Origin of the sequence: Streptomyces sp. NPDC017529, assembly GCF_044329785.1 — a bacterium.
Taxonomy (GTDB): domain Bacteria; phylum Actinomycetota; class Actinomycetes; order Streptomycetales; family Streptomycetaceae; genus Streptomyces.
Window position 1 is genome coordinate 180,882 of the sequence record NZ_JBIRJY010000011.1, and the last position, 105,189, is coordinate 286,070.

General features: G+C 69.9%; 83 protein-coding genes and 3 pseudogenes. 51 read left to right on the plus strand and 35 right to left on the minus strand.

Annotated elements, in window-relative coordinates; translation table 11 throughout:
• Positions 1-109 precede the first annotated feature (109 nt).
• Positions 110-1,483, minus strand: a complete 1,374-nt coding sequence (locus ACH4K4_RS26255) for a cytochrome P450 (RefSeq protein ID WP_398170532.1) — start codon at positions 1,481-1,483, stop codon at positions 110-112.
• 453 nt (positions 1,484-1,936) lie between these two features.
• Between ACH4K4_RS26255 and ACH4K4_RS26260 the strand changes: the two genes are divergently transcribed.
• Both ACH4K4_RS26260 and asnB read left to right on the plus strand, forming a co-directional pair.
• The gene (locus ACH4K4_RS26260) at positions 1,937-3,271 is read left to right on the plus strand and encodes a cytochrome P450 (RefSeq protein ID WP_398170646.1); all 1,335 of its coding nucleotides are present in this window, start codon (positions 1,937-1,939) and stop codon (positions 3,269-3,271) included.
• A gap of 177 nt (positions 3,272-3,448) precedes the next feature.
• Entirely contained in the window at positions 3,449-5,311 is a 1,863-nt protein-coding gene (asnB, locus tag ACH4K4_RS26265) for an asparagine synthase (glutamine-hydrolyzing) (protein ID WP_398170648.1), read from the plus strand.
• Positions 5,312-5,351: 40 nt separating this feature from the next.
• Here the strand turns inward: asnB and ACH4K4_RS26270 are convergent, their stop codons facing one another.
• From ACH4K4_RS26270 to ACH4K4_RS26280, 3 genes are all read right to left on the minus strand, one after another.
• Complete coding sequence (locus ACH4K4_RS26270; protein ID WP_398170533.1) at positions 5,352-5,957, minus strand: hypothetical protein; 606 nt, start codon at positions 5,955-5,957, stop codon at positions 5,352-5,354.
• Positions 5,958-6,052: 95 nt separating this feature from the next.
• On the minus strand, positions 6,053-7,114 hold the full coding sequence (locus tag ACH4K4_RS26275; RefSeq protein ID WP_398170535.1) for a hypothetical protein: 1,062 nt from the start codon (positions 7,112-7,114) through the stop codon (positions 6,053-6,055).
• Between the two features lie 248 nt (positions 7,115-7,362).
• Positions 7,363-7,782 (minus strand): MerR family transcriptional regulator, encoded by a 420-nt coding sequence (locus ACH4K4_RS26280; RefSeq protein WP_398170536.1) that lies wholly within the window; start codon positions 7,780-7,782, stop codon positions 7,363-7,365.
• 320 nt (positions 7,783-8,102) lie between these two features.
• Here ACH4K4_RS26280 and ACH4K4_RS26285 point away from each other — a divergent pair, with 320 nt between their 5' ends.
• From ACH4K4_RS26285 to ACH4K4_RS26320, 8 genes are all read left to right on the plus strand, one after another.
• Complete coding sequence (locus tag ACH4K4_RS26285) at positions 8,103-9,593, plus strand: SulP family inorganic anion transporter (RefSeq protein WP_398170538.1); 1,491 nt, start codon at positions 8,103-8,105, stop codon at positions 9,591-9,593.
• A gap of 58 nt (positions 9,594-9,651) precedes the next feature.
• On the plus strand, positions 9,652-10,266 hold the full coding sequence (locus ACH4K4_RS26290; RefSeq protein ID WP_398170539.1) for a GNAT family N-acetyltransferase: 615 nt from the start codon (positions 9,652-9,654) through the stop codon (positions 10,264-10,266).
• 132 nt (positions 10,267-10,398) lie between these two features.
• Positions 10,399-11,982, plus strand: coding sequence for a hypothetical protein (locus ACH4K4_RS26295; RefSeq protein WP_398170540.1), 1,584 nt, complete (start codon positions 10,399-10,401; stop codon positions 11,980-11,982).
• 73 nt (positions 11,983-12,055) lie between these two features.
• Positions 12,056-12,697, plus strand: coding sequence for a TetR/AcrR family transcriptional regulator (locus tag ACH4K4_RS26300; protein ID WP_398170542.1), 642 nt, complete (start codon positions 12,056-12,058; stop codon positions 12,695-12,697).
• On the plus strand, positions 12,694-13,314 hold the full coding sequence (locus ACH4K4_RS26305; RefSeq protein ID WP_398170543.1) for a hypothetical protein: 621 nt from the start codon (positions 12,694-12,696) through the stop codon (positions 13,312-13,314). Before ACH4K4_RS26300 ends, ACH4K4_RS26305 begins: the two co-directional genes overlap by 4 nt.
• A gap of 186 nt (positions 13,315-13,500) precedes the next feature.
• Positions 13,501-13,638: a hypothetical protein gene (locus tag ACH4K4_RS26310; RefSeq protein ID WP_398170545.1), complete on the plus strand. Its 138-nt coding sequence runs from the start codon at positions 13,501-13,503 to the stop codon at positions 13,636-13,638.
• 241 nt (positions 13,639-13,879) lie between these two features.
• Positions 13,880-17,566, plus strand: coding sequence for a helix-turn-helix domain-containing protein (locus ACH4K4_RS26315; RefSeq protein ID WP_398170546.1), 3,687 nt, complete (start codon positions 13,880-13,882; stop codon positions 17,564-17,566).
• Between the two features lie 189 nt (positions 17,567-17,755).
• Positions 17,756-19,213, plus strand: a complete 1,458-nt coding sequence (locus tag ACH4K4_RS26320; protein ID WP_398170547.1) for an NF041680 family putative transposase — start codon at positions 17,756-17,758, stop codon at positions 19,211-19,213.
• Between the two features lie 129 nt (positions 19,214-19,342).
• Here the strand turns inward: ACH4K4_RS26320 and ACH4K4_RS26325 are convergent, their stop codons facing one another.
• A complete protein-coding gene (locus ACH4K4_RS26325) occupies positions 19,343-19,813 on the minus strand; it encodes a hypothetical protein (RefSeq protein WP_398170548.1) in 471 nt (156 codons plus the stop codon).
• Positions 19,814-19,905: 92 nt separating this feature from the next.
• On the opposite strand from ACH4K4_RS26325, the pseudogene ACH4K4_RS26330 reads away from it, so the two are divergent.
• The 7 genes and pseudogenes from ACH4K4_RS26330 to ACH4K4_RS26360 form a co-directional block, all read left to right on the plus strand.
• Positions 19,906-20,118: pseudogene (locus ACH4K4_RS26330) on the plus strand (Appr-1-p processing protein); the annotation flags it as partial.
• 147 nt (positions 20,119-20,265) lie between these two features.
• Positions 20,266-20,607: an SH3 domain-containing protein gene (locus ACH4K4_RS26335; RefSeq protein WP_398170549.1), complete on the plus strand. Its 342-nt coding sequence runs from the start codon at positions 20,266-20,268 to the stop codon at positions 20,605-20,607.
• Positions 20,608-21,360: 753 nt separating this feature from the next.
• Positions 21,361-22,359 carry an acyl-CoA dehydrogenase gene (locus ACH4K4_RS26340; RefSeq protein ID WP_398170550.1) on the plus strand — a complete coding sequence of 333 codons (999 nt, stop codon included), beginning with the start codon at positions 21,361-21,363 and terminating at the stop codon, positions 22,357-22,359.
• Positions 22,356-23,105 (plus strand): PIG-L deacetylase family protein, encoded by a 750-nt coding sequence (locus tag ACH4K4_RS26345; protein ID WP_398170551.1) that lies wholly within the window; start codon positions 22,356-22,358, stop codon positions 23,103-23,105. Before ACH4K4_RS26340 ends, ACH4K4_RS26345 begins: the two co-directional genes overlap by 4 nt.
• Positions 23,102-23,731, plus strand: a complete 630-nt coding sequence (locus tag ACH4K4_RS26350) for a class I SAM-dependent methyltransferase (RefSeq protein WP_398170553.1) — start codon at positions 23,102-23,104, stop codon at positions 23,729-23,731. Before ACH4K4_RS26345 ends, ACH4K4_RS26350 begins: the two co-directional genes overlap by 4 nt.
• Positions 23,728-24,468: a glycosyltransferase gene (locus tag ACH4K4_RS26355; RefSeq protein WP_398170554.1), complete on the plus strand. Its 741-nt coding sequence runs from the start codon at positions 23,728-23,730 to the stop codon at positions 24,466-24,468. The genes ACH4K4_RS26350 and ACH4K4_RS26355 overlap by 4 nt, the downstream gene beginning before the upstream one ends.
• A 135-nt stretch (positions 24,469-24,603) precedes the next feature.
• On the plus strand, positions 24,604-24,924 hold the full coding sequence (locus ACH4K4_RS26360; protein WP_398170650.1) for a hypothetical protein: 321 nt from the start codon (positions 24,604-24,606) through the stop codon (positions 24,922-24,924).
• 54 nt (positions 24,925-24,978) lie between these two features.
• Here the strand turns inward: ACH4K4_RS26360 and ACH4K4_RS26365 are convergent, their stop codons facing one another.
• The 4 genes from ACH4K4_RS26365 to ACH4K4_RS26380 form a co-directional block, all read right to left on the minus strand.
• Entirely contained in the window at positions 24,979-25,374 is a 396-nt protein-coding gene (locus tag ACH4K4_RS26365) for a hypothetical protein (protein WP_398170556.1), read from the minus strand.
• 386 nt (positions 25,375-25,760) lie between these two features.
• Positions 25,761-26,252 carry a hypothetical protein gene (locus tag ACH4K4_RS26370; protein WP_398170557.1) on the minus strand — a complete coding sequence of 164 codons (492 nt, stop codon included), beginning with the start codon at positions 26,250-26,252 and terminating at the stop codon, positions 25,761-25,763.
• Between the two features lie 653 nt (positions 26,253-26,905).
• Positions 26,906-28,432, minus strand: coding sequence for an amino acid permease (locus ACH4K4_RS26375; RefSeq protein ID WP_398170559.1), 1,527 nt, complete (start codon positions 28,430-28,432; stop codon positions 26,906-26,908).
• 102 nt (positions 28,433-28,534) lie between these two features.
• On the minus strand, positions 28,535-29,407 hold the full coding sequence (locus ACH4K4_RS26380) for a LysR family transcriptional regulator (RefSeq protein ID WP_398170560.1): 873 nt from the start codon (positions 29,405-29,407) through the stop codon (positions 28,535-28,537).
• Between the two features lie 393 nt (positions 29,408-29,800).
• On the opposite strand from ACH4K4_RS26380, the gene ACH4K4_RS26385 reads away from it, so the two are divergent.
• The 3 genes from ACH4K4_RS26385 to ACH4K4_RS26395 all read left to right on the plus strand — a co-directional run bounded on the left by ACH4K4_RS26385 (position 29,801) and on the right by ACH4K4_RS26395 (position 32,245).
• On the plus strand, positions 29,801-30,496 hold the full coding sequence (locus ACH4K4_RS26385) for an SDR family NAD(P)-dependent oxidoreductase (protein WP_398170561.1): 696 nt from the start codon (positions 29,801-29,803) through the stop codon (positions 30,494-30,496).
• 520 nt (positions 30,497-31,016) lie between these two features.
• Positions 31,017-31,205: a hypothetical protein gene (locus ACH4K4_RS26390; protein ID WP_398170563.1), complete on the plus strand. Its 189-nt coding sequence runs from the start codon at positions 31,017-31,019 to the stop codon at positions 31,203-31,205.
• 344 nt (positions 31,206-31,549) lie between these two features.
• Entirely contained in the window at positions 31,550-32,245 is a 696-nt protein-coding gene (locus ACH4K4_RS26395) for a hypothetical protein (protein WP_398170564.1), read from the plus strand.
• A 149-nt stretch (positions 32,246-32,394) separates the two neighbouring features.
• Here the strand turns inward: ACH4K4_RS26395 and ACH4K4_RS26400 are convergent, their stop codons facing one another.
• Entirely contained in the window at positions 32,395-33,876 is a 1,482-nt protein-coding gene (locus tag ACH4K4_RS26400) for an MFS transporter (RefSeq protein ID WP_398170565.1), read from the minus strand.
• Between the two features lie 157 nt (positions 33,877-34,033).
• Between ACH4K4_RS26400 and ACH4K4_RS26405 the strand changes: the two genes are divergently transcribed.
• Together ACH4K4_RS26405 and ACH4K4_RS26410 are read left to right on the plus strand one after the other, a co-directional pair.
• Positions 34,034-35,008 (plus strand): Lrp/AsnC family transcriptional regulator, encoded by a 975-nt coding sequence (locus ACH4K4_RS26405; protein WP_398170566.1) that lies wholly within the window; start codon positions 34,034-34,036, stop codon positions 35,006-35,008.
• Between the two features lie 42 nt (positions 35,009-35,050).
• A complete protein-coding gene (locus tag ACH4K4_RS26410; protein ID WP_398170567.1) occupies positions 35,051-36,172 on the plus strand; it encodes a DUF4037 domain-containing protein in 1,122 nt (373 codons plus the stop codon).
• A gap of 65 nt (positions 36,173-36,237) precedes the next feature.
• Here the strand turns inward: ACH4K4_RS26410 and ACH4K4_RS26415 are convergent, their stop codons facing one another.
• The gene (locus ACH4K4_RS26415) at positions 36,238-36,918 is read right to left on the minus strand and encodes a TetR/AcrR family transcriptional regulator (protein ID WP_398170568.1); all 681 of its coding nucleotides are present in this window, start codon (positions 36,916-36,918) and stop codon (positions 36,238-36,240) included.
• Positions 36,919-37,070: 152 nt separating this feature from the next.
• Here ACH4K4_RS26415 and ACH4K4_RS26420 point away from each other — a divergent pair, with 152 nt between their 5' ends.
• The 4 genes from ACH4K4_RS26420 (at position 37,071) to ACH4K4_RS26435 (ending at position 41,092) form a co-directional block, all read left to right on the plus strand.
• Complete coding sequence (locus tag ACH4K4_RS26420) at positions 37,071-37,997, plus strand: NADP-dependent oxidoreductase (RefSeq protein ID WP_398170569.1); 927 nt, start codon at positions 37,071-37,073, stop codon at positions 37,995-37,997.
• Positions 37,998-39,211: 1,214 nt separating this feature from the next.
• Positions 39,212-39,727 carry a hypothetical protein gene (locus ACH4K4_RS26425; RefSeq protein WP_398170570.1) on the plus strand — a complete coding sequence of 172 codons (516 nt, stop codon included), beginning with the start codon at positions 39,212-39,214 and terminating at the stop codon, positions 39,725-39,727.
• Positions 39,728-39,775: 48 nt separating this feature from the next.
• Positions 39,776-39,904, plus strand: a complete 129-nt coding sequence (locus ACH4K4_RS26430; protein WP_398170572.1) for a hypothetical protein — start codon at positions 39,776-39,778, stop codon at positions 39,902-39,904.
• Positions 39,905-40,309: 405 nt separating this feature from the next.
• Positions 40,310-41,092 carry a methyltransferase domain-containing protein gene (locus ACH4K4_RS26435; RefSeq protein WP_398170573.1) on the plus strand — a complete coding sequence of 261 codons (783 nt, stop codon included), beginning with the start codon at positions 40,310-40,312 and terminating at the stop codon, positions 41,090-41,092.
• A 60-nt stretch (positions 41,093-41,152) separates the two neighbouring features.
• Here the strand turns inward: ACH4K4_RS26435 and ACH4K4_RS26440 are convergent, their stop codons facing one another.
• Complete coding sequence (locus tag ACH4K4_RS26440; protein WP_398170574.1) at positions 41,153-42,109, minus strand: ROK family protein; 957 nt, start codon at positions 42,107-42,109, stop codon at positions 41,153-41,155.
• A 310-nt stretch (positions 42,110-42,419) separates the two neighbouring features.
• Positions 42,420-42,542, minus strand: a complete 123-nt coding sequence (locus ACH4K4_RS26445) for a hypothetical protein (protein ID WP_398170575.1) — start codon at positions 42,540-42,542, stop codon at positions 42,420-42,422.
• 327 nt (positions 42,543-42,869) lie between these two features.
• On the opposite strand from ACH4K4_RS26445, the gene ACH4K4_RS26450 reads away from it, so the two are divergent.
• Both ACH4K4_RS26450 and ACH4K4_RS26455 read left to right on the plus strand, forming a co-directional pair.
• Positions 42,870-43,274: a hypothetical protein gene (locus tag ACH4K4_RS26450; protein ID WP_398170576.1), complete on the plus strand. Its 405-nt coding sequence runs from the start codon at positions 42,870-42,872 to the stop codon at positions 43,272-43,274.
• Positions 43,275-43,527: 253 nt separating this feature from the next.
• Positions 43,528-45,168, plus strand: coding sequence for a BCCT family transporter (locus tag ACH4K4_RS26455; RefSeq protein WP_398170577.1), 1,641 nt, complete (start codon positions 43,528-43,530; stop codon positions 45,166-45,168).
• Between the two features lie 178 nt (positions 45,169-45,346).
• Here the strand turns inward: ACH4K4_RS26455 and ACH4K4_RS26460 are convergent, their stop codons facing one another.
• Positions 45,347-46,027 carry an ANTAR domain-containing protein gene (locus ACH4K4_RS26460; RefSeq protein WP_398170578.1) on the minus strand — a complete coding sequence of 227 codons (681 nt, stop codon included), beginning with the start codon at positions 46,025-46,027 and terminating at the stop codon, positions 45,347-45,349.
• Positions 46,028-46,231: 204 nt separating this feature from the next.
• Between ACH4K4_RS26460 and ACH4K4_RS26465 the strand changes: the two genes are divergently transcribed.
• The 4 genes from ACH4K4_RS26465 to ACH4K4_RS26480 all read left to right on the plus strand — a co-directional run bounded on the left by ACH4K4_RS26465 (position 46,232) and on the right by ACH4K4_RS26480 (position 51,828).
• On the plus strand, positions 46,232-46,582 hold the full coding sequence (locus ACH4K4_RS26465; RefSeq protein ID WP_398170579.1) for a MarR family transcriptional regulator: 351 nt from the start codon (positions 46,232-46,234) through the stop codon (positions 46,580-46,582).
• A 667-nt stretch (positions 46,583-47,249) separates the two neighbouring features.
• Complete coding sequence (locus ACH4K4_RS26470) at positions 47,250-48,686, plus strand: SLC13 family permease (RefSeq protein WP_398170581.1); 1,437 nt, start codon at positions 47,250-47,252, stop codon at positions 48,684-48,686.
• 69 nt (positions 48,687-48,755) lie between these two features.
• Entirely contained in the window at positions 48,756-50,069 is a 1,314-nt protein-coding gene (locus ACH4K4_RS26475; RefSeq protein ID WP_398170583.1) for a glycerate kinase, read from the plus strand.
• A 295-nt stretch (positions 50,070-50,364) separates the two neighbouring features.
• A complete protein-coding gene (locus ACH4K4_RS26480; RefSeq protein ID WP_398170584.1) occupies positions 50,365-51,828 on the plus strand; it encodes an aminopeptidase P family protein in 1,464 nt (487 codons plus the stop codon).
• 96 nt (positions 51,829-51,924) lie between these two features.
• Here ACH4K4_RS26480 and ACH4K4_RS26485 read toward each other — a convergent pair whose 3' ends face one another.
• Positions 51,925-52,956, minus strand: coding sequence for a glycosyltransferase (locus ACH4K4_RS26485; protein ID WP_398170586.1), 1,032 nt, complete (start codon positions 52,954-52,956; stop codon positions 51,925-51,927).
• A 272-nt stretch (positions 52,957-53,228) separates the two neighbouring features.
• Positions 53,229-54,023, minus strand: coding sequence for an NAD(P)H-binding protein (locus ACH4K4_RS26490; RefSeq protein WP_398170588.1), 795 nt, complete (start codon positions 54,021-54,023; stop codon positions 53,229-53,231).
• Positions 54,024-54,611: 588 nt separating this feature from the next.
• Here ACH4K4_RS26490 and ACH4K4_RS26495 point away from each other — a divergent pair.
• The 9 genes from ACH4K4_RS26495 (at position 54,612) to ACH4K4_RS26535 (ending at position 72,863) form a co-directional block, all read left to right on the plus strand.
• Positions 54,612-57,722, plus strand: coding sequence for an amino acid adenylation domain-containing protein (locus ACH4K4_RS26495; RefSeq protein WP_398170589.1), 3,111 nt, complete (start codon positions 54,612-54,614; stop codon positions 57,720-57,722).
• Positions 57,723-57,739: 17 nt separating this feature from the next.
• Positions 57,740-58,054, plus strand: a complete 315-nt coding sequence (locus tag ACH4K4_RS26500) for an AzlD domain-containing protein (protein WP_398170591.1) — start codon at positions 57,740-57,742, stop codon at positions 58,052-58,054.
• Between the two features lie 33 nt (positions 58,055-58,087).
• Positions 58,088-58,867, plus strand: coding sequence for an AzlC family ABC transporter permease (locus tag ACH4K4_RS26505; protein ID WP_398170593.1), 780 nt, complete (start codon positions 58,088-58,090; stop codon positions 58,865-58,867).
• A gap of 97 nt (positions 58,868-58,964) precedes the next feature.
• Entirely contained in the window at positions 58,965-65,495 is a 6,531-nt protein-coding gene (locus ACH4K4_RS26510) for an amino acid adenylation domain-containing protein (RefSeq protein ID WP_398170595.1), read from the plus strand.
• 85 nt (positions 65,496-65,580) lie between these two features.
• The gene (locus ACH4K4_RS26515; RefSeq protein WP_398170596.1) at positions 65,581-67,131 is read left to right on the plus strand and encodes an argininosuccinate lyase; all 1,551 of its coding nucleotides are present in this window, start codon (positions 65,581-65,583) and stop codon (positions 67,129-67,131) included.
• Complete coding sequence (locus tag ACH4K4_RS26520) at positions 67,128-68,048, plus strand: kinase (protein ID WP_398170597.1); 921 nt, start codon at positions 67,128-67,130, stop codon at positions 68,046-68,048. Before ACH4K4_RS26515 ends, ACH4K4_RS26520 begins: the two co-directional genes overlap by 4 nt.
• Before the next feature lie 23 nt (positions 68,049-68,071).
• A complete protein-coding gene (locus ACH4K4_RS26525; protein WP_398170599.1) occupies positions 68,072-70,330 on the plus strand; it encodes a pyridoxal-phosphate dependent enzyme in 2,259 nt (752 codons plus the stop codon).
• 86 nt (positions 70,331-70,416) lie between these two features.
• Positions 70,417-71,547: a hypothetical protein gene (locus ACH4K4_RS26530; protein WP_398170600.1), complete on the plus strand. Its 1,131-nt coding sequence runs from the start codon at positions 70,417-70,419 to the stop codon at positions 71,545-71,547.
• A complete protein-coding gene (locus ACH4K4_RS26535; RefSeq protein WP_398170601.1) occupies positions 71,547-72,863 on the plus strand; it encodes an ATP-grasp domain-containing protein in 1,317 nt (438 codons plus the stop codon). The genes ACH4K4_RS26530 and ACH4K4_RS26535 overlap by 1 nt, the downstream gene beginning before the upstream one ends.
• A gap of 59 nt (positions 72,864-72,922) precedes the next feature.
• On the opposite strand, the gene ACH4K4_RS26540 is transcribed toward ACH4K4_RS26535, so the two are convergent.
• Positions 72,923-73,861 (minus strand): alpha/beta hydrolase, encoded by a 939-nt coding sequence (locus tag ACH4K4_RS26540; protein WP_398170603.1) that lies wholly within the window; start codon positions 73,859-73,861, stop codon positions 72,923-72,925.
• Between the two features lie 109 nt (positions 73,862-73,970).
• Here ACH4K4_RS26540 and ACH4K4_RS26545 point away from each other — a divergent pair, with 109 nt between their 5' ends.
• Both ACH4K4_RS26545 and murJ read left to right on the plus strand, forming a co-directional pair.
• Positions 73,971-75,008 carry a GlxA family transcriptional regulator gene (locus ACH4K4_RS26545; RefSeq protein ID WP_398170604.1) on the plus strand — a complete coding sequence of 346 codons (1,038 nt, stop codon included), beginning with the start codon at positions 73,971-73,973 and terminating at the stop codon, positions 75,006-75,008.
• Between the two features lie 524 nt (positions 75,009-75,532).
• Positions 75,533-77,167: pseudogene (gene murJ, locus ACH4K4_RS26550) on the plus strand (murein biosynthesis integral membrane protein MurJ); the annotation flags it as partial.
• Between the two features lie 154 nt (positions 77,168-77,321).
• Here murJ and ACH4K4_RS26555 read toward each other — a convergent pair.
• Entirely contained in the window at positions 77,322-78,005 is a 684-nt protein-coding gene (locus tag ACH4K4_RS26555; protein ID WP_398170606.1) for an SgcJ/EcaC family oxidoreductase, read from the minus strand.
• A 91-nt stretch (positions 78,006-78,096) separates the two neighbouring features.
• Between ACH4K4_RS26555 and ACH4K4_RS26560 the strand changes: the two genes are divergently transcribed.
• Complete coding sequence (locus ACH4K4_RS26560; RefSeq protein ID WP_398170608.1) at positions 78,097-78,549, plus strand: MarR family winged helix-turn-helix transcriptional regulator; 453 nt, start codon at positions 78,097-78,099, stop codon at positions 78,547-78,549.
• Positions 78,550-79,010: 461 nt separating this feature from the next.
• Here the strand turns inward: ACH4K4_RS26560 and ACH4K4_RS26565 are convergent, their stop codons facing one another.
• The 8 genes from ACH4K4_RS26565 to ACH4K4_RS26600 all read right to left on the minus strand — a co-directional run bounded on the left by ACH4K4_RS26565 (position 79,011) and on the right by ACH4K4_RS26600 (position 87,250).
• Positions 79,011-79,721: an NADPH-dependent F420 reductase gene (locus ACH4K4_RS26565; RefSeq protein ID WP_398170609.1), complete on the minus strand. Its 711-nt coding sequence runs from the start codon at positions 79,719-79,721 to the stop codon at positions 79,011-79,013.
• 275 nt (positions 79,722-79,996) lie between these two features.
• The gene (locus tag ACH4K4_RS26570; RefSeq protein WP_398170611.1) at positions 79,997-80,374 is read right to left on the minus strand and encodes a hypothetical protein; all 378 of its coding nucleotides are present in this window, start codon (positions 80,372-80,374) and stop codon (positions 79,997-79,999) included.
• Between the two features lie 121 nt (positions 80,375-80,495).
• Complete coding sequence (locus ACH4K4_RS26575) at positions 80,496-80,894, minus strand: tetratricopeptide repeat protein (protein ID WP_398170651.1); 399 nt, start codon at positions 80,892-80,894, stop codon at positions 80,496-80,498.
• The gene (locus ACH4K4_RS26580) at positions 80,780-81,547 is read right to left on the minus strand and encodes a hypothetical protein (protein WP_398170652.1); all 768 of its coding nucleotides are present in this window, start codon (positions 81,545-81,547) and stop codon (positions 80,780-80,782) included. The genes ACH4K4_RS26575 and ACH4K4_RS26580 overlap by 115 nt, the downstream gene beginning before the upstream one ends.
• A gap of 388 nt (positions 81,548-81,935) precedes the next feature.
• Positions 81,936-83,360 carry an NAD(P)/FAD-dependent oxidoreductase gene (locus tag ACH4K4_RS26585; RefSeq protein WP_398170613.1) on the minus strand — a complete coding sequence of 475 codons (1,425 nt, stop codon included), beginning with the start codon at positions 83,358-83,360 and terminating at the stop codon, positions 81,936-81,938.
• 39 nt (positions 83,361-83,399) lie between these two features.
• Positions 83,400-84,491, minus strand: a complete 1,092-nt coding sequence (locus tag ACH4K4_RS26590; protein WP_398170614.1) for an NAD(P)-dependent alcohol dehydrogenase — start codon at positions 84,489-84,491, stop codon at positions 83,400-83,402.
• A 331-nt stretch (positions 84,492-84,822) separates the two neighbouring features.
• Positions 84,823-86,313 carry a carboxylesterase/lipase family protein gene (locus tag ACH4K4_RS26595; RefSeq protein WP_398170615.1) on the minus strand — a complete coding sequence of 497 codons (1,491 nt, stop codon included), beginning with the start codon at positions 86,311-86,313 and terminating at the stop codon, positions 84,823-84,825.
• A gap of 22 nt (positions 86,314-86,335) precedes the next feature.
• The gene (locus ACH4K4_RS26600; protein WP_398170616.1) at positions 86,336-87,250 is read right to left on the minus strand and encodes an MBL fold metallo-hydrolase; all 915 of its coding nucleotides are present in this window, start codon (positions 87,248-87,250) and stop codon (positions 86,336-86,338) included.
• A 183-nt stretch (positions 87,251-87,433) separates the two neighbouring features.
• Here ACH4K4_RS26600 and ACH4K4_RS26605 point away from each other — a divergent pair, with 183 nt between their 5' ends.
• Complete coding sequence (locus tag ACH4K4_RS26605; protein WP_398170617.1) at positions 87,434-89,362, plus strand: ATP-binding protein; 1,929 nt, start codon at positions 87,434-87,436, stop codon at positions 89,360-89,362.
• Entirely contained in the window at positions 89,356-90,189 is an 834-nt protein-coding gene (locus ACH4K4_RS26610) for a LuxR C-terminal-related transcriptional regulator (RefSeq protein ID WP_398170618.1), read from the plus strand. The genes ACH4K4_RS26605 and ACH4K4_RS26610 overlap by 7 nt, the downstream gene beginning before the upstream one ends.
• Positions 90,190-90,241: 52 nt before the next feature.
• Here ACH4K4_RS26610 and ACH4K4_RS26615 read toward each other — a convergent pair whose 3' ends face one another.
• Positions 90,242-91,054, minus strand: coding sequence for a phytanoyl-CoA dioxygenase family protein (locus ACH4K4_RS26615; protein ID WP_398170619.1), 813 nt, complete (start codon positions 91,052-91,054; stop codon positions 90,242-90,244).
• A gap of 286 nt (positions 91,055-91,340) precedes the next feature.
• On the opposite strand from ACH4K4_RS26615, the gene ACH4K4_RS26620 reads away from it, so the two are divergent.
• Together ACH4K4_RS26620 and ACH4K4_RS26625 are read left to right on the plus strand one after the other, a co-directional pair.
• The gene (locus tag ACH4K4_RS26620; protein ID WP_398170620.1) at positions 91,341-91,706 is read left to right on the plus strand and encodes a hypothetical protein; all 366 of its coding nucleotides are present in this window, start codon (positions 91,341-91,343) and stop codon (positions 91,704-91,706) included.
• Positions 91,703-92,386: a TetR/AcrR family transcriptional regulator gene (locus tag ACH4K4_RS26625; RefSeq protein ID WP_398170622.1), complete on the plus strand. Its 684-nt coding sequence runs from the start codon at positions 91,703-91,705 to the stop codon at positions 92,384-92,386. The genes ACH4K4_RS26620 and ACH4K4_RS26625 overlap by 4 nt, the downstream gene beginning before the upstream one ends.
• A 577-nt stretch (positions 92,387-92,963) precedes the next feature.
• Here ACH4K4_RS26625 and ACH4K4_RS26630 read toward each other — a convergent pair.
• The 4 genes from ACH4K4_RS26630 to ACH4K4_RS26645 all read right to left on the minus strand — a co-directional run bounded on the left by ACH4K4_RS26630 (position 92,964) and on the right by ACH4K4_RS26645 (position 96,685).
• Entirely contained in the window at positions 92,964-94,298 is a 1,335-nt protein-coding gene (locus ACH4K4_RS26630) for an NAD(P)/FAD-dependent oxidoreductase (protein ID WP_398170623.1), read from the minus strand.
• A 176-nt stretch (positions 94,299-94,474) separates the two neighbouring features.
• Complete coding sequence (locus ACH4K4_RS26635) at positions 94,475-95,314, minus strand: polysaccharide deacetylase (RefSeq protein WP_398170624.1); 840 nt, start codon at positions 95,312-95,314, stop codon at positions 94,475-94,477.
• A 248-nt stretch (positions 95,315-95,562) separates the two neighbouring features.
• The gene (locus ACH4K4_RS26640) at positions 95,563-95,961 is read right to left on the minus strand and encodes a hypothetical protein (RefSeq protein WP_398170625.1); all 399 of its coding nucleotides are present in this window, start codon (positions 95,959-95,961) and stop codon (positions 95,563-95,565) included.
• Between the two features lie 19 nt (positions 95,962-95,980).
• Positions 95,981-96,685 (minus strand): hypothetical protein, encoded by a 705-nt coding sequence (locus ACH4K4_RS26645; protein ID WP_398170627.1) that lies wholly within the window; start codon positions 96,683-96,685, stop codon positions 95,981-95,983.
• A gap of 551 nt (positions 96,686-97,236) precedes the next feature.
• Here ACH4K4_RS26645 and ACH4K4_RS26650 point away from each other — a divergent pair.
• Both ACH4K4_RS26650 and ACH4K4_RS26655 read left to right on the plus strand, forming a co-directional pair.
• Positions 97,237-97,893, plus strand: a complete 657-nt coding sequence (locus ACH4K4_RS26650) for a TetR/AcrR family transcriptional regulator (RefSeq protein WP_398170629.1) — start codon at positions 97,237-97,239, stop codon at positions 97,891-97,893.
• Positions 97,890-99,278: a phenylacetate--CoA ligase family protein gene (locus ACH4K4_RS26655; RefSeq protein ID WP_398170630.1), complete on the plus strand. Its 1,389-nt coding sequence runs from the start codon at positions 97,890-97,892 to the stop codon at positions 99,276-99,278. Before ACH4K4_RS26650 ends, ACH4K4_RS26655 begins: the two co-directional genes overlap by 4 nt.
• A gap of 132 nt (positions 99,279-99,410) precedes the next feature.
• Here the strand turns inward: ACH4K4_RS26655 and ACH4K4_RS26660 are convergent, their stop codons facing one another.
• The 3 genes from ACH4K4_RS26660 to ACH4K4_RS26670 all read right to left on the minus strand — a co-directional run bounded on the left by ACH4K4_RS26660 (position 99,411) and on the right by ACH4K4_RS26670 (position 102,910).
• Complete coding sequence (locus ACH4K4_RS26660; RefSeq protein WP_398170654.1) at positions 99,411-99,545, minus strand: hypothetical protein; 135 nt, start codon at positions 99,543-99,545, stop codon at positions 99,411-99,413.
• A 118-nt stretch (positions 99,546-99,663) separates the two neighbouring features.
• Positions 99,664-100,746, minus strand: coding sequence for a hypothetical protein (locus tag ACH4K4_RS26665; protein WP_398170632.1), 1,083 nt, complete (start codon positions 100,744-100,746; stop codon positions 99,664-99,666).
• A 1,066-nt stretch (positions 100,747-101,812) separates the two neighbouring features.
• Positions 101,813-102,910, minus strand: a complete 1,098-nt coding sequence (locus tag ACH4K4_RS26670) for a serine aminopeptidase domain-containing protein (RefSeq protein WP_398170634.1) — start codon at positions 102,908-102,910, stop codon at positions 101,813-101,815.
• Positions 102,911-104,042: 1,132 nt separating this feature from the next.
• Here ACH4K4_RS26670 and ACH4K4_RS26675 point away from each other — a divergent pair.
• Positions 104,043-104,644: pseudogene (locus tag ACH4K4_RS26675) on the plus strand (IS5/IS1182 family transposase).
• A 322-nt stretch (positions 104,645-104,966) separates the two neighbouring features.
• Here ACH4K4_RS26675 and ACH4K4_RS26680 read toward each other — a convergent pair.
• A partial coding sequence (locus tag ACH4K4_RS26680; RefSeq protein WP_398170635.1) for a hypothetical protein occupies positions 104,967-105,189 on the minus strand: 223 nt, incomplete at its 5' end.

Below are 105,189 nucleotides of genomic sequence, written 5' to 3' on the forward strand. Positions count from 1 at the left end.
CCGGTGGGGTTGGTGTCCTGCTCCGTACTGGGTGGGGGTGCCCTGACGGTCCGCGGGGGCTCCCGGGGGGGGGCCGGGGTACGTCCCCGGGCCCGCGTCCCGGCCCGCGCTACCGCGAGGACTTCCGCTTCCGCCACGACGCGCGCTCCGGAGCGGGGGCCGCCGTCGACGGCGGCTCGAAGCGGGGCTGCGGCTGGGGCGTGTGCGTCTCCTGCTTGGGGCGCTGGGGGGTGAAGTGCACGGGCAGGGTGTTCAGGCGGCTGGACACCAGCGAGGTGGTGACGGACAGCTCGCTCTCCGGTACGGCGAGCGTCACGTCGGGCAACCGCGCCAGCAGCGTGTCGATGGCCGTGTCGGCGATGGCCCGGCCGATGTCCATGCCGGGGCACTCGTGCGGGCCCTGGCCGAAGGCGAGGTGCGAGCGGTTGCCGTGCACGGGCGTGGACAGGTCGGGGCGGACGGCCGGGTCACGGTTGCCGGCGGCCAGGCCGAGCATGACCATGTCGCCGCCGTTGATCTGCCGGCCGCCGAGGACCGTGTCGCCGGTGGCCCAGCGGTTCGGTACGAGCGCGAGCGGCGGGTGGTCCCACATCACCTGGTCGAGCGCGTCGGGCAGCGTCATCTGACCGCCCGCCAGGTTGCCGCGGAAGCGGCGGTCGGTCAGCACCATGCGCAGCGTGTTCGCCATCAGGTTGGCGGTGTTCTCGTTCGCGGCGACGAGGGCGTGGCGCAGGTGCTGCAGCACCTCGTCGTCGCTCAGGCCCGCCTCGTGGCGCAGCAGCCAGCTGGCGAGGTCGTCGCCGGGGGTGTCCTTCTTGCGCCGGATCAGCTCCTGCATGGTCTCGACGACGATCTGGTTGCTCTTCAGGGCGGTCTCGCTGGGCCGGACCATGTCGCGTACCGCCTCGCCCAGCGGCAGCGCGTCCTGCTCGGGTATGCCGAACTGCCGGCTCAGCACCAGGATCGGCAGCTTCTCGGCGAAGTCGGTCACCAGGTCGGCCCGGCCGGCCGCCGCGAACGCGTGCAGCAGCCGGTCGGTGTAGCGCACCACGTAACGGCGGTTGCCGTGGCGGTTGATGCGCGCCAGGCTGTCGGTGACCGCGCTGCGCAGCCGCGCGTGCTCGTCGCCGTCGGCGAAGGCGATCACCGGCTGGTACGCGGTGATGGGCAGCAGCGGCGAGTCGGGCGCGAGGCGGACGTTCCACCGGCGGGAGTCCGCGGAGAACAGCAGCGGGTTGCGCAGCACGTCCAGGTTCTCCTGGTGCCCCAGGACCAGCCAGGCCCGTACGTCACCGGGAAGCAGAACGGGAGCCACCGGCCCGTGTTCCTGGCGCAGCTTCTCGTACAGACGGTGCGGTTCGCGTTCCGCCTCGGGGCCGTAGAGCCGTCGCAGCCCGTCGGCTCCCGTCGCGTGCGCGGGGCATTGCGGGGGTGGGGCCGGCAGGGACGAGGTGCTGGGGGCGCCGGGAAAGGGGCTGGTCACAGGTCCTCCGAGAAGCAACGGCGGGGCAACGCGCAGCATATCGCCGGTCCGCCCCGCGCCCGCAGGCAGCCCGCGGGCGCGGGACGGACCGGTGGGCGCCGCGGATTCCGGTATGTACGTTCCGCCGCCGCGGCGCGAATCCGGCTGCCCGGCAGGGGAGTTCCGGTCCCACCACGGCGACCGGGCCCGGCGCAAGGGCCGAAGAGGAGATTCCGCGGCGGTCCCGGAGCGGCACGCCCCCTTTACGGCTCTTCGCCAACAATTGATCATGATGGGGCCCGGCAGATCCGGACGGAGGCCGCCCAGGGCGTCGCGGGAAAAGGAGGCACCGGTGGTGCGACGCCGGAGCGGCGCGGCGACCTGGCGCGGCGTCTCCTGACGGAACCGCCGGAGCGTGCCGCACCTCCCGGTGCGGTACCTGGCCTGAGCAAAGGATGATTCGTGGCAGTAGCGGTGCAGTCGGTCGGTTCAGAGTCGGTTCCGCGCGCGCCCGGGGCGGTGCCGCTGCTCGGGCACGCGTTGAGCTTGTTGCGCGATCCCTTCGGATTCCTGACGTCACTACGGAGGCACGGGGAGCTGGTGCGACTGAATCTCGGCACGATGCCGATCTACGTCGCCACCTCGGCTGAGCTGGTCCACGAGGTGACGGTGCGACAGGCCAGGTCCTTCGAGAAGGGACGTTTCTTCGACCGGTTGCGCCCCCTGGCCGGCAACGGCCTGGCGAACGCCAACGGCGAACTGCACCGCGCGCACCGGCGCCTGATCCAGCCGATGTTCTCCAAGGACCGCATCGCGGCCTACTCCGCCACCATGAGCCGCAACGCGCGCGCCTTCTCCGACAGGTGGACACCCGGTCAGGAACTCGACGTCGCACACGAGATGGCCGCCTTCAGCATCGAGACGCTCGCCTCGACGATGTTCTCCTCGGACATCGGCCTGCCCGCGGTGGAGGCCATACGCGAAAACCTGCCGATCGCGCTGAAGAACCTGCTGGTCCGCGCGGCGTCCCCGAAGATCCTGGACCGGCTGCCGATCCGGCCCAACCGGCAGTTCGACGCCGCGGTGGCGGAGCTGCGCCAGGTCATCGACGAGGTCATCAGGACCGCGCGTGCCGAGCCCACCGGGCACGACGACCTGCTGTCGCTGCTGCTCGCGGAGCGCGACGGGCTGTCCGACACCGAAGTCAGGGACGAGCTGAGCACCATCCTGTTCGCCGGCGCGGAGACCACCGCGGCCACCCTCGCCTGGACCTTCCACGAACTGGCCGGACACCCGGAGGTGGAGCGGCGACTCGTGGCGGAGATCGCGGAGGTCGTCGGCGACCGGCCGGTGGCCATCGAGGACGTCCCCCGGCTCCAGGCCGTCCGCCGGGTGCTGGACGAGGTGATCCGGATGCGCGGCGTGACCTTCCTCATGCGCAGGACCACCGAACCCGTGGTCCTGGGCGGCGCCGCCCTGCCCGCCGGCACCGAGGTCGGCTTCAGCCTCTACGCCCTGCACCGGGACCCGAACGTGTACGCCGAACCCGACCGCTTCGACCCCGACCGGTGGCTGCCCGAGCGGCAGCGGGAAGCCGGACTGGGGCGCGAGGCGTTCATCCCGTTCGGCGCGGGCAACCGCAAGTGCATCGGCGACCAGTTCATCTACACCGAGGCGACCATCGCCCTGGCGACCTGGCTGCCGCGCTGGAAGCTGGTGCCCGTCCCCGGTCACACCCCGAAGCAGGTCGCCTCGGCGGTGGCGGCGGCCGACCGCATCCCCATGACGCTCACCCCGCGCCACGCCTGACCGCCGCCCCTCGGTACGTGCGGCTCGCGTCCGTGACGGCGAGCCGCACGCAGCGGAAATATCCCGGAAGGCCGGAAAGCGGCCCGGCGGCTAGAATTGTCGGCAGGTACTTTCGGGTCTCGCGAGAGCCTGCCATTAGCCCAAGGCTGCGCATTCCCCATGAGGCGTGTGATTTCCATGTGCGGTCTTGCCGGGTGGGTGAGTTTTGGACGTGACCTGACCGCGTATGCGGACGTCGCACGGCGGATGACCGAGACCATGGCCTGCCGCGGTCCGGACGCGAGCGGGCTGTGGGTCTCGGAGCACGCCCTGCTCGGGCACCGCCGGCTGGCCATCATCGACATCGAAGGCGGACGGCAGCCGATGACCGGCGCGGACGACGCCGGGACCGAGGATTCGCCGGTCATCACCTACACCGGCGAGGTCTACAATTTCCGCGAGCTGCGCGAGGAATTGCGAACCCTCGGGCACGCGTTCCGCACGTCCAGCGACACGGAAGTCGTACTCCGCGCCTACTTGGAGTGGGGAGACGGATTTGCCGAGCACCTCAACGGCATTTACGCCTTCGCACTGTGGGACCCGCGCTCCCGTGAACTGCTGCTGATCCGCGACCGAATGGGCGTCAAGCCCCTCTATTACCACCCGACCGCCGACGGCGTGCTGTTCGGTTCCGAGCCGAAGGCGATCCTCGCGCACGAAGAGGCCGAGGCGGTCGTGGACGCCGACGGCCTCAGCGAGATCTTCAGTATCGTCAAGACCCCCGGGCACGCGGTGTTCCGCGGTATGCACGAAGTCCTGCCGGGAACCGTGCTGCGCTTCACCCGGGACGGGAGCGACGTACGGACCTACTGGAAGCTGACGGCCCGCCGGCACACCGACGACCTCGACTCCACCGTGGCCACCGTCCGCACCCTGCTGGAGGACATCGTCGAGCGCCAGCTCTTCGCCGACGTCACCGTCGGCACCCTGCTCTCCGGCGGCCTGGACTCCAGTGCCGTCACCGCGCTCGCCGCCGCCTCCCGCGCCCGGCGGGGCGTACGCGAACCGGTACGCGCCTTCTCCGTCGACTTCACCGGCCACCAGGAACGCTTCCGGTCCAACGTGCAGTGGGAGGATCCCGACACCCCGTTCGCGGTCGAGGTAGCCGGGCACGTCGGCGCCGAGCACATCATCGTGGAGCTCGCCAACGACGACATCCTCGACCCCCGTGTCCGCGACGCCGTCCTGCGCGCCCAGGACCTGCCGGTGTCCACCGGTGACATGGAGTACTCCCTGTTCCTGCTCTGCAGGGCGCTCAAGGAACGGATGACGGTGGCGCTGTCCGGCGAGGCGGCGGACGAGCTCTTCGGCGGGTACACCTGGTTCCACTCCCCGGAGGCGGTCGGCCTCGACACCTTCCCGTGGCACCACCCGTTCGAGCAGGCGGGAGGCATCGGGGCCCTGCGCGAACTGGGCCTGTGGGAAAGGCTGGGGCTCACCGCGTACGTCGAGCGGCGGTACGCCGAGGCGATGGCCGAGGTGCCGCGGCTGGTCGGCGAGACGGGGCACGAGGCACGGATGCGCGAGATCACGTACCTCAACCTCACCCGCTGGGAGAACTTCCTCTTGGACCGCAAGGACCGGATCAGCATGGCGGTCAGCCTGGAGGTACGCGTCCCGTTCACCGACCACCGCCTGGTGGAGTACGTCTACAACACTCCCTGGGCCATGAAGAACTTCGACGGCCGGGAGAAGAGCCTGCTACGCGCCGCGATGCGCGGCCTGCTGCCGGACTCGGTACTGGACCGCAAGAAGAGCCCCTACCCCTCCACCCAGGACCTCTCCTACGAACGCGCCCTGCGCCGGATGGTGGCGGACCTCCTCACCCCGGACGCGCCGGTGCTGCGCCTGGTCGGCGAGGACCGGGTACGCGGCCTCCTGGCCCGGCCGGAGGGCGCGTACGCGGTCGGCGGCCCGTGGAGCGCCCGCGCCGTACTGGAACGGCTCGTCGAGTTCGACGCGTGGGTGCGCGCCTACGACGTGCGGGTCGACATCCAGTGAGCGCACGGCGCCCCGCCGTTCCGCGGGGCGCCGCCGTGACTTACTTCTTGGCGGGCATCGGTATGCCGAAAGCACTGCCCGCTTCGCCGCCGGCCGCGCAGGCCGTGCCGTTGTAGCTGTCGGCGAAGGTGCCGACGAGATGGGTGTACGCGTCGTAGTTCTGGGTGTCGGGCAGCCCCTCCCGCACCCTGAACCGCAGCTGTACGTTGACGGACTCGCGAGGCTTCAGCGTCCGCGGCCCGGGTACGGGGCCCGAGGTCTCACCGTCTGCCTGGCGCAGCGTCTTCCAGGACTTCTGCGCGGCGTCCCAGTACTGCAGGTCGCCGTAGGGGCGCAGGTCGTGCTCGCCCTCGTTGTAGACGTAGCTGTCCAACCGGGCACTGAGGCCGAACGACTTCAGCTCCTTCGCCGAGACGTTGGTGAGCGTGGCGGTGTAGGTGTTCCAGTGGTTTCCGAGGGTGATCGACTGGGGTATGCCGAAAGACCGCCCCACGAGGGCGTTGTTCTGGTAATTCCCGTTGGAGACGTCCGAGCAGCTCGGGAGATCCGCGGCAGGGGCTGCCTGCGTTGCGGGCGCGGCGGCCACCGCTGCGGGGAGCAGGGCGGCCGTCACGGCAGTGACCGACAGAGCGCGGCGCAGTTTCATGGAGTTCTCCTTCTCGGTTCGAGGATTCATGGGTCCGGCGGGTGCTGCGGGTCCGGGGAGGAGGACCAGGACACCCGTGGCCGCGCGAGTGCCGCCTACGCGGCGGCGCCCGGGCCGGCCACGGCCTTCCGGCGGCGTACGGCGAAGACCGTGCCCGCGCCGACGGCCACCGCTGCGGCGCCCGCGAGAGCGACCGCCGGGAGCGCGGCGGAAGACCCGGTCGCCGCGAGATGGCCGCCGCCCTGCGGCTTGACGCCACCACCGGGCCCGGAGCCGTCCGCACCACCGCCGGGCGCGGCGCTCTGGCCGGGTCCGGCCGAGCCGCCCGGCTCCTCGGGCTTGGCGGTCGGTGTCTGCGTGGGCTGCGCGCCCCGGGGGAGGATGGTGAAGTCGGACCAGGCTTCCTTGGCCGATCCGCAGGAACCGTCGCGGTTGCGGAAGTCGCCCGCGGCGAGCGCGAATCCGGTGCCGGGCTTGGCGTCCTTGACCGCGCGGGTGCGCAGCCGCAGTGTGACGGTGTCGTGTGCGCCGATCTCGAAGAAGCCGAACAGGTCCTCGGGCTCCGCGTCGCGGAAGGTCTTCCAGGTATCCGTCTTCTCGTCGCGGTACTCGGTCTCCAGCTGCCCGTACGGCCACTCGACGTTGTCGTGCGGGGACACGCGCAGGAACGGCAGGACCTTGTCCATGGACGTGCCGGTGGTGTTGGCAAGCGTCATGGAGAACGGGGACCAGGCGCCGCCCGCAGCCAGCCGGGACGGCAGCCCGCGGACCGCCACACGCAACTGGTCGGACGCGAACGCGCAGGTCTGGCCCTCGTTGTCGTCGGACGTCGTGCCCTTGCCCGACGCGGTCCCCGCGCCGGTGTCCGCACCGGACTTCCCGGCGGCCGCAGGCGGCGTCCCCGGAGTCCGGCGGGAAGCCTCGGCGGCACCGTTGGACGTTGCGCCACCGTCGTTCGCAGCGCCGTCGTTCGCCGCGGAATCCGCCCCGCGGCCGGCGGGCGCGGGGGAGTCGGACGGGCCGGGAGAGGCAGGGGTCCGAGAACCGGTCTCCGCCACCGGTCCGGCCGCGAACGAGACGGCGGGCGAGGCCAGTACCGCGGCGGGCGCCAACACGGCGGCCGCCGCGGCGGCCGACAGAGCGCGGCGAATTTTCATCCAGCGAACCTCTCTGTTCCTAAGTGCCGCCTGAACAGCACAGGTTGACGTGCGTCGTACTCGGATCGTGCGTCACGTGTGGATGCGTACGTACACCTACTCACCCCCCGTATGAGGGCTCACGCGACGAAAGAGTTGCCCACTTGGCATTCTGGAGGGACGCGTGAGGTGCGGGGGAGCAGATGCCCGAAAGATTGTCCCTTGGGGCCATTGAGGCCGACGGAGGGCGTGTCGCCCTGCCGGGACGGTCAGCCTTGTGGTGCCGCGGCCTGTCCGGCGCGCTCCAGGTGGGCTCGCAGGGTGGTGGCGAAGTCCTCCGCCCGGGACAGCTGGACGCGGAGCTTCTCCACCTGGTCGGACGCGGCCTGCTCGTAGGTGCGTACGCGTTCCAGCAGGGCCGTCCTCTCCCCGGCGTCGAGACCGGTGCCGGCGTCGAGGCGCTCGGTGGCGTCCAGCAGGTCGCGCATCTGGTCGAGCGTGAAGCCGAGGGGCTTCATCCGGCGGATCACCATCAGGCGCGCGACGTCGGCTTCGGTGTACAGGCGAAATCCGCCCTGGGAGCGGGCGGAGGGAATGACCAGGCCGGCTTCCTCGTAGTGCCGGATGGTGCGCAGGGACAGCTCGGTCCGTGCGGCGACCTCGCCGATCTGCATGTGCTCGCTGCCCACGTACGCGCCTTCCTCGTCCCTCGCCCCTCGCCCCTCGCCCCGAGCGGCGGCCGCCGGCAGCCACCCGCATCTCTACCCTAACGTTAGGGTAGGGTTGACCGTCGCCGGGACCGGCCGGCAGGTGCGCCGTCTCCGCCCCGGGCACGGGACGCCCGCCGCGCTCTGTGGCGTGCCGGCCCCCTCCGGCACCGTTACGACTGCCGCCACCGTTACGACTCCGGCCCGTCCCGCACGGGCTTCGCGAGGAGCCGCTCCGGCCTCTCGCCCTCCCGCACGCCCAGATGACGCCCGGCGTGCCCGAGCACGTCAGGTACCTGATCTTGTCTACGCCCGCACTGTCCCCGGCCGCGCGCCTGCGCGGCCTGCGCCCCGACTGGCTGTCCGACCCGAAGGTGTGGCGCACCGAGATCCTGGCCGGACTGGTGGTCGGGCTGGCGCTGATCCCCGAGGCGATCTCCTTCTCGGTCATCGCCGGGGTCGACCCCGCGATCGGCCTGTTCGCCTCCTTCACCATGGCCGTCACCCTCTCCGTCGTCGGCGGGCGCCGGGCGATGATCTCGGCGGCGACCGGCGCCGTCGCGCTCGTGATCGCCCCGCTCAACCGCGAGCACGGGTTCGGCTACCTGGTCGCCGCGGTCATCCTGGCCGGGGTCTTCCAGGTGATCCTGGGCGCGCTCGGCGTGGCGAGGCTGATGCGGTTCGTCCCCCGCTCGGTGATGGTCGGCTTCGTCAACGCCCTCGCCGTCCTCGTCTTCATGGCCCAGGTTCCCGAGATGTACGACGTGCCCTGGGCCGTCTACCCGCTGATCGTCGGCGGGCTCGCGCTCATGGTGTTCTTCCCCAAGGTCACCAAGGTGATCCCGGCCCCGCTGGTGTCCATCGTCGTCCTCACCGCCATCACGGTCGCCGCCGGGATCGCCGTACCGACCGTGGGCGGCAAGGGCGAACTGCCGTCCTCCCTCCCCGTGCCGGGCCTGCCGGACGTGCCGTTCACGCCGGCCACCCTGACCACCATCGCCCCGTACGCCTTCGCCATGGCGCTGGTCGGCCTGATGGAGTCCCTGATGACCGCCAAACTCGTCGACGACATCACCGACACCCACTCCAACAAGACCCGCGAGTCCGTCGGCCAGGGCATCGCCAACATCGTCACCGGCTTCTTCGGCGGCATGGGCGGCTGCGCCATGATCGGCCAGACGATGATCAACGTGAAGGTCTCCGGGGCCCGCACCCGCCTCTCCACGTTCCTCGCCGGCACGTTCCTGATGGTGCTGTGCATCGTCTTCGGCCCGGTGGTCTCCGACATCCCGATGGCCGCGCTCGTCGCCGTCATGGTCATGGTGTCGTTCGCGACGTTCGACTGGCACTCCATCGCGCCCAGGACCCTCAAGCGGATGCCCGCCGGCGAGACCACCGTCATGGTGCTCACCGTCGTGGTCGTGATCGCCACCCACAACCTCGCCGCCGGCGTCGTCGCCGGCTGCGTCACCGCCATGGTCATCTTCGCCAAGCGCGTCGCCCGCCTCGCCGAAGTCACCCCCGTCACCGACACCGGCAGCGGCACGGTCGTCTACTCCGTCACCGGGGAACTCTTCTTCGCCTCCTCCAACGACCTCGTCGGACAGTTCGCCTACGCCACCGACCCCGACCACGTCGTCATCGACCTGTCCGCCGCCCACATCTGGGACGCCTCTTCGGTCGCCGCCCTCGACGCCGTCGAGACGAAGTACAAGCAGCGCGGCAAGACCGTCGAGATCACCGGCCTGAACGATCCGAGCGCCACCCTCCACGGCAAGCTCACCAGCCACTGAGCCCCCTTCGGTACGAGAACCCCGCCCGCCGTCAGACGAAGATCACCGGGGGTGCACAATGCCCTGTGTGCCGATAAACACTCCCAAGCCGGCGACGCTCGACGACGCCCGACTGGTCAGCCGTACGCTGGCCCGCGCCTTCGACGACGACCCGATGATGCGCTGGTTCTTCCCCGACGACTCCTCCCGCGATGCCGGGCTGGGCCGTTACTTCACCACCCTCTTCACCCGGCAGTACGCCCACCACGGCGTGTGCGAACGCACCGAAGCGGCGGCCGCCTTCTGGGTACCGCCGGAGGGGCAGGAAAAGGCCGTCCCCGACGCGGAGACCATCCAGGAACTCCAGGACATCCTCGGCGACCGGGCGCCGCTGTTCCGCGACGCCGTCGAGGCGGCCGCCGAGCACTCACCGACCGAGCCGCACTGGTACCTCGCGGTGATCGGCGCCGACCCGGCCGCCCAGGGCCAGGGTCACGGGGCCGCCCTGCTGCGTTCGGGACTCGCCAAGGCCGACGCGGCGGGCCTGCCCGCCTACCTGGAGTCCTCCAAGCCGGCCAACCTCCCCGTCTACGAGCACTTCGGCTTCACCGTGCGCGAGGAAGTACAGCTCCCGGGCGGCGGCCCGGTGCTGTGGTCCATGCGCCGCGAACCCCGAACACCGGCCGGCGTCTGAGGACCGCCGGACCGCCGACACCGAACGAACGGCCCGCCGACGCGCAAGCGCCGACGGGCCGTACCGACGCCCCCTCCACACCGTTCACCCGGGCGACACGGCAAAGGGGGCCTTCCAGCGACGGGAGAAAACATGACGATGCGGAACGGCGCGAGAGTCATATCCGTCTTGGTGGTCATGGTGGCGGCGGTGTTCGGCTCGCGGTCTGTCATCCCCGCCGCGGCCACGGATCCTCTCGCGTTGAAACAGGAGAACCCCGAGGAGCTGTACTTCGTCGCGTACGAGAACAGTGCCCGGTACGAGGCCGGCGGCACTCCGTATCAGACGGTCCTGTATCCCGGCGACAGCAGCAAGGTCGAGCGGCCCCGCGGTGTCGTCGCGGAGTACGACCTCTCCGAAGTCGCGGGCAAGGTCAAGGTCACCGCACTTCACCCGCGCTGCCGAAAGGCCGGTCACATCGTCACCTGCCGGTTGGGTGACGACGAAGGCGCGTGGCGTTTCAGGCCCTTCCGCATGACTCCGTATCCCGACGCGCAGGGCGGCATGGCCGGGTCCGTCTCCGAGAGATACACCAGCCGCAACGGTCCCGGGCTGACCCACTCGGCCAGGATCCACATCGGAGTGCCTGAATTCCGTACGCGGGTTCACCAGGACGTGGAATTGCCCCGTTCGGAACGGGGCGCACCGCCGCCCATCACACCCGCCTTCGTCAACGCCGGTTCGACGCGGACGCCGGGCAAGGTCGTCCTGCGGATCTCGGTCGCCGACGACGGCCACAAGGGCCGGTTCCAGTCGCCGAGGTTCGCGCCTTCCTTCAGCAACTGTTCCTACCCCGAGTCGGAAACCGGGACGGAAGTGATTTTCTGTGAGTTCCCGGGGCCTTTGGAAGCGGGGCAGGCATACGAGACGGACGCGCCGCTCCAGGCACGCAACCCCGACTGCTGCCAGGTCAGGGGCGCCTACACCTACGACGTGTGGGCGGAAGGGAACGAACCCCTCGACGCGACGGTCCAGGGCAGCCACCCCTTGCGGGGAAGCGGCCCCGTGCTCGGTCTCAAGCCGGTCGGCGCCGACACCGTCACCGGTGGCACCAAGGCCAGGATGGGCTTCCGGACCGAGGGCTTCACCGTGCCCGAAGGCTGGAGCTTTCCCGAGAAGACCATGAAGATCCGGGGCAAGGTGGGGGAGTACGTCGAGACGGACGTCCTCCAGGCGGACAGCGCCGACGGGGTCTTGCAGCGGGCCTCGCTCCGGGTCCGGCTCCCAGAGGGCACCTCGATGGCCCCGCTCCCGCTGGAGCGGCACGCCTCCGACTTCTCCTACTGCTCAGGAAGGGGACGGGAGGGGACGTGTGCCAATGGCTACCCGTCCATCCTCCGGGTGCGCATTGACCGCCCCGTCCCCGGCGCCGAGGGCCGGATCAAGGCGCCGGTGCCGTCCGGCGACGAGAATCCGGACGACAACGAGCGGCCCGTCGAGCTGGAGATCACCGGCGTCGCGGCGAGCCCGCAGCACGACCCGCCCGACTGGGTGGCGCGCTACGACGACCCCGCCAGGAAGCCGGGCGCGGGCGAGTCCAAGGCCGCGGACAAGGCCGCGCACGGCGTACCGGTCCGGCTGGCCTCCGCCGCGACCGCCGCGGTCGTCGTCGCCGGGCTCGCGGTCCTGGCCGTACGCCGGCGGCGCAGGCGGCAGCGCTCGAACGACGACGGCTGACCGGAGCGGTGCCGGAGCCGGAGTGCGGCGAGAACCCTGGACGGCGGCTGAACGCTCGTATAGTTTCCTGAACATGCGTTCAACGCCTTCCTCTCCGGACCACTCCGCCTCCGAGGACGACCGCACCACACGGGCCCGCATCCGCGACGAGGCACTGCGCCTGGTCGCCGCGCACGGGCCGGACGCGGTGAGCGTGCGGCGGATCGCCGCGGCGGCAGACGTCTCACCGGGCCTGGTGCTCCACCATTTCGGCTCCAAGGACGGGCTGCGCGAGGAACTCGACCGGCACGTGCTGGAGCGCTGCGATGCGCTCCTCGGCGAGCTGACCGGTGAACGGCCGCCCGGCGCGGAAGGCTCCCTGGCCGAGGCGCTGGCCGGGCACTTCCCTCCCGAGTCGCCGCTGCCCGGCTACCTGCGGCGGATGCTCACCAGCGACGGCGACGCGGGCCGGCAGCTGTTCAGGCGGCTGTACGAGGTGAGCCGGGACCGGCTGGACGGCATGGTGGCGGCCGGGACGGCGTCGCCCGGCCAGGACCCCGCCGTACGGGCCGCCTTCCTGCTGGTCAACGACCTTGCCGTGGTGCTGCTGCGCGAACGCCTCACCGAGGCGCTCGGCGTCGATCCGCTGACCGCGGAGGGAACGGACCGCTGGGCGCCGGAGGTGATGGCCGTCTACGCGGCGGGCATCGGCGCGCGGACAGGGGGACCGAAGTGAAACACCGTGACGCGCACGCACCCTTGGTGGCGCGGCCGAGCTGGTTCTTCGGCAGCGGCGCCACACGAGCCGAACGGGCGCTCGCCTGCCTGGCGGGCGCGGTCGGCGTCTGCTTCCTGTTCTGGCACACGCGGAACCTGGACTGGCCGTGGTGGAAGTACGCGGTCGCTGTGACGCTGGTCTTCGATCTCGCGGGCGGAGTGGTGGCCAACGGCCTCGACGCCGCCAAGCGCTTCTACCACGGCCCGCTGCCGCTGCCGCCGACCCGTCTGAACCGTTTCCTGCACCACGAGGTCGGCTTCGCCGCAGCCCACCTCCAGCCGGTCGTCATCGGCCTGCTGTTCGGGGGCCCGTGGTGGTGGGGGCCGCTCTGGTACGGCTGGGCGCTGACCGGTGTGGTGCTGGTCAGCCGCGCGCGGCGCTACCTCGCCCGGCCGGTGGGGCTGTTCGCCGTGCTGGCCGGCGTCCTGGTGGCGCCGTCACTGCCCGCCCCGGCGGGCTTCGCCTGGCTCCCGGCCGTCCTGCTGCTCAAGCTCGTCCTCGCGCACGCCGTACCGGAAACGCCGCTGCGGCCGGGTTCCCCCACCATTACCCCGTGTCACCACCAGGCCCAATAGGGCCCATGGCCGACGACGAGACGAGCCCTCTGATCAAGAACGGGGACACCGGGTCCACGCTGCCCCGGGGGGCGACGGGCTTCTTCCGGCCGAAGGACGGCCCGCTTCCGAAGACCGACGGGGCGTTCCGGAGAGGAGTTCCTGGCGCCACCGGCCTGGTCCCGCGCCTTCACCGACGCGGGCTGCGTGGTCCTGAGCGCGGAACAACTCGCCACGCCACTCTCCGCCCTGGACGCCTCGACGCTCACCGAGGGCGCATGGCGGGAAGCGCGCCACCACGACATCACCACGTTGGGCTGCGTCCTCTTCAACGACTGGGACTGACGAGCGTCCCTGGTGCGTACGTCGGCCGGCGGGCCGCACCCCCGTGATGTTTCCGGCCCGCCGACCGCGACGCATCCCAGCTTTCGGTACCCGGAGTTGATGCGCACGGCTGTCATCTGCCCTGAAACAAAAGTGTCGGAGGCGCCGACGCCTCGCGAGGCTTGGCTGACGGGCGTCTTCTTCCCGGGAAGCGGGCCGTGCTGGGGTGATCAGGTGGTGAACCCGATCGGGGAGGGCGCGGATGGGACGGCGTGAACTTCCGCTGGATCCGGCCGCGGGCCCGGTGCAGCGGTTCGCCCATGAGCTGCGGGAACTGCGCCGGCAGGCCGGCGGGATCACGTACCGGGCGATGGCGCAGCGTACGGAGTGCTCGGCTCCGACACTGTCCCGGGCCGCCTCGGGGGAACAGCTCCCCTCACTGCCGGTGGCGCTGGCGTATGCCAAGGCCTGCGGTGGTGACGCGGCGGAGTGGGAGGAGCGTTGGCGCCGGGCCGCGCGCGAGGTGGCGGCCGTGCCCCCGGAGCGAGGGGAGGACGAGGGGGAGCCGCCGTACCGTGGGCTGGCCCGGTTCGACGCCGCGGACGGAGACCGGTTCTTCGGCCGGGAGGCTCTCGTCGCCACGTTGGTGGACTGTGCGGTCTCCCACCGGATCACGGTGGTGGTGGGGCCGTCGGGCAGCGGCAAGTCGTCGCTGCTGCGGGCGGGCTTGATTCCCCGGTTGCAGCACACCACCGACCCGGCCTCGCGCCCCGCTGCACTGCGCATCCTGACCCCCGGCCCACGGCCGCTGCACACACACGGCTCGCTGTGTGCCCCGGCCGCTCAGGAGGACGGGACGGGGGACACGTGGCTGATCGTGGACCAGTTCGAAGAACTCTTCACGCTCTGCCACGACCCTCGGCAACAAGCCGGCTTCATCGAACTGCTGCTCACCGCACGAGAAGCGGCCCACCGCCTGCGCGTGGTGCTGGGCGTACGGGCGGACTTCTACGGCCGCGTCCTGGAACTGCCCGACCTGGCAGCGGCCGTACGCGAAGCCACGGTGCCGGTCGCACCGATGAACCCGGCCGAGCTGCGCCAGGCGATCGTCAAACCGGCGGCGGCCGCGGGCCTGTTCGTGGAACGCCCGCTGACCGCCCGCCTCATCCAGGAAGTGGGCCAAGAGCCAGGCGGCCTGCCGCTGCTCTCGCACGCCCTGCTGGAAACCTGGCGCCGGCGTCGCGGCCGTACCCTCACCCTGGACGCCTACGAAGCCGCCGGCGGTATCCACGGCGCCGTCGCCCAGACCGCGGAACACCTCTACACCCGCCTCACACCGGCGCAGGCCCAGGCCGCCCGCCGCATCCTGCTGCGCCTGATCGCCCCGGGGGAGGGGCGCCCGGACACCCGCCGGCCCGCGCCGTACGACGAACTGGGCGCCGACGACCTCACCACGGCCCAGGTACTGGAGGGGCTGGCCCGCGCCCGCCTGGTGACCACGGAGGAGGACACCGTCCACCTGGCGCACGAGGCGCTGATCACCTCGTGGCCCCGGCTGCAGCAATGGATCGACGACGCTCGCGAACGGCTGCTGGCGCACCGCCGCCTGACCGAGGCCGCCGCCGCGTGGGCAGCTCTCGACCGTGATCCGGGAGCGCTGTACCGCGGCACCCGGCTGGCCGCGGCCCGCGAAGCCTTCGCCGCCCCCGCCACCCGAAGCGATCTCGCCCCGCTGGAACGGGACTTCCTCACCGCCAGCACCACCGCACACGAACAGGAGCGGCGCGCCACCGCCCGTACCACCCGCCGCCTGCGCGGCGCGGCCGCCTCGCTGGCGGTCCTGCTGGTCCTCGCCCTGGTCGCGGGGGTGGCCGCCTTCATCCAGTACCGCAACAGCGAAGACCAGCGCCGCACGGCGCTCTCGCGGCAACTGGCCGCCCAGTCCTCCACGCTGCTCGGCGGCCACCCCGACCTGGCGTCCCTCCTCGCCGCGCACGCCTACCGCATCCGCCCCACCGCCGAGGCCACCGCCAGTGTCTTCGCCGCTGCCGCGCTGCCCTTGCGGCGCCGCATCAGCGGCCACGCCCAGGCCGTGCGGACGGTGGCGTTCAGCCCCGACGGGCGCACCCTGGCCTCCAGCAGCGACGACGGCGCCGTGCGGCTGTGGGACGCGGACACCGGCCGGCCACGTACCGTCTTCGCCGCTGCCACGGTCGGCGGCGCGAAAATCGGCGTGTACGCGGTGGCGTTCAGCCCGGACGGGCGGACCGTGGCCTCCGGCAGCGACGACGGCACGGTGCGCCTGAGGGACGCGGCCACCGGCACGGTACGGGCCACCCTGTCCGGCCACGAAGCCGCCGCGACGTCGATGGCGTTCAGCCCCGACGGACACACCCTGGCCACCGGGAGCTGGGACACCACGGTGCGGCTGTGGGACACGCGGCAGCACACCCTTCGTGCCACTCTGACCGACCACAGCGACCGCATGAAGGCAGTGGCGTTCAGCCCGGACGGGCGGACGCTGGCCACCGCCGGCGACGACGGCATGGTGAAACTGCGCGACACGGACACCGGCCGTCCCCGGACCACCCTCACCGACCGCACCGACGTGGTGGCGACGCTGGCGTTCAGCCCGGACGGGCGCACGCTGGCCACCGGCAGTGACGACGGCACCGTACGGCTGCGTTCCCCGGCCGACGGGGCGACGCGCGCGGTACTCAGCGGTCATACCGACGCCGTGACCTCCGTTGCGTTCAGCCCCGACGGGCGCACCCTGGCCTCCAGCAGCGACGACGGCACCGTACGGCTGTGGGAGACCGGGACCGGCAAGTCCGGTGCGGCCCTGATCGGGCAGACCGGCGGGACGGCGGCGATCGCCTTCGGCCACGGCGGGCGTACCCTGGCCACCGGCGGTACCGACGGCGCGCTGTGGCTGTGGGACGTGCGCCGGCGGCAGGCCCGTACGACGCTCACCGGGCACACCGGCGACGTGACGTCGGTGGCCTTCGGCCCCGGCGGACGCACGGTCGCCACCGGCAGCGACGAGGGCACCGCGCGGCTGTGGGACGCGGACACCGGCCGGTCCCGGGCCATACTGGGCGGTCACAGCGGGCCGGTGCCGGCGGTGGCGCTCAGCCGGGACGGGCGCACGCTGGCCACCGCCAGTGAGGACAAGACGATCCAGCTGTGGGATACCGCCACCGGCCGCAGACGGGCGGCTTTCGACGTCGGCAGCACCGTCTTCGCCGTGGCGTTCAGCCCGGACGGCCGCACGTTCGCCACCGGCGACGGGTCCGGCAGGGTCCGCTTGTGGCACACGGCCCGCGGGGGATCTCCCACCACCCTCGGCGAGTCCGCGGAGAACGTGGTGACGGTGGCGTTCAGCCCGGACGGCGGCACCGTGGCCTCCGGCGGCTTCGACAAGACGGTACGCCTGTGGGACGCCGCCACCGGACGGCTCCGGGCGACCCTGACCGGGCACCGGGACACGGTGTGGGCGGTGGCGTTCAGCCCGGACGGCCGCACCCTGGCCACCGGCGGCTTCGACGGAACGGTACGGCTGTGGAACACCGCGACCGGCAGGCCCCGCACCGTCCTCACCGGCCACACCGGCACCGTACGGGCCGTGGTCTTCACCCCCGACGGCCGCACCCTCGCCACCGGCGGAGACGACCGCACCGTCCGGCTGTGGGACATCGGCTCGGCCCGGCCCCGCACGACCCTGCCGGGACGCGGCTGGCCGGTGACATCGATGGCCGTCAGCCCCGACGGCCGCACGCTCGCCGTCGGCCAGGGAGACAACAAGGCGCACCTGTGGCACCTGGACTTGCCGGCACCCGACGAGGCCATCAGCAGAATCTGCCGCTCCGTGGGCCGGGACCTCACCGCGCAGGAACGCTCCGCGTACCTACCGAACCCGCCCCGCCACCACACCGCGTGCCCCCGGTGAGCACGCCTCGACGCCGCCTTGCCAGTGGTGCCGCTGTCAGTGGTGCCGCTTAGCTTGTTCTTTTTCTTCCGGTCTCGAATGGCGACTCGAACTACGTCGCTCACCAGGGCATTCAGCGGACGTGAGGGCGGCCTTCGCTTGATCCTGTGCTCCGTCACAGAGATGCGGGATCAACCGAAGGCCGTTGTCATGAGTGTGGTGTGCCCAGATGTCCGGCGGGAAGCGTTCGCGGAAGCGTCACGCTTCCGAGCAGAGTTCTACGAGTGTCTGACCGCCCGGCGTGACGAAATGTTCGAACTGGCCGACGCGCTGTTGTGCGTCGACGGGCCGGTTACCTCGCCGGTGGACCTGACGATGGTGCCCGAACACCGGCGCGGGCACGGTGCTTTGTACGGAGCTCTCAACCGGGGCCGAATCGACGTCGGGAGGCTGCGGACCTTGCTCGCCGGGCTGTCGTTGCCCCGGTTCGAGGGCGGGCGCCTGGTGCTGGCGGTCGATGTGTCGCCGTGGCTGCGCTCGGACGCGCCGTGCTCGGCAGACCGGCTGTTCTGCCACGTCTACGGCCGGGCGAAGTCCGCCTCCCAGTTCATCCCGGGCTGGCCGTACTCCTTCGTCGCCGTCCTCGAACCGGGAGCCACCTCGTGGACGTCGGTCCTGGACGTGGTCCGGCTCGGTCCCGAAGATGATGCGACCGCCATCACCGCCACCCAACTCCGTGCCGTGGCCGAGCGTCTCATCTCAGCCGGCCAGTGGGCGCCTGGCGACCCGGACATCACGATCGTCATGGACGCGGGTTACGACGTCACCCGCCTGGCCTGGGTCCTGCAAGATCTTCCTGTCGAGCTGGTCGGGCGGATCCGCAGTGACCGGGTGATGCGGCTGCCGAAGCCCTCGCTCAAGGAGTACGCCCTGGCCTATCCCCAGGGCGGGCGACCGCCGAAGCACGGCAAGGAGTTCCGCTTCGCCAAACCCGAGACATGGCCCGAGGCGGCGATCACCACCATCACCGACACCACCAACTACGGCCAGGCCGAAGCCCAAGCCTGGGACCGGGTCCACCCGAGGCTGACCCACCGCTCAGCCTGGCTGGAGCACGACGGTGAACTCCCCCTCGTCGAGGGCACCTTGGTCCGGCTGAAGGTCGAGCACCTCTCCAGGGAACGGGAAGCACCGCCGGTTTGGTTGTGGTCCTCCAAGACCGGCGCCGCCCCGGCAGACGTGGATCTGTGGTGGCAGGTGTTCCTCAGGAGATTCGATCTTGAGCACACCTTCAGGTTCGGAAAGCAGATTCTCGGCTGGACCACCCCGCAGGTCCGTACTCCCGAGGCTGCGGACCGGTGGACCTGGCTCGTGGTCGTCGCCCACACCCAGTTACGTCTCGCCCGGCCGCTGGCCGCCGACCTCCGCCGCCCCTGGGAGAAGCCGGTCAAGCCCGAACGCCTCACCCCGGCCAGGGTCCGCCGAGGGTTCAGGAACATCCGAGCCCACCTACTCTGTCCGGCCCGTGTTCCCCAACCTCGCGGCGCCGGTCCCGGACGACCACCCGGGACCAAGAACCGCCATCCCGCACCCCGCTACGACGTCGGCAAAACCGTCAGACGCCCCGAGACCCTCAAGGCCATCGGCAAGCCTGGCAGGTCCTGGTAGATAAAGAACAAGCTTAGAAGCTGTGCGGAAACCTGCTGCCTCCAGCGGCAAAGGCCTGACAACCTACGAATGCACGGAAGTGCCGATTCCGGTCTGCTGGTCAGAGGCCGCATCGAGGACCGCAGCGGGTCAGATGTCCAGGGAGCGAAGATGACGGCGAAGAGCATCGCGGGCCGCTGAGGTCGTTTCCCTGTGTGCCTGCCTGGCTGCTTGGTAGTCCGGCGTTGGGACGGTGGCACCGGAGGCGAGAACTTCGCGTATGTTGCGGAGCGAGGTGTACGACGCGTCGATCGCAGTCGTCACCTCTTCGGTCGCCGTGAGAGTCAGCCGTTCCCGTGCCTCGTCACAGCCCGACGCCTGGTACACCTGCCGGATCCTGGCCGCCCTCGCCTGTGGACTCGGATGCTCCTCGTCGGCGGCCAGGCGCATCGCCTCGTGCGCCTGGCGGAAGGAGACGAGACAGTCGGCGTACAGGTTTCGACAGTCCTGCAGCCTGTTGTCCCGGGTGGCGCGCCGCCAACGCACGTGCTCGCCGAGCAAGGTGGCACCCACCCCGAGTACGGCCCCGAGCCCTGTCCCGACCAGACTCGACCACTCCACACCAACGAATGGTGCCATACGAGCCCAAGCACAGAACGCCGCCAGCCACCTTCGAACCGTAGGGTCTCGCACAGCTTCTTAGGGTTTCGCGCATGGCAACGGGGATCGAGTACGTACGGGGCGACGCGACCACTCCGCAGGGCAAGGGCCCCAAGGTGATCGCGCATGTCTGCCAGGACCTGGGGGGCTGGGGCTTCGGCCTCGGCGCTGTGCAGGTGGTGCAGGTCGAGCGGCTGCTCGGGGTGGCCGACATGGTGGGCCAACGGGGGATACGTACTGGCAGCAAGGGCGCCCCTGTGCGGTACTGAGCCGCACCCGGTCACTGGCCACCGGCGTGTCATGCTCGCGACCACGTCAACTAAGATCACGCTCCGCCCGTCGACCGACGCGGCGAAGCGGCGCGCCAAACGGGGGTGCGCCGGTCATCGGTATGACCGACAAGGAGACGCGGAGTGCGCCAAGGCCTGATGCGCAAGGGGATCGCCACGGCGGTCGCGACGGTCGCGCTGTTCGGCGGTGCGGTGATCACCGCACCGACCGCGAGCGCGGCCACCCACCCGAAGTGCAACCTCGACGAACCGGACGCGAACTACTACAAGATCAGGGGCAACGGGGTGAACTTCCGCAAGGGCCCCAGCACGAAGTACGGGTCGTACGGGCTCCTGAGCAAGGGCACCAAGTTCACGTACTACTGCACCAAGACGTACCCCGAGGTGTGGTGGTACGGCAAGGTGACCTCCGGCCCGCACAAGGGCCAGAAGGGTTGGGTCCGGGCCGACTTCGTGACGTACTGACCGTACAGCGCCGGCGGGTGCGGCAGCCCTGATGCCGTCCGTCCCGCCGACGCTGCGGTTCGTCAGCCCAGCGGCACGCCGTACGACTTCCCGGCGTGCCGCAGTCGCATCCGCAGCGGGCTTCGCCATGCCCTGGCCCCTGCGCCTCTCCCCGGGGAGACCCCCACTGACCTGCCCGGACAGCGAAGCGCTTGGCCGCGCCACACCAGCCCGTCGAGAGTTCTGCCATCCCAGCGGAAGCAAGCTCAACGACCTCGCCTCCAGCTTCGCCAAGTACGGCACGGTGCACTCGACCCCGAAGATCGGCGACGTGATCCTCTACAACCAGCACACCGCGGACGTCAGGGACGACCATGTGGATCCGGCTCGAAGATCAGGGCGGCCCCGGCGACGTGAGCTCCCGTACCTGGTCCACCTACAAGGCCGGCAGCTGGGCCAACAGCATCCAGAAGATCAGCGGTTACGTCCCCCCCCCGGTGGCCGGCTGGCCTCGCGCCGGTGGCCCCTGGTCCCGACCACCCGGGACCAGCGGCGCCCGTACGTAACGGAGAGTGACCGCGGACGACCGGTGGTGCTCCGCGAGGCCGACGGGAACAGGGTGCACGGTGTTACGGACAGAGAGCCGAGCGAATCCACCGTATAAGGGATCTGTTGCGGGGTATTCGGATCGGGCGGGTCCGACGAGGAGGTACGGGCCGTGCGGATTCCTGGACACGACTGCCGGTCACGGCCGTGCGAAAGGTGGGACGTGACGTGAATGTGGGCCTGGAGACGAGACTCGTCCCGGACGCCGAAGAGGTACGGCGGTCGGTGGCGGACCGGTTCCGTGCCTGGGTGGACGCCGAAGCGGGCGATATGCCGCTGCCGGGGGCGGGGCGTACGCGTGAGCGCTTCGCCGCCCTGTACGCGCTGGGACGCACCGATCTGTCGCTGGCCCGGCTGGCGGAGGGCCATGCCGATGCCACCGCCATCCTGCGGGAGCTGGGGCAGGCGCCGCCCGGTCCGGGCGAGCGCTGGGGAGTGTGGGCCGCGCAGCCACCGGGGACGGGCCTGGAGGCGCGCCGGGACGGCGAGGCGTGGCTGCTGGAGGGGTACAAGGCGTACTGCTCCGGGGCGCACTCCTGCACCCATGGCCTGGTCACGGCGGACACCCCGCAGGGGCGCAGGCTGTTCGCCGTACGCACGGACCACCCCGGTTACGCACCGCTTGAGGGAACCTGGCAGGCCATCGGCATGGCAGGCAGCGACACCCCCGATGTGCGCTTCACGGCGGTGCCGGGCCGGCCGGTCGGCGGCGTGGGGGCCTACCTGGACCGGCCGGGATTCCAGCACGGCGGCATCGGGGTCGCCGCCTGCTGGCTCGGCGGGGCACGGGCGGTCGCCGACACCCTCCAGACCGGCGCCCGCACGGAGGATCCGCTGACCGCCGCCCACCTGGGGGCGGTGGATGTGGCGCTGTACGCGGCGGAGACCGTGCTGTGGGAGGCGGCGCGGGCCATCGACGCCGATCCGCTGGACCGCTCGGACACCGCCCGGCTGCGCAGCCTGCGGGTACGGGCGATCGCGGAGCGGGCCTGCGGCGACGTACTGGACCGGGTCGGGCGGGCCACCGGCGCCGGGCCGCTGTGCCACGACCCGCGCCATGCCCGCAACGCCGTCGACCTGACGGTGTACATCCGTCAGCACCACGCCGACCGCAACCTTGCCGAGCTCGGGGGGCTGGTGGGGCAGGAAGCGGGGCCGGGGAAGTGATCGGTTCCTTCGACCGGGAGGCGGCCGCCGGGGCGATCGAGGCCCCGGGCACCGCCGAAGAGCGGTGGGCGGCCTGGTCCGGGCTCGCGCGGTTGCCCGTCGTACGGCCGCCGTCCGGGCCCGTCGTGGTGGTCGCCGCCCACCCCGACGACGAAGTCCTGGGGTTCGGCGGCACGATGGCGCAGCTCAGGGACGGTGTCCAGCTCGTGACCGTCACCGATGGAGAAGGCTCGCATCCGCACCTGGCGGCGGAGCGGATCGCCGCGCTGCGTGCGGCCGAGCTGGAGCGTGCGCTCGGCGAGCTGCGGCTGCGCGGGCACCGTACGTATCGGCTGGGAATCCCCGATACGGGCGTCGACGCCCACGAGGAGCAGCTGACGCGGGAACTCGTCGCGGTACTGCGCGAGACCGGTGCCTCGCTGTGCGTCGCGCCGTGGACGGGCGATCTGCACGCCGATCACGAAGCGGCGGGGCGGGCGGCGGCCGCCGCCGCCCGGCAGACCGGAACGCCCTGCTGGCACTACCCGGTATGGATGTGGCACTGGGCGTCGCCCGGCGATCCACGCGTGCCGTGGTCCGCCGCCCGCCGGCTGCCGCTGCCCCGATCGGCGCGGTCGCGCAAGCAGGCGGCGATCCGCCGGTTCGCCAGCCAGATCGCCCCGCTCGGCCCCGGCCAGGACACGGTGATCCTGCCGCCCGCCGAACTCGCCCACCATACGCGCGCCTTCGAGGTGGTCTTCACATGAGAACGAACCTGGCCACGCCCCCGTCCTACTTCGACACCATGTACGCCCGGTCGGCCGACCCCTGGGACCTGGCGGGCCGGTGGTACGAGCAGCGCAAGTACGCCCTGACCGTCGCCGCGCTGCCCCGCCGCCGCTACCGCCGGGCGTTCGAGCCGGGCTGTTCCGTCGGCGTCCTGACCCGGCTTCTCGCCGAACGGTGTGCCGAGGTGCTGGCCACCGACCGGGTGCCGGCGGCCGTCGAAGCGGCCGCCCGCCGCAACCGCGACCGGCCGCACGTCGAGGTGCGGCCCATGGCGGTACCGGGCGAGTGGCCTGAAGGAACGTTTGACCTGATCGTGCTTTCGGAGCTTCTGTACTACTTCGACGACGCCACGCTCCGGGAGGTCCTGAAGCGGACCGTGGACAGCCTGGAACCCGGCGCCACCCTCGTGACCGTGCACTGGGACCACCCGGTCGACGACCACCTGCGCACCGGCACACAACTCGCCCCGCTGCTCACCGGCGTGGACGAACTCGTTCCCGTCGGGCAGCTGAACGACGCCGACTTCGTGCTGCAGACCTTCACCCGGCGACTGCCGGACGGCAGCGCCGCTCCCGCCCCCGCGGCAGCCGAGGGGCTGGTGTGAACCACCCGGCCCGTACACCGAAAGCCCTGGTGGTCGCCGTCCCCGCCCACAACGAGGCGGCGGCCCTGCCGGCCGCGCTCCGCGCCCTGCACACGGCCGCCCGGCACTCCGAGCTGTCCGCGCGGCGGGTGCGGGTGGTGACGGTGGTCGCGGCCGACGCCTGCTCCGACAACACCGCCGCGCTCGCCCGCCGCCACGGCGCGCACGTCGTGGAGCTGTCGCGGCACAACGTCGGCGCGGCCAGGGGCGCCGCCATCACCCACGGCCTCGGCCTGCTCGGACCCGCCGCCGACCGGGCCTGGATCGCCACCACCGACGCCGACACGCTCGTCCCCACCACGTGGCTGGCCCACCAGATCGAGCAGGCCGCCGCCGGGTGGGACTGCGTGCTCGGCACCATACGGGTCGCCCCGCACCCCAAGCTGAGCGCCGCGGTCGCCCAGCGCCACCACACGCTGTACTTCGCCGGGCAGCCAGGGCAGGACCGCGCCTGGGTCCACCCGCACGTGCACGGCGCCAACCTGGGCGTCGCCGCCGACGCGTACCGCCGGGTGCGGGGCTTTCCCGCGCTCGCGCACAGCGAAGACCACGCCCTGGCGACCGCGCTCGAACGGGCCGGCGCCCGCATCCTCAGGACGGACCGCTGCCCGGTCCTCACTTCCGGGCGTACGGACCCCCGCGCCACCCACGGCTTCGGTACCTACCTACAGGAGTTGGCCTTGGCGCCGGGGAGCTGACCGGCACCCGGTCGGCGGCGCCGGCGCCGCCGCGACGACCGGGCTGCCGGAGGCCGCCGCCACTCCGGTCAATCCGGCCGTAAGATCATCGGCATGTCCCTACGTCTGCAACTGCGTCAGGCCCTTCCCGAAGCCATGCGTGCCCGCGACAAGGCCGCGGTGAGTGCACTGCGCGCCACACTCGCCGCGCTGGACAACGCCGAGGCGGTGCCCCCGCAGGAAGCCGGGCTACGCGGCGGGGCCATCGAACACTCGCCGGTCGGCGCCGGTGCCACCGAGGCGGTACGGCGCGAACTGAGCGAGCGCGAAGTGGTGCACATCGTGCGTGCCGAGGCCACCGAACGGCTGGACGCCGCGGCGCAGTTGACCGCGCCTGCACACGCCGACCGGGCCGCACGGCTCCGCGCGGAGGCAGCCGTGCTGCTCCGGTTCCTCGACGGGCCCGGCGCCGCGTAGCACTCCGGCACACCGGCAGCCGCACCGCGTCCCGGGACGCGGTGCGGCTGCCGGTCAACTCTCAGGCCCCAGCCGCACCAGGGCCAGGAAGCCACCCAGCAGGGCGAACGCGGCAAGAAAGGCCTCCCGCTCCGTGCCACTGGTCCCGCTGACGGTCACCTGAGCGCCCAAGGCGAACCAGGCCCCCGACCCCGCAGCCGTCAAGATGTGCGTCTCCCGTTCCCTGAGCAGCCGCATCCCCACCGCCAGTATCAACGGCACCACTACGACCGGAACGATCGACGCCAGCACCTCTTCGACCATCCCTGAACCTGCTCCGCCATCCGGATATGCCTGACGCGCCCCCGCCGCCCATCGCTGCGCGGACCGTGAGACCCAGTACGTCACGTGGGCCGCGACGGCCGCGACGGCGACCCCCTTCATCCAGACGCGTAGCTCACGGTTCAACATGCCTTCACCCTGTACGGCAAGCGCTCAGGGCGCCTGAGTACCCGCACTCAGACCCATTGAGCGAACCAACGCTTCAGGGAACGACGCGGCACAGGATTGTCAGTGGTGCTCGATATGGTCAACGCACCTGATCAGTCGAAGAGCGTGGACCATGAGAACCCCGGCCGAGCTGGACCTCGTCCAATGGCCCGCCCTGACCCCGGTCGGTATGGGCACGACGACGGCGTGCAGCGGATATTTCCAGCAGCTTACCGAGATGACTCGCGGGCCCTTCAGCAGGCGTTGAAGGGCCCGGCCCGCATTCAGCGGGACTAGCGAGACTGAGAACCACCGTGAAGCACGATCTGCTTCCCGGCGACCGCCCGGGGGACCGGACGGTTGTGTTCTCAGAGGTTGTAGCGGTCCACGCGCAGGGTCCAGTTCTGCAGGCCCAGGCGGCCGTTGTTCGTGGAGGCGTTGCGGCCGTTCCTCACCTTGACTTTGATGGGGACGGTGTCGGCGTTCATGCGGGGCTCTACGCGGTAGTGGCGGATGGTGGTGTGGCTGGCCCATTCGCCGGAGGCGGACGCCGAGGCGAAGCGGTAGTTGCCGTCGACGTCGCGCGGGTAGCCGCTTTCACCGTCGAACTCGATGTCCAGACACAGGACGTTGTTGTTGTTGCTGGCCGAGGACAGTGCCTCGGCGCTGAACGTGGCGATGAAGATCGCCCCGTAGGAGGGGGAGGTCGATCCGCCCACGGACGGGTTGACTTCGGTGTCCGGCAGGTAGATCCAGCCGCTGTCGGAGCTGGTCTCCCACCGCTGCGAACGGGAAGCGACGTACGTACGGGAGATGCCCGCGGGCGTGTAGAACCGGTTCGGGTCGGGCGGCGTCGTCACAGTGAACTCCTTAGCCTGGAGTCAGTGGTCAACTTCGACCGGTGGCTGCCCCCAGGGGAACCGCACGAGACCCACTCATTCGAATGACAGCATCCACCGTTGCGGTGACCTGGTCATCACGCTGCCCCTTCGTCGCCGTCAAGGGTGAAGCATGCCGTCGAGGAATTGACAGACGCCACTCTCGCCCCACTCGTCGCAATACACATGCCCGGCAAAACAGATCAGTGGATCGGGTACCTGCCCGAGCCGTGCGCCGACGTCCAGGACACGCTGTACCGCTACGCGCGTACCGAGACGGAAGAGATCACCGAGCCCGCGCTTCTTGCCCTGGTGCGCTCCCATGACCCTCGCGCCCTGGAACCGATACCGCACAGCCCCGGCGCCCAGCTACTCAAAGCAGCGGCCGAGACCTTCCCGGAGGCCGCCGACCAGCTGATACCCGTGATTCGCCCGGCCCACGGCCACCTGACCTGCCTCCAGCCGCTCGGCAGCGCCGCCGCTCCCTTGCTGCTGCTCGTCGAGCCCCTGCTGACGGCCAGATACGCAGGGACGCGGATGGCTGCCGCCGAAGCTCATCACTGGATCACCGGGCCCCCGGACCAACTACCGGCCTATCAGCCGCTGGCCTTTCCGCCGACGATAGGTGGTTGCCGTCAGCTGGTGCCTTGGGTTTCTTCCACCTGGTCCGGGGCGTCGGCCGTGCCGGAGCGGGGCACGCCGTACGAGCGGCGTCCGACGCGCCACCACAGGGCGGCCAGGGTGAGTACCACCAGCGCCGCGACGGGCGTGTAGTTGAAGGTGGCGGCAGTGACCGGGCTGGTCTGCGGCAGCAGGAACAGCACCGTCACGACCGCTGCCCACAGCACCGCCACCCAGCCGATCGGTCGGCTCCAGTGGCCCAGGTGCCAGGGCCCGCACGTCCCCTTGTCGCGGTGGAGCAGGCGCAGCAGTACGGGGATGGCGTAGGCGGGGGTGAAGCCGACGACCGAGATGGCGGTCACCGCCGAGAACGCGGTGGCGGAATACAGGGACGGCAGGGCGAGCGCGAACGCGACGGTGACCGCGAGCCAGACGGCCTGGGACGGAACGGCGGTGCGTGGGCTGATTTTCCGCCAGCGGGCCGATCCGGGCAGCGCACCGTCCCGGGAGAACGCGTAGATCATGCGACTGGCACTGGCAGTCACGGCGTAGCCGCACAGGAACTGCGCCACGATGATCACCAGCAGCAGGACCTTCGCCGTGGCCACGCCCAGCGCGTCCAGGAAGATCTGGGCCACGGGCACACCGGTCGGAGAGGCCAGGGTCGCGGAGTAGTCCTGTATGGCGAACAGCAGCGCCGCCAGCAGGATGCCACCGGCGACCCAGGACACCGCCACCGAGCGGACGATCCCGCGCGCCGCGGCGACGGAAGCCTGGCTGGTCTCCTCGCTCAGGTGGGCCGAGGTGTCGTAGCCGGCCAGGGCGAAGCACGGCAGCAGCATGCCCAGCAGGATCACGTACGCCGGGCTGCTCCAACCGGTGTTGTTGGTGAACGCGGAGAACACGAAGCCGGCCGGTTGGTGGTGGGAGGGGAGAAGCGCCAGGGCGCCGATGATGACGACGGCTCCGGCCAGGTGCCACCACGCGCTCAGCGACGTCAGGAGGTTCATCAAGCGGGTGCCGAAGAGGTTGAGGATCGCGTGCAGCGCGAGGACGACCGCGTAGAGGGCCAGGAGGGAGCCCGGGGACGGCACGAAACCGAACTGCAGGTTCATCCATGCGGCGGTGAAGGTCGCGATGCCGTAGTCCTGGGCCGCGATCCCGCCGAGCAGACCCATGAGGTTGAGCCAGCCGGTGTACCAGCTCCACCGCTCACCGCCAAGCTGGCGGGCCATGTAGTACAGGCCGCCGCTGGTGGGGTAGCGGGAGGTGATCTCGGCCAGGGCCGCCGCCAGGCACAGCACCAGTGGCCCGACAGCGAGCCACCCCCACATGACGACGGCCGGGCCGCCGGCGTTCAGACCGTAGCCGAAGAGCAGCAGGGCCCCGGACATGATGGAAATGACCGAAAGGGAGGCGGAGAAATTGCCGAACGCCCCCATCCTGCGCCGCAGTTGCTGGGTGTAGCCGAGCTCCTGGAGAATGCGCTCGTCGTCTAGCGATCCGGGCGGCTGCCGTCGTGCCTTTGCTGAAGTACGCATCGAGGCTCCCATGCGAGGCGAGGGGCGGCGGGGCTGCCGCCTGCCAAGCGTTCCTGGTTCCCCGTAACTTCGGTACGCCAACAGCAGCCACTTCCGCCGCGGTTACCGGACGCCGGGCGCCGGGCTCGCTTCCCCGTCTTCCTCCACCACCGCAACGCCGGAGGGTCGGCGCAGCGTCGCGGTGGCGATGTCCAGAAAGTTCAGTACGGGGTCCGCGCAACTGCTGTCCGGTACCGCCAGGCAGGTTTCGACGGGCAGAGCGTCGGTGATGGGCAGGTAGACGAGGTCAGGGCGGGAATACGAGCCCGCGATGCTGAGCGGGACGAGTGCGATGCCTTGCCCGGAGGCGATGAGCTCGAACTTCTCTTCCAGCGAGGACGTCCGCCGTTTCTTGACGTCGAGGATTGCCTCACCGTCGAGATCGGCCGACGTGAGTGTGTGGCGGCCGGCCAACGGATGCGTCACGGGCAGGCACGCGACCTTGGTCTCGCGACCGATGGGGACGGTGCGCAACCCCGAATCGTCGAAGGGGCGCCGAAGGTATCCGACGTGCGCGCGGCCGTCGCGAAGCGGCGCGTCCTGCTCCCACCAGCGCAGCGGAAAGACATCGATCTCGACCTCCGGGTGGCTCGCCGAGAACGCCCGGATCGCGTCCGACACGTGCAGGCCGGGCGAGAAGGCGATGACGAGCCTCTGCTCGCCCCGCGCGGCCTCGTGCACGCGCCGCAGCGCCGCGGCCACCACCGAGGTGATATTGCGCGCCTCGTCGTACAGCTGTTGTCCCGCGGGGGTCAGTTCAACGCTGCGTGTGGTCCGGGTGAACAACTGGCAGCCCAGCTCTTGTTCGAACGCGCGGATCTGCCGGCTGAGGACCGGCTGCGCGATGAACAGTGCCTGAGCCGCCTGGCCGAAGTGCCGGTGCTCGGCCACCGCGACGAAATAGCGCAGCTTTCGCAGATCTAAAACCGGATCCATGCCGCAACGGTATCAATGCGGTCGGAAGAGTATTGGACGCTCGGCCGAAGCACCCGGAAACTTGAAACATGATCGTCAACACGAGGTGGGGGCATCGTGCGCGTCCCGCCAGGCCTTCGGTGCCGACCGTGAGCGCGTCGATGCCGTGACCGGCTCGAACCACAATGCCGAGTCCCCTGACGGGGCCCTGGTCGGCGCCGACTCGGTGTGCTGTCCGGCACTCGGCTGAGCACGGCCGTTTCTGCGGGCGCCCGTACCACCCGCTGCCGCCGTTGCTCCCGGCCGCACTTTCGCGACGGCCCTGACAGTAAGGCCCTGACCTCGTTCCCAACTCCGCCCCCGATCCGTACCCGATCCGTTCCTGACCCGTTCCCGGCCCACGATAGGAATCACATGACCGACACCCGCAAGACCGCCCTCGTCGTCGGGGCCTCCCGGACCTTGGGCCTCGGACTTATCGCCGAGTACCTCCGCCGCGGCTGGGACGTCATCGGCACGGTCCGCGGCAGCGGGCGCACCGGCCTTCACGACCTGGCCGAGGCGTCCGAAGGGCGGCTGACCATCGAATCGCTGGAGATGACCGATCCAGAGCAAATACTTTCACTGCGCGACCGACTGGAAGGACGCACCCTCGACCTGCTCTTCGTCAACGCCGCCATCACGCGCGGCAACCTCCCGATCGGCGAGGTCTCGACGGACATGTTCACCGAAGTAATGATCACCAATGCGCTCAGCCCGATGCGTGTCGTGGAGTACCTCCGCCCGCTGGTCGCGCCGACCGGGACCATCGGCATCATGTCCTCCGACCAGGGAAGCATCTCCCTGAACACCGAGGGCGGGCAGGACCTGTACCGAGCCAGCAAGTCCGCGCTCAACCAGTTGATGCGCAGCTACGCCGTCCGCTACGCCGAGGACACGCGGGCGCTGCTGCTCGTCGACCCGGGCTGGGTGCGGACCGAACTCGGCGGGCCCGAAGCCGAACTCAGCGTGGAAGAAAGCATTCCCGGAGTGGCGGAATCGATCGAGCGTCACCACGGGAAGCCCGGTCTCCACTTCGTTGACTACCAGGGGCAGGTCGTGCCCTGGTAAACGCCGCGGCCGGACCCGGCCGGGCCACGCAACTTCATGGCATTCCCTGAAATCCGCAGCCGCCGCTGAACTCCAGCGGCGGCTCGGCGCTTTCCTGCGCTCGCACCCGTGGTCTCCTCCCACCTGCGCATCCAGTGCCACGGCGCCCTGACCGGCACGGGGCTGGAATAATCTGGGATTGTTCACCGCAAAACAGGGAGAAGTCGCAATGGATGAAGCGGCCTGGGCCGAGTTGGTCCGTATTATGCCCCCGCACGCCGGCGCAGGAACTCAAGACGTCGGCTGGGCGGGCATTGAATGTACTTGAAACCATCACCACCTACGGTACGAGGTGAATTGATTTCCAGGTACGCATTTATGCCTCCCTCGCCATAGGTCGCAATGAACCTCTGGTAAACGGCCGGAAGCCGGGTGCGCCGACATCTTGTGCTGGCTGACCACCGGCAGCGATCCCGACCAGTGGCCGGTAGCTGTCTGGGGGCGACACACCGACACCCGGTGGTCGGTCTACGACTGCAATATGACGGAATTCCTGAAGAAGACGTTCAAGGCCGAGTTCGACGAATGTCCACTCAGTGGTGACGATCTGTGGGGCAAGGGGCGCAACACCTTCCTGCATCGGCGCGAGGAGCGGCGGATCCTTGAGCAAGGGATCAACCCTTGGACGGGGCAGGCGAAGCACGACGGGCAAATGGACGTTGATGGCTGAAGTGTTATGAAGCCCGGGGCGGCGCCCACCTGGTCCGAGACGTAGCGCTTCCCCAACCGGACCGGACCCGCGAGCGAGGCCAGTGCGCGTGCGACCGTCAATGCGCTGATCAGTAGCGACTCGTTCGTGGCAGGCCCCGCCGGGCGAGGGGGCGCGGCGGTCCAAAGCACCGGTCTGGCAGGGGCCATGGCGCCGTCACCAGGCATCGGAGCGGCGCCCCGCCAGGCGTGTGCCCTTGCCTGGTAGGGCTGTCGGGACGCAATGTGTGCAGAATCGGACCCCAATGTTTCGTGGGGCGCGTACGGTGACTGAACCACTGTCAGGCAACGACCTAAGGACAACAGGTGACTCCTACCGTCGAAACGTCCGCTCTCCAGCAGGCCATCTCCGACCTCGAACGACAGCTGCCGGAACTGACCGCACGTGAGGAGACCTTGCGCAATGAACTCCGTGAGGTCGAGCAGCACCTGGCATCGGCGCAGCAGGCACTCCAGCACCTGCGCGTTCTGACTGGCGCCGCCTCGCCCGAGCCGGCCACGGCTCCGGAGCCCGAGCCCGAGGTACAGCAGGAGCCGGTCGACGAAGCCCGGGAGGGGGCATCGCAGCCGCCCGCAGGACCCGAGGCTCTTGCGCCGGCCGCCGAAGCCGCCACCACGGTGCCCCAGCCCCGTACAGCCAGCAAGTCGGCCGGAACAACCCGTCAGGCCGCTGCGGCCGGCAAGAAGCCGGCGACGGGCAAGGACAAGGCAGCCTCGAAGAAGCCAAGGTCGTCCCAGGCGGCAGCCAAAAAGAAGACGGCCGCCGGTTCGCGCGCAACTGCTTCGGCGGCTGACGAGCGTACGAAGGCGGCTTCGCCTCTCCTGAGCGCGGCCCTTACGATCCTGCAGAAGCACGGAGCCCCGATGCGCCCGGCCGAGATCAACACCGAGTTGGGGCGGGAGGACACCGCCGGCCAGCGTGAATCGCTGCGCAACACTCTGGAACGCGCAGTCAAGGCAGGGCTGCTGAAGCGCCCGGGGCGCGGCCAGTACGCAGCCTGAACAGGCACGCGGTCTCCTGACTCGGGTCCCGGCCTGTCGGCCTGGGTGCGCCGCGGTACCAACACCCACGCCCCTCGTGGCTTGCTCCGTCCGCGTACCGCGGGGGGCCGTGAGGGGCGGGCGGTGATCCGAACCTTGGCTGTGGGTCGTCAGCGCTGTGTCGTACGGCGTGGCCCTGAAGCGCGAATGGCGGCAAGAGGCGTTGAAGGACGACGACCGAGCATGGCGGTCGCGGTCGCGGCGGTGAGCCCAAGGAGCCCGGCAGCAATCCAGAAGGCGTATTGGGCCGCCACCAGTGAGCCGCTTGCGGGTTCGGTGCCCAGAGTGTTGAAGAAGGCGGCACCGAATACGGCCGTGCCCAAGGTCGCGCCGAGTTGCTGGACGGCGTTGAGGAGCCCGGCGGCTGATCCCGTCTCGTGGGGCCCGACGCTGGAGAGCGCGGTGGTGAAGAACGGAACGGTGAACAGCCCGTTTCCCGTACCGGCCACGGCGAGTGCGCCGAGCAGGGGCCAGGGGTAGGTGTGGGGCTGCGTGGTTCCGTACGAGATCACGGCGCCGATGAGGCCGACGCACAGAGCGGCGAGGCCGGCGAACATCACCTTCGAGCCGTGGCGGGGGACCAGGCGGGTGCCTGCCAACCAAGAGGAGACTGCCATCGCGGCGGACCAGGGCAGCAGCGTGAGCCCGGCAACCAGCGCACCGCGTCCGAGCCCCAACTGAACCTGCAGCACGATGACCAGCGTCAGCCCGTTGACCGCTGTGAAGAACAGCGCTGAGGTGGCGAGCGACGCGGGGAAACCGCGGTCGTGAAACAGGCTTACCTCGACCAGGGGAGTACGCCTGGCCCGAGAACGGCGTTGCTGGTGAAGGACGAAGATCCCCAGCAGGCCGCAACCGGCTCCGAGCGCGCCCCAGCTCCCTACCGGCCAGCCGATCGTGCTGCTTTGGATGAGCGGGTAAACGATCAATGCGGTGGCGAGGACGGCCAACCCTGTACCCACCCCGTCCAGACGAAGCGGGCGGGAAGCCGCGTTCCGCCCAGGCAGCAGCGGCACCGTGGCCAGCACCAAGACTGCCAGGGGCAGGTTGACGAGGAAGACGGCCCGCCATGAGGAGCCGAACAGGTCCGCATGAGTGAGGACGGCGCCGAGCACCGGCCCAAGAACCGCGGCCAGCCCCATCACCGGGCCAATGCTGCCCATCGCCTTGGCCAGCTCCGCTCCGTCGAACATGCTGCGGATCAGGCCGATCGTCTGCGGAATGATCAGGGCTGCCGCGACCCCCTGGACCGCCCGCATGGCGATGAGCAGTCCTGCGGACGGGGCCAGAGCGCAGGCCAGGGAGGCGAGGGCGAAGCCGGTGACTCCGATGGTGAACAGGCGGCGCCGCCCGACCAGGTCCCCCAGCCGGCCGCCGGTGATCAAGAGCACCGCGAACGGCAGCGTGTAGGCGGCGTTGAACCACTGGATCTCGGAAGCGGGGCCTCCGAGGTCGGCATGGATGACGGGTACCGCGACCGTCACAATCGTCGAATCGAGCAGGTTCATCGCCTCGGCGATCAGCAGCGTGACGAGCGCCGGCCACCGCCACCTATGGGCCACCCCTTCGACGGCCTGGGTCTCTCGCAGCACAGTCTCTTCCCCTCTTGTCCGGCCTTCGGCCCGTTCCCCTGTCCCGGGTGAGAGTCAGAGTCGGTGCTACCCCGTGTGATGTTCCAGCCAGGCGTTGAAGACCCATGTTTTCTTCCAAGCAAGGGCGTCTGAGCGAGAAAATGTTCCTATGCTTCCTATGTCTCCTGTGCTGGATGATGTGGAGCGGGGCCTCGTACAAGCCCTGCAAATCGACGGCCGGGCCCCGTTCAGTAAGATCGCCCAGGTTCTGGGTGTGTCAACGCAGACCGTCATGCGTCGTTTCCAACGACTGCGTGCCGAGGCCGGGCTACGTGTGGTCGGCCTCGCCGAGCCAGCCCGGGGCGGGCGGACGCAGTGGCTGGTGCGCCTCGGCGCCACCCCGGGAAGCTCCGAAGCGCTCGCCCGGTCACTGGCCCGACGCCCCGACACCTCCTGGGTCAAGCTCACCTCCGCAGGCACCGAGATTTTCACCTTCGTCCACGCCTCCCAGGGCGCACACCCGCCCGTCCTGCAAAAGCTCCCTCACACCCGTGGCATCACAGCCGTGTCCGCCCACTGCCTGCTGCACACCTACCTGGGCGGACCCTCAGGCTGGCGCGGTCGGGAACAGACACTCACCGCCACCCAGCAACGGCAGCTGCGACCGGCGCTGCCGCCCGATACGGCCCGCCCCGCGCCGCTCACGGACGCAGACCACGCCCTCATCGATGCCCTGGGGCACGACGGCCGTGCCTCGTACGCCGATCTCGCGCGGGCAACCGGCTACACACAGGCGACCGTGGCACGTCGCCTGAATGACCTCCGTACCCGTCAAGTGCTCTTCTTCGACGTGGAAGTCGACGCGGCCGCCTACGGCATCACCACCCAGGCGCTCCTGTGGATGGCTGTCGCACCCGCTCACCTCGAACACGTCGCGACCACGCTCGCCACTCACCGTGAACTCGCCGCGGTGGTCGCCACCACCGGCCCCACCAACTTGCTCGCGCAAGCGTTGTGCTCCAGCCCAGCCGATCTCCACCGCTACCTCACTCGCCGCCTCGGCGCCCTCACACAGATCCATACCCTGGAAACCGCGCCCGTCCTGCGCACCTTCAAAGCAGCCGGCCACCTCACACCCCACCCCACTGGGTGAAAGCGCGCTCAACTCACCTGCCGTTCCGGCATCCTCTGGGCCATGAGCACGCCTTCTTTCATTCCCGGACTGGAGCTGTCCCGCCGCTTCTACGTCGAAGCCGTGCGGCCCCTGCTGGAGAAGAGCATTCCCGGGGTCACTCATTCAGCCGCCCGCCTTGGCGGTGGCTCGGAGGTTCTGGGATTCGATACCGCCCGCTCAGCCGACCACGAGTGGGGACCCCGGTTGCAGCTCTTCCTGAGCTCGGAGGACGTCGCCCGCCACGGAGCAGCGATCACACAATTGCTCTCTGAACGGCTGCCGAAAACCTTCTGCGGCTACCCAACGCACTTCGCCTCCACCACTGAGGCGGGGGTCGGGACCATGCAGGCGACAGACGGACCGGTGCACCACCGCGTCGAGATCACAGACCCAGGCTCCTGGTTCAGCGCGCAACTGGGCTTCGACCCTCGCCAGGACATCACGCTGACGAACTGGTTGAGCACCCCCACTCAGCGACTCGCCGAGGTCACGGCCGGCGCCGTCTTCCACGACGGACTCGGCCGGCTCGCACCGGCACGCGCGAGCCTCGACTGGTACCCCCACGATCTCTGGCTGTACCTGCTCGCCTGCCAGTGGCAGCGCATCTCCCAGGAAGAAGCCTTCGTCGGCCGTTGCGGCGAAGCAGGCGACGAACTCGGCTCCGCCATCGTCGCCGCTCGTCTGGTGCGTGATCTCATGCGGCTCTGCCTTCTCATGGACCGCCGGTACCCGCCTTACAGCAAATGGCTCGGCAGCGCCTTCGCCCGCGTCCCCCAGGCATCCGCCCTCATGCCTGGCCTCACCGCGGCCCTCGCCGCCACCGACTGGCACACCCGCGAACACCATCTGGCCCGTGCCTACGAGACCATCGGGGCCGCCCACAATCACCTCGGCCTCACAGACCCGGTGGACCCCGCGACGCGCCCCTACCACAGCAGGCCCTTCCAGGTCCTGCACGCCGAACGGTTCACCGCGGCGCTGACCGCCCGCATCACCGACCCGGCCATCCGTACACTGCCGACGACCGGCGCCATCGACCAGTTCGTCGACAGCACCGACGTCCTCAACCACCTCGAACTGACACGAACGGCCACGCGGGCAGTGACCCACGCCCCTGAGAAGCTGTCGCGGAGTCCTGCATGACAAGGGCGGAAGGCCCACGTAGGACAGCCGGTGAGAGGTGTCGCAGTCAGCTCGGACGCTGCCGGTCAACCGGTTCGGTGTGGTGGCTTGTAGAGATCGTCAAGGCGGAGTGGCGCGGGCTGGGGCAGGGGTGCGGCGTCCGTCGGCCGGCAGGACTGGAGGAAGTAGGCGAGCAGGCGGCGGGATGCGGCCGTGGAGGCCGCCGGGGACTCTCGCACGACGCCGTTGTTGGCCAGGAGCAGGAGGGTGACGTCGCTGGGGTCGAAGTCCTTGCGCAGCTGCCCGGTGTCCTTCGCACGCTGTACCAGCTGGGCGAGGCCTGCCTCGGCGCGGGCACGTTCACGATGGACGTCGGGCGCGTCGGGAAACTGGGAGAGGAAAGCGGCACTGAACCCGCGGTCCTGGGCCTGCATCCTGCACACCTTGGTGAGAACGGTGCAAAGACCGTGCCAGGGATCGTCGTCCTGAAGGGCTTCGTCGAGGGCTGCCACGCACTGGGCGAGTTGTTCGGAGAACGCCGCGGCGATCAGCGAGCCGCGGGTCGGGAAGTGCCGGTAGAGAGTGGCGGCACCCACGCCGGCTCTGCGGGCGATTGCGCTGGAGGGTACGTCGGTGCCGTTGAGGGCGTACGCCTCGCGGGCGGCCTGGAGGAGCCGGGCGCGGTTGTGCCGGGCATCGGCTCTCTGGCCCGGGACAGGGGCGTCGGAGGCGGAGGAGGGCGGGTTCCGAGACGGTTGACCAGGCATGTCTCTCACTTAACCACAAATGGAAGGGGTCGTTCGTTTAGCGGGTTAGCGTGACCTGGTGCCGCGGTGCCCCGCGGTCGGCTCTGTGCCGCAGAGGTGAGCGGCTGCAAACTCTCCTGCTGAACGACTTGCCATGTGTACGGAGGTTGTCCGTGTTTGCTGTGCAGTACCACCGCTACGGCGGTTCCGAGGTCCTCTGCGTGGAGGAGGCCGAAGAGCCGCACGCCGGGCCCGGTCAGATCCGCATCGCGGTGCGCGCCACCGGCGTCACCCCTGCTGACTGGTACCTGCGTTCAGGGATGCTGCGGGACATCGCCACCCTGGACTTCCCCCACATCCCCGGCATGGATGCCGCCGGGATAGTCGACGAGGTGGGAGCGGGGGTGACCGGCACCGCCGTCGGGGACGAGGTCTTCGGCCTCGTCCCCTTCGCGGATCAGGGAGGCGCCGCGGCCCAGTACGCCGTACTGGAGGCATGGGCGCCCAAGCCTCAGTCATGGTCTTTCGAGGAAGCGGGTGGCGCCGCGGGCAACATCGACACAGCCACGCGTGTACTGGACGCCCTGGAAGCCGCCGAGGGCATGACCTTGCTGATCGATGGTGCCGCCGGAGGCGTCGGCACCATCGCCGCGCAACTCGCCCAGGCCCGCGGCCTCGCCGTGATCGGCACCGCGAGCGAAGGCAACCACGGCTTCCTCGACCAGCTCGGCGTCGTACCGGTCATCTACGGAGCGGGGCTGGCCGATCGCCTTGCCCCACTGGCTCCGCACGGTGTCGACGTGGTTCTGGACGCGGCCGGGAAGGGCTCTCTTGCCGAACTGGTGGCCATCGCCGGCGACCCGCACCGCGTGGTGACCATTGCAGACTTCGACGCCGGCCGGCACGGAGTGCGGTTCTCCCGCTCCGAAGCAGGAGAGTCGCCGGGCTGGGCAGGACTGCCACTGGCGGCCGATCTCGCCGACCACGGCCGCCTCACCGTCCCGCTGCACGCCGTGTTCCCACTGAAGGAGGCCGCCACCGCTCACGACGTCAGCGCCACCGGACACGCGCGCGGCAAGATCGTCATTACCGTGCCCTGACATGGCGGATGATCAGGCCCGCAATCCCCCTGATGCCGTTGATGAAGTCAACGATGGTGTTCTGCTCGTCGGCCTGCCGGTCGCGCCATGGTGCCGGACGCGGTGGACTCGGGCCAGGGCCGAGGGCGGCCTTCGCCGCCGATCACCGGCTGCCGCAGGATTTGGACCGCTGGACGGCAGACGATTTCCATGCCTACCTCGACCACCGCCTGGAGACGACCGACGCACTCAGCGCCGCCGGCCACATCCACCTGATCAAGTCCCTGCACCAGTTCCGCTCCGCTCTGGCCGACGGCGGCCTGGCCCAGGGCCCGTGGCCGGGCCGCAGCCCCAACGAGGTGCTCGGCCTGCCGAACATCGGCCCGATCCGGACCCCGGCCATTGCACCCGAGACCTGGTTCCCCCCCCCGTACGCGCCGCCTGGAGTTACATCGACACCTTCGCCCCGGACATCCTCACCGCCCTGCGGACCTGGCGCCGCCTGCGGGAACAGGCACAGCGCCTGCCGCTCGCGGAGGCGGGCCACCGCCTTCAGACCTGGCTGGCCGAGCCCGGCACCCGCATCCTCGTCCACGGGGACGGCCGCCCCCACTGGTCCCTGGTGACCTACCTGATCGGCGCCGATCCGGGGCACTGCGACCTCTTTCTGGCCAAGAACACGCCGGGCCGCGCCTGGCGGGCCGCAGTCGAACACCTTGTTGCCGCCGGCCGCACCCAGCCCGGCCTGCTCGCCGCACCAGCCCTGGTGACCCGCCCGGACGGCAGCATCGGGCCCTGGCACACGGCCCTGCACCCGCAAGGACTGCGGGCGGAGGCCAGCGCCCTGGTCCACGCCTGCTACCTGTTCACCGCGGCGCTGTCGATGATGCGCGACTGCGAGATCCGCGAGACCGTCAAGAACTCCGTCGTGGAGTACTACAGCAGCCCGGCGGTGAAGCCGACCAAGGAGAAGCTCGACCCGGACCTGCCGGTCAAGCACTGGTGGATCATCGAGCCGGTCGCGCAGGCCATCGATATCGCCTCCCAGCTGTCCGCTCACCCCGACCTGGTCTTCTCCTCCGCCTGGCTCGGCGGCGCCGGCTTCGTCAGCGGACGGGTCCCCGACCAGTTCCGTACCCACGTCAACGCCCACCGCCACACCACCGGCCTGCCGGCCATCCCTGCGGGGCGCGTGACCCCGCACATGTTCCGCCGCACCATGGCCAGGCTCATCCGTGACCACCCAGGCCATCCACGACCGCCGCCTGACGCGCCTGACCGACCTGTTCGACGCCGACAGCCGCGGCGAGAACATCGGCTACGGACCCGGCGCCGGCCGCCTGCGCGAGGCCTTCGCCGACATCCGCCACCAAGCCGGCCAACTGCGCGCCACCCATCAGGCCCGCCACGGCGACACCCGCGTCGAACACGACCTCCTGCGCCGCACCCGCGTCTCCATCCGCTTCGGCACGCTCAACCACTGCACCATGAACGACGACGACCCCACCGGCGCGAAATGCCTGGAAGACGCCGTCGTCCCCGCCGGCCACCAAGGACCGCTCATCGACCGCTGCCGTCCCTCCCGCTGCGCCAACAGCGTCATCGCCCCCGAACACCTGCCGATCTGGCGGACCGAACACACCTCCCTTGACCAGCTCCTCGACCAGCCCGGCCTGCCCTCAGGCCGCCGCGCGCACATCGACGCCCAGCTGGCCGAGGTCGACCTCGTCATCAGGAAGGCCACGCCATGAGCACCGCCCCGGCCACCGAGCGTGCCCCGCGGGAGGCGATGGGAACGGTTGCTCACCGGCCGGCCGAAGCACACCGACGGCAAGCTCACCAAGTACAACATCTGGCGAGAGGCAGGCGTCAGCAGAGCCACCATGAACCGCGCGACCGCCGTGCTCGCCGAGAACACCGCCCTGTGAGGGCAGGCCGCCAGGCCATCGGCCGTCGTCGTCCCGCTCGCCAGATCCCAAGCCACCCGTGAATGAACCCGGCTGTCAGGTCTCCCGCGGTCCGGCCCTTGGCTATGCAGGTCAGTCCGGGAGTCGTTTGTTGCTGGCTTCGGACGGCGGCTGGCGAGTCGCGGAGCGCGGAATATCGGCGAGTTTTGGAGTCGCTCACGTGTGCGCCACCTTCTCGCGGGGGCGGGCCCTGCCCGGGCCTGGCCGCCCAGCCTTCGCGTCGGCGGCTCAGCAGGACGGCGTCGTATCGAGGCGGAAGCCTGGGTTCCGGCGAGGCTGTCTCGTCTTGCCTTTTGCATCGGGTGTAGCCTCCGCGAGCTGTTGTTCTGCTCGGTACGGGACGGATGGCAGGCCCGGAGGGGGAGCATGGCCGACTTGTGGGAGCTGGAGTGTTACCTGGCCACGGGTGAGCAGCGCCGGCAGACGTTCGCCGATCTGGTCTCCCGTATCCGGGCGCCTGCACCGGAGGCAGTGGCGGATCTGGGGTGCGGCCCCGGGGACTGCACGGTCTACCTGCGGGAGTGCTGGCCTTTCGCGCGGATCACCGGGGTGGACCAGTCGCCGCAGATGCTGGCGGCCGCACGCCGGTACGCCGTTCCCGGCAAGCTGGGCTTCCAGCTCGCGGACGTGCGCAGCTGGAGGCCGGCGGAGCCGCTGGATGTGCTGGTCTCCAGCGCCGCTCTGCAGTGCGTCGTGCGGCACACCGAGCTCTTCGAACGGTACCTGGGCCTGCTGAAGCCCGCGGGCTGGTTCGCGTTCCAGGTCCCGGCCGATTCCGGAGTGCCGCGGCAGTCGCTGCTGAGTAAGTTGTGCGCGGCGCCGCGGTGGCACGAGCGGATTGGCCCGCTGGTGTATCCGACGAAATGGGTCGCGGACCCCGAAGAGTACCGGCGCGTCCTGCTGGGCCTGGGCTGCCGGGTGACGGTGTGGGAGACCGTCTACCGGCACGTCCTGCCGGGCGCCGATGCCGTGTTCCGGTGGATGCGGGGCACCGGCCTGCCCCGGGAACTGGCCCGCCTCCCGGCCGACGAGCGGCGCGAGTTCCTGACGGAATACGCCGGGCTGCTGCGCCAGACGTATCCCCGACAAGAGTTCGGAACCGTCCTGCCGTACCGGTCCCTGTTCGTCGTCGCGCAGAAACCCGGCTGACCGCACGCGCCCGGCGATGCTTGCCTGCGCACCGCGGTCCGCGGCCGTGTGCGGATCGCGTCAGCCGGGGGCGGCCGGGCCGCCGGCCAGGTCCCAGGCCAGCAGGCCCGCGCCGATCCGGCCGGCAGCCTCGCCCAACTCGGCTCGCACAAGCCGGGGCAGCACCTGAAAGGCCATCCGGCGTTCGAGATGCCGGCGCAGGGGGACCAGGAGCTGGTCGCCCGCCTGGCTCAGCCCGCCCCCCAGGATGAGCACGCCCGGATCGAAGAGTGTGATACCGGCCAGGAGGGCCTGGGCCAGCGCCTCGATGGCCTCCTCCCACACCCGGGCGGCGACCCGGTCGCCGGCCGCCGCCCGGCGGACCACCTCCGCCGTGTCCACCCCGGAGGCCGGGCCGCCCGCCGCCGGGCCGCACTGCTGGAGGTAGCGGTGCGCGATCGCGGTCCCGCCGGCGAACGTGTCCAGGCAGCCACGCTGACCGCACGTGCACTCGTCACCGCCGGGCCGGAGCACCACGTGCCCGATCTCCGCGGACCGCCAGTGACTGCCCGGCAGCGGACGGCCGTGCCACAGCACCGCTCCGCCGACGCCGGTACCCAGCGGGACGAAGAAAACGACGTCCTCGCCCCGGCCCGCCCCGTGACGGGTCTCGGCCAGGCCGCCGGCCCGCACATCGTGGCCCAGCGCCACCGGCAGGCCCAGACGATCGGCGGCCAGCCGGCGCAACGGCACGTCCTGCCAGCCGATGTGCGGCGCGAACTCCACCGTCCCGCGCTCCTCGTCGACCAGCCCACACGCGGCGATGCCCGCCGCCCGGACCGTCACCCCCATATCGCTAGCCTCGCCCACCGCGTGTGCGGCCTGCTCCAGCACCGTGGCCAGCACAGCCGCGCCCCCGTATTCCGGACCTGTGGCACACCGTCCCTCGGCGACGACCGTGCCGTCCCGCGCGACCAGAGCCGTTTTCACGGTGGTGCCACCGATATCCAGCCCGAGCACCACCTCGCTGCCCCTCACCACTTAACGCCACCTCCATCGGCGCCTGTGCGCAGCCCGTTCACCACACCGTCCGTCTCCCGCTCGGCGAACGGAAGGCGACCTGGCGTTCGGGCTCGGTGCGCTGTCGGGAATACTCCAGCACATGGGCGGCCGCCAACGGGAGAAGCGCACCCAGTGCCCCACCGCAAGGACCCAACTGCCTTCAAAGGTCGGCTACACCGCCCCACACGAGACGAGGACGCCTCCCGCACACAGCAACAAATGCCTCCCCGGCTCACCTACTTGGCCAGGCCCTGCTGGACAGGAGTCCAGCCAGCAAGCCCTGAACTCACTGTTCAGTCGCGCCCCAAAACAGCCGGATCGCCTCATGGCCCCGTTCAGCCGGATCAACCAGCTTCCAGCCCAGGTACTTCTTGCTGGAGAAGACAGGGCCGATGTCTTCGCGGGCCATGTGACGACGGCGGTTGACGGCTTCGGCAGGGCGGAGCCGCCCGAGCGGTCATCGATGCGGTCCCCGCGAGATGGGTACGAACCGCTGCCCGCAGCCGACCGATCGAGGTCCGCTTCGGGCAGGCCTCCGGAGGCCGCCGGCCGGCTCTCAATGCCCTGCCAGGCACCCGTCAGTCGGCCCGTCGCGGCAGGTCGAGCGTGTCTGGGCCAACTGGGCCGCCCTTACGGACCCCGCCACCACCATCGACCAAGCCCTGCCGCTTCTTCGCCTGGATCACACAGCCGCCTCCCGGAGAACGGAGGGAACCCCGTGCGGTTGATCAACCCTGTGCGACTGATCAGACTTGCCGGTGTCTTGCTGGGGCCGCTCGTCCGGGCCGTCGACTGGAAACCCGTGCTCGCCACGGCTGTGCTGTCCCTCGGCATGGCAGCAGCAACGATGCCTGGCGCCGTCGTGGAGCCGGACAGTGCCGCCGTCACCCTGCGGATGGCCGGGGTGCTCCTCGGCGCTGCGGCCGGCTTCGCCCTGGTCGATGTCGCGGCGGTGGTCACCACTGTGACCCCGGCACCACGCTGGCTGCGGCAGTGGATCCGTACGCTCCTCGTCATGGGCGCGGCCGCTGCCGTCTGGGCTGTGATCCTTCTCCTTCTGGCAGCCCGGATGGGGGGCGGTACGCAGATGCGAACGTCTGGGCTGGCCCTCGCCGTCGCGCACCGGGAAGTCCGCACGTGACCGTGGCCGGCCGGAGCCGCACGGGCCCGGGAGTGATCTTTATCAACCACCGGACCCCTTCAGGGGCGGAATAGCAGGTCGGGGAGGCACTGACAGGTTGTGGGCGTCTGTCCCGAATTTGACCACACCACCTTACGGATAGCAGCCTTCCCCCCTGACCCGCGCACCGAGCGGTCCTGCGTCTCGTGAGCGCGTGCGTCCTTGCGGTGCGTCATGCCCCCGTGTGCGAATGACCCCGCCAGCAAGGAACCTCATGCCGACTTCCCCTGCCCGTACCGTCACCGGCGCGGCCGCCCCCGCCGGTGCGAAGCCGACCACCGAAGGTGACGACGGGTGCCATACGCCGCCCACGTCGCCGCCCGGAGACCGTAGACGTACCGACGTACCGGTGCTTGCCGTCAGTGGCGGACTGCTCACCGCGTTCGTCCTGGCCGCGCTGATCGCGCCCACGGCCACGGGCGACGCAGTGAACGCCGTCTTCACCTTCGTCGCGCGCTGGTTCGGTCCGCTGTGGCAGGTGCTGCTGCTCGCGACGTTCGGCGTCGCGCTGTGGCTGGGGTTCTCCCGGTACGGGAAGGTACGGCTGGGCGGCTCCGGGGCGCGTCCGGAGTACGGCAGGTTCCAGTGGGTCGCGATGATCATGTCGACGCTGCTCGCGGGCGGCGGGGTCTTCTTCGCGGCGGGCGAACCCGTACAGCACTACGTCCAGACACCTCCGTACTACGAGGGCGTCAAGAGCGGCACCCGGCAGGCGGCCGAAGCGGCGCTCTCCCAGAGCTTCGCGCACTGGGGCTTCCTCGCCTGGGCCGTCCTCGGGACCCTCGCCTCGATCGTGATGATCCGGGGCCAGGAGCGCGGGATGCCGCTGCGCCCGAGAACGCTGCTGTACCCGTTGTTCGGCGAGCGCATCCGGCATTCCCGGCTGGGAGCCGCCGTCGACATCGTCTGCGTCATCGCCGTGGTGGCCGGAACCGTCGGGCCGATCGGCTTCCTCGGGCTCCAGGTCTCCTACGGCCTCTCCGAGATCTTCGGCATCTCCGGCGGCTACCCCGTACAGCTCGGCGTCATCGTCCTGCTGACCGTCGTCGCCGTCCTGTCCGTCGCCAGCGGCATCGACCGCGGCATCCAGTTCTTCAGCAGGGCCAACATCTGGCTCGCCGTCGGCCTGATGGCCGTCTTCCTCGTGCTCGGCTCCCTCGGCTTCGTGATCGACTCCTTCCTCGGCGGGCTCGGCCAGTACGTACGGGACTTCGTACCGCTGGCTCTCAACCGGGGCGACCACGCGTGGCTCGGCTCTTGGACGGTCTTCTTCTTCGGCTGGTTCCTCGGCTACGGACCGCTGATGTCGATCTTCGTGGCACGCATCTCCAAGGGCCGTACGGTGCGCGACCTCGTCGTCTCCACCGCGGTCATCCCTCCGCTGGCCACCATGTTCTGGTTCACCGTGTTCGGGGGCACCGGCATCTTCCTCGAACAGCAGCACCCCGGCACCGTCTCGGGCCCGCTCAAGGCCGTCGGCATGGACGCCGCCGTCATCTCCATGGCCGAACAGCTCCCGATGGGTGCCGTGGTCGCGGTGGCGCTGCTCCTGCTGACCGTCACGTTCGTGGTGACCACCACCGACTCGATGTCGTACAGCATCGCCGCCGCCGGTACGAGGACCGGCGAACCCACCCGTGCGGTACGCGCCTTCTGGGCCCTGCTCATGGGCGCCGCGGCTGCCGTCCTCATCCTCGTCGGTGACGGTGGCATCACGGCGCTGCAGTCGTTCATCGTCGTCACGGCCGTGCCCGTCGGCTTCATCATGCTCCCGACGCTTTGGACCGCTCCGCGCGTGGCCAAGGAGATGGCACGGGAGCAGGGCATCGTCCCGGCCGAGCGGTCGTCGGGATGACGTGTCTGTGATGAAGCCGAGCAGGTCCGGTCGAGGCGATCGAGCAGCGCCGCGAGGTCATCGGTGAGGGTGTCGTAGCCGGAGCCGTGGCCGACCCGGTCCGAACGGCCCCGGCCACGAACATCACTGGCCATCTTTGTGGTTCTGCCAAGTACGACCACTCGGGCATCCAGCGTTTCTATCGGGAGGCCTTCGCCGGCGGGGCCGGGGGAGTGGCGTTGACCGTGGCGATCGCGGTGGCCAGCTGCCTCTGGGTTGCTTCGGGCAGTGCGGTTCCTCGCAGGCTGTCGACCAGGTCCTGGGCCAGACGGTGCAGTTTGGTGTTGGTGTTCTGGGAGGTGGCGACCAGGACGGTCCAGGCCGCCTCGGGGTCCAGGTTGAAGCTGGCCATGAGGATGCCGCGGGCCAGGTCGATGACAGGGCGGGTCTGCATGGCGCGGCGCAGTTGGCCCAGCTCCGTACGGAGTTCTTCGTCGGTGTCCTGGTGCGGGGCCCGGCTTCGGGCAAGGGAGCGGGGCGCGCTCCGGCCGGGCGGGGCCGGGCCGGCGAACAGTTCCCGGGAGCCGGTCAGGTCCAGGATGTGGTTGACGGCGCGGCTGCTGGTGCGGATGGTGACGGTCTTGTTCTGTTCCAGGGCCCGGCTGCGCAGGCGCAGCAAGATGCCCAAGCCGACGCAGTCGCAGAAGTGCACGGCGCCGAGGTGGAGGTCGAGGCCGTGAACGGCGTTGCTGAGGGACGCGTGCAGGGCCCTTTCGACGTGCTGGTCGGTGTCCAGGTCGAGTTCTCCCCTGACCGCGACGTCGGTACGGTCGCCGTCCGCGGCGACCTCGATGACCACCAGGCACGGTTGGGGCTCCACCGGTGTCGCCGTGGGGGCGCGTTCGGTGTCTCGCTTCGTGTGGGGAGGAGTGCTGTGCGCAGGCTCCGGCATGGCCTTCCTCTTCCTCGTGGGCTTGTCCGGCTCCGCATCCAGGCTCTTCCACCGACTCATACACGTCAACCAATACACGAAGAAAATTACGTGCTTCTGGGTGCGTGAATCGCTGATCGGTAGGATCGGCGCATGAATGACGTGCCCGAGCCGCACACGGGATGGACGTTCGTGACCAACCACGCCCGGGTGCTGGCCGCCATCGCCGACGACCACCACGCCCGCATACGTGACATCGCCGCGCGCTGCCGGCTGACCGAGCGCGCGGTCCAGAAGATCATCGCCGACCTGGAGGGGGACGGGTACCTCTCCCACATCCGGGAGGGCCGCGCCAACACCTACCGGATCGAAGCCGGGAAGATCCTGCGTCACCCGGCCGAAGCGGGTCTGACCGTGGCCTCGCTGCTGTCCCTGCTCGTCCAGGACGAAGCGGACCGCACCACGCTGGCCGACGAGCACGACCGGCACGGCACGTGCCAGTAGCCGCGGAGCGGGCCGCGTCTCGTCAGCCGCCAACCGTGCGCTTCTTCGCGACGACACAGCCCGCGGGTGCCGCATGGCCTATCAGGCTGAGGGGCGCGGTGGTGTCCGGTAGGGCCATACGGGGGAGCGGCACGGCAGCGGCGCCGGTGGCGACCAGGCAGGAAGTCTCCGGCCCGGGAGTCGGCCACGGCACACGCGACAGGCGGGAGAGCCCCGCGGAGTTGCAGCGCGTCGGCCTGCCGGAGGTGTAGAGCGAGCAGCACCGGCCCCTCCGTGAGAACGGTTTGCTCGTATACGGCAGGGAAGCCGCGAGCAGGTGGTCCCGGAGACGTTTTCAGCCGACACGGGAGACCGGCTTGCTGATGCCGGTTGAGGAGGACCACGCCCACGACGCTGACGGCACCGCCCAGAAGTTCGACGGGACGGCGAACGTCTCCCAATCCGTGGCGGTGGGGTGAACCAGGGAGGCATCCGGGGCCGGAGCGGGAACGACTGATCACGATCACCGTTGTCCGCTCCCCGCCTGCCATGACCGGCCCGGACCGCCGACCGTCGCTCGGCGCCCCACCGGGATCGACCAGGGAGGTCCACCGTGCGATATCCGTACCGGCACATACGTTGCCTGTTGCTGAGGACGGTCAGGGTTGCCGGCAGGGCCACCACGGCGTTGCCCGGACTGTTCAGACAGTGGCCCGCCATCGTATGGGCAGGCGTCCTGCTGGCAGTGGCCGCCGCGCTGGGCGTCGTCTGGTCGGGTGCGGGCCCGTCCGCGCAGGGGGCGGTCGCGCTGACGGTTTTCGCCGGGGCCACCCTGGCGTGGGTGTCCGGCCGGGGCGACGCCACCTTCGTGGGCCTGATCGCCGTACTGGTGCTCGTCGCCGCCGGAACCGTGGCGCCGGGGCGGCTGTTCGCCGGGCTCGGAAACGAGACGGTGTGGTTGCTGATCGCGGCCTTCGTGCTGGCGGCGGGCATCGGCGCGACGGGCCTGCCGGCCCGGGCGGCCCTGGCCCTGTGCGCCCGCGCCCGTACGGTGCGGCAGTTGTTCCACCTGGTGGCGGCGGCGCTGGTACTGACGGCCTTCGCGCTCCCGGCCACCGCGGGCCGGGCGGCCCTGGTGCTTCCCGTCTTCACGGCGCTGGCCGCCTCGGTGCAGGAGCGCGTCACGGTCGTACGCGCCCTGTCCCTCCTGTTCCCCGCCGTGGTGCTGCTCTCCGCCATGGCCACCCTGACCGGTGCGGGAGCCCATCTGATCACCAGCCAGCTCCTGGCCGGCACGACGGGCCACGGCATCGGCTATCTGCGCTGGCTGGTACTGGGGTTCCCGTTCGCGCTGATCTGCTCCCACCTGGCGACGGAGGGGCTGCTGCGGACGATGACCGACCGCGACGAACGCCGCGCCCCCTTGCCGCGTACGGTTGACGACCCCGCGGTGGGCGAGCAGGAGCCGCGGCAGCCTGGACGGCACGGGCGGCTCACGCCTGACGAGGCCCGGGCCGGCGCGGTCCTTCTCGTGGTCATGGCCCTGTGGTGCACCGAGTCCCTGCACGGCATCCCGCCCGCCATCACGGCGCTCGGCGGCGCGGTGCTGATCACCGCGCCCAAGTGGGGCACCATCGGCATGTCGGCGGCCCTCGACGCGGTGCCGTGGTCGTTGCTGATGTTCATGGTGACCACGACCGTGCTGGGCGGCGCCCTGGCCTCCTCGGGAGCGGCACACTGGCTCACCTCTCTCGTCTTTCCCGCCGCCGCGGGCCCGGTCGTGGTCCTGTTGGCCGTCGTCGTGGTCAGTACGGCCTCCCACCTGGTGCTCCAGTCACGTTCGGCCCGTTCGTCGGTACTGGTGCCGCTGGTCATCCCGCTGGCCTCGGCCGCGGGCCTGCAACCAGCCGCGCTGGCCTTCGCCTCGACCGCCGCCGCCGGGTTCTGCCACACCACCGTCGCTTCGGCCAAGCCCCTCGCCCTGTTCGCCCAGAGCGGTGGCGCCCCGGTCTTCGGCGAACGGGACCTGCTGCGCCTGTCTGCCTGGCTCGGCCCGGTCACCGCGGCGGTGACCGTCGGTTGTGCCCTGTCCGTCTGGCCCTGGCTGGGCCTGCCCCTGCGCTGAGCACCCCGCGACGCGTGTACGTCGTGGCGGCCCCGGCCGGGACCGCCGCCGAGGAATCGGGAAGAACTCATGACCTTGCGCGTACTGGTCGCTCCCAGTGGCTTCAAGGAGTGTCTGCCCGTCGAGGCGGTCGGCGCGGCCATCAGTGCCGGAATCCGGCGCGTGCTGCCCGACGCCCGCGTCACCGCCGTCTCCCTGGTCGACGGCGGCGAGGGCACCGCCCGTACGCTGGCCGCCGCCAGTGGCGGGCGGCTGGTGCCGGTGCCGGCCACCGGGCCCACCGGGGACGCCGTCTCCTCGCACATCGCCGTCCTGGGCGGCGCCGGCCCGCTGACCGCGGTCGTCGAAATGGCCGCGGCGGCCGGACTCGCCCTCGTACCCGACGATGCCCGGGACCCCGGCCGTACCACCACCTACGGGGTCGGGGAACTGATCCGTGCCGCCCTCGACCAGCGTTGCGAACGGATCGTGGTGGGCTGCGGCGATTCGGGAACCTGCGACGGCGGCGCGGGCGCCCTGACCGCGCTGGGCGCCCGCGTGCTCGACGCCGACGGCCGCCCGGTTCCGGCGGGCGGCAACGGCCTGCTCCGCGCCGCCCGCCTGGAACTCGGCGGCCTGGACGCGCGTTTGGCCGATACGGAGATTCTCGTCGCCTGCAATCCGTACAACCTCCTGACCGGCAAGAACGGCGTCGCACGGGTTTTCGGGCCGCAAAAGGGCGCAACGGACGACCAAGTGGAAGAGCTGGCTTCGGCCATGGACCACTGGGCCGCGCTGCTGGAGCGCCGGTGCGGCGCGGACATACGACTCACGCCGGGCGGCGGGGCCTCCGGGGGCCTCGGCGCGGGCCTGGCCGCCGTCCTCGGCGCCCGGCTGCTGCCCCGCTTCGACGCCCTTCCGGGGTATACGGAACTCGACACGCAACTGGCCGCGGCCGACCTGGTCGTCACCGCGGAAGGGGCGCTGGACCACCAGACTCCGCACGGCAAGATCCCGGCAGAGGTCGCCCGCCGTGCCAAACGGCAGGGCAAACAGGTCATCGCGCTGGCCGGCGTCATCGGCCGCGGCGCCGCGCAGACCCGCCCGGTCGGCATCGACGCCTACGCCTGCATTGTCTGCGGACCCATGTCCCAGCGCGAGGCCATGGAGGACGCCGCCGCGCTGCTGACCGATGCCGCCGAACAGGCCCTGCGCATGGTGATGGTCGGCACCCGCCTCGGTGCACATCCGCCACCCGCTACCGCACCGGCGCCCACACCCGGTCCAGTACCACGCGTAACAGTGGCGGGACGAGTTGGAGAACGAAGGCGCCTGCGATCACGGCGACGCCGCAGGAGGGGAGTGGGGCGAAGCGTCCGACACGAGGCGGCGAAGAGAACCTAGCCGGGCCGCAGCGCTCCCCCCATCGACAGATGACACAAAAGCATCCGCGATCTTTCATGCATCTGTATGACGTAAGAGTGATGGGGGTCTGCGAGAGTGCCGTTCGCGGCAAGAAGGCATGTCGCCTTGCATGAGGGGCCCCGCCAAGCGACGTCCGGCACGTACGGGACGTACGGGTGCGGTTCAAGGCGATTGCCCTGAAGGGTGGTTGCCGGAACGGCGCGGCTCCCTTGAGATGCTTCCCAGTCGGCCGCTCCCTCGGAAACCGGCTGTCTGCGATTCATGAGGCACGTTCGTGAGCGATTCACTTCAGGAGGCTGCGGTGACGGAAGAGACAGACGAGAACCGGACGCGGAAGAACGGCCTGTACGGGGGCGTGAGCACCGAACTCGCCGAGAACATGAAGCAGGGCTGGGCGGACACCGAGCGGCGCGACCTCAAACCCATCGCACAGACAGTGCACACCGCGCGCCGCCGGGCGGCGCTTGCCGCACGGTTCCCCGGTGAGCTACTGGTGATCCCCGCAGGCAACCCGAAGGTCCGCGCCAACGACACCGCCTACCCCTTCCGCCCCTCCTCCGACTACGTCTACCTGACAGGTGACCAGTCCCAGGACGCCGTACTGGTCCTGGGGCCCGGCCAGGACGGCGCACACGAGGCCGCCGCCTACCTGCTGCCCCGCTCCGACCGCGAGTCCGGCGAATTCTGGCTCGACTACCACGGAGAGCTGTGGGACGGCCGCCGCAACAGCCTCGGCGAGAACGAGCAGCTCCTCGGCCTGCCCTGCCGCGACGTCCGCACGCTGACCGAGCGGCTCGCCGCGGCCACCGGGCCGATCCGCCTGCTGCGCGGCTACGACGCCCATGTCGACGCCGCCCTGAGCGACAAGGTGACCGCCGAGCGCGACATCGAGTTCCGCGCCGCGCTCTCCGGAATGCGCCTGGTCAAGGACGAGTTCGAGATAGCCGACCTGCGCCGCGCCTGCCAGGCCACCGTCCGTGGCTTCGAGGACGTCGTACGCGTCCTCGGCACCGACACCCCGACCCCGGAGCGGGCCATCGAGGGCACGTTCTTCATGCGTGCGCGGACCGAGGGCAACGACGTCGGCTACGCGTCCGTCTGCGCGGCGGGGCCGCACTCCACGACGTTGCACTGGGTCCGCAACGACGGCGAGGCCCGCCCGGGTGACCTGCTGCTGCTCGACGCCGGAGTGGAGAGCCGCAACCTTTACACCGCCGACGTCACCCGTACTCTGCCGGTCGACGGCCGCTTCACGTCGATCCAGCGCAAGGTGTACGACGCCGTCTACGAGGCGCAGTCGGCCGGCATCGCCGCGGTCAAGCCCGGTGCCGCGTACCGGGACTTCCACCACGCCGCCCAGCGGGTGCTGGCCGGTCACCTGGCCGCCTGGGGCCTGTTCGGCGACCGCTCGGTGGACGAGGCGTACGAGCTGGGGCTGCACCGCCGCTGGACTTTGACGGGCACCGGTCACATGCTCGGCCTGGACGTCCACGACTGTGCCAAGGCCCGCACCGAACTGTACGTGGACGGCACGCTGGAAGCGGGCATGGTGCTCACCGTCGAGCCGGGCCTGTACTTCCAGTCGGACGACCTGACCGTTCCCGAGGAGTTCCGCGGCATCGGCATCCGGATCGAGGACGACATCCTGGTCACCGAAGCGGGCCACGAGAACCTCTCGGCCGGCCTTCCCCGGGCCGCGGACGAGGTGGAGGCCTGGATGGCGCGGCTGCGGAGCTGACCGCGGTGCCGACGGCCGGCCGCGCCCCGGGACGCGGCCGGCCGTCGGCACATAGCGGGGAGTGCACCGTGGCATGGGCCCTCGTAAGGATGGGCATCACAAACTGTCCCGCAATTGCGAGAAGTTGATCGGTGGCAGTTGTGACAGCTCGGTCCTGGCGGCGGCCATGGCGTCGGCGTAGCGGGAATTGCCGAGGACGTCCGTCATGGCGTCGGCGATCTCGTCGCGTGTCGCGGTGAGTTCCATTGCCCGGCCGAGACCGTGCTGTGCGAATGCGGCGGTGTTGGCGGGTTGGTCGGCGAGAATGCCCATGCCCAGGACGGGGGTTGCGCCCTGCACCGAGTCGAGCAGGGATGCCCGGCCTCCGTGCGTCACGAACAGATCGGCACGACGCAGGAGTGCGGGCTGCGGGACATGCTTGGTGATGCGGATGCGGGGGTTCGTGCTTTGCAGGTGCTCCGCGAGGAAACCCGCGGAGACGATCGCGTCGCAGTCGATTGCGGAGAGTGCGGCCACAATCTCCTGGTAAACGTCCACGACGACGGTGCGGAGCCCCGGCATCGCGGTGGTCAGGGTGCCGAGGCCTGCGTAGACAAGGGGGCGGGTGGAGGGGGAGCGGTCCAGCCACTCGGGGAGGGCTGCCCGGTTTTCCGCGACGGTACGTCGGACCTCGTGTGCGCAGGGTGGGGGCGTTGCGTAGAACCAGTGGGCCGGCGCGGGGGTGAGCATCTCGGGAAGGAGAGGGGCGTCCTGCTCGTATTGCTTGTAGAGGGGTGTCAGCGCGGGCGCGATGTCGGTGTCCCACAGATCCAGGAGTACCGGGCCGAGGCCGTTGTCCGCCGCGAGCACGGGCAGCCGCAGGACTTTTGCCGCGAGGTGCGCGCCGAGATCACTGCATTCGGCGATCACCAGATCGGGCTGCGTCCGCGTCCACGCGGTGATCAGATCACGGGCCTTCACCTCGGCCTGATCCGGCCAGAGCTGACCGAAGACGAACTGGTTGAACAGGTCGTTTCCGAACCCCTTCCAGATCGTGCTTGCCGTCTGCTCAACGGCGGGAACACAGGTCCAGCCTGTTCCTGCCCTATGGAAATCCACTTTCCGCCGTCGGGCTTCCCGGCGGAACATGAGGGGAGCGTAGAGTGCGACATCATGGCCCTGCTCAAGGGCCGGTCCGATGACGTAATCGAGTGCGGAAACGTGTGACGGTATCGGCTCAGCAGTGATTGCTATGCGTAAGGGCACGGAGGAGGCTCCAAGGGATACCAATGGTTCTTCCATCGCCGACGTTACGTCGCGGCACAGCCCCTTGCGCCGTTCACTTGTGATCTACGTAGCGCATTACGTAATTCTCGCTTACCGATTCTTCTTCGGTAGGGGAACGCCGGGCGGATCTCCGCCTACGACGCGTCCCAGCCGGCGTTGGCGGCGAAGTCCTCGAAGGTCCGGGGCTTCCTTCCGGTCACCCGCTCGACCGTGTCGGTCGGCGCGCGATCGCCTGCGGCCCTGATCGCGCGCAACGCCGCCACCGCGGGTCCGGTCTGCGCACGCGTCTTTCCGAGGGCCTCCTGAGCGGCGAAGTAGTCCTCCTCGGTGCCCCGGTACCGCACCGGATACCCGACGTGGCCTGCGATGATGTCGAGCGCTTCGGCGTAGGACAGAGAGCGTGGCCCGGTCACCTCGTAGCGGCGGCCGGCGTGGCCGGCGGTGGTCAGCGTGGCCGCCGCGACCGCGGCGATGTCGTCGGCATCGACGAACGCCTGCTTCAGGTCGCCGAACGGCATCACCAGTTCGCCGGCCACGACGGCCTGACGGAAGAAGCCCTCGTCGAAGTTCTGGTTGAACGAGTCCGGCCGCAAGACCGTCCAGGCCGCCCCGGACGCCTCGACGGCCCGCTCGGCAGCCATCAGCCGCTCGTCACCCACCGCATCGATGCCCCTGCTCGACAGCAGCACGATGTGCTCGACCCCGAGCGTGACCGCACGCTGGACGAAGGCAGGATCGGGGATCCTGTTCGGCGCCATCACGAAGGCCTTCGTCGCCCCGCGCAGCACGGCGTCCCACGTGCCCGGCTGCTCCCAGTCGAACCGCACCTCACCGGTACGGGACGCGGGCCGCACCGGATGCCCGCCCTCTCGCAGCTTCCGTACCAGCCGCCGCCCGACCCGACCCGTCCCGCCCGTCACCAGGATCATGCCCTCAGCCTAGGCGGTCCCTACGTGATAAGCCGCTGATTGTGCGGCACCGGCCCCGACCGCGGGAAAGGCCACGGAGAATCGCGCCATCGGCTCCTGCCCGGCGCCGCCAAATTCCGGTATTGCTCGCGGGCCGACTTCCATTCGGCAGTGCGCGGGGGCAGGGCACGTGCCCGGAGGGGCAGCTTTGCTGCGGGGTGAATTGCCCTAGATGACCGGTCCGCGTGCGTTCGCTCTTGGCGACGAGGAGGCGGAACCAAGGGTTCCCTCCTGCTGCCACTTAGACATGTATATCGGACATGTTAGGTGTGAGCTTCCTCACTGTGCGCTGTCTGGAACGACCCCCGGGTATGGGTTAACGTCAATGCTCGTCCGCCAGACGAAGTCCGTTCTGCGGATCACAAAAACCGGGGGAAGAATTCTCGAGGGTGTTGATTTTTTGCGCCCTCCAGTGCACGCACGACCTCTTCCCCGGCCTATCAGGGGGATGGTTTACGTGAATCAGCAGGACACCGCACAGTTTTCTCCGCTGGGAGAAATCGTCTTCTCCGCACCCCGTTGCGTCCAGGGGTAAGGAACCCGACGATCATGCCGACCAACGCGCTCTCCGATATCCGGCTTGACGAACTGTTCACCGCCCAGGTGCGGCGGACACCGGATTCGCCCGCACTCGTCCAAGGCGTACGCGTCCTCACCTACCGCGAACTGCACGCCCGAGCCGCCGCGTTGGCCCGAAGCCTCACTGCGTCCGGCGTCCGCGAGGAAACCCTCGTCGGCTTAGCCTTCGAGCGCTCGGCCGACGCCGTGGTGGCCATGCTGGGAACGGTGCTGGCCGGAGCCGCTTACGTCCCGGTGCGCCCCTCCTACCCGAGGGAACGCATCGAGCAGATACTTGACGACTCCCATGCCCCCCTCGTGCTGTGCGGTGACGGACTTGCCGCTCTCTTAACGGACTTCGCCCCGGACGGCACCCGGGTGTGCGAACTCGGGTCGCTTTTGCCCGATGGAGCGGCCCTGCCGCTTGAGGACAGTCTGTCAATTGTCCCCGAACCGCAGCAGCGAACAGCCGCCGCCGGCTCCCGCCTTGCCTATGTGATGTACACCTCCGGCAGTACCGGCCGCCCCAAGGGCGTCATGATCGAACACGCCGGTGTGGCGCGGCTCGTCCGCGACGCGGACTACCTGTCCCTCTCCAGCGACGACCGCATTCTCCAGACCGGCGCCCTGGAGTTCGACGCGGCCACATTCGAAATCTGGGGAGCGCTGCTCAACGGAGCCACCCTGCACATCGTCGAGCAGGAAACGCTGCTGACCCCCGCGCTCCTGAAACAGGCACTGCACAGCGCGGACATCACCGTGCTCTGGCTCACCTCCCCGCTGTTCAACCAGCTGGTCGACGAGGACGTCTCCCTCTTCTCCGGTCTGCGGACCCTCGTGATCGGCGGCGACGTACTGTCCTGCCGCCACGTCAACCTCGTCCGCGCCGCGTGCCCGGGGCTGAGCGTGCTGAACGGCTACGGTCCCACCGAGAACACCACCTTCACCACCACCTTCCGCATCGAGCGGCCCTACGAGACAGCCATCCCGATCGGGCGTCCGATCCGCGGGACCACCGTCGCGGTCCTCGACGCCGACCGCGCACCCGTGCCCGTCGGGGAGATCGGGGAGCTGTACGCGGCAGGCGCGGGCCTGGCGCGCGGCTACCTGAACAACCCCGAGCTGACGGCCGAGAAGTTCGTGCTGGTGAACGGCGTACGGCACTACCGGACCGGGGACCTCGTCAGCAGCGATCCGGACGGCGTCCTCTCCTTCCACGGCCGCACGGACAACCAGGTCAAGATCCGCGGACACCGGATCGAACTGGGCGACATCGACAATGCCCTGCTGGAGATCGACGGACTGACCGACAGCCACACTCACGTGGCCCGGCGGGACACCGGCGGCGGACAACTGGTCAGCCATGTGGTCCTGAACGCGGGACACAGCGCACAGGACATCCTCACCCGCCTGCGCAAGCGGCTCCCCTCCTACATGTGCCCCGCCCACCTGATACCGGTGGAGCGCCTGCCACTCAACTCCAACGGCAAGGTGGACCGGGCTCAGCTGCCCCCACCACCCATCCGGCGCGGCACCGGCGCGCCACCCGAGGCACCTCTTGAGCAGCTGCTCGCCCGTCAGTGGGCCGACGTACTGGGCCTGGACGCAGACACGATCGGCCTGGACGACGACTTCTTCGAGCTGGGCGGCACCTCCCTCACCACGGGCGTCCTCATCGGCCGGCTCGCCAGGGAAACCGGAGCCGAGCTGAGCTTCAGCGACCTCTTCGCGGCCCGGACGCTTGGCGCCATGGCACGAGCGGCATCCCGCGCCGCCACGACCCGACTGCTTCCCGTCCCCGCGGCCACCGGAAGTGGTGTACCGCATCCGCAGCAGCGGGCGCTCTACGCGCTGTGGCAGTCGGCCCCCAAGAGCCTGGCCTACAACATCCCGTTCACCGTGCAGGCCGGCGGCCCGCTCGACCCGGACCGGCTGCGCACTGCCCTCGCCCGCCTGATCGACCGCCACGACGCCCTGCGCACCCGCTTCACAACCACCCACGACGGCGTCCGGCGGCAGGTGGACGCGAGCGCCCCGGTCGAACTGACCGTGGTGAACGGCACTGCCACCGACTGGATCAAGCCCTTCGACCTCGGTGAGCCGCCCCTGATCCGGGCCGTGCTCGAACGGCATCCCACGGGTGGGGACGTCCTCAACCTGGACGTCCACCACATCGTTTTCGACGGCGTGTCGCTGCGCATCCTCATCGACGAGCTGTTCGACCTGTACGCGGGCTTCTTACCCGACGCCCCGGCGGTGGACTACGCCGCCGCCGCCGAGTGGGCGGAGGCACGGCTCTCCGGACCGGCATTGGACCGGGCCGAGCGGTACTGGCTGGCACATTTCGCCGAGCCCGTACCGACCCTGAACCTGCCGACGGACCGGCTGCGCCCCCCTCTGCGCTCCACACAGGGCGATGTACTGGTGAGGGAGCTGGGCCCTCAGGAGACCGGCGATGTCTGGGCCGTGGCCGCGCGGGAGTCCCTGACGCCCTTTACCGTCCTGCTGACCGCCTGGACGGCCGCCCTGGCCCGGCTTTCCGGACAGCGGGACATCGCGGTGGGCAGCCCCATGGGCGGCCGGCCCCACCCCGACCTCGAAGCCGTGGTGGGGATGTTCGTCAACACCGTGGTTCTACGGGCTCGGTTTCCGGAAGGGGCCGGACTCGGCGATCTGCTGCGGCACCTGGGCCAGGAGCACAGTGCGGCGCTGGACCACCAGGAATACCCGTTCAGCCAACTCGTCGAACGGCTCGGGCTGCCCCGGGACCTGAGCCGCAACGCGCTGTTCGACACCTTCTTCGCCCTGCAGAACGTGGAATTGCACAGTTTCCGCAAGCACGGACGGCACGCGACGCTGGCCATGCGGCATCCGGGCACGTGTCGTTTCGACCTCAACCTGCAGGTGTGGCAGAAACCGGACCGCTTCACGCTGGAGCTGGAGTACTCGACGGTATTGTTCGAGCGCTCCTCCGCCGCCTTCCTCCTGGGCCGAGTCGCGGAGATTCTCCGCGAACTGGCGCTCGCCCCGGAGACCCCGATCCTGCCGAAGCCCGTCGAACGGTCCGGGGAACCTCGCCAGGCCGCTGAGTTCACCTTCTGACCCGAGGCGAGACACCGATGATCCCCCTGACCATCCTTCTGTGCGGAGCGGTGACGTTCGCGGTCCGCTACGCCCTCTTCGGGCCGATCGGTCCCGAGCACCTGCCCACCCGTATCCGCAGCACGCTGCCCTATGTCATGCCTGCGGTACTGATGGCGATCATCGTGCCGTCCATCCTGCTGCCGGCCGAGGGCGGCGATGTGCAGGCCGTCGCGCCCTACCTGGTCGGAGCCGCGTGCGGGTTCGGGGTCGGAGCGTTCAAGAAGGATGCTTTCTTCCTGGTGTTCGCGGTCGCCATGGCCGGCTTCATGGTCACCAAGTTTGCGCTCTGAGCGGTTCTTTCCCCCGGGAACGAGGTTGAATTGATGTTCCTCCGCGACAGTCGTGGAGGGGAGGCAGCGCAGGGCGCCCTGGCCGCCGTCCCCGTCATCATCGGCGCGATACCGTTCGGTCTGCTGTTCGGTGCGCTGGCCGAGGCGCAGCACCTGGACCTGACGAACACCATGCTGATGAGCGTGCTGGTCAACTCGGGATCCGCCCAGATGATCGGCCTGGGAATGATCACGGCAGGGGCGATGTGGCCGCTGACGGTCATGACCGTCCTGCTGGTCAACTTGCGGCACGTCTTCTACTCCGCCGCCCTCGCTCCCCACGTACGGCCCATGCCCTTCGTCTGGCGTGCCGCGATCGCCTTCGGCATGACCGATGCCGTCTACGCCCTCGCGGCCAAGCGTTTCAGCGCCCCCGCGCCGGCCGTGGACAACCGCCGCTGGTACGTGCTGAGCAACGCGATCGTCATCTATGTCGCATGGAATCTCAGCACGCTCGGCGGTTGGCTCTTCGGCCAGACACTCGCCGACCTGAGTTCCTGGGGACTCGACTTCGCCGTCTACGCCTCCTACATCGGGCTGGTCGTTTCCTCCTTCACCACCAAGCGAGCCGTGGCCATCGGGCTCGTCACCGGGGCCGGCGGTCTCCTGTTGAGCCATTTGCCCTACCAGAGCGGGTTGTTCATCGCCACCCTCGTCGGCACCTCGCTCGCCGCCTTCTGGGAGAGCAAGGCGAACGTCCCCACCGCCAAGCCTCCCAACTCCCCGCCGCCAGAAAACGAACAGCAGGCGGACAGCACTACCACCTCCGCCTGAGCCCACCACTCGGCACACCACCGAGCCGCCCACCCTCCCATCCGCAGCCGACGGGCAGCTTCGCCATGCCCTTTTGCCGAAAGACCGGAACTCCGAGATGAGTATCTTTCACCTGCAGCAGGCCCGCGCCGCCCACCCCGACCAGGCTTCCTTCTGGGACGCCCAACAGAGCGCGTGGAGCGAGCCCACCGTGCTCATACGCGACCACGCCCGCCACCAGAGCACCTCCACCGGCCACGTCACCGTTCCCCTCGACGCCGGCATCGCGCAGCGCATCGACCGCATCGCCGGGGGCGACGGCTTCCTGCGTACCGTCATCGGCGCGACCGCCCTCGCATTGCTGGCCGTCCGCAGCACCGACCTGCCCGAGGTCACGGTTTTCGTGCCCGCCGACCAGGACCAGGACCGAAGCCAGGACCAGAACCGGGCTGTTCCGGTGAGCGTCGAGGTCGGCGGCCAGGAGCCGGCCCGCGAACTGCTGACCGCGATGCGCGCCGCCTGCCTGGCCGCGTCGGCCAACCTGGACGTGCCGGTCCGTTACCTGCTCGACCAGCTGGACGCGAAGCCCAGCGACCTGATGCTGTCGATCGATGGCCGGCTCACCCAGGACGACGCCCGCTCCGCCGGCTGCACGCTGCTCTTCGATCTCCACCTCGCCGACGGCACGGCGCCCCGGATCGAGCTCGGCTACGCCGAGGCACTCTTCAACGCCGCCACCGCACAGCGGCTCGCCACCGTCTACGCCCGGATCCTCGACGCCCTGGTCGCCGCTCCAGCCCTGGACACCGGCTCACTGCTGACTCCGGCAGAGGACGAACTCGTCTCCCTGGAGGAGTTCAACGACACCGCCCGCCCCTTCCCCGAAGAGCGTCTGCTGCACAGCTTCCTTGAAGAGCGCGCCGCGGCCGAGCCGGACCGCGTTGCCGTCGTCGACGAGGGAACCACCTACGGCGAACTGAACGCGGCGGCCAACCGCCTGGCCCGCACGCTGCGGGAGTCCGGCGTGCGCGCCGGCGATCCCGTCGCCGTGTGCGTCCCGCGCTCCGCCGAACTGCTCGTGGCCATCTTCGCCGTACTCAAGGCGGGCGGCGCCTATCTGCCGGTCGACCCGACGCTGCCCCCCAACCGCATCGCCTACCTGCTTGAACACAGCCGCGCGAGCACGGTCGTGGCCACCGGCGCCACCGCGGCCGTCGCCGCGGACCGCGAGGTCATCCTGCTCGACGACCCGGCCACCGCCACGCAACCCGACGGCGACCTGGAGCCCGTGACCGGGCCCTCGGACGTCGCGTACGTCATCTACACCTCGGGGTCCACGGGCCGCCCCAAGGGAGTGATGGTCGAGCACCGGGCCATCGTGAACCGCCTGTGGTGGATGCAGACCGCCTATCCGCTGCACGCCGACGACGTGATCCTCCACAAGACGCCGTTCACCTTCGACGTGTCCGTGTGGGAGATCTTCTGGTGGACTCTCGCGGGGGCGGCGGTGGCCACCCTCCCCAACGGCGACGAGCGCGACCCCGAAAAGATCATCCGCCGCATCGAACAGAGCGGGGCCACCACCCTCCACTTCGTCCCGTCGATGCTGCACGCCTTCCTCGGCTTCGTCGATGCCGCGGGGGAGCGGGACAGGATCCGCCGCGTACGCCGGATCTTCGCGAGCGGCGAAGCACTCGCCGTCGACCAGGTCCGGCAGTTCGCAGCGCTCCTGGGGGACGGCTGCGAACTCGTCAACCTCTACGGCCCCACCGAAGCCGCGGTCGACGTCACGCACCAGCCCTGCGCGGGCCTGGACGAGACCCGGCCGGTCCCGATCGGCCGCCCGATCCACAACATCCGGCTGAGCGTGCGCACGCGGTCCGGAGCACTCGCACCGATCGGCACCCCCGGCGAACTGTGCATCTCCGGCACGGGCCTGGCACGTGGCTACCTGCACGCCCCCGAGCTCACCGAGGAGCGGTTCGTCACGGGAGCGGACGGGGAGCGCCACTACCGTACGGGAGACCTGGCGCGCTGGCTGCCCGACGGCGCCGTGGAATACCTGGGCCGCCTGGACACCCAGGTGAAGATCCGCGGATACCGCATCGAACTCGGCGAGATCGAGCACGTCGCGCAGCAGAGTCCCGCGGTCCGCCAGAGTGCGGTCGTCGCCCGGCCCACCGAAGCCGGCGACAGCACGCTCGTGGCCTACGTGGTGGCCGCCGACGGCTTCGACGCGGCGGATCTGCGGGCCGCGCTCGAAGCCGAGCTTCCCTCGTACATGGTGCCGGCGCACATCATCGAAGTGCCCGCGATCCCCACCAACCACAACGGCAAGCGGGACGTCTCCGGCCTTCCGCTACCCCTCCAGGACACCGCCCCGGGCACCGCCCACCGGGCACCGCGGACTCCGGTCGAACGCCGGCTCGCCGGCATCTGGGCCGAAGTCCTCGGCCGGGAATCCCTCGGCGTGGACGACAACTTCTTCTCCCTCGGCGGAGACTCCATCAAGTTCATCACGGTGCTGGCCCGCTCCCGGGCCGCCGGCCTGGACTTCAGCTTCCAGGACCTCTTCGGCCACCCCACCGTCGCGGAACTGGCGGCACACGTCGGGGTCACGGCGGAGCCGGACGCCCCCACCGCCGAGAGCGCCGAGCCCTTCGCGCTGGTCACCGAAGCGGACCGGGCTTCGCTGCCCCCGGGGATCGTCGACGCCTACCCGATGTCACAGCTCCAGGTCGGCCTCATCTACGAGGCCCAGCGGGGCGGCACCGAGGGTATGTACCACGACATTCTCAGCTACCGCATCCACAGCGCGGTGGACACCGAGCTGTTCGGCCGGGCGGTGGCCTCGGTGGTCGACCGGCACGCACTGCTGCGCACGTCCTTCCACCTCAACGGTTTCAGTGTGCCGTTGCAGCTGGTGCACGAGAGCGCGCCGTCCCCTCTGCAGCTCTTCGACCTGCGAGGCCGCTCGGCCGAGGAACAAGAGGAGGACTTGCGCCGGTTCGCCGAGCTGGAACTGCGCGGCGGCTTCCGGTACGGCAGCACCGACCTCGTACGCGTCCACCTGCACCTGTTGGGCGACGAGGAGTACCAGTACTCGCTGAGCTACCACGACGCGGCCCTGGACGGGTGGAGCGTCAACACTCTCCACCGGGACATCTTCTCCGCCTACTTCGCCATCCTGGACGGGAACGAGCCGCACGGCGGATCCCGGCAGGTCATGTCCCACCGGCAGTATGTGGCACTGGAACAGGCCGCCGTGGCCTCACCCGAGCAGCGCGCGTACTGGCTGCGGGTCATGGACGGCTCCGAGAGCACCCGGATCACCCCGTACGCCGAACCCGACCCGGAGGCCACGGGCGTGGGCATCCACGACGTGACCTTCCCCCAGGGGCTGTCCGCTTCCCTTCTGGAGACCGCCCAGCGGCTGCGGGTGCCGGTCAAGACCGTGTTGCTGGCCGCCCATGTCGGCGTCCTCGCCTTCGTGGCGGGCACCACGGACGTCGTCACCGGCTATGAGCACTCCGGGCGGCCGGAGATCGAAGGCGGGCAGGACATCGCCGGCCTCTTCCTGAACAGCCTGCCGTTCCGGGTCCGCGATCTCGGCGAGAGCTGGGAGGACCTGGTGCACGCCGTGTACGAGGCAGAGGTGGACCTGCTGCCGCACCGCCGGTTCCCCATGGCCGAGATCAAGCGGGCCGTACGGAGCCGGGAGACCCTCTTCGAGACCGTCTTCAACTTCACCCACTTCCACGTGCTCAAGGACCTCACCGCCCGGGACGGTTTCGAGCTGATCCGCTCGATCGTCAACGTGCAGAGCGAGTTCCCCTTCCGCGCCGAGTTCTCGCAGGACGCGGTCAGCGACGAGGTGCTGCTGAGCCTGCACTTCCACCGCTCCGTCTACGGGATCGACCAGGTGGAGCGGGTCGGCGGCTACTACCTCGCCGCCCTGGAGGCGCTCGTCGCCGATCCCGCGGCGGGCCGGGCCGCCACCTCACTGCTCGGCGACGAGGAGCGCGACCTGCTGCGGGAGATGTCCGAGGGGCCTGACCACCCGCTGCCGGACGCGACCTTCCTGGACCTGTTCGCCGAGCAGGTGCGCCGCACTCCCGGCGCGGTCGCCCTGGAACACGGCACAGAGCGGCTCGACTACGCCGCGCTGGACCTGGCCTCGGACCGCTGCGCGGCGCAACTGCTGGCGGCGGGCATCGCGGCCGGGGACATCGTGACCACGGTGCTGCCCCGTGGTGTCCGCTGGTCGCTGACCATGCTCGCACTCCTGAAGATCGGCGCGGTCTATCTCCCGCAGGACCGTGATTTCCCGGTGGAGCGGATCGCGGCCGTGCTGCGGCGCAGCGGTTCCCGCCACCTGGTGGCCGAGGAGGAGGACGCGGAGCTGTGCGGGGCCGCCCTGCGCGAGCGCGTACCGGACCTCACGGTGGTGACCCTCCGTGACAGCGGCACCGGCAGCGGCGCTGCCGCGGACGCGCCCGTCGAGCTGCCGGCCCCACCGCGGCCGGCCGACACCGCCTACATCATCTTCACCTCCGGGTCGACCGGAGACCCGAAGGGCGCCACCATCCGCCACTCCGGCATGCTCAACCACCTGATCTCCAAGGTCGTCGACCTCAAGCTGACGGCCGACGACCGCGTCGCGCACATCAGCACCCAGTGCTTCGACATCTCTGTCTGGCAGCTGCTGGTCGCCTGGCTGACCGGCGGGCGCACCGTCATCTACGACCACGACACCGTCGTCGACCTGCCCGTCTTTCTCGCGGCACTGGCCCAGGACCGCATCACCATTCTCGAAACGGTGCCCTCCTACACCGACGCGCTGCTGACGGAGGCCGAGCAGCGCCCCGTACCGCTGCCCGCCCTCCGCTTCAACATCATCAACGGTGAGCCGCTGCCCCCGGCCCTGACCAAGCGGTGGTTCGCCACCTATCCCGTCCCGGTGATCAACGCGTACGGCCCCACCGAGTGCTCGGACGACGTCACCCACCACTTCATGGACGTCGGCCACGAAGGCGTCAGGGTGCCGATCGGCAGGCCGATCGTCAACACCAGCCTGCACGTGGTCGGAGGGGACGGCCGCCCGCGCCCCATCGGCAGCTACGGGGAGATCTGCGTCACCGGGGCAGGTGTCGGGCTGGGCTACGTCAACGACGAGGAGCGCACCACCGCGGCGTTCGCCCCCAACTCCCTCGACGACCGCTCCGCCATGCTCTACCGCACCGGTGACATCGGCCGCTGGCTGCCCAACGGGCTGCTCGACTGCGCGGGCCGCCGGGACGGCCAGGTCAAGATCCGCGGATACCGCATCGAGCTATCGGAGGTGGACGGTGCGGTCAACCGGCTGACCGGGGTGGAGACCGCCGTGACACTGGCCCGCGACGTGACGGGCGAGAAGCGGCTGGTGACCTTCTACACCGGTACGGCGGAGCCCGACCGCGACGAGTTCAAGCGGCAGCTCGCCGAGATCATTCCGGACTACATGCATCCGGAGATCCTCGTCCGCCTCGACGCCTTCCCGCTCAACGCCAACGGCAAGACCGACCGCAAGGCGCTGGCGGCGCACCCCCTGCGTGCCCGTGCGGACGCCGAACGCGAGCAGCCGGCCAACCCGGACGAGGAGTTCGTACGCGACCTGTTCGCCTCCGTACTCGACGTGCCGCCGGCGGATATCGGGGTCACGGACAACTTCTTCGAAATCGGCGGCCACTCGATCGCCGCGATGAAGGTCGCAGCCACCTCGCAGGGTCGCATTTCGCTGCGGGACCTGCTGGTCAGGCCGACCGCCCGGTTGGTCGCGGCGAGTTTCGCACAGCGCGACGGCGCCCGGCGCGACCTCCTGGTCGACCTGACCGCGGCGTCCGGAGCACAGCTGGAGGACCCCGACGCGCTGCTCGTGTGCATCCCCTTCGCGGGCGGCAGCGCCGTCAGCTACGTCCCGCTCGCCAGGGAACTCGCCGACACCGGCGCCGCTGTGCGCGTCATGGGCACGGAACTGCCGGGCCGGACACTGCGCGACGACCGGCCGATGGTCGCCGTGGACGTCTTGGCGGAACAGCTGGCCGACGAGGTCGCCAGGGAGGCCGCGGGCCGTCGGGTGGTGCTCCTCGGCCACTGCGCCGGGGCGTCCCTCGCGCTCCACGTCATCCGCGCCCTGGAACAGCGCGGACAGGACGTCAGCCGGCTGCTGGTCGTGGCCAAGCTGCTCAGGTCCATGGACCCCGCCGACCACGCCGCCAACGAGGTCGTACACATGAGCGAGCAGCAGATCATGGACTGGCTGGCGGACAACACCGGGCTGGACGAGGTGCACCGGCTCTCCGCGGACGAACGCAAGGACCTCGCGCGGTCGTTCCGCTACGACACCGTCGAGGCCACGCACGGCTTCCACCTGGCGCTCACGGACATCGCCCGAGCCACTCTCCAGGCACCCGCCACGGTGGTTCTCGCCACCGACGATTCGCTGATGACCGCCTACGACTCCAGCGTCGGGAACTGGGAGCGGTTCGCGCCGCGGTGCCGTGTGGTCGTCACCGACCACGGCGGCCACTACCTCAACACCACCCGGCCCGAACTCCTGGCCGAGACGGTCCGCCAGGACCTCAAGACCGCCCTGCACACCACCAACTGAACGCCGGGGCGGCGGCCTTGACGGGCCGCCGCCCCCCCTCACGAGCACCCGAACGAGCCCTCTCCTGAGAAACCGGAGCAAGAGAATGACTCCCTCCCCGGACCGGTCGCCAGTCGGAGAGGTCGGCCGCCTTACGGGAAGAATCCGTAGCACGCCCAGCCGCCTCCTGCACGAGGAGGTACTGGAACCCCAGTTCCGCTACGAGGCCGCCCACCTGCTGCCCTGGTACATCACGGTCGAAAAGGTCTTTGCCCTCGAATACCGGCGGATGGGCCTGATCACCGGCCCCCAGGCCGCGGAGATCGGACGGCTGCTCCACGGTGCGGCGCAGGACGGCATCACGGCCGATCCGCAGGCCAACATGTCCGACATCGCCTTCGCCCTGGAACAGCACGTCGAACGAGGCCTGAGCGAGCCGGTCACCAGCTGGCACGTCGACCGCAGCCGCAACGACATGCAGTCGACCGCCCAGCTCCTCTTCGGCCGCCAACTCCTCCTCGAAGGAGCCGAATCCATCCTGGCCTTCGGGCAGGCAGCGCACCGGCTGGCCACACTCACCACGGACCTCCCCATGGTGGGCCAGACACACCTGCAAGCCGCCCAGACCATCACCCCCGGCTACTACTTCGCGGCAGTCTCCCAGCAGATGGCGCACACCCTGCGCCGACTGCTGACGACCCACGACGGGATCAACCTCAGCCCGCTCGGGTCCGGTGCCATGACCGGCCAGGAGCTTGCCTGGGACCGCGACGCCATGGCCGCGCTCCTCGGCTGCCGCGCACCCCAGCCGCACGCCCTCACAGGCGTCGCCTCCCGGGCGTGGGTGCTGGAGATCGCGGCGGAACTCTCGCTCCTGGGGTCCGCCTTGAGCCGGTTCATCAGCGACGTGATGACCTGGGGCAGCGGCCCCTACGGATTCATCACGCTGCCCGACGAACTGTCCGGGATCTCCTCGGCGATGCCGCAGAAGAAGAACTACCCGATCCTCGAACGAATCCGGGGCAAGTCGGCGCACTTGAGCGCCTACTACCTCGACATGCTCCTCGGCCAGCGGGCCACGCCATTCACCAACATGGTGGAGGTGTCCAAGGAAGCCGGCGCGAATCTGCTGCCGATGTTCACCACCTTGAACACCACCATGAGGCTCTTCACCGCGGTGGTCGAAAATCTGAGCTTCGACGAGCACCGCATGCGCGCCGCTGTCGACCAGGAGTTCCTCGGCGGTTTCACCCTCGCCAACCAGCTGACCCTGCACGAGTCGGTGCCGTGGCGCACGGCGCAGGTCATCGCCGGGCGGTACATCCTCGCCGCCCACGCCGCGGGCCTGCCACCGCACCGGATATCGCCCGACCTGCTGCGCACCGCCGCGGCCGAGCACGGCATCACCCTGGCGGACCATGAGACCCCGCTCGCCACCGCCTTCAAAAGCGCCGGCGAATTGTACGAGAAGAAGTCTGCGGGCTCGGCCCACCCGGACCGGGTACGCGAATTGCTCGAAGAACAGAGTGCGCAATACCGGGAGCTGCACACCGAGTGGTCCGCACGCCGGGACGGCATCCAGGCCGGCCTGGACCGTATCGACTCGCTGCTCGGCTTGAACGACGGCGTCAGCGGCGGGCAAGGGACCGCCGTATGACATTCGCCGACAGCGCCGGAGTGATCACCCCGCAGACCGATGCCTCGATGACCGGCACCGGCAGCGCTCCAGGAACCTTCGGCGAGTTGCTTCAGGGAGCCACCGCGCACAACGCGCTCGATTTCCTGGTCACTTTCCCGATCGACCGCGGTGCCACAGCGGTCTTCACCGCCGACCCCGGGCGCACCGGCGTCTCGGTCTTCCCTCCGCACAAACACCGGGCCCGCGGCCTCGCCGAACTGATGCTGCGGGAATACGGATGCGCCGGCGGGGGACACCTGCACCTGCGCGGAGAACTACCCGAAGGAAAGGGCCTGGCCAGTTCCTCCGCCGACCTGACTGCCACGGCCCGCGCGGTGGCCGACGCGCTGGGCCTGCGGGCCGGCCCCGAGACCGTCGAGCACTTCCTGCGACGGATCGAACCGACCGACGGCGTGATGTATCCCGGGACCGTCTCCTACTACCACCGCGAAGTACGGCTGAAGGAAAGCATCGGCACCTTGCCGCCGCTCACCATCGTCGGGGTCGAAGAGGGCGGAGTGGTCGACACCATCGAGTTCAACCGGCAGTCCAAGAATTTCTCCCGTGCCGAACGACTCGAATACGAGGATCTCCTCGCCCGGATCACCCACGCCGTGCGCGGCGGCGACCTGGCAGCGGTGGGTGAGGTGGCGACCCGCAGCGCCGTGATGAACGAGCGCCTGCGGCCCAAGAGGCTGTTGCGGCGGATGATCGCCATCTCCCGCGACATCGACGCGCTCGGCGTCGCCATCGCGCACAGCGGCACCGCACTCGGGCTGCTGATCGACCGGTCCGACCCCGAGCACACACGCAAGGCCGCCGAGGCCCGGACCCGCGCCGCCCGCCTGGCCGGCGCCGCCACGCTCTACCACTCCTGCCGCCAGCCGGTTTCCTGACCCTCTCCACAACGGATGTGAACATGCCCTATCAGAGCATCGTGGACGCGATCGGCCACACCCCGCTGGTCAAACTCGTGATGGACCTCCCCAACGCGGTCGAGGTCTACGCCAAACTGGAACTGCAGAATCTGTACGGGATGAAGGACCGGGTCGCACGGCAAGCCATCGTCGAAGCCCGCAGGACCGGCGAACTCGCCGAAGGCGCCCCCGTCATCGAAAGCTCCTCGGGCACGATGGCCCTGGGAGTCGCCCTGGTCGGCGCCCGCCTGGGCCACCCCGTACACATCGTCACCGACCCCCGGATCGACCCGACCACCCACGCCAAGCTCCGCGCCCTGGGCTGCCGGGTGCACGTGGTCGAGGCCATGTCGGGTGCGGGCTGGCAGAGCGCGCGACTGGAAAAACTCGAAGAACTCATCCGCGACCTGCCGGGAGCCTTCTGGCCGCGCCAGTACAGCAACCCCGACAACCCGGGCGCCTACCGCCTCCTGGCCGACGAACTCCTCACCGACCTCGGTTCCCTGGACATCCTCGTCGGCGCGGTCGGCAGCGGAGGCTCGCTGTCCGGATCGGCGCGTGCGCTGCGCCAGTCCCTGCCCGACCTGCGCGTGGTCGCCGTCGACTGCGTCGGCAGCGTGGTCTTCGGCCAGCCCGACAACCCCAAGCGGCTCCAAGGCGGCCTGGGCAACAGCCTCGTCCCGGCGAACCTGGACCGTTCCCTCATCGACGAAATCCACTGGCTCAACGACCACGAGGCGTTCGAGGCCACCCGGGCCCTCGCCCGCGAACAGCAGATCTTCGCCGGAAACACCTCCGGCTCGGTCTACCGGGTGCTGCACGACGTGGCCCGCCGGGCGGCCCCGGGCTCCCGCATCGTCGGCATCTTCCCCGACCGGGGCGACCGGTACGCCGACAACGTCTACAGCGACGACTACTGGGCCGAACGCTCCCTGACCGCCCTGCCCGTGGCAGCCGAACCGACTGAGGTCACCCCCGGCACGGAGGTCGCCACCTGGTCCTACGCCGCCCAGCGTCTCCCGGCCCAAGAGCCGCGCACCCTCCTCTTCGTGGAGGCCAACACCTCGGGCACGGGTGTCCTGGCCCTCGAAATGGCCCGGCGGCTCGACCTGGTTCCGGTCCTGCTGACCAACGCTCCCGAACGGTACGCGGGCGCACCGGAGACCGGGTGCGAGATCGTGGTGTGCGACACGTCCACGGAAAAGGCGCTCCGGGAGGTGATCAGCGAACGGTTCCCACGCAACCACATCGCCGGCATCACCACGACCAGCGATTTCTACGTCCCGGTGGTCTCCAGACTGGCCGCGTGGCTGGGCCTGCCCGGCAATCCCCCGCAGGCCACGGAAGCCGCCCGCAACAAGGCGACGACCCGCGAGCTGTTGGCGGCCGCGGGCGTCGGACAGCCCGGGTTCGCCGTCGTACGCTCCGCCGCGCAGGCCGCCGAGGCGATCGACCGGATCGGCCTGCCCTGCGTGGTCAAGCCCGCCGACGACTCAGGCTCCAACGACGTTCTGCTGTGCCGGTCGCGAACGGAAGTGCTCGCGCACGTGGAGCGCGTGCTGTCCGTCGAGGTCAACGTCCGGGGCCTGCCGACCGCACGCACCGCCTTGTTGGAGGAGTACGTCGAGGCGCCCGAGTTCAGCGTCGAGATGTTCACCGACAACGGGGTGCCCGTCTGCATGGGAATCACCGCCAAGACGGTCTCGCCTGGCCCCCACTTCGTCGAACAGCAACACATCTTCCCGGCCCCGCTCACCGAGAAGGACGCGACTGCGCTGCGCGAGACCGCCGCTGCCGCGCTCGCCGCGCTGGGCATCAAGGCCGGACCCACCCATACCGAGATACGGCTGTCCGAACGCGGGCCACTCATCGTGGAAGTCAACCCCCGCCTGGCCGGCGGCATGATCCCCGAGCTGATCCGGCTAGCGACCGGCGTCGAACTGCTGGAGCAGCAGCTGCGTGCGGCGTGCGGCCTGGCCCCGCAACTGGCCGCCGTCCGGGAAGCCACCGCGGGCATCCGGTTCCTGGCCGCGGACCGTGACGGAGTCCTCGCCTCGATCGACGGTGTGGACGAGGCCCGGCTCGTCCCCGGAATCGAGCGGGTACAGCTCACCGCGGCAGCAGGCAGGGCGGTACGGGTGCCGCAGAACGCCTACGACCGGCTCGGCTACGTCATCGCCGAGGGCGACATGGCGCCGAGCGTGGTCAAGAGCCTGCACGAGGCCGTACGGCAGTTGACCGTACGGGTGGGCGAGTCATGACGGCCGGACCGGGGCCCGACCCACATCGATTCTTGAGGAGACCCGTGCCACAGGAAATCCCTTCGCCCACCGACATATCGGCCTCCATGGAACAACTGCGACGGGAGTACGTCGAGCGGTTCCCGGGCTGGACCCAACAGCTGATCACCCTTTTCGCCGGCAAGGCCGCGCCCGGCCAGAAGGCCCCGGCATGGATCACACCGCCCCTGGTCAACTGGTTCCTGACGCTCATCCAACTGGTGGCCGCCGTCCTGGGAAGTATCTACGCCGTACGGTTCCTGGGCTGGTACGCCGCCGCGGTCCTTCCGGTCACCTGGCTGGCAACGGTCAACGCGATCCGCAAACTGCAGGTCACGTGGAGCCATCACGCCGTCCACAAGGAAGTGTCGGGCAACAAACACATCGACAAAGCGGTCCAGGTGGTCTCCAGCGCCATCAGCCTCACCTCGAACTACGAGGACATCTTCGAGGACCACATCCGCAACCACCACAACCGCAAGGTCTTCACCACGGTCAAGGACCCGGACTCCAGGTTCCTGATGTACCTCGGCTTCCGGCCCGGCACGCCCATGGCGCAGTTGCGCCGGACGCTGTACCGCACACCGTTCTCGCCCCGGCTGCACCTGCCGTTCATCACGTTCCGGATCCGCACCAACTTCATCACCGCCACCTGGACCAGACGCATCGCCTCCACCGTCTGGGTCGCCACCCTCGTGCTGCTGGGCGTGCTGATGAACGGAGTCGAGTTCACCCTGGCCTTCCTCGTGCCCTGGTTGGTCCTGTTCCACTGGGCGGCCCTGTTCCAGACCATCTCCGAGCACCCGTGGATGGCTTTCGACGGAGCCCCGACCAGCCGCGGTGACTACGTCTCGCGCTGCTGGGCCCGGTTCTGCCTGGAGCCGCTGCCCGCCCGCGGGCTCCCGGCCGCCCGTAGCGTGCTCCTCTGGGCCCGATGGCTGGCAAGGATGCTGTTCATCCAGACACCCGCCCGGTTCGGAGTCCTCGTCTCGGACCTCCCGGCCCACGATCTGCACCACGTCGTCCCGGCCGACCACGCGTGGCACTATGCCTTCTGGCACCGGCAGGCGCACATCGACGACGCGCACGAGAGCCGCATGGACCAGCGCGAACTCAGCCTCACCGGTGCCGTCGAGTACGTCCTGGCCGGCATCAGCCTCTCACCGCTGGCCGCCTCCTCCCCAGGGGGAGATGCCTGATGACCTTTGAGCAGCTCGTGACCGAACCGCGGCACGGGCACAAGGAGACACCGATGCCCCACCCGAACACCCCTCCGGCCACCCGCAAGCGGCTGCTGGTGATCGAGCCGATGTCCTCCGGGCTCACCCTGCTCGGCGCGGCCCGCGACCTCGGCCTGGAAACCGTGGTCTTCTCCCATGACGCAGCCGATCGTGTGGTGCCCGAAGGGGCCCGGGGCGAGATCGACCTCTTCGTCGCCGTCGACACGAACGACCCGGCCGCGCTGGCCGAGACCGCCGCCGCAGTACACGCGCGGACGCCGCTGAGCGGAGTGGTCTCGGGTTCCGAGTTCTACGTGGACGCGGCCGCCCGGCTGGCCCACCTGCTCGGACTCGCCGGCCAGCCCATCGAGACGGCCGAAGCGGTCCGGGACAAGACCCTGATGCGCGCCATGCTGGCCAAGGCGGGAATCCGCATACCCCGGTACGCCGAGGTGCTCACCGCGGCCGACCTCGACGACGCCGCCGAGACCGTCGGCTTCCCCTGCGTCCTGAAGCCCGCCGCCGGATCCGGGTCCATCCAAGTCAGCCGCGTCGAGGACAGCGGACAGCTGGAGTCCGCCTACCGTACCCTGGCCGGCCACGCCGACTTCGTCTTCGACCAGCCGGAAGACGGCCGCGCCCTGGTCGAGCAGTACCTCGTGGGCCCCGAGTACTCCGTCGAGGGGTACGTGCACCAGGGCCGGGTCACCATCGTCTCCATCACCCGCAAACTGCTGGGCCCCGAACCGTACTTCGTCGAACTCGGCCATGTGGTGCGGGCCGACCTCGGACCGGATGCCCGGTCGGCGATCGAGGAATACACCTCGGCCGCCGTCACGTGTCTGGGCATCGCCCTGGGACCTTTCCACGCGGAACTCCGGCTCACGAACGAGGGACCCGTCCTGATCGAGGTCGGTGCCCGCCTCGCCGGGGACCGCATCGCCGAACTGATCACCCTGGCCACAGGCATCTCCCTACGTCACGTCATGGTCGCCTCGCACGTCGGCCTGGACCCCGAGTCGGCCTGGCCCCGGGCGCTTCCCGTGGCGGAGTACGCCGCGGTGCACTTCTTCACCGCTCCCGGCCTCACCACCCTCAGCCGGATCGAGGGCCTGAACGCTCTGGAGCGCCATCCCAGCGTCACCGAGGTGCGCATGTACCTCGGGCCCGGTGATGCCATACCGGCCGCCCGGGACCTGCGCTGCCGCCTCGGACACGTCATCTACACCGCGGACTCGGCGGAACAGGAGGCCGAGCTGCGCGCCTTGGCGGCCGCGACCGTCCGCTTCTCATGAGCTCCGCCCCGTGGCCGACGCCGTGCGAGCCCTGTGCCCCGGCCACGAAATCCCCACCGTCACGAGTGGAGGGCTTCGCGCAGGGCGCGCACCTGGTCGGTCAGGCTGCGCTCGCTGATCCGGGCCTTCGGGAACAGCAGGTCGAACCCGTGCACGGCGCCCGGGACCTGGACCAGCTCGGTGGTGACGCCGGCGGCGCTGAGGCGCGCGGCGTAGTCGCGGCCTTCGTCGCGCAGCGGGTCGACCTCCGCCACGGCGATGTAGGCGGGCGGCAGTCCGCCGAGGTCGGCGGCTCGGAACGGGGAGGCGTACGGCGCCGGGTGGCTCTCCTCCGCGTAGTACCGCCAGGCCAGCTCCAGCGCGCCCCGGTTCAGGACCGGAGTATCGGTGAACTCCCGCGCCGAGCCGCTCGTCAGGCCGCCGTCCACGCCCGGGTAGGTCAGCGACTGGAAGACCACGTGCGGCCCTCCGAGGTCGCGGGCCCGCAGCACGGTGGAGGCCGCGATGTTCCCGCCGGCGCTCCCTCCCGCCACGGCGATACGTTCCGGGTCGCCGCCGACCTGCGCCGCGTTGGCGGCGATCCAGGTCAGGGCCGCGTAGGCGTCGTCGGCCGCGGCCGGGTAAGGATGTTCGGGCGCGAGGCGGTAGTCGACGGAGACGACGACGGCATCGACGTCCCGGGCGTAGCGCAGGGAGCGCTCCTCCTCGGCCTCGGGAGACCCGTAGGTGAAGGCACCGCCGTGCACGTAAAGGATCACCGGCAGGTCGTCGCGGGCGCCGGGCCGGTAGACGCGCAGCCGCAGTTGCCCTCCGGGGCCCGGTATGAACAGGTCCCGGACCTTCACCCGGTCGTCGACGGGCGTGTCGGGGCGCTGCCGCAACAGCGCGTACCGCTCGGGCTCGGCGAGGACGGCATCGAGACCGTATACGGGGAAGACGCCGGTGTCGGCGGTGTCGAGCAGCGTCTGGATCTCGGCATCGACAGGGGGAACAGACATGAGTGGTTTGCCACCTTACGGGAGTCGAATTGCGGAAGTGACCTCAGTTTCTTCCCTTGATGAGTGGCACAGAAGTGGCCCAAGAGCCACCATCTGCAACTATTGGGCCATGACAGTTGCGGCTCCTCATCACGTGGCGGTTCTCGCCCTCGCACCGGTGGTGGCCTTCGACCTCAGCATCCCGGCCCAGATGCTGGCCGCCGTCGAAACCCGCGCGGGAAGCGCGGCGTACGAGGTGCGGACCGTCACGCCGGAAGGCGCCGCGGTACCGACGGTGAACGGGTACGGCGTCACACCCCAAGGCGACCTGTCCCTGCTGGAGCACGCCGAGACGGTGATCGTCGCGGGAACCCGCTGCCCGGACGTGCTGGAGGACGGCGCGGTGGACTCCCGTGTCGCGGAGGCGTTGCGTGCGGTCCGCCGGCGCCGCGCCCGGCTGGTGTCCCTGTGCACCGGGTCGTTCGTTCTCGCAGGTGCCGGCTTGCTGGAGGGGTACCGGGCCGCGACCCACTGGCGCTACGCCCAGCAGTTCAGGCGGCTCTTCCCAACGGTCGACCTCGACACCAACCCGCTGTACGTCGCCGATCGCGGCATCCTGACCTCGGCCGGCGGCGCGGCGGCCATAGACCTGTGCCTGCATCTGGTCCGGGAGGACCACGGCAGCTCCGTGGCGAACCGAGTGGCCCGCTACAACGTCGTAGCGCCCATGCGGGACGGAGGGCAGGCGCAGTACATCGATCACCCGGTCCGGGAGGACGCCGGGACGTCGACAGCCAGGGCACGCGCGCTGATGACGGAACATCCGGACCGGCGGCTGTCCCTCAAGGACCTCGCGGCGCACTGCCACATGAGCGTGCGGACGTTCACCAGGCGGTTCAGACAGGAGACAGGACTCTCCCCGGCCGCATGGCTCACCTCCGCCCGCCTGAAACACGCTCGCCACCTGCTGGAGTCGACAGAACTGCCCGTGGACGACATTGCCGCCAGGGCGGGCCTGGGAAGCGGCACGAACCTGCGGCAGCACATGCGGGACAGCCTCGACACCACCCCTTCCGCCTACCGGAGGGCGTTCCGGTCCTCTGCCGCCGCACAGAGTCGGGACCGACTTGATTCCTTTCCTGTGAAAGTCGATACGGACCGGGGGTGATCCGCGCCACTCAATGGCCCGGTTACGGTCGGCGATCGGTTCTCGGTGAACTCCTACTGATCGGCTGGCGCTTGACGGTCGGCGCAACGCGCCCGAGCGGCGCTGTACCGTTTGGGATTCCGGGTGACCGGAAGCGGGCGGCACAATCGCCCGGAAGGGTGCCGTAGCCGCTCGTTCCGTGCCGCCGACGGTCCAGCCTCACCAGACCTCACGTCGGACTGCGACGGATGTGGCCATTCGCCGGTGTTCGACAATCGCGGTCGGCCGGGCTTGCCGTAAGCCTGCCGTTGTCCGTAACGAGGAAGGGAGCGACCATGGGCATGCCGGGTGACGGAGGACGGCCCCCGAATACAGAGGGTGATCCTGCCGACCGGTTTCGGGAGCACGAGCGACGCCTCGATTTCGACACCGTGCAACTCGGCGTTGTGCAAGGCCCTCCGGGCACCGAGCAAGCCGCTGGTTCGGTAGGTCTTCCGCACAGCCCGCCCATGGACGCCCGGCTTCACGAGCCGTCCTCGGCGCAATCCGGTGGCGGCCGCGCCTCCGGTCTTCTGAAATCCAGCGCCGTGATGGCCGCCGGGACGCTGGTGTCCCGGCTCACCGGCTTCCTGCGCAGTCTGGTGATCACCGCGGCCCTGGGCGCCGCGGTGCTGGGTGACGCCTACACCGTGGCCTCCACCCTCCCCACCATGATGTACACCCTCACGGTCGGCGGCGGGCTCAATTCGGTATTCGTTCCCCAACTCGTGCGGGCAATGAAGGAGGACGAGGACGGCGGCGAGACGTATGCCAATCGCCTGCTGACACTCGTCATGGTCACACTCGGCGTGATTGTCGCCGTCGCGGTGTTCGCCGCGCCGTGGCTCGTCCAGTTGATGTCCCACACCATTACCCGTGACGAGGCGGCCAACAGCGTCGCCGTCACCTTCGCCCGCTATTGCCTGCCCACCATCTTCTTCATGGGGCTGCACGTCGTGGTGGGGCAGATCCTCAACGCCCGCGGGAAATTCGGGGCCATGATGTGGACGCCCGTTCTGAACAACATCGTGGTCATCTCCACATTCGGCTTGTTCATCTGGGTCTACGGCACCTCCGGCCAGTCCCACATGGATGTCCGGACCATTCCGCCGGAAGGGGTCCGGCTGCTCGGCGTCGGGACGCTGCTGGGTCTCGTGGTGCAGGCCCTGGCCATGATTCCTTACCTTCGGCAGACCGGCTTCCGGTTCCGTCCCCGTTTCGACTGGAAGGGCCAGGGACTGGGAAAAACAGTCAAACTGGCCAAGTGGACGGTGCTGTTCGTGCTGGCCAATCAAGCAGGTGCGACGGTCGTCACCCAGCTCGCCACCGCCGCCGGGAAGGCGTCCGGCAAGGAAGGCGCGGGGTTCATCGCGTACAGCAACGCACAGTTGATCTGGGGCATGCCACAGGCCATCATCACCGTCTCGCTGATGGCCGCGGTGCTGCCCCGTATCGCCCGTGCGGCCCAGGACAACGACCAGCAAACCGTGCGTGACGACATCTCACAGGGGCTCCGCACTTCAGCGGTCGCCATCGTCCCGGTGGCTTTCGCGTTCCTCGCACTCGGCCTGCCGATGTCGACTCTGCTCTTCTCCGGCGCGAACCTCGAAGCCGCCCGCGGCATGGGCTTGATCCTGATGGCTTTCGGTCTCGGACTCATCCCGTTTTCCGTGCAGTACGTCGTGCTGCGCGGCTTCTACGCCTATGAGGACACCCGGACCCCTTTCTCCAACACACTCGTCGTGGCCGGCGTCAACGGCGCCGCATCCGCGGTCTGCTATTTCGTACTCCCGGCTGCCTGGGCAGTCACCGGTATGGCGGCCTCCTATGGACTCGCCTATGCGGTGGGCGTCGGAGTGGCGTGGGGCCGGCTGCGCAACCGTCTCGGCGGAGATCTGGACGGGCGGCGAATCGCCCGGACGTATGTCCGGCTGTGTATCGCGGCCGTTCCCGCGGCCGTCGCCGGCGGCGCCGCGGCATTCGCGGTCATCCGGGGCCTGGGCGACAGCGCCTTCGGATCGCTCGTCGCGCTGATCGCCGGCGGTCTCGTATTGCTCGGCATTTTCACCGTCACCGCGAAACGGCTACGTATCGAGGAGCTCAACGCCCTGGTCGGAATGGTCAGGGGCAGGCTCGGCTGAATTCCCGCCGATGCGGTTGGCCCCGCGGAGCAGCAAGGCGCGGCCATTGCCCGGCTCGGCCTGCTGTTGATGGTGTCGACGGCGAGCCCGCAGCCCTCGGCAGCACTCCGCCCCGTGTACGGTGGGCCTGGGGAATCCTTGTCGTCACGGGCGCTCACTTCTCGGCCGCGGGCTTGGTGTCGGGGGAGAACAGGAACGAGATACGTTCCATGACGCGCTGGCGCTTGGTGTTCTGGAAGGCGGCGATGCGCCATGTGCCGTCGGCCTGGCGGACCAGTGTGTAGCTCTGCGTCTTGGAGAGGTCGGCCGCCTTCGGCTCCCCGCCCTCGTAGGTGTCGCCGCGACTGGTGGCCACGGCGGTGTCGGGGCCGTAGAAGCGGATGCCGAGCCACGAGTCGGAGAGCTTGGTGCCCTTGAGGAATCCGCCGAACAGGGCGCGGTGGCCTTCGGCGATGTCGCGTCGGCCCTGGTAGGCGGTGCCCACGTAGCTGGTGTAGGTGGCGTCCTTGGTGAACTGATCGCCGTACGCGGTGGCGTCGTGTCGGGCCCACGCATCCTTCATCGAGCGCAGGGTCTGGCAGACGGCTCGTTGGTCGTCGGCGGTCGCGGCGCCGCCCGGGGTGGCGGTGATTTCGGGCTTGACCGCGTTGCAGTCGCTCACGCCGAGGTCCTTCGCGTCGGAGAGGGCGTTGAGCCACAGGTATCCGCCGCCCGCGGCTGCGGCCAGCGTCAGCGCGGTGACTCCCAGGATTATCTTGATGCGGCGACGGCGGCTCTTCGGGGCCGAGGTGGTGACGGGCTCGGCCTGCTTCGGGTCCGGGGTGCTGATGGTGATCATGGATGTACCCTCCCGTGGTAACTTCGCAAGAGAAGTTACTGCGTCGAAGATTTCTCTTCCTCGAAGAAGAGATTAGGAAGTGGAGGAATCCTTGTCAACGCCGTCGATGCGCCCCGATGCGGGCGAGACCTACCGCAAGTACCTGAGTGCGGTGCTGCTGCACAGTCATGCGAGCGCCCGCGCCTGCGAGCTCGGGGCAACCGATCTGTACGCGCTGAACATCCTGCAATTGACGGGTGCGATGACCCCGGGCGAACTGGCCGCGCGCACCGGTCTGACGACCGGGCCGACCACCCGACTGATCGACCGCCTGGAGCAGGCGGGCTATGTGCGCCGTGTGCCCGATTCCGTCGACCGGCGCAAGGTGGCCGTCGAGCCGGTCGGCGAACCCGCGGAACTCGACCGCGTCATGGCCCCCGCCCGCCAGAAGATCGGGAAGATCCTCGGCAGCTACACACCGGAGCAACTCGACGTCCTCTTCGACTACTTCGCTCGTGCCGCGGAGGCGTACCAGGAGGCCGCCGAGCAGCTGCGCGATCAGTGAATGGCGTCACCGTGAAGCTGAATGGTCTCGAAGAGCTGCTGGTCAAGCAGCTGTCGGAGGCGCGGGCTGAGCGGGGCGAGATGTGCGCGTCGCCTCGGCCGGGGGCCGTGACCGCGGCTCGTGCTTCGTCAACATCGGCTTCCCCAGTGCCACCTCGGCATCGTGCAGCGGCCTGCGGGCGACCCTCGACGAAGCCACATTCACGGGCGGCGAGGGCCTGGCCCGCGACTCGACGCAGGCCAGGCCGTGGTCATCCCCGCCGCAGGGCGCCTCGCGCCGCTGGAACGGCCTGCGGCGTTCTGCGCCCTGCTGCTGGACTTCATCCGCCGTCTCCCGGAGCGGTGGCGCTGAACTGCGCACCCGGTCCGAGTCCCCCTCGCTGCCTCGGCTCGTCGAAGGCGACGGCGAAGGCAAAGGCGAAGGCGACGTGCGCTGGCCGTGCTGGGGCCTTTCTGCGCAGGTCAGCGGATGACTTTGATGCCGAAGTGGGTACCGAAGCCGAGGGCGAAACCGATGGCGGAGTGCAGGTGGGCGTACATCTCCATGCCGCGGGCGGCGACCAGCGGGCCCAGGTCGAGGATGTCGCGCCAGCCGTAGGCCGTGAGCAGGTCGACGGTCTGCTGTTTGGCGTCTGCGTCCTCGCCGGCGAGGAACATGGTGTGGTCGCCACCGCCGACGGCCCGCGGGGCGACAACGGTGTCCTGTTCCTGGGTGACGAAGGCTTTGACGACCCTCGTGGCGGGCAGGGCGCGCTGGATCTGCTCGGCGAGGCTGTCGCTGTCACACGGGTCCAGGGTGGGCATGACGCCCCAGGGGGTGGGCCAGGGATGAGCGATGTCGGGGTTGTAGACGTAGGGCACCGCATAGTCGATGAGGGTCTTGCCCGCGAGTTGCTCGGCGGCGGCGGACAGGGCGGCCACCGCGTTGTGGCCGTCGATGCCGTTGATGACCAGCTCGCCGTGGGCGGCGGCGTCGGCGAAGGTGTGGAGCTGGATGCCGGGGTGCTCGGCGAGGAAGTCCTTGAAGGGTCCGGTGCCCATCAGGTCCGGCTCGGTGCGGGCAAGGGTGGCTTCGGGGTCGCGGGTGCCGACGTGGACCTCGTGGCCGAGCTCGGCCAGCTTGGCGATGTGGGCGCGGGCGCCGCCGCCGGTACCGAGAATAGCGATTTTCATAGAAGTGTCCCGTTTTGTTCGTTATGGTCACTCCACTTTAGGTGGCATCCAGGACAGCGTTTGTCCTTTATGCGGGTGCAGCGAAGTGACCATGACAATTGAACGGGTGAACAAGTAACGCGCCCGTGCGTCTGCTGTGGCCGTTGTTCCCGTTACAGATCCGCCGCGACTGGCCCGGTCGGCCCCGTCAGGACCAACGGGGCCAACCAGGGCCGGAACGGAAGGCCGGAGCCGAGGGCGGGAGGCAGGGCGCCTGGTCGCCGGTTCGGCCTGGGTCAGGACGGGTCGAGCCTGATCGAGTTGTACGGGGTCAGGTCGGGGTCCCACCATGTCCAAGACGCCATCTTGCCCGTGCAGTCGGTTCCGTTGCTGTTCCTGCACAGAGCGGCTGTGGCGCCGCCGGTCTGGTTGTTGAAGACCCGGTGCACCCCGTACTCGTTGGAGAACTTGTGCACTCCGTACGTGTAGTAGCGGTGCTCAGGAGTGTCGTTGTTCCAGCTGGCATTCGGGTAGACGCACACGTAGCCCATCTTGCAGCCGGCGTAGTCGGTCTGCTGGGTGCCGCGTTCCCCAGCCTGCGCGCTTGAGGTCGTGCCCAGGACTGCGGCTACAGCGAAGGCGGCCGCAGTGATCTTTCTTGCGCTCTTATCCACAGATCTTTCCCCTCCCTTGTAGGTGGGATCAGGCTAGCGACCGCAACTCGGCAGGGGCAGTTGCCGATTTCGCCATGTGCTGTGCCCTCTCCCGGTGACTCTCTGCTACGCGGCCAAGTGCTCATTTACGCACGTCACAGGGCTTCGGCCGCTTGTTGACCGGCAGCGCGGTGGGCTCATCGAGGGCTTGTTGGGTGCGCTCCAGGGCGCGGCCCAGGGTGCTGAGAGCGTTGGCGCGGAGCCGGTTGTTGCCGGTGCCGTGAGAGGTGGCGAGGGCCAGTTCGGCGAGGGCGTCGTCCGTACGGCCGGCTTGCGCCAGTGCCAGTGCCAGCGCGTACCTGCTGTTGGCCAGTCGCAGCGTTGCGCCGATGACGCGGCAGATGGCAAGGGACTGCTCGGCCAGGCTCACCGCTTCGGTGACGCGTCCGGTGTCCAGGTAGGCGCGGGAGAGGTTGGCGAGCGCGCTCGCCGTGCCGTTCTGGTCTCCGTGGCGGCGAAACGCGTCGAGCGCCTGGAGCAGGTAGTTCTCTGCGCCGGTGTGTCGGTGTGTCGGTGCTGCATGCACGCGAGGATGCCGCTGTCGTTGTGGACGCGTGCGGTGATCACGGGGTCGGAGCAGCGGAGCTGTTGGTCCCTGATGGCGTGGGCCGCCTGTTCCGCCTCCTGCAATTGGCCGGCCATGATGTGGATATTCACCATCGGACAGCGCAGTCGGCCTACGGACCGGGCGTCGCCCTTCGCTTCGGCTGCTGCTACGAGGCGGGCGTTCACCTGCATGTATTGCCGGGCGTCCGAGCCGGATTCGGCCAGGTCTTTGGCGACGAGCATGAGGTCGGCGGCGCGGCGCAGTGCGGAGGCGTGTGCCGAGACGTCGGCGCATGCCAGTAGGGACCTGGCCTCGGTGAACAGCCACTGCAGTGCAGGCTCGGGGTGGTCGAAGCGCAGCCCGGGCCATCGGGTGGGTTCGAGGTGGTCGGGGGTGGTGTCGCCGGGCCGTTGGATCGCGTAGACAGCGGCGGTTGTCGCCAGGTAGAAGTCCAGCAGTCGCGACCGGGCCGCGTCCTGCTGCTCGGGGGACTCGTCGCGTTCGGCGCAGGACCGCGCATACAGGCGTACGAGGTCGTGGTACTGGTAGCGGTCGGGGGCGGGCGACTGCAACAGGGACGCGTCCACCAACGATTCCAGCAGTTCCCTGCTGTCCGTCCTGGTCCCCGGCGTCTGGAACTACGAATTCTGTGTCACCGCCGTCAATGGCGAAGCCGAATCCGGCAAGTCCAACTGCGTGATCGCAGCACGGCCGTCGGGCAAGGCCAAGGACGCGGCCCCGCCAACGGACACGAAGAAGAGCGCCCCTCTCTCGACCCTGATCCGGGCTCCCCGGACGCCGGCCGCGCCGGCCGGATAGCCCATACCTGACGAGAAGGCGGCGGGGAACCCGCCCCGCCGCCCCTCGCCCGTGCGTGCCATGACACAGCGGCGTGAGGGACGGGCGGGCCGGTGAGGAGCCCTGCACCGGGGCTGCACCGGGTCGGACTGCGCCGGGACCGCACCGCTCCCCGTGTCACTGGGGGCGGGATCCGGACGGCACGTGCTGGGCCGGCGGATTCAGCGGAGGGCCGGCCAGGGGCGGCTGTACGGGGCCCAGCAGGACTCTGGCCGCCACATTCGGCCGCATCAGACGCTGCAGCGGTGCGGACAGCGTCATCACGTCGAGCAGGGCCCGGGTGACGACCGGATCGCCGGTGGCGGTCCTGAGCAGCCGGTCGGTATAGCCGCGCAGAAGCCGGGCGGCTGCGGGGGGCCGTGGGCCTACGGCGCCGGGGTAGAGGATGTCCTGGCCGGTGGCCATGGCCCAGGGTGCCTGGGTGAGGCGCCCCACGGTGCGCTGCAAGCGCCGGGCCAGGCCCGGATCGCCGAGACCGTACCGGCCCAGCGCATCGCGTAAGGCGGCGGCTTCCTGGGCGGCGACCGACATGCCCTGGCCGTAGAGGGGGTTGTAGGTGGCGACGGCGTCACCGACTACGACGAAACCGCGGGGCCAGGCCCGCAGGAGGTCGAAGCGGCGGCGCCGGTTGACAGTGCTGCGGGAGAGGCGGACGTCGGTCAGTGGTTCGGCGCCGGCGATGAGTTCGGCCACCACAGGGTGCCGTACGTTGCGGGCGAACGGCAGGAACTCGCCGGCTTCCCTGGTCGGCTGCCCGCCACGGGTGCCTGACAGGGTGACCAGCCACTGTGCGCCTTCAATGGGAACGAGCGTCGCTGTCTGGCCGGGCACCGGAGCCTGGGCGTCGGACTGCACGTTGACGATGGGCCAGTGTGCGGTTCCGGCCGGGGCGCGGAAGATCCGGGTGGCGTAGGCCAGGCCGGAGTCCACGTGCTCCTCCGCTACGGGCGGCAGGCCGAGTGCGGCCAGCCAGTTGGCGGCCACGGAGCCGCGTCCGGTGGCGTCGACCACGAGGTCGGCGTCGAGCCGCTGGACGTCCCCGGTGGTTGTGTCGCGTACGTCGACACCGGTGACGTGCCCGGCAGTGCCGGACAGCCCGACGGGCTCGGTACGGGTGAGGACGCGGACCCTGGGGTGGGCCAGGACCTGTTGGCGTATGCCCCAGTCGAGCAGATCGCGTGAGCAGGCGATGAGGTACTGCATTTCGGGCCACCGGCGCAGCCATCCCTGGGCGGTGAGGGACACCAGTCCGGTCGGCAGCGGGATCCGGCGTGCGCCCGCCTTCAGCCACCGCTGTGTGACGCCGGGCAGCAGGCTTTCGATGGTGCGGGCACCGCCGGACCACAGCAAGTGGGCGTGCTGGGCTTGAGGCAGGCCTTTGCGCGGCGCGGGGGAGGTGGGCAGAAGGTCGCGTTCGACGATGTGGACCTCGGCGTGAGCGGCCAGGACGGCGGCGGCCAGCATGCCGGTGAGGCCGCCACCGAGCACCACGGCGGCAGGGGAGTGCGCGGAGGGGGAGTGCGGGGTTTGGTGGGTGGTCACAGGTGGTTCTCCCCGGAGTGGCGTCATGGACCCAGGACGCTATGCGAAGGTGAGGACGGGTTTGACCACGTGGCCCGCCAGAGCTGCGCCGGCAGCGGCCTCGATGTCGGTGAAGGGGAATTCGGTGATGAGCGTTTCGACTGGGAGTTTTCCCTGCCGGTAGAGGTCGACCAGCTGGGGGATGGCTTCGGTGGGGTTCGCGTCGCCCTCGGTGACGCCTCGGATGGTGATTCCTGCGGTGATCACGGGCATGGTGTCGAACTGCGCTGTACCGATGCCGACCAGGGCGAGCGTGCCCTGTTTGCGCAAGGCATGGAGGGCCTGGGACACCACGGCCGGTCGGCCGGTGGTGTCGACGGCGTAGTGCGGCCCGCCGTGGGTGACATCGCGGACAGCCGCTGTCACATCATCTTCTGCGGTGGGGTCGATGACGGCCGCGGCGCCGAGCTTCCTCGCCAGCGCGCGACGTCCGGCCAGGGGCTCGATGGCGATGACGGTGTGGCCGTCGGCGACCGCGGCCATGATGGCGCTCAGGCCGACGCTGCCCGCACCGAAAACGGCCAGGGTGGTACCCGGGCGCGGCCGCAGGACGGTGCTGACCGTACCGACGCCGGTCTGGACGCTGCACCCCAGTGGGGCGACCAGGGTCGGGGACAGGTCGGCGGGGACGCGGATGGTGTTGCTCGCGGTGGTCAGGCAGTGCGTCGCGAAGGCGGACTGGCCGAAGAAGTTGCCGTGCACCGGAGTGCCGTCAGGGTGGGAAAGGGGCGTACTGCCGTCGCGCCGGGAGCCGGCCATGTTGAGGGCGCCGGCGTGCTCGCAGTAGGCCGGGGTCCCCGCCGCGCACGGTTGGCAGACGCCGCAGCTCTGGTAGGTGAGGCAGACGGTATCGCCAGGTGCGACGGTGGTGACCGCGTCGCCTACGGCTTCGACGACGCCGGCACCTTCATGGCCGAAGACCATGGGCAGGCGGTCCTGCGGCCACAGCTGACGCATGCCCAGATCGGTGTGGCAGATGCCGGCGGCGGTGACCCGGACCAGAATCTCGTCGGACCTCGGCAAGTCAAGGTCGAGAGTACGGAGCGTGAAGGGGCCACCGGGGGACTCGACCAGGGCTGCTTGTATCTGCACGTGCGTCTTCCTTGGGTTGCTGGGAGCCGTCATGGTGGCGATCGTCTCCCCGCGGAACTCCACCGTCCACAGGGCCGCCCCGCCTTTGGCCGACTCACTGTTCGAGGCGAGCGAACCGCGAGGATAGCTTCAGGCCGTACGGTCGGAAGCGCCGCCCGCAACCTGCCCAGCTCGCCGGTGTCCGACACCTTGCCACTGGTTGCCCGGAGGGTGGCAATACGGGCGCGGGCTTGCTCGACGTCCACGCAGCATCCACTCGCTTCCGGCCCGTGCGTTCTTGGTGCTGGCGGCGGTTCTGGTGTGGGTGTGTCCTTGGCAAGGTGGCCGCAGGTCAGCGCCAGGCCTGTCGTTCCTGGCAGTGGGGGGCGTCGACCTGGGTCCATTGGGTGTCGATGCGCATCGTGGCCCGGCGCTCGTCGTCGTACGGGTGCCAGCCGGGGTTGCCGGTCCTGGCGAACCGGACCCATGTCTCGTGCATACGGGCGGCGAGATCAACGGGGGGCTTGTCTGGGCCGAGCAGGGCGGCGGACCCGTGCAGCTGCGGTAGGTGAATGACATCGAAGACGAAAGGCAGCTCGACCGCGTGGGTGGCGCCGAGCTGTCCGCCCAGGGCGTGGGAGCGCCAGGCGAACTCGTAGGCGTAGGTGGCGCAATCGCGGTGCGCGGCATGAGCGCCGGCCAGGGCCCGGGTGCCTGTTCCGAACAGCGCGTCGCCCATGATGGCGGAGCGCAGCTCGCCGAAGGACGCCTCGGGGCGTGCCTGCCGGTACGCCCCGACGAGTCGCGCCGGCTTCGGGTGCGAGCGCGCCGCCGCATCATCGACGTCCCTGGCGGTCGAGGTGGCGTATTTGCCCACCGGGACCAGGTAGAGGTTTCCTTCCTCGGTGTTGGTCCCGATGAGCAGGTCGATGCCGTTACCGCGGCCGGCGGCGACGGCTTCGGCGGGCTGCGTGTCGAGGACCAGACTGAAGGGGCTGAGCCCGATCAGCGGGTCGCTGTGGCTCTCGGTCTGCAGGTCGATGCCCACGAGCCGGGAGGCGGCCTCGACCAGACGGTCGTCGCAGATGTCTGCGAAGGCGTCGTCCTGGGGCTTGATGCCCAGGACCTCGGCCGCTGCCCTGGTGACGCGGGCGGCCTGCTCGGTGGTGAACGCCCCCAGGCCACTGCCGCTTTGGACGATCGCCCGGCGCAAGAGACCCGCGGCTTGCGGGGCGGCGAGGACGCCGCCGACGATGGTCGCCCCGGCCGACTGGCCGAAAAGAGTGACGTTGTGGGGGTCACCGCCGAAGGCGGCGATGTTCCCCCGCACCCAGCGCAGCGCGGCGAGGACGTCGAGCAGTCCGCGGTTGGCGGGCGCGCCGGGGATGTCGAGGAACCCGGCGATGCCGAGCCGGTAGTTGAGGGTGACGAGGACGACGCCGTCGCGCGCGAAGGCGGAGCCGTCGTACAGCGCGGACCGCGTCGATCCGGAGACGAACGCGCCACCGTGGACGAACACCATGACCGGCAGCTCGCCGCCGCCGGCGGCGGGCGTCCAGACATTGGCGGTCAGGTAGTCCTCGCCGCGGCTCCAACCAGCGCCGAAGTAGGGGGACATGTCGAGGCTGCCCAGCTTGCGCTCGGACTGTGGCGCGTTGGGCCCAGGCACGGTGGCGTCCCGTACCCCGTCCCACGGCTCGTGCGGCTGCGGCGGCCCGAACCGGCCGGCGCCGCGGGGCGGGGTGGCGTAGGGGATGTTCAGGAAAACGGCGGTGTCGCCCTGGCGCAGGCCGCGGACGGCTCCCCGCGCCGTGGTCACGACGGGCTCTCGGTGGTGGCTCATGTCTGGTGCCTTTCCGCAGGTCTCAGGCCTGCTCGGGGTACGGGGCGAAGGGGGCCCAGCGCTTGATGGCGAACTTGTCTCCCTCGCGTACCACCTCGGCGGCGCCGTGGCCGCCCAGGTGCGCGGGGATCACGAGTGCGTTGTTGTCGGCCGCCCAGCCCAGCACCTTGCGGCGCGTGGCGCGGGCGCCCGCGGGGTCCTCGCAGAAGCAGCTGTTGGCGTCGGGCTCGATGATCTGCACGGGGCTGTGCAGCATGTCGCCGACGAACACCGCGCGGTCCGTCCCCGAGGTGAGAGTCAGGACGCAGGAGCCCGGGGTGTGCCCGGGAGCCGCGTCCAGGCGGAGGCCGCCGTCTATCCGATGGCTGTCTTCCCACAACAGCGTCTGGCGAGCCTGGTGTACCGGGGCCACGCTGTCCTCGAAGACGTTCTGGTTGCCGCGGCCGAGCAGTGGCTTGTGGCCGTTCTCGGGATTCCAGAAGTCGAAGTCGTCCTTCGGCATCAGATAGGTGGCGTTGGGGAAAGTGGGAGCCCATTGGCGGTTGTCCAGGTACGTGTTCCAGCCGACGTGATCGATGTGGAGATGCGTGTTGATCACGATGTCCACGTCCTCGGGCGCGACGCCGACGCGTGCGAGATTGGCCAGGAAGTCTGTTTCGAGGCGGTTCCAGACCGGCGCGTACGGGCGGTCCTTGTGATTGCCCACGCCGGTGTCGACAAGGATGGTCTTGCCTTCGCTGCGCAGCAGCCAGGTCTGGATCGCGGAATTCACGACGTTGGTCTCGTAATCCAGGAAATGCGGGGTCAGCCAGGGCGCGCCGTCGTCCCACACTTCCTTCGGGCTTTCCGGGAAGAAGGTGTCGGGCGTCATTTCGACGGGACCGAAGTACTCCCATACCCGTGTGATGGATACGTTGCCCAGCTTGATTTGTTCCATGAGAAATCCTTGGAAAAGAAATGCGGAGGCTTTCTTGGAAGCGTAGGAGCGGCCTGGCCCGCGCGGTACCCGTAATGTGACTGCACCTGCGTGCAGCGCCGGGCAGTGGGACCGGCCGCCTGTAGCCTGGTTGGGGCCAGGACAAGGCGATTCCGATCGAAAGCCGCAATGCCGGGAGACTCCGTGGACGAGCACACAGGCGACCGCGGTGCGCTCAAGGGGCCCGAGCCGGACCAGGGGGAGCTGATCGTCGGCCGGGACGCGGAATCGGCACGCCTCTTTCGCGCGGTGGACTCGGTGTCGGCCGACCCGGTACTGATGCTGGTTGGTGATGTGGGCACGGGCAAGAGCGCGCTGCTGGAGCACGCGGTGCGCCGGGCTGAAGCCGGCGGTGCTCGCGTACTGCGTGCCGAGGGGAGCGAGTCGGAGTCGAGCTTGGCTTTCTCCGCACTGCATCAGTTGCTGCGGCCAGTGCTGGCCGAGGTGGACGGGCTGCCTGGAAGGCAGCGCGCTGCGATGCGGGATGCCTTCGGCGAGGGGCCGGCCGCGTCGGGACCCGACCTCATGCTGGTCGGGGTCGCGGTCTTGAGTCTGCTGTCAGGCCTGGGCGACCGCTGTCCGGTGCTGGTGGTGCTGGACGATGCGCAGTGGTTCGATCGTGCTTCCCTGAATGTGCTGTCCTTCGCTGCCAGACGGTTGGCGGGTGAACCGGTCACGATGCTGATCGGGGCCCGCGATGACGATCAGCTTCCGGGTTTCGACCGTCATGTGCCGGTGCTGGCGTTGGGGCCGCTTGACAACGTTGCGGCTCATCAGTTGCTGGACCTGCAGCCGAAGAGTCCCACTGGCCGTACCAGGTCGCGCATCCTCGACCAGGCAGGCGGCAACCCGCTGGCATTGGTGGAACTGTCGAGGGCGGCGTCGGCACAGGGCATGGCTGCGGGGTTGCCGTCTACAGGTCCGCTTCCGCTCACCGATCGTCTGGAGCGGGTCTTCGCCGCCCGCCTGAACAACCTGCCCGCCCCCACCACGCGGGCTCTGCTGCTCCTGGCCGCCATGGACAGCGCCGATTCCGCGATCGCCGTTTCGGCGCGGCTGCCGCGCGCCGGGGACGCGGTATGGCTGCCGGCTGAGGAGGCCGGGTTGGTTCGGCGGGCTGGCCGGGATGTCCGGTTCCGCCATCCGCTGATCCGGTCCGCCGTGTATCACGCCGCTTCCGTGGAGGCCCAGCGCGAGGCTCACCTCGCTCTTGCCGCGATGTTGCGGGACGAACCGGACCAGAGTGCGGACCGGAGTGCCTGGCATCTTGCCGCTGCCTGTCCGTATCCGGATGCGGCGGTGTCGGCGGAACTGGAGCGGACGGCCGGTCGGGCCCGTCGCCGGGGTGGGCATGCGGCGGCGGCCCAGGCCCTGCAGCGCGCCGCGGAACTCGCGCCGCGGCGCGAGGACAGTGCCCGGCTGCTGGTCGAAGCCGCCGCGGCGGCTGTGCTCACCGGAGACATGGCCTGGGTCGAGGATCTGGTTGCCGCGGCACGCATGCGCACCGAGGACGCGGCCCTGCTGGCTTCCGCCGCCGTGCAGGCCGGTCGGCTGGCGGTGCTGACCGTGCGTCACACGGTGGTCTTCTCCCGGCTGGCCGAAGCGGCTGAGCGGTTGGCGGCCTGCCAGCCCGCGGCCGGAATGGACCTGGTGGCCGGCGCCGCCGTGGTCCGCTTCTATTCCGGTTCGGTGATCGGGCTCAACTCGTCTCCCTGCTGCCGGAGTTGGCTGCCGAGGCAGAAGGCCGGCCGGAGTGGCTCACTGCCGTCGGGATCATGGCGTGGCTTCTGGACGAGACTCCGTGGGCGGTCCGCGTCTTTGACGGGGCCTTCGACCGCTGGGAGTTGCAGGGAGCGTTGCCTGAGGGGTTGGGCGGCGCGGTGGCCTGGGCCTATGTGGAGCGAGGGCGGTGGGATGGGGCCCGTGAGGCTTGTGCCCGTATCACCGCGGTCGGCCGGGCGGCCGGTCTCGACCACGCCGTGGCCTGCGCGGCCACGGTGGATGCCACCGTGCTGGCCTTTCAGGGTGATGCGTCCTCGGCCCGCGCCCGGGCCGAGGACGCGCTCATGCTGATCGATCCGTTGGAGAGCCGCTCGGTCGCGGTCTATGCCCGTCGTGCGCTCGGTGCCGCGGCGGCCGCGGAAGGCGCCTACGAGACCGCGTACGGCCACCTTCGCGCGGTCTTCACGGCGGACGGCGCACCCGTGCACTACCACGCCTCCTACCCGGCTCTCGCAGATCTGGCGGCCGCCGCTGTGCGCTGCGGCCGCCACGAGGAGGCTGTTGCGATCGTCGAACGCTCGGCGTCTGCGCTGGCGGACAACGCTCCACCTCGCCTGCGTGCACTGATCAGCCGAGCCCGCGGCCTGTTGGCGAACCGTGGCCTGTTGAACCGTGGCCTGTTGGCGCACTCCGAGGACGCCGAATCGCACTTCCGGGCGGCCCTGGCGGATCCGATACTGGAGTACTGGCCCTTCGAACGCGCACAGACCCTGCTCGACCTCGCCGAGTGGCTGCGGCGCCGTCGCCGCATCGCAGAGGCGCGCGGGCCGCTCACCGAGGCCCTGGAAATCTTCCGACGCCTGAGCGCACGCCCGTGGATCGAGCGCGCCCGGGCCGAATCGCGCGCTGCCGGCCTCGACGTCACGGATACGGCCCCCGACGCGCTTGCCGAACTGTCCCCGCAACAGCAGCAGATCGTCCGGCTCGCCGCCAGCGGGCTGACCAACCGTGAGATCGGCGAGAAACTCTTCCTCTCCCCGCGCACGGTCAGCTCGCACCTTTACCGCAGCTTCCCCAAGCTGGGCATCACCGCCCGTTCCCAGCTACGCGACCTCATCGAGGGAACCTTTGCGACGGAGGTCCCCAACCGCAGACCGTCATCAGGAACACGCGGCTGAGCGCCGCCGGGCACGGGTTCTCCGCCCGGTTCCGGAAAGGGATGAAGTACTTCTACCCGGCGCTGTAGTCGGTGCCGTTGCCGTCCGGGCCGGGGGTGCTGCGTCCCAGGCCCCGGCGGATCGCGATCTCCACGGGGGAGTACGCGCCGTCGGCCCGCTCCAGTTCGTACGGCGCGGCCGGCATCAGTGGCGGCTGGGCCATGAAACGCGGCCGCCTCCCGTGGTGCGGTTGCGCCGCGTGCACCAGGAACGGATGACACAGGAAGACGTCGCCCGGGGACCCGGTGGCCAGGGCGAGGGGCCGGTGGTCGGACGCCGCCACCAGATCGGGCGCCAGGGCCAGCCCGCTGGCCCCGTCCTCCCCGTACTGCTCCAGCACCTTCGGCACATCGAGATGTGAACCGACCCGGATCCGGGTCGGGGCGTCCGCCTCGCCGACCTCGCTGAACAAGAACAGCATCAGCAGCGCCCGGCCCCGGGAGCGCAGGTTGGTGAAGTACCAGCTCTCGCCCTCCGGCAGATAGCTCCCCTCGACGTGCCAGCCCGCGTCGTCGGGCTCCTGCTCGTGCGGGAAGCGCAGCGGGAACGTACCCAACGAGTAGCGTGGCTCCCAGCGTCCCGCGCCGACGAGCAGGTCGTACGCGTGGTGCAGGGCCGGGGAGTTGGGGGCGGCGGCGAACGGCCCCTGCGCCATGCCGGCCACCCAGTGCACCGGCTGCGTCCACGTTGCCCGGTCGTCCGGGTCGCAGCCCGTCTCGCGCCACAGCAGCCGCGCGCAGTCCGCGGCCACGCGCGGCGCGACGGCACCCTCCAGCTTCACGAAGCCGTCGCGCAGGAAACGGGATATCAAGGTCGTGTCATCCATGCCCTCATCGTGCGGCGACACCGGCCCCGCTCACCCAACATTTTCCGCACCGCTTTCGTCGGGCGCACCGAGTTCTGCACCGCCTCCTCCGAGAACAGACGCGCTCCGCGCGGCCCGGACCGGCCGGCGCGCAGTTCGTCGCCTTCCCTCCAGAGTGCCGCCACCACGATGTGCTCCCGTTATTGACCGCGTGGTCAACTGTCGATACGTTGACCGTGTGGTCAATAACAACGTGGAAACAGGTGAGCGGGAGCCGGCAGCCTTCGCGCCAGCTCCGCTAGCGCAGGTGAAGCGACTGGTGAACGCCTATGCGGCGGTCTGTCTCGGCACGGTGGTGGCGCTGGCCGCCATGATGGCGGCGGCACCGTCCCTGGCGACCGACGAGGCATGGGGGCATGCCGTGGTCGTCGCCGTCTTCGCGATCGTGCTCCTGCTGCGGACACGCGCGGCGCTCAAGGGAAGCCGCGCCGGCTTCCGCGCGGTCACCGTCATCGGATGCGTGCTGCTGGTGGTGAACCTCGTCGAGGCCGTACTGCCGGGCGTCTTCCCGTCGTGGATGCGCGTCGAGATGCTGGTCATCGCCGCGATGATGCTGGTCCTGGTGGCCCTCTCGGTCCGGGCCCGCCGCGGTCTGCCGGACGGCCCCAGATGAGCGGGACGGCGGCGACCGGCGGCGCCGGCGAGACCGGCGCGCCCTCGCCCTCCGCAGGGCCGGGTGCGCGCCGGCAACGGCTGGATGAGGACCGGCGCCGGGCCCAGATCATCGCAGCGGCCGTGGCGGAGCTTGCCGACCGGGGGTACGACGGCCTGTCGTTGACCCGCGTCGCCGATCGGGCCGGTGTGTCCAAGGGCTTGCTCTGGCACTACTTCGCGGGCAAGGACGACCTGATGGAGTCCACCGCCAAAGCGACGATGACGACCATCAGGGACCAGATCGCGCGCTCGCTCGACCTGGCGCAGCCCGTGCCGGACATCCTGCGCGCAGCCTTGCGCCGGGCCGCGGCCCTGAGTGCCACCCACCGGGTGGAACTGACCGCCCTCAACCGCATCTTCCACAATCTCCGCCACCCCGACGGCACGCCCCGCCTGACCGTGGATACCTATGAAGAGATCTTCCATGCACAAGAGTCGCTGTTCCGGCGCGGACAGGCCGAGGGAAGCCTGCGGCAATTCGACACCCGCGTCATGGCCATCACCTACCAGGGTGCGATCGACATGATGCTGGGATACCTCGGGAGCCATTCCCGCATCGACCCGGCCGATTACGCGGACAAACTCGCGGACATCTTGCTCACCGGTATCGCCGCGGATCGCTGCGCGGATCAGGAATAGCCGCTGCGCCTGAAGGCTGGGCCTGAACGCCGCGGCTGGAAACAGGTCTCGCATGGCGCCGGTGTGCGGGAGGTGCGTGTCGGCGGGGGGAGCGCCCGGGGAAGGCATCGGCCGTCCTCGACGACTTTGACGACCGAGTAGTGGACCCGATGTTCTTGAAGCTCGACGCACGCCTCTCGCTTTCCAGGGCGCCGGGACGCCGAGGCACCGGGAAACCAAGGCGCCGAGGCATGCTCTCAATGCTGCCGTCCAGGGACCGGAGCCCTCGTAACATCAGTCGGGGGCCTTCTCGTTCAGCGCTGCTCTGTCACACGGCGGCCGTAAAGAAGGGCTCGTCCGTGCATCGCTGGCTCTCCGGACGACGCCGGTCGACGGTCAGCCTGGTCATCGCGGGGTGCACGGCAGTGCGGGGTGCACGGCAGTGATCATGGCCGACGAAAGCGTGATCAGATTCTCGGCAGCAGGTGTCGGCGCGTTCGTACTCTTCGCGTTCGTCCCTGCTGCTCAAACGTAATCTCCCAGCCGTGAACACGGCGCAGGTGGAGAACGGCCGAATAGCCGAACAGTCGAACCGCCTTCAGGCCCTGCGACGGTGGAAGCGGTCCGAGACGCGGTCGATCGTCCAGGCGGCATGCAGCGTCGGCGCGCTGAAGACGGGCGGAGCGAACCGTGGCCGCGTACGCCATACGGCGGCGAGGTCCTCGTGCATCCGGTCGCCGGCGAGCCGGTCGGCCAGCAGTGTGCCGAGGTAAGGGGACTGGGCGAGGCCGTGGCCGTTGCAGCCGATGGCGTAGAAGACGTTTTTCGTCGCCTCTCCGGCGACCGGCAGCAGTGACGATGTCATTGCGATCCACCCGCCCCAGGCGCGTTGCGGTGCGACGTCGCTGAGCGAGGGGAAACGCTCGTGGAATCCGCGGACGAGGTCCGCCACGACCGCGTCGTCCGGCTCGCGGGCGCCCAGAGCTCCTTGCGCTGTCCGCAGCCGACGGGTTCCGAACATGATCGTGCCGCGTGGCGTGGGCCGGTAGTTCTCCAGGATCGTGTGCGGGGTGATGATGCCGGTGCGCCTGGTCCAGCCGGTCGCCGTCAGGCGTTCGGGATCGATCGGTTCGGTCTCGACCAGGCTGGTCCAGACCGGCGTGGCCATCCGCTTCGGGGCGATCGCGAGGTCGCGGGAGTAGGCATTGGTGGCCAGCACCGCACGCTCGGCGCGCAGGCGTCCGCCGGGCACGTGGACAACGACCTCTGAGCCATGAGGCTCGATCGCGCGTACGGCGGTCCGTTCGTAGGTCCGCACGCCCGATGCGAGAAGCACCTCGCGCAGACCGAGCGCGAGCTTCCCGGGATTCAGCAGCCCGCCGGCCCGCTCGAAGACGCCGCCGAGGAACGTCTTCGGCAGGCCGAAGCCGCGGCCTTCGACGAACTCGACGTCCGCCCCCGCGCCCCGGAGGATCGCGGCGTTGCGTTTGGTGCGCCGGAGCTGTCCCGGGGAGACGGCGGCGATGACGTTGCCCGTCGGCTCGTAGTCGCAGCCGATGGCGAGCTGGCCGATCAACTCCTCGGTGAAACGCGCCGCCCTGTCCGCGTAACGGACGAGCCCCGGCAGTCGGCGCCTGTAGAGGGTGTGCAGGAGCTGCGGGTCGCCGGCCAGCGCGTTCGACAGATATCCGGCGTTGCGTGAGCTGCCGCCCCATCCGCAGAACCCGGACTCCAGCAGGACGACATCGGCACCGCGCTCGGCCAGCCGCAGCGCCGTTGCCATGCCGGCGTATCCGCCCCCGACTACGGCGATGTCGCAGGTCAGCTCCCCTTCCAGCATCGGCGCGAAATCGGTGGGCCGCTCGGCCCAGCCGCTGAACGCCGAGTACGTCACACCGGCGAAGCCGGCCCCGCTCGCTGCAACGTCGTACATGGTGATCCCGGATTTCCGTCCTGAGTACAGAAGATGACGTCACCGTACCGAGACCCACGAATTTGCACAACAGTTGTTACGTGAAAGGTCGCCCGCCGCCGGCTGCGTCCCCTGCCCGGCAGCCGCCCTGCCTGCTCCCCGCCTCGCCGGGTGGCCTGCCTGGCCGGCGCATGCGCTCAGTCGCTCCAGCGGTCGTGGATCTCGCTCAGCGTCGCGAACCACACATCGTCATGCTGCCGCGCATGGCGGATGAACCGCTCCAACATCATGATCGCGTGTGCCCGCCCGCTCACGAGGCCGTGCACGGTGAGGGTCACGACGCCGCCGGGCTCGTTCTCGTAGGCGTAGTCGAAGGTGTCCCGCCACCGTGTGAAGACCCCCTCGGTCGACATGAGCCCGGCGAGCATCCCGGGTACATGGTCGAGTGCGGGGACGTCGTCCATGTGCCAGGACACGGGCAGTTCCAGCACCGAGCTGGGCGGGCCGAACTCGTTCGGTTCCTCGCGGTGGACCACGACGGAGCGCGGCCGGTAGGGGATGAAGTCGCGGCCCATCAACGAGCTGTCCCAGGCGAAGCCGAACTCCTCAAGGATGCCGAGTGTGGCGTCGGAGAAGTCCCAGGCCGGTGAACGGTAGCCGCGAGGGCGCCTGCCGACGATCTTCTCGTGCTGGCCGAGCTGCAGCTCCATCAGCCGCCGTTCCTCCTGCTCCGTGAGCGAGGGCACCGACTCGTGGTACGCGCCGTGCGCGGCGATCTCGTGCCCGTGGTCGAGCACCGACCGGATACTGTCCGGGAACGTGATCAACGTGTGCCCGGGTGTGCACCAGGTCGTCTGGATCTCGTACTTCTCGAACAGCGCGAGCAGGCGTGGGGCGCCCACCTCGACGTCGAAATCTCCGCGCGACAAAAACGCGGGGCTGAGCCTGGACGTGTCTCCGTTGGGCGCGCACTGCGCGTCGAAGTCGACGCCGATGTTGACGGCGAGACGTTTACCTTCGGGCAGGTTGAGCGGCATGAAGGCTCCTTGGCCGAGTGCCGGGGGCTTGCTCGTCGTGTTCCCACCAACACCGCCTTCCATCCCGCGTGTTCCCCTCGGCTGTGCTCGAACCACTCCGCTCGCGTCCGAACAGGGCTTCACCCCGACCCGTTGATGAACGAACCAGCCCACCCATCACACACGCCGTCGGCTGCGTTCTGGGCTGGGGAGGCAAGGACGATGCCGGGCACACGTTGGTGGTGTGCCCGGCATCGATGGTGCGGTGGTCAGATGAAGGCGACCGCGGCGGCTCCGCCGAGCGCGGCCAGTACGTACGCCAGCATCTCCTGCCAGCCCTTGAGCGGCTTTTTGTGGCCCCGGGTGCTGAGCAGCATGACGGAGTTGGCGGCGTAGCCCGGAACCAGGATGCCGAGAACACCGAGCAGGCTCAGGGTGCCGATGCTCCACTCGAAGTCGATGCCGCTGAACACGGCGATGGCGACCAGGGCCAGTGCGGCGACGGAGTACACCAGGCCGGGGCCGAGCCTGATGTCGTCACGCTTGTGTGGCGCTGTCTCGTTTCTCTTGTAGTGGCGCCAGTGCCGCCGTCCAGTGCCGAAGCGGGCGAGCAGCATGATGACGAGCTCTGCCGCCACCACGGCGACCGAGACGTGTTCCAGAGTCACGAGTCCACCTCCGGCGAGGTCAGGTGCAGGCCTTCTGGATGGCGCTGATGCCGATGAACGCCTTCACGGCCTCCCGCTCCTTCGAACCTACGTGCTTGCCCTTCATGAAGCGCCAGAGGATCTCGGCCGTCTTCTTGGCGCCGTAGCTCTTGAACAGCTTGACCGCACGGGCCACCCGGACGCCCGAGCCGGCGGGAACGAAGGAGATCAGCACGCCGGCCACCGCCGCGGCGCAGCCGACGACGAACTTGGTCTTGTCCCACCAGCCGAAGGCGACCGCAGGGGCTTTCTCGCCGCTCTGGGCCCCCAGGTTCTGCAGGGTGGTGTAGCGGACCTTCTCGTTGGCCAGGACGGGCAGCATGGCGGCCTGGGCCTCGGTGTCGCCGGGGTAGGCGGCCTCGGCGGTCTGCTGGGCGGTGGGCGACGCCGGCAGCGCGGCAAGCCGCTCGCGCAGGCCGTGGGTGTCGATGGTGCGGGTGAGCGCGATGTCCAGCGCCTGGGCGAACTGGTCTTCGCTGATGCCGAGTTCGGCTATGCCGTCGGCCAGGGTCTTGCCCTGCTCCAGCTCGCCGGCGGTGAAGCCGCCCTGGTCGGCAAGCTGCACGGTCGCGGCCCGGTCGGTGGGCTGGTGCGGGGTGGCCTGAGCGGCCTGGGCGCCGGTGGCGGTGGCCAGGACGGCGCCTGCGGTGACGGAGGCGACGAGCATGGCGCCGCGGGTGAACATTCCACTTCTCGTGGCAGAGAACTTCATGAGTGAATACCCCGTGTTCAGGCATGATTGCGAGCACATCTCCCGCTTCGGGAAGAGCGCCCATTTGGTCCCGCAGATGACAGCACATCAAGATCGTTTTGCATGTGACGGAGATCGCAAAGGCGGTCGTATCGGTCGCCTGGGCTGCAACTTTGGAAAGTTGGCCCCGAGGGTACGAATGGGCGTGTGAGCGGGCTGTCAGTGGGTGGTGTGGTGGCGGCCCCCGGAACCCTGGCGGTGCGACGACGATGTCGAAGGCGTCACCGGCTGCAACGAGATCGGCGGTTGCACCTCCGGCAGGTGTGCTGCCGACTCGTCTCCGGGTGGATGACCTCTGACCCCGCGCCTACGTACCGGCGTCTGTCCTCACGTTTTGCCCAGGCCCGCCGGGAGGAATGGCTCCCCGGTGTCATCGGCCGGCCAGGCCCGCAGGACGTGAACCTCACGCAACGGGCCCGACGGGCAACGCTGACGCGGCATGAGCCGCCGAAATAGAATACAGAGCAGTGCTGTATTCTATTCTCGTGAAGTCTGATGACAACGATCCCGAAGGTTGTGCCACCGCCGCATCGGCCCCGGCCACGAAGGCCCCCGGCCGGCCGCGCAGCCGGGAGGCGGACGAGGCGATCCTCGCGGCGGCACTCGATCTGCTCATCGAGCGAGGTGTTGGCTTGACCAGCATCGAGCAGGTGGCGCGCCGCGCCGGAGTCACCCGCGCCACCGTGTACCGGCGCTTCCCGACCCTGACCGACCTGCTGGTGCGTGCGGTCGAGTGGGAATACCGGGACGCGGACCCCGGCTCGCTGGACTGGCCGGACATCGACAGCATGGTGACGGCCTGGGCCGACCACCTCGGCGAGCCCCGCGCGCGAAGGCTGATGCGCCGCCTCTACGGCACGGTCGACGACCTGCCCGAACTGCTGCGCGCCTACCACAAGGCCCACGGCAGCCACCGCAGCCTTGCGGTGCACACCACCTTGGAGCGGGCCCGCGCGGCCGGGCAGCTCCCCCCGAACAGTGACCCGGAAATCCTTCAGCAGCTGCTCAGTGGCGCGGCCCTGCAACACCTCGCCGCATACCCCGACACCACCGGCGCGCAAGAGGTCAAAGCCTACTTCCTCGCCGTCCTGCGACAGGTCGGGCTCTCGACCCCCATACGCCAAGGGAGTACCACACGATGACCGAGAACTTGACGTGGCTTGGACGGGACGCCCGCAAGGCTCGCAAGGAGGGCATGCCCGCCGTCATGCGGCGGCAGCGCGAGCGGCTGGCCGACATGGTCGCCCATGCCCGGGCCACCTCCCCGTACTACCGCAGTCTCTACCGCCAACTGCCCGAGCGGGTGGAGGATCCGACGCTGCTGCCGGTCACCGACAAAAAGCAACTGATGGGTCACTTCGACGACTGGGTGGCCGACCGCGCCATCACGTACGAGAAGGTGCGCGCCTTCAGCGACGATCACGACCGGATCGGGCAGCGCTTCCTCGGCAAGTACATGGTGGCCACCACCTCGGGCACCAGCGGCCGACGCGGCCTCTTCGTCCTCGACGACCGGTACATGGACGTGGGAGCCGCACTCACCTCCCGCGCGCTCGCCACGTGGCTGGGGCCCGCCGGCCTCCTGCGGGCAGCCGCTCGCAGCGGCCGCTTCGCCCAACTCGTGGCCACCGGCGGGCACTACGTCGGCTTCGCCGCGTATTCCCGCACGCTCCAAGCGGGCGGGTGGCGCAGCAAGCTGATCCGGGCCTTCCCGGTGCACACGCCGATGGCGCAGCTGGTGGCCGAACTCAACGACTACCGCCCCGCCTTCGTCATCGGCTACGCCAGCACGATCATGCTGCTCGCCGCCGAGCAGGAAGCCGGCCGCCTGCGTATCAACCCGGTGCTGGTCCAGCCGGCCGGCGAGACGATGACCACGGACGACACCGACAGGATTGCCCGCGCCTTCCGCACCACGGTCCGCGCGATGTACAGCGCGACCGAGTGCACCTACCTCAGTCACAGCTGTACTCGCGGCTGGTACCACGTCAACAGCGACTGGGCCGTGTTCGAACCGGTCGACGCGGACCACCAGCCCACGCCGCCCGGCCAGTTCTCGCACACCGTGCTGATCAGCAACCTCGCCAACCGCGTACAGCCATTCCTGCGCTACGACCTCGGCGACAGCGTCCTGCTCCGGCCCGACCCGTGCCCGTGCGGCAACCCGCTGCCCGCGCTCCGCGTACGAGGGCGCGCAGGCGACATCCTCACTTTCCCCACCCACTCCGGCGCCCCCGTGCAACTCGCCCCCCTGGCCTTCGGCACCCTCTTCGACCGCACTCCTGGAGTCGAACTGTTCCAGGTCGAGCAGACCGCCCCGTCAACCCTGCGCGTACGTCTGCTGCCAGCCGCCGACGCCGACCCGGACCGCGTGTGGCAGAGCGCCCACCAGGAGCTGACCCGCCTGCTCGCCGACAACAAACTTGACCACGTCTCGGTCCAGCGTGCCGAGGAACCACCCCGTCAGACGGCCGGCGGCAAGTACCGAACCGTCATCCCATTCGACCAGTCGGACACCCGGCCCTGAGCTTGTTCGCAAGGTGCCTGGCCACGTACGGCGAGGGCCACTGGTCGCCTGAGCGCTGTGCCAACGTCGAAGAGAAGAGGGGGCAGGGCGCCGGTTCTTCGAGCCGGGCGGCCGGCTTGGGTCGGTGCCACATCAGCCGGTGATCTGCGCGTCGGCCTGTGGCTGTGGCTGTGGCTGTGGCTGAGTCTGCGGCTGCGGCAGCCCGGCCAGGACCTGCCGCAGCCGCGACACATCGACGTCGTTCCCGCTGTTCAGGGCGTCGTACATCGCGCCGTGTCCGCGCCTGACCTGGACCACCGCAGCCAGAAACGGGGGCCGGAGCCATCAAGGCTGGCTCCGGCTTGCCGTCGGTGCGGAGTCCGCCCGGTCGGCGGTGCGAGCTGGTTTACAGCGGTGCGCCCAGCGGCCAGACGCGTTCGGCGAGTCGCCCGCGTAGGCAGCCTGTGGTGGTGTCTGCCTCGGTGAGCCAGTCGGCAGTGACCAGCAGTGCGGCGTGCTCGGGGACTTGGTCGGCGCGCAGGGTGCAGAAGGCGGCGGCCAGGTCCAGGTCCAGGCCGCCGTCCTCGGCGCGCCCGAGGCGGCCATCGGGGCGGGTGTGGGCGGCGGTGTAGAGCGCCAGGAGCCGTGTCGGGGCGCCCAGTTTCTTCTTACGGATCTTCCGGTCACCCAGTACTTTCTGCGCCCAACCGGAAATCCGGGAGCGGGCGACCTTGCCGAAGGCGAACGGGCGGGGCTGCCCGGGCAGCAGCGCGGGAACGGTGAAGGCGGTGGCGTCTTCGGGACGGGAGGCCAGTGCCTCGGCCACGGTGCCTGGCAGGCGCAACCAGCCGGCGTCGACCAGCTGCTGAAGAACTTGCTCGGCATCGCCCTGGAGCCAGCCGGTCAGGTCCTGGCCGGTCACGTTGCCGGTGCCGTCCCGCGCGGCCCGCAGAGCGAGCATGAGCACCGCCAGGCGCACCTCAGCCTGCGGGTACGGGGCGTGGGCGGTGGCGTAGTCCAGCACGGTGCGGGCGTGCGCGGCCTGCGTGCGGGTGAGCAGCCGTTCCACCACCGGCCCGCCGTCTGTCGTGCCACCGCCGCGGTTCTCGTGCATCTCACGGGTGGTCTGCGCGGCCTGCTCGGCGCGCTGAGCCTCGTGGCGCAGGGAGCCGTCGCCACTCACGTCGGCCCACAGCCGGAAGGCGCGGGCCTTGCGATCGTGGAGCTCGGCCAGGAGGTCGAGGTTGGGTTCGGTGCGCCGCTGATAGGTACGGAAGGCGTCCCCGAGTTCGATGAGTTCGGTCCGCAGGACGTCGGGCTGCAGGTCGTGCGGCACGGTCCGCTGCGCGATCTTTCCCCACCGCTTCGCCGACCGGGACGCTGCACCCGGTACGGCGGCGCGAGCCTGGGGGACCGGCGCCGACCCGGCGACCGGGGAGGACGGATCCGCTGCGGGGGAGGGGGAATGGTCGGAGAAGACTGCTGCCATGCCGCCTGCTGCTGTGCCGCTGGCCTGCTCCTGCTGCGCGGCTGCCTCAACCGTAGTCTGGTCCGTCCTGGCCGAGGCGGTGCGGACCGGAGAAGGGGCGATATCCAGGACGCGGCAGCCGGGCGTGGCGGCTGCACAGCGCGCGCACATCTCGGCGATCCGCCACAGCCGTCCGGCACGGTCCGCGGACACCGCCAGGACCACCGGGCCGCCGCACCACACCGCCTGCGCCGGCGGCTGCGGCCCGCTGGGGTATCTGGCGTCGGAATCAGGGGTGTGCCAGGCGCAGTCGGCGGCGCGGCAGGCACACCACGCCTCACCGCAGGGCCCGCCATCCGCGCGGATATGAGCCAGGTGCGTGTTGACGTGTGCGACCGCGGCCTTGCGCCCGGCCGCCGAGCCCTCGGGAAAACGCTGGTCAGGGCAGGTTGGGCGCGAGCAGGAGAGCTGTACCGCGCCGGCGGAAGGGCGGCCGTAAGGGGCCAGACGCACCGTCCATACCCGCCCCGCCACACGCTCCCCCTGCCGCGTGCCGGTCTCCACCGCCATATGCGTACTCCCAACGTTGCTTTAGCTATTACCTGGGTGGGTCCATCTTCGGGGACAACAGGGGGCAACTGTGGTCAGTCTGCGGAAGAACGAATGTTCCCAGTTCTGTGTTATTCGCATGCGCAGCCCGGGCACCTGGTCGGCATTCTCGTGGTGATGTGTCTCCGCGCGGGCTCTGGTTCCTTCTCGCCGATGTGGTGCTGGCTGGTCACGCCAGCAGGAGAAAGCCCTGTATGCGAGTGTCCCCGCGCCGATTGCTGCATCGGGCGGGGACTTCGCTCGGATCTCAGCAGTTCTGATACCGGATGACATGACAAGGAGGCTGACGACGGTGGTGCCCGCTCCGTAGGGCGCACTGCACAGGCCCTGATGTGCGCTCTCTGTGCGCTGTGCCCGGAGCCGGGTCATCAGCGCCGTAACCGGCCCGCGGCAACGTCAACGACGCCGACGGCGCCGTGGGTCCGGTGCGGGAAGCGGGGCACGGTCGCGCGGGGTCAGGCGCGGTCGTGGAGGTTCCTCAGTCCTGTGCGGTGTGCTGCCAGGGGCGCACGAAGTCGTGGAGGGCCTGCTGTGCGGCCGGGGCGATCACCGAATCGTTTACGGGAGTGCCGGCAGGGTGAAGGAGATGGTCGAGCCCGGGAAGAATCCGCAGTCCCGGACCGGTGGTACGGGCGGCGTCGAGGCCCGACAGCAGAGCGGGCATCGTCCGGCAGGGCACATTGGTGTCCTCCGTGCCGCAGGTGACGAGCGTCCGTGTGCCGGGCGCGACACCTCGGGCGACGGTCGGCGGGAAGAGAGCGTCGTCGCTGCGGACGAAATCCGCGTTGACCGGCCCGAACATGCCCTTGAGGAGGGCGGCGAGGGACGGCATCAGCGCCGAGGTGTCCACCGGGCGCCGAGCGCGGAAGTCCGCGATGGCCCTGGCCACGCCCCGGTTGTTCCACCACGCCTGCCGTGCGGTGAGGTGCCCTGCGGCAACCGCCCGGTTCAATGTGTCCGCCAGCTGGAGGCGGACCAGGTCCAGCAGCCGCATGCTCTGCGGGGCGATAAGCGCGAGCCCGGCCGGTTTCTGCTGTACGGCGCGGTCGACGAGCAGTGCTTGCAGGCCGCCTTCACTGTGCCCGACCACGAGCAGCGCGTGCGGGTCGGCTTCAGGCTGGGCGCGCAGGGAGTTGTACGCGGTCACGGCCTGTCGGGTGTAGGCGGCCATGTCGGGAGCGCTGTCGCGTCCGCCCAGGCCCGTGCGCCCGGTGCCGTATTTGTCGAACCGCAGGCTCATCACACCGTCACCGCCGAGGATGCCGGCCGTGAGGGCCAGGGTGTGGGGAGTGAGGCCGGGCGGCTCGTCGCCGTTGCGGTCGGTCGGGCCGCTGCCGGGAAGCAGCAGCGCCGCGGCGAGCTTGTGGCCCGCACGGTGGGCGGGTATGTGCAGCGTGCCGTACGCGGTGACGCCGTCCGCGGTGAAGTGGATCTCGCGGTCCACGGCGGGTATGAGGGCGGCTCGGGGGGCCGCGGACGCCCAGGCCGTGCCCGGTACCGGCCCGACCGCGACGACGGCGACCGCCGCCATGAGCACGGCGAGCATTCCGCCGCGCCAAGGGGTGCGTAAACGCATGTGTTCTCCTGAATGATCCGAAGCGGTCAGATGAATGATCCAAAGTGGTCAGAGAAAGGGGGAGGGCGGGGGAGCGGTGGCCGGGGCGCAGGCACCAGACCCTGACCATGCGGCCGCCGGCGATGTCGTCGCCGTCGGCTGACCGACCACACCGACCACACCGACCACACCGACCAGGCCGGGGGCGCCGGCCTGCCAGGGCTCCCGTGACGTCCACGAACATAGGGTGGGCGGCCAACACGTCCAGGACGGCCGCCATCCGCCCGATGTGTCCGGCACCGGGGACGGCTTCGCCCAGGCGCTCCGAGATCGCCGTGCGGCTCGGGTGCTCTCGGGACTTGACCAGCGTCCGGGCGACCCGGTGCAGTTGCAGCAGTGTGTCGCCGGGCGTTCCCAGCTCCGCCTGCCGCCACCGATCCATACCGCGGGTGTGCCGCACGGTGAGTGCGACCATCCGCGTCGAGACGCGTTTCACTACCACGAGCAGCACCGGCTGCCGCGGCGAGGGAACTGGCGGGCGCATCCGCAGCCGCCGTACAGCGGTCCGGGCTCCGCCGCGGCCGCCAGCCGCTTCGGATCGCTGAACCGCACCGGGTCATCGGCAGGCCGATGGTGGCCACGACGTACAGGACGGGCGCGTACCGGGACTGCCACGGCTCCAGCGCCACCCGCCCCAGATGAAACAGGCTGCCCTCGCGGGGCCGGTCGGCCGACACCCGCGGCACCTCCTCCCACACGTGAACCGGTATCTGCCGTGCCGCTCCGGCGTTGTGGTGGGCCGTCCGTGCAGTACGCCATACCAAACCTTCCGACGGCGTCGGCCTGACCTCCATGTTGCCAGCCACTGGTCAGCGGCCCACCTCCGCTTGCCCGGAGAGCACTGGATGCGATCGTCGCGGTCGGCGGCGTGGTCCGGTTCGCCTTCGTTGGCCTGAACCGGTGGTTGCGTCCTCGGCACCGAACCGCCCCTGCCACTCACCGGCCCCGGCAGCTCCCGTGCTCAAGCAGTCCAACCTGCGGGTGGTACGGCCGGACGACCCGCGATGTGAGGGCTACATCGCATTGGACGGGTGCAAGGGCCCAAAGCGTGTTGCGCAAGGCGGTGAACCGGTGAACCGTGCATCTCCGGTATATGGACGGGGTGATGAGGGCCGAGCGGATGTGGGTGGAGACGATCACCGGGCTGCGTGTGGACCAGTTCGAGCGGGTGCTGAAGGCGGTACGTGAGCGCGGCGGTAATGTCACCTTGATGGGTCGGCCGTGAAGTCTTCCACTCGCGGAACGAGTCCTGATCGTGGCTGTGTATTACCGCACGAACCTGGCCATGGCCCCGCCGACGCCACAGACCGGCTGTGGATCGTGGACGCCACCCTGCTCCCGGTCCGCGACCGGCGTGTCGGCGCTTCCTCGCAACTGCGGGTTCTCGGTAAACGTGCAGGTCATCGTGGATGCTGACCCTCGCCTCATCGTCGCTGCGGCACGACCGGTGCCGGGCACCACTGCGGCATGGTGGTGCCGCACCGCAAACGCCCCGGCCGGGCGCTGCTCAAGAGTGAGGAGGACGACAGCGCCGAGCACCGCAAGGTCCGAGCCCGCGTGGAACACGTCATCGGCCGGATGAAGGTCTACAAGGTCCTCCGCGACTGCCGGCAACGCGGCGACGGGCTCAGCGACGGGCTCCACCACGCCGTCCAAGCCGTCGCCCACATGCGCAACCTCGCCTTCGCCGCATGAGCAGGCACCCCGTCACCGGCTCTGACCTGCTGCTCGGTCCCAACCTTCTGCAACACGCTTTGGCCACGGACATTGATGCTGGCGGCCACACCGACGGTTACGACACAGCCGTCGACCGCATCCGCTCCTATGCATCTGACTCAGAACGGCGCCGGGGATCTTGCGGACTGATCCTTCGTGTACTGTTCTCCGAGTTGCCACGGCGCCGACAGGCACCGCGACAGCCACTCACGCCGCACCGGCGGCACCACCACCACTGCACGACTCCCGAACGGGAACAATTTCGGCATGCCGGAATTCGAACCGCCGACTCGATTATGAGTCACCGGGAGAAACCGCTAAAGTGGTGATCACGCCGGAAGGCGCGGAAAACCCCCTCCGAACGGGACCGGAAACGGAAAGCGGAAACGCCGAACGGATCTGGTAAGATCGGAAATGCGAAGAAGCCGGAAGGCCGAAACGCACCGGCGAAAATCAGGACCGCGAGGATCTGATAGAGTCGGAAACGCAAGACCGAAGGGAAGCGCCCGGAGGGCCTGGTGAAA

Bases quoted from the DNA above. Each gene is read 5' to 3' on its own strand.
- asnB (WP_398170648.1), top strand. From the start codon at position 3,449: ATGTGCGGTCTTGCCGGGTGGGTGAGTTTTGGACGTGACCTGACCGCG.
- ACH4K4_RS26270 (WP_398170533.1), bottom strand. From the start codon at position 5,957: ATGAAACTGCGCCGCGCTCTGTCGGTCACTGCCGTGACGGCCGCCCTG.
- ACH4K4_RS26275 (WP_398170535.1), bottom strand. From the start codon at position 7,114: ATGAAAATTCGCCGCGCTCTGTCGGCCGCCGCGGCGGCCGCCGTGTTG.
- ACH4K4_RS26290 (WP_398170539.1), top strand. From the start codon at position 9,652: ATGCCCTGTGTGCCGATAAACACTCCCAAGCCGGCGACGCTCGACGAC.
- ACH4K4_RS26295 (WP_398170540.1), top strand. From the start codon at position 10,399: ATGACGATGCGGAACGGCGCGAGAGTCATATCCGTCTTGGTGGTCATG.
- ACH4K4_RS26300 (WP_398170542.1), top strand. From the start codon at position 12,056: ATGCGTTCAACGCCTTCCTCTCCGGACCACTCCGCCTCCGAGGACGAC.
- ACH4K4_RS26315 (WP_398170546.1), top strand. From the start codon at position 13,880: ATGGGACGGCGTGAACTTCCGCTGGATCCGGCCGCGGGCCCGGTGCAG.
- ACH4K4_RS26320 (WP_398170547.1), top strand. From the start codon at position 17,756: ATGAGTGTGGTGTGCCCAGATGTCCGGCGGGAAGCGTTCGCGGAAGCG.
- ACH4K4_RS26350 (WP_398170553.1), top strand. From the start codon at position 23,102: ATGAGAACGAACCTGGCCACGCCCCCGTCCTACTTCGACACCATGTAC.
- ACH4K4_RS26360 (WP_398170650.1), top strand. From the start codon at position 24,604: ATGCGTGCCCGCGACAAGGCCGCGGTGAGTGCACTGCGCGCCACACTC.
- ACH4K4_RS26365 (WP_398170556.1), bottom strand. From the start codon at position 25,374: ATGTTGAACCGTGAGCTACGCGTCTGGATGAAGGGGGTCGCCGTCGCG.
- ACH4K4_RS26375 (WP_398170559.1), bottom strand. From the start codon at position 28,432: ATGCGTACTTCAGCAAAGGCACGACGGCAGCCGCCCGGATCGCTAGAC.
- ACH4K4_RS26380 (WP_398170560.1), bottom strand. From the start codon at position 29,407: ATGGATCCGGTTTTAGATCTGCGAAAGCTGCGCTATTTCGTCGCGGTG.
- ACH4K4_RS26385 (WP_398170561.1), top strand. From the start codon at position 29,801: ATGACCGACACCCGCAAGACCGCCCTCGTCGTCGGGGCCTCCCGGACC.
- ACH4K4_RS26390 (WP_398170563.1), top strand. From the start codon at position 31,017: ATGACGGAATTCCTGAAGAAGACGTTCAAGGCCGAGTTCGACGAATGT.
- ACH4K4_RS26405 (WP_398170566.1), top strand. From the start codon at position 34,034: ATGTCTCCTGTGCTGGATGATGTGGAGCGGGGCCTCGTACAAGCCCTG.
- ACH4K4_RS26410 (WP_398170567.1), top strand. From the start codon at position 35,051: ATGAGCACGCCTTCTTTCATTCCCGGACTGGAGCTGTCCCGCCGCTTC.
- ACH4K4_RS26415 (WP_398170568.1), bottom strand. From the start codon at position 36,918: ATGCCTGGTCAACCGTCTCGGAACCCGCCCTCCTCCGCCTCCGACGCC.
- ACH4K4_RS26435 (WP_398170573.1), top strand. From the start codon at position 40,310: ATGGCCGACTTGTGGGAGCTGGAGTGTTACCTGGCCACGGGTGAGCAG.
- ACH4K4_RS26445 (WP_398170575.1), bottom strand. From the start codon at position 42,542: ATGGCCCGCGAAGACATCGGCCCTGTCTTCTCCAGCAAGAAGTACCTG.
- ACH4K4_RS26455 (WP_398170577.1), top strand. From the start codon at position 43,528: ATGCCGACTTCCCCTGCCCGTACCGTCACCGGCGCGGCCGCCCCCGCC.
- ACH4K4_RS26465 (WP_398170579.1), top strand. From the start codon at position 46,232: ATGAATGACGTGCCCGAGCCGCACACGGGATGGACGTTCGTGACCAAC.
- ACH4K4_RS26475 (WP_398170583.1), top strand. From the start codon at position 48,756: ATGACCTTGCGCGTACTGGTCGCTCCCAGTGGCTTCAAGGAGTGTCTG.
- ACH4K4_RS26485 (WP_398170586.1), bottom strand. From the start codon at position 52,956: ATGTTCCGCCGGGAAGCCCGACGGCGGAAAGTGGATTTCCATAGGGCA.
- ACH4K4_RS26490 (WP_398170588.1), bottom strand. From the start codon at position 54,023: ATGATCCTGGTGACGGGCGGGACGGGTCGGGTCGGGCGGCGGCTGGTA.
- ACH4K4_RS26495 (WP_398170589.1), top strand. From the start codon at position 54,612: ATGCCGACCAACGCGCTCTCCGATATCCGGCTTGACGAACTGTTCACC.
- ACH4K4_RS26500 (WP_398170591.1), top strand. From the start codon at position 57,740: ATGATCCCCCTGACCATCCTTCTGTGCGGAGCGGTGACGTTCGCGGTC.
- ACH4K4_RS26505 (WP_398170593.1), top strand. From the start codon at position 58,088: ATGTTCCTCCGCGACAGTCGTGGAGGGGAGGCAGCGCAGGGCGCCCTG.
- ACH4K4_RS26510 (WP_398170595.1), top strand. From the start codon at position 58,965: ATGAGTATCTTTCACCTGCAGCAGGCCCGCGCCGCCCACCCCGACCAG.
- ACH4K4_RS26515 (WP_398170596.1), top strand. From the start codon at position 65,581: ATGACTCCCTCCCCGGACCGGTCGCCAGTCGGAGAGGTCGGCCGCCTT.
- ACH4K4_RS26520 (WP_398170597.1), top strand. From the start codon at position 67,128: ATGACATTCGCCGACAGCGCCGGAGTGATCACCCCGCAGACCGATGCC.
- ACH4K4_RS26525 (WP_398170599.1), top strand. From the start codon at position 68,072: ATGCCCTATCAGAGCATCGTGGACGCGATCGGCCACACCCCGCTGGTC.
- ACH4K4_RS26530 (WP_398170600.1), top strand. From the start codon at position 70,417: ATGGAACAACTGCGACGGGAGTACGTCGAGCGGTTCCCGGGCTGGACC.
- ACH4K4_RS26535 (WP_398170601.1), top strand. From the start codon at position 71,547: ATGACCTTTGAGCAGCTCGTGACCGAACCGCGGCACGGGCACAAGGAG.
- ACH4K4_RS26540 (WP_398170603.1), bottom strand. From the start codon at position 73,861: ATGTCTGTTCCCCCTGTCGATGCCGAGATCCAGACGCTGCTCGACACC.
- ACH4K4_RS26545 (WP_398170604.1), top strand. From the start codon at position 73,971: ATGACAGTTGCGGCTCCTCATCACGTGGCGGTTCTCGCCCTCGCACCG.
- ACH4K4_RS26555 (WP_398170606.1), bottom strand. From the start codon at position 78,005: ATGATCACCATCAGCACCCCGGACCCGAAGCAGGCCGAGCCCGTCACC.
- ACH4K4_RS26565 (WP_398170609.1), bottom strand. From the start codon at position 79,721: ATGAAAATCGCTATTCTCGGTACCGGCGGCGGCGCCCGCGCCCACATC.
- ACH4K4_RS26595 (WP_398170615.1), bottom strand. From the start codon at position 86,313: ATGAGCCACCACCGAGAGCCCGTCGTGACCACGGCGCGGGGAGCCGTC.
- ACH4K4_RS26600 (WP_398170616.1), bottom strand. From the start codon at position 87,250: ATGGAACAAATCAAGCTGGGCAACGTATCCATCACACGGGTATGGGAG.
- ACH4K4_RS26610 (WP_398170618.1), top strand. From the start codon at position 89,356: ATGCTGATCGATCCGTTGGAGAGCCGCTCGGTCGCGGTCTATGCCCGT.
- ACH4K4_RS26615 (WP_398170619.1), bottom strand. From the start codon at position 91,054: ATGGATGACACGACCTTGATATCCCGTTTCCTGCGCGACGGCTTCGTG.
- ACH4K4_RS26625 (WP_398170622.1), top strand. From the start codon at position 91,703: ATGAGCGGGACGGCGGCGACCGGCGGCGCCGGCGAGACCGGCGCGCCC.
- ACH4K4_RS26630 (WP_398170623.1), bottom strand. From the start codon at position 94,298: ATGTACGACGTTGCAGCGAGCGGGGCCGGCTTCGCCGGTGTGACGTAC.
- ACH4K4_RS26635 (WP_398170624.1), bottom strand. From the start codon at position 95,314: ATGCCGCTCAACCTGCCCGAAGGTAAACGTCTCGCCGTCAACATCGGC.
- ACH4K4_RS26645 (WP_398170627.1), bottom strand. From the start codon at position 96,685: ATGTTCACCCGCGGCGCCATGCTCGTCGCCTCCGTCACCGCAGGCGCC.
- ACH4K4_RS26655 (WP_398170630.1), top strand. From the start codon at position 97,890: ATGACCGAGAACTTGACGTGGCTTGGACGGGACGCCCGCAAGGCTCGC.
- ACH4K4_RS26660 (WP_398170654.1), bottom strand. From the start codon at position 99,545: ATGTACGACGCCCTGAACAGCGGGAACGACGTCGATGTGTCGCGGCTG.
- ACH4K4_RS26665 (WP_398170632.1), bottom strand. From the start codon at position 100,746: ATGGCAGCAGTCTTCTCCGACCATTCCCCCTCCCCCGCAGCGGATCCG.
- ACH4K4_RS26670 (WP_398170634.1), bottom strand. From the start codon at position 102,910: ATGCGTTTACGCACCCCTTGGCGCGGCGGAATGCTCGCCGTGCTCATG.